Here is a 112,676-nt window from a genome sequence, read left to right on the forward strand (position 1 = left end):
CCTACTACGACAAATGCCGGGCCAGAGGAAAGACCCACACTCAGGCCCTTCTCCGCCTCGCCCGACAACGGATCAACGTGCTGTTCGCAATGCTCCGCGACGGCACCTTCTACGAACCCAGAACCCCACGCCTCGCTTGACGAAAGACATAGAGGCACCCCCCCCGCGTAGCGGCGGTGGATCATTTCTGGGGAGTTCCCCGCACGCCGGGCCACTGTCGAAGGTCGCTGGCGTTTCGTGCTTGAGGGCATGTCCGCCTGCAATGTCATAGACCCGTCTGGCTTCCGTGATCAGTGCCAACCTTGACGGCGTGATCCCCCTTGGGAACAGCCCGATCACCCGATCACCGCCCCTCTTCCTCCGGCAGCCAGATGCCTGCGCCCCACTCGTCAAGTTCGAGGCGGAGGCATTCGTAGTCGGTCATAGCCCGGCCGACGGTGCGCCAGAATCCGGGAGTGTGGTGGGGATGGTAAAGGTGGGCGAGTTCGTGGACTAGGACGTAGTCGATCAGCCGGGCGGGCAGTTGCATGATGGCCCAATGGATATTGACCGCGCCGAGGTGGGAACAGGAACCCCAGCGGTAGCCGAGGGGGCGAACGTTCAGCCCGGCGTCCGGAACGTCCATGCGCCAGGCCCAGGGATGGACGCGGTTGGGTAGCCAGGCGCGGCCTCGGGCGACGTACCAGGAGACGAGGGCTTGGGCGGCAGTGTCGCGGTGGTCGCGGCGCAAGTGGAGACGGCCGTTCTTCAGCGCGACAAAGGAGGCTGCGAGGTCGTCGGTGAGTTTGAGGCGGTAGCTGCGGCCGAGATACCAGAAGCCTTCGCCATCGATGAAACGCCGTCTGGGGCGTTCGGCTGCTTCGGCGCGGCGGGGGTGGACCTTGGCATAGAGCCAGGCCAGTCGCGTGCGGATGAGGGCGGCAAGCGCGTCGCGGTCGGCGTCTGGGGGCACCTTGGCGACGATGCGGGCGTCTCGTTCGACGGTGACACGGACGCCGGTTCGCCCCGGGGTGGGGACCAGGTGGATGGTCAGTCCACCGACGTGCAGCGGGCCGTCGTTGTCGGCCACCTGTTCGCGCAGGTCAGGCACGGTGGCGGCCGACGTCCTTGCGGTTGTGCTGGACGATGTCGCGGAGTGCGTCGGCAAGGGGGTCGGCTTTCTCGCGGGTGTGGATGCAGGCCACGGCCTCCATCCAGATATCTGTACGGAAGTCGTGCTGAGCCGCGGGGTTGGTCCAGAAATCAGGTTTGGCGCTGTGGTGCACCGCCAAGTCATGCACCTTCTGGGCGAGGACAACGAAGTCCCCGCGTATCTCGTCCCCGATCACTCCGTCGGTCAGCACACTAGTGAGCTGCTGGTACAGGGCCTGCTCCAGGGGGGTGAGGCTGCGCACATCCTCGGGCAGATCCGAGCCGACGCCGGCTTCCATGTCCTTGACTTCCTGAGCGAGGCGCTGGAATGCCGCCAGTTGGGCGTCCCAGTCATCGGCGTGCTTCTTGAGGATCTCTTCCACTCGCTTGCGCAGCGCGGCATAGGCTGCGGGGTTCTTGCCGAAGTTCAGGTCGATGTGGTTGCGGAGGGCGTGCCGCATCATGGACGCCTTCGCCCGGCTGCCGGGAAGCTGCTGGACCTTGGTCTTGAAGTCCTCGGAGGTGAGCCGGGTGGGCTCGATCATCTTGTCCACTCCGAGGGAACGGACGTGCTGGTTGATGAGCTGTTGAACTTTCTTGCCGTAGGCCGCCGGGTCGAAGGCGTCTTCCTCGCTGAAGCGCTGCCGAGCCAGCTGGGCGATGAAGGTGAACAGCCGTACGGCCTCCGCATAGGAGCGGGCCGACTCTCGAGGGCTAACGACGGTGTAGGTCTCCAGGAAGTCACGCAACAGGGCGCGGAAGGCGATCCGGCGCTGGTCGTCCTCCAGAGAGTCCACCAGCCGGTTGACGGCCTCAATGTCGTCGGGGTCGGTCAGGTCGCGGGGGAGGTCGAAGTGCTGGCGTAGGGCCGTGCACTGGGTCTCCAGCTTGTGCTCCTCGACCTCGAAGTCGATGGGCTTACCCTCGCGTTCGTCGGCGGCGTACTGGTCCATCGCCTCTTTGAGGGCAGTGGCGACTCCGGCGTAGTCCACAACCAGCCCGGCGCTTTTGCCGTCGGCAGTGCGGTTGACGCGGGCGACTGCCTGGAGAAGCTCGGCCTCCTTCATCCGCCGGTCCAAGTACATGACCTGCTCGATCGGGGCGTCGAAGCCGGTCAGAAGCATGGTCCGCACGATGAGGAATGCGACGGGACGGCGCGTGCCGTCCAGTTGATCGGGGTCGGGGAAGGGGCTGAGGAAGGACTTTTCCGCCTTCTTCTGCGTCGACTCCTTGGTCCACTCGTTCCAGCTGTCCGGGTCGTTTTGCCCCTCGGAGATGATGGGCACGAAGTCGATCGCCTTCAGCAGGCGCAGGTTCTCGTACGCGGCCACCAAAGTCTTCTGCTTCGGCTTGAGTTCCTCGGGTCTCTTCTCCAACAGCCACTGGAGCCGCTCTGCGGGCAATGCCTCAACCTCGGCCACGAGCTCGCGCCGTGCCTTCTGGAGCGCTTTGCGATAGCCCACAGCGATGCCCCGTGAGTGAGCGACGACCTGCGCCTTAAACCCTTCAGGCAGCACGCTCTGCACGTAGTGGCGCAGCATGTGACGGGCCTTACGCTGAATCATGTCGTCCGCGTTGAGAACGGCGCTGGAGGTCGCATAGCGCTTCTGGAGCTTCTCGTATTCCTCGTCGGTGAGTTCTTCGAACTCCTCCTCCATTGCCTCGTCCAGCACGGCACCGTCCTCGACCGCACCCCTGGCGATGTGCCCCTCGTAATAGATCGGGACGATCGCGCCGTCCTCCTCGGCGTCCACGATCCGGTATTTGTCGATGAACTCCCCGAAGGTGGTCTCGGTCAGGTGATAAGAAGATCACCTTCATGAATCTCAATCGACGGTTCGAATAGATCGGGGTCGTCAACCCACCAGCACCGAAGCGGGACGCCACGGTGTGAGCGCGGAGCGCGTCCGGCGCATTGCCTTCCGGTATGAGTGCACGGACCAAGCTCTGGTGGATGCGCTGGTCGCCATGTGCGGTGACCGCACGAGCGGCTGGTGGGAGGAATACCGCGACATCCTGCCCGCGACATTTTTGGACATCGCCGAGTTGGAGTGGCACGCCCGGGGCTTGCGTGTGAGCACGATGACGCACATGCCGGGGCAGTTCCAGACCGAGGCGTACGCGCGCACTCTCTTCCAGGCTGCCATCCCGCCCCTGCCTGCGGAGGAGTTCGAGGCCAGGGTGGCCCACCGTGTGAAGAGGCACCAGGCCATCGACCGACCGGGGGCTCCGGCCTACGAGCTGATCATCCACGAAGCCGCCCTACGGATCGAAGTCGGCGGACGACGGGTGCTACGAGGCCAGCTCGGCCACCTCATGACAGCGGCAGACCGCGACAACGTCACGATCCAGGCCATCCCGTTCTCGGCCGGGGTGTTCCCCGGTTCGGGCCAGGCGACGCTTTACGCCCTCGGGCAGGTGCCCCCGTTGGACACCGTGCAACTGGATCGCGCCACGGCGGGAGAGTTCCTCTATTCCGCAGCCCACTTGTGCAAGTACCGGCTGCAACTCGACGAGATGCAGCGAATCGCACTTTCACCCAGCGCGACTCTTGATCTCATGCACACCATTTCGCAGAGCCTTTAGGAGAGTTGATCATGCCGGACATCAACTGGGAAGCCCCCTTCTGCCAGGATGCGAGCAACTGCTTCCGTCTCGGCACCGACGCCGACGGCAACGGCTACATAGCCGTCAGCGGCCAAGAGGACCACTACGTCACCGACTCCCTCGAAGCCCTGCGCACCCTCATCACCGACATCAAGGCCGGCAAAGCCGACCACCTTCTGTAGGACCGCCAGCAGGCCTTACCTGCCGACGTAGTGCTCAAGGCGGTGGGTTACGCGCCTCACCGTCGCCGCCGCGCAGCGACGACAGGACCAGGCGTCCGTACCGAGTCGTCAAGGCCGCCGCCGTGGCTGCGATCGACAGGCCGAGTGCGATCAGCAGATGGGCCACCGAATCGTCACCCAGCACTTGCAGGATGCTGAGGGCGGTGCCGAGTGGCAGGCCGAGAATAGTGAGGACGCCGAGGGCCCCGCTGATCTGCTGGCTCTCCTGAGTCTGTACGAGTCTGCTGTAGTCAGCAGCCTCGGCGAGGATCTCGTTGAAGCGGGCGGAAAGTCGGTGCTGGTTCTGGAAGGCGAGCAGCAGGTCGTTCGCTGGGCCGTGGGCGGTGAGGTGCTGTCGCCAGTAGGTGCTGCGGAAGACGGCGATGTTCCGCTCCAAGGCGGCGACGCGGCGTGCCAGCCGTGAGGAGTCGAAGACCGCGGAGAGTTCGTCCGTGAGCTCGTCGATGTGGTCGCGCTGGAGGGAGCCGAGGAGCAGGGCGTCGAGATAGACGGTACGGGAGTGCAGAGCCCCGAACTCGAAGAAATCACCAGCACCTGTGTCGGGCCGGTGGCCCACGAAGGCGGTGCCCTGCCGAAGCACCAGGGCGCTCCAGTCCGCCGAGATCCTGATGACGTCCTTGAGCTGCTCGTCTGCTGTCTCGGGCGGGAGCGGGAAGTCCTCCGGTGTGGAGCGTGAAGCGAGCTGCCACAGCCAGCGGTCTGCGTTGCCAGGCAGGGCTCCCTGAGGGCCGTCGCGGAGCACGGGGGTGTGCTGCTCCGAGGGGGTCATGAAGGCGACGGTGTAAGGCCGGGCGTTGGCGAACGGTGCGCCCGTGGCACGGACGTCGGCGACCCCGGCGAGGAGCGCGGCCGGGTCGAAGGGGCCGGTGAGCGGTTCGTCGGCTGTGCTCGACCTTCGGCCGGCGAGGGCACGGAGTATTGGCAGGAGTGGTCTCTCCACGCTGAAGTGCATTACCGCCAAGGCGTGTTCGAGGTTGCGAGCGGTGGCCGCGCGGAGCAGTTCCATGCCGATCAGGTGGAGCCCGTTGTGCTTGGCGTCCTGCGGAAGGTGCCAGCGGCAGGGCCGTCCGGGGGTTCCGTACAGGGCACGCGCGGAGGCAGGAGCGAAGTACGTGGACCGGGTCGCGGCGTCGGTGCGGCGGCTGCCCAGCTCGAACGGGAAAGGACCTTCGGGCCAGTCCGGGGCGTGCTGTAGCCGGACGGGAAGGACGACAGTCAGCTCTTGGCGCGTCCCCGTGACCTCGTCGAGTAGCGGCACTTCGGCGGTCACCGGTAGTACTCGGCCCGGTCGGGCTGGTCGAGACGGATGACGAACTCGGCCCGATCGGAGCTCTCGGCACTGATGTGGAAGCGGACGCGTTCGCCGGGGTGGATGGTCCGGAATCCCTCAGTCAGGATCTGCCGGTAGTCGAAGCCGTAGTACCGCTCGTCCTCGTCGTCCTGGACGATGTAGGTGCTGAGCGCACCTCGTGGTCCTCCGCCGGTCGGCCGGATGTCGACGATGGTTCCGTGGCGCGGCCCGCCACCGCTCATGCTGTCGTCTCCTCTGTGCCGCTGGTGTCGCTGTCAATGTCCTGCACACATCGGAAACCGACCGCGTTGCTCCCGCCGTGCTTCCGGTAGACGCCGACTGCCAGCTCGTCCTACTGCCCCCGCACATCGCCCCGCTCCACGGTCCCCTCGTGCCTCTCGCGTGTTGCTGGTTGGGCGGGTGGTGGTGCCGCACAGGACATGTGCAGGCTATCGCGGGTGACTGGACGACAACAGGGCGTCATTCGGCGGCGGTTGGCCCCATACATGCTGGGACGGCGGGCATGCAGGTGAACGAGAGCCCTCTATCCCGGTGCGGATGTCCTCACCGCGGCCACGTGGACGGGGCAGAGCGTGACTTCAGGCCGTCAGACGGCAACCACGTGCACATCCGTCGGCGCGAGGACCGTCAGGTAGGCGTGGATGTCCCCCGGGTCGGTGGTGAAGATCACCGCGCTGCCGTGACGGGCCGCCGCCAGGGCCACCCAGGCGTCCACCGCGTCCGGCCGCTTCTTCGCCGGCAGGGCCGCCCGCCCCAGAGCGGTGCCGATGCGCCGCCAGTCCGCGAGGTCCGGGCCCGTCGCACAGGCCAGACACTCCGAACGGCCCGCCTTCGTCTCACGCATGGGCGGCTCGGACGTACGGGCCTGAGGGACCGTGCAGTCCTTCAGGATGCCGGACAGGGCGTGCACCAGCGCCGGCTGGGGGCGCCACACCTGGGCGAGGACCGGTCCGAGCACCAGCGCCCGGTGCGGGACCGTGCGCAGTCCCTCGTGGAGAGCCACCGCCTTCGCCTTGCGGTCGGCGAGTGCGATGAGCATGCCGGTGTCGTAGACCGGTACCCGTGCGCTCACGCGGCGTGTCCCGGACGGCGGCCTTGCCGGTCCCGGCCGTGGACGAGAGCCAGGGCCTCCTCGACCTCGCGGCGTTCGTGCTCCGTCAGTTCCACGGCCGGTTCGGGGGCGGGTTCGGCGGGCAGCCCGTCCGCTGCCCGCTCCGCGCGGGCGATGAGTGCGTCCACCTCCGCGAACTGTTCCTCTATGGCATCGCTCTCGGCCATCTGGCGCGTCGCGGCATGCACCAGGTATGCCGAGACGTCCATGCCCGCCCGTTCCGCGTGCTGCCTGATGCGTTCGGCCTGCTCCTGCTCAAGGCTGATACTGATGCGCGCCTTCGCCATGAACGCATCGTAATACGCGTATGACGACAGGGCGAGTGCGGTCGAGGTGGACAACCGGGTGCGCCCCGTCTCCCTCGGCGCCCCGGTCCGTACCGCCCCCACCCACCAGCATCCGCCGCCGACCGGGGATCACTTCAGCGGGGGTGGGTGACGTCGTCCGCGCCACGGCCCGAGGCTTTCAGGCGGTCCCGACGTGTCAGCACGCCTGGCCCACCCCCTACCGGAGTATCACTCCCGACTTGGCTCCCCAGCGTGACGACCCGCTCCGCACCGTCTTCCTACTTTCCCCCCGTCGCCACGGACGAGACAGAGGGAGACCGATGGATGCGCCGCTTCAGGAAGACCCTGGGCGCCTTCGCGGCGATCGCCGCCGGGGGCCTGTGATGAAGACCCCCACCGCGCTCGCGAAGCTCACCGCCGAGATCGACGGCCGGACCCCCGCCCACCGCGATCGCGCAATCGACGGCCTGCGCGCGCTTGCCCTGCTGGCCGTCCCGACCGGTCACTGGCTGGTCGGTGGCTTTACGCTCGACAGCGGCGGCGGGCTGCACAACGCCAGTCCGCTGTCCACGTTCGGCGTGCTGGCACCGGCCAGCTGGGTCCTCCAGATGCTGGGCATCTTCTTTCTGGTCGGCGGCTACTCTTCGTACCTCTCCTACCAGCGCCGTAAGGGCTCTGCCCGCGAGTGGATCAGCGGCCGGCTCAGCCGTCTGGGCCGCCCGGTCATCGGTGTCACCGCTGTCTGGGCTCTGCTGCTGCCGACCCTGCATTACGGCTTCGGCGTCCCGAACGCCACTTTGCACACCGCGTCGACGCTCGTCGTCCAGCCCCTGTGGTTCGTCGGCGTCTACGCCGTGATCACGGCCCTCACCCCGTACTGTGTCCGCGGCTCACAGCGTCTCGGCTTCTGGGCCGCGGTCCCGCTGCTCGGCTCGGTCGCGGTGGTCGACTTCCTGCGTTACGGGCCCTACGCGGACACCATGCCGTCCTGGCTCAGCCTGCTCAACCTGCTTCCGGGCTGGATGTTCGCTTACCAACTGGGCGTGTCCTGGGCGGACAAGCGGCTGGGCCGCCGCGAGGCGTGGCTGCTGCTCGCGGGCGGTGCAGCCCTGTTCGCCGTCCTGCTGCTCGCCTTCCATTACCCGGCGTCGATGGTGGGGGTGCCCGGCGCGTCACGTACCAACTCCCACCCGCCGTCCTTGCTGGTCCTCGCGCTCGCCGCGGCCCAGTCCGGCGCCGCGATCCTGCTGCGTGACAAGCTGGCGCGGCTGCTCCGGCGACCGGGGCTGTGGGCCCCTGTGGTGATCATCAACCTGTCGGCGATGACGGTCCTGTGCTGGCACCAGACGGCGATGCTCGCAGCCGCGGTTCCCGCTTCGTACTTCGGCGAGATCCCCGGGCTGACCACCGCGCCGGACACGGTCGGCTGGGTCCTGGCGCGGCTGGCGTGGATGCCGCTCTTCGCGGGGCTGCTCGTGGCGATCGCGAAGTTCGCCCAGCCGCTGGAGACCCCGTGGGACCGCACCGGCACGACCCGCCGTGCTGCGGCGGGCGTGCTGGCGGTGGGCTTCGCCTACTTCGCGTTGGCGGTGTGAGCGACACACACCGTGCGCTGCGCCGCGTGCGGACAGCCGACAGCCCCCGTTCAGCGTGAGGGCGAGCCCCACGCCGTATCAACACCAATCACCAACCACCCAACACCCAACACCCAACACCGGAGTACACCCATGTCCTTGGCCCGCGAAAGCGCTCTGCCGCACCCTGAGAAGGCCACCGCGAGGCAATCCCCGCCGGACGACACGAGCAGCGAGTTCACGCCCCTGTTGCGTGCCGTCAAGGGACAGGAGCTGCTCGATCGGCGTCCCGGCTGGTACGTACGCACCATCGTGACCAACGCGCTCGGCCTGGCCGCCGTGGTCACCGGCATGGTGCTCATCGGCGATTCGTGGTGGGTGCTCGCTCTCGCCCCCGTCCTCGCCGTCCTGTGTGCCCGCACGGCGTTCATAGGCCACGACGCGGGCCATGCCCAGATCAGCGGCAACCGCGTCACGAACCGTCGCATCGGGCTCATCCACGGCAACCTGCTGCTCGGCATGAGCTACGCGTGGTGGAACGACAAGCACAGCCGTCACCACGCCAACCCCAATCACATCGACAAGGACCCCGACGTCGCCGCCGACGTTCTTGTCTTCACCAGTAAGCAGGCCGCCACCCGTACGGGCTTCCGCGGCTGGCTCACTCGCCACCAGGCGTGGCTCTTCTTTCCCCTCACCCTCCTCGAAGGCCTTGCCCTGAAGCTTTACGGCTTTCAGGACCTGCGCCGGCAGAGCGGTCGCGAGCGTCTGGTGGAAGGCGCGCTCCTCGTCGCCCACGTCGCCGGGTACGTCGCCCTGCTCCTGACGACCATGCCGCTCACGCACGCGCTCGTCTTCGCCGCGCTCCATCAAGCCCTGTTCGGGCTGCACCTGGGCATGGCCTTCGCGCCCAATCACAAGGGGATGGACATGCCCGACCCTGACGGCGAGAAGTGGGGGCACCTCCGACGCCAGGTCCTCACGTCCCGCAATATCAGGGGAAGTTTTCTCACTGACTGGTTTCTCGGCGGCCTCAACTACCAGGTCGAGCACCACCTGTTCCCCAGCATGCCCCGCCCCCACCTGAGGCTCGCCCAGCCCATGGTGAAGGCCCACTGCCGTGACCTCGGTATCCCCTACACGGAGACCGGGCTCATCGACTCCTACCGCCAGGCTCTGCGGCACATGCACGAAGTGGGAGAACCACTGCGGGCCGACATATGAGCCGGCCGTGCTGCGATGCACCGCACATAAGGTGGGGGGCATGACGTCCGTGGAGAAGGAACGGCCGCGTGCGCTGTTCGCGGGGGCTTCGCGTCGGTGGGTGCGTCCGCTGCCGTGGGGCGTGGCGTTCGTGCTGTGCGTCGTCCTGCTTCCCGTCACCATCCACGTGCTCACCGTCGACTACGGCCTGAACGGCGGCATCGCGAGCACGCTGGCCATTGCGCAGACGGCACCGCTGCTGCTCGCCGTCGTCCGCCCGCTGCGGGCCTGGTACGTGATCTTCGCCGCGGACGTGGCCGGGGCGCTCGCCCTGCTCACCGTCGATCTCCAAGAGGGGCACGTGTGGCCGTTCCCCGCCATGGAGATCGTCGGGTACGTCGGTCTCTGCATCGCCCTGGGCCTGCGCGAGTCCCGCCGTACGCTGCTGATGGTGTGGCTGGCGACGGCGGGCGCGAACGTCGGCCTGATGTTCGTCACGCCCGACGGCACCAGCGCCGGGAACGCACTGCTCACCATTCTCAGTGGCGTCGCACTCGTGCTCGCCGGTGCGCTCCGCGAGCGGTACGAGGCGCAGCGCAGGCTGGACGAGCAGGAGACGATCAGCGAGGCCGAGCGCGGCCGGCGGACGCTGCTGGAGGAACGCGCCCGCATCGCGCGCGAGCTGCACGACGTGGTGGCGCACCACATGTCCGTCATCACGGTGCAGTCGGACACCGCGGCGTACCGCCTCGAAAAGCTGCCGCCGGAGGTGCAGGAGGAGTTCACGTCCATCGCGGCGACCGCACGCGAGTCGCTCGGCGAGATGCGACGGCTCCTCGGCGTACTGCGGAACGAGGAGGCGAACGGCGAGCTCGCGCCCCAGCCGGGCCTGACGCGGATCGGGCAGCTGGTGGAGGCGACGGCAAGGGCCGGCATACCGGTGGAGTTCACCCCCTGCGACGCCGATGTGCCCGAGGCAGTGGGCCTTTCCGCGTACCGCATCGTCCAGGAGGCCCTCGCGAACGTCGTGCGCCACGCACCGGGCGCTCCTACTGAGGTATCGGTGTCTGTGTCGGAGGACGGGCAGCGGCTCACCGTCCTCGTCGTCAACGGGCCGCCGCCCGAACCGCCCGCCGCGCCGCTCGAACAGGGGGGCACGGGGCACGGCCTCGTCGGCATGCGCGAGCGGGTCCGGATCATCGGCGGCACTCTCGACGCGGGGCCGCTGCCGGACGGCGGCTTCCGGGTGGCCGCCCAACTCCTACTGACCGGAGAGGACCTCACGTGACGACGCGCGTCATCATCGTCGACGACCAGGCCATGGTGCGGGCCGGCTTCGCAGCGCTGCTGGCCGCTCAGAGCGACATCGACGTGGTGGGCGAGGCCCCCGACGGCGTACAGGGCGTCGCGCTGAGCCGGCGCACCCATCCCGACGTGGTGCTGATGGACGTCCGTATGCCCGAGATGGACGGTCTGGAGGCCGCGCGCCGCCTCCTCGCGCCCCCGCCGGGCGTGACTCACCGGCCGCGCGTGCTGATGCTCACCACGTTCGACGTGGACGACTACGTCTACGAGGCGCTGCGGGCGGGCGCGAGCGGCTTCCTGCTGAAGGACGCGCCGCCGGCCGATCTCATCGCGGCGGTACGTGTCGTGGCCTCGGGCGACGCTCTGCTCGCGCCCTCCGTGACGCGCCGCCTCATCGCGGACTTCGCCCGGCAACGTCCGGCCGCCCGGGGCAAGCCCGCGCTGCGGCTCAAGGCACTCACGGATCGTGAAAACGAGGTCCTCACCCTGGTGGCCCGCGGCCGGTCCAACGCGGAGATCGCGGAGACCCTGGTGCTGGCCGAACAGACGGTGAAGACACACGTGAGCCGCGTCCTCACCAAGCTCGACCTGCGCGACCGTGCCCAGGCGGTGGTCTTCGCGTACGAATCGGGGCTGGTGACCCCAGGGGAGTAGGGGGCACGTCCTCGATGCCCCGCCCCCGGTTCGCCTCGCGTATCTCAGGCGCTGCGGCCGGTTCGGCTCGTTCGCCGGCTCAGCCGGTCTTGGGGCGGGCGAGTCCGAGGTCGTAGGCGAAGATCACGGCCTGGATGCGATCGCGAGCGCCGATCTTGGCCAGGATGCTTCGGACGTGGCTCTTGACGGTGGACTCGGCCACGACGAAGTGGGCGGCGATCTCGCCGTTGGTCCAGCCCTTGCCGATGGCGACGAGAATCTCGCGCTCCCGTTCGGTGAGACCCTTCAGCCTCGTCTCCTGGGCCGCGGTGTCAACGGGCTGCGGGACATGCTGGGCGTATTCGTCCAGGAGGCGGCGGGTGAGTGCCGGAGCGATCACGGCGTCGCCGGCCGCGACGGCCCGGATGCCGGCGAGGAGTTCCTCGGGACGCACGTCCTTCAGGAGGAACCCGCTGGCTCCTGCCCGCAGGGCGGCGTGGACGTATTCGTCGAGGTCGAAGGTGGTCAGCACGAGAATCCGGGAGCGGTCGCCGGCGGCGACGATACGGTGCGTGGCCTCGATCCCGTCCATGCCCGGCATACGGATGTCCATGAGAACGACGTCGGGGCGCAGTTCCGCCGTCAGGCGGACGGCTTGGGCGCCGTGCGCGGCCTCACCGACCATGGTCACCTCGGGTGCGGACTCCAGCAGGATGCGGAAGGCATAGCGCTGGAGCGACTGGTCGTCGACGATGAGCACGGTGGTCACAGGTCACCGCCCCGGGGAGTGAGGACAAGGGTGGCTTCCACGTTCCAGCCTCCGTCGGCCGTGGGTCCCGCGCTGACGGTTCCACCGTAGAGCGCCGCTCGTTCCCGCATGCCCACCAGGCCGTGTCCTTCCTCGCCGGGCGGTTTGGCCGGGCCCGTCGGGCCGGTGTCCTGTACCCGGATCTCCAGCCGGGTGTCCTGGACGACGATCGACAGGCTCACCCGGGTGTCGGTACCAGCATGCTTGAGCGTGTTGGTGAGGGCCTCCTGGACGATGCGGTACGCCGTCAGCTGCACACCGTGGTCCAGAGTGTCCATGTCACCGCCGGTCCGGTAGGCGACCTCCGGGCCGGCAGCCCGCACACCGGCACACAACGTCCCGATGTCCACGATGCGGGGCTGCGGGCTGAGCATGGGTCCGGACGACGGGGTGTCCGCCGCCTCGCGCAGCACACCGAGCACCCTCCGCAGCTCGCCGAGAGCCTGGCGGCCGGTGTCGCCGATCAGGGTCAGGGCTTCCTTGCCGCGTTCCGGAGCGGTATCAGTGGCGTACGCGCCCGCGTCGGCGAGGCTGACGATGACGGCCAGATTGTGTCCGACGATGTCGTGCATCTCGCGAGCCACCCGCGCTCGTTCGGTGGCGGTCGCCAGCCTGCTGCGCTGGTCGCGCTCGATCTCCAGCCGAGCCGCCCGCTCCCGCAGCCCCGCGAGCTGGGCCCTGCGGAACCTGATCACCAGGCCGAGCGCGAGGGCTGCGGTCACCGTGCTCAGGAGGAAGAACAGCGCGTCCCACATGGACACGGCCCGGGATACGCGGAACGCGACCAGAACCATCGCGCCCACCATGACAGCGCAGGCCCACGGCAGCTGCGGAAGCCTTCCGTGGAGGGCCAGGCTGTACAGGGCGATGAAGAGGGCGATGTCCGCGCGCAGTACGGCGCCCAGTGACCACTGGAGAATGAAGACGGCCGCGATGACGCCGAAGGCCGCCATCGGTCTCCGCCGCCGCCACAGCAGGGGCAGCACCAGCCCCGCCTGCAGCGCCAGCGTCGGCCCCAGTGGCTGCTCGGTGAGCAGGATGCGCAGCTTGGGCGGGCCGTCCGCCGCGCCCTTGTTCAGCAGGTCCGGCAGGCAGAACATCACGACGACCACCACGACCACCAGGGTGTCCAGCGCCCACGGATGGGCGCGGTCAGCGAGCCGGAACCGCCGGCCGCCGCGGCTCAGCCGGGTGACCAAGGGCCCCATGCCGCCGGTGTCGTCGATGCTCACGGATGTCACCTGTCTGTGGTTCAGTCGGATGGTTGTCTGTGGTCCGGTCGGTTGTCTGGGGCCCAGTCCATCGCTGAGGCCCAGTCGGTTGGTTGTCCGGGGCCCAGTCCGTCGCTGGGCCCAGTCGGTTGGTTGTCCGGGGCCCAGTCCCTCGTCCGGGGCCCAGTCGGTTGTCTGTGGTCCGGTCGGTCAGACGTCGTTGCGCTGGAGTCGGTACGCCGCGCCCGCCAGTACGAGGACCGTCCAGCCGACGAACACCGCCAGGCCTGCCCCGGGGGACAGGGTGGAGGAGTCGTGTGTCAGGGCGAACATGGACTCGCCCGCGTTGCTCGGCAGGTAGGGGCTGACATTCTCCTGCCAGGAGCTGGGCAGGAGCGAGGTCAGTCCGGGCACCAGGATCAACGTACCGACCAGCACCGAAATGCCGCCCGCCACCGACCGCAGCAGCGCGCCCAGGCCCGTACCGATCACCCCGACCAGGCCGAGGTAGAGCCCCGCCCCCAGCAAGCTCCGTGCGACACCCGCGTCCGACAGGCTCTGGGCCGCCGAGGTGCCGGAGACGAGCCGGCCACCGACCAGGAAGGTGACGAACGCGCCGACCGTGCCGACCGCCAGCGCCACCAGCCCGTACAACGCCGCTTTGGACCACAGCACCGGGAGTCGGCGCGGCACGGCCGCCAGCGTCGAGCGGATCATGCCGGTCGAGTACTCGCCCGCCGTCACCAGCACGCCGAGGACACCGAGGGCCAGTTGTGCGAAGGGCACACCGAACAGGGACAGGTCCACGGCCGTGGAACGGTCGAAGTCGCTGTCGAGATTGCCGGCCGCGAACTGCCAGGAAACGATCAGTCCGAACACCAGCAGGAACAGCAGGCCGAGGGCCAGCGTGATCCACGTCGAGCGCAGGGACCACAGTTTGGCCCACTCCGAGCGCAGCACCCGCCGTCCGGTCACCCTGTAGTGGGGGCGAGTGGGAGCGGTCGGCGCCGCTTGGGGCTCGGTGGTCGCGGTAAGGAAACTCATGCCGCCCTCCCGGGGGTGTCGATGCCGGTCGTGGTGCCGTGGTACTCCACGGCGTCCCTGGTCAGGTCCATGAACGCCTCTTCCAGCGAGACCGTCCGCGCGCTCAGTTCGAACAGCGGGATCGCGTGTTGGGCGGCCTTCAGCCCGATCTCGCGGGCGGAGAGCCCGGTGACGTGCAGTTCCTCGGAGCCGACCTGGCCGGTGATGTCGACGCCCGGCCCCGCCAGTACGTCCCGCAACATCGCCGGATCCTGCGTCGCCACCTTCACCGTGTTGCCGCCCGCCTCGCGGACCAGGTCCCGCACGGTCGTGTCGGCGAGCAGGCGTCCGCGTCCCACGATGATCAGGTGGTCCGCGACCAGGGCCATCTCGCTCATCAGATGGGACGAGATGAACACCGTCCGCCCTTCCGCCCCGAGTCCCGTCAGCAGATTGCGGATCCACAGCACGCCCTCCGGATCGAGACCGTTGACCGGCTCGTCCAGCATCACCGTCTGCGGATCGCCGAGCAGTGCGGCCGCGATGCCGAGCCGCTGCCCCATGCCGAGGGAGAAGGCGCCGGCCCGCTTCTTCGCCACGCTGCCGAGACCGGCGAGGTCGATGACCTCGTCGACGCGGCGGCGAGGGATCCCGTGCGTCAGCGCGAGCGCGTTGAGGTGCTGGTACGCCGAGCGGCCCGGATGGATCGACTTCGCCTCCAGGAGCGCACCGACCTCCTGAAGCGGCGCCCGGTGCTGCCCGTAGCGGCGGCCGTTCACCGTCACGGAGCCGCTCGTCGGGGCGTCCAGTCCGACGATCATGCGCATCGTGGTGGACTTCCCCGCGCCGTTGGGCCCGAGGAAGCCGGTCACGGTGCCCGGCTTCACGGTGAAGTCCAATCGGTCCACCGCGGTCTTCTCCCCGTACCTCTTGGTCAGCAGCTGTGCCTCGATCATGGGTGCGCGCCCTTCCTCGGCTCTCCTCGACTCCGTGCGCCCGTCGGACGCCCCACCTCAACGTTAGGAACCGGATGACCCCGATCCGGTCGCACCGCGGGCGGATCCGCCGGGCGGACGTCGTACCGCGGTACGACGACTCGCTGCGACTCACGGCGACTCACGGGCGACTCGCCGCGAGTCACGGCGACTCACTGCCGGTGGCCTACGGGTCGGCACCACATCGGCCGAACCAAGCCTCAAGACGACGAGATCCCGCCCAGTTCGACGAACTGGACGGGATCTCGTATTCGTGTGGGTCACACACGCAGGACGTGGGTCACTTTCCTGTCGAATGGGCGTAGAACTCCGCGGGGTCCTGCGCGAGTGAAGCCTTCACGTAGCGGCTCGCGTCATCGACCAGGACCTCGATCGCGCCGGACTGCACGCCGTCGAGGCTGGCTCGGGCGACGTCCGCCGGGTCGATCTTCGGGACGTCGTAGCCGGCCATGATGTCGGTGTCGGCGGCTCCGAGGTGCACACCCTGGACCAGGGTCTTCTGGTCGGCGAGTTCGAGGCGGAGGCCGTTCGTCATGTTCCACTCGGCGGCCTTGGCCACGGAGTAGGCGCCCGCTTCGTCGGAGGCGAACCAGGAGAGGACCGACAGGATGTTCACGATGCCGCCCCCGCCGTTCGAGGCGAGAACGGGTGCGAACGCGCGGATCACGCCGAGGGTTCCGAAGAAGTGCGTGTCCAGCTCCAGGCGGATCGTGTCGAGGTCGCCGGTCAGGAGGTTCGTGCGCGTCGCGATGCCGGCGTTGTTGATGAGCAGGCTGACATCGGTGGCCGCGGCGGCCGCGTCCGTTACCGACTGCGCGTCGAGGAGGTCGAGGCGCAGCGCCTCGACCCGTGGGTCCGAGACCTCGATCAGCTCGGGGCGGCGGGCCGTGGCGTAGACCTTCGCGGCGCCGCGCGCGAGCAGTTCGTCGACGAAGCGGCGGCCTATACCGCGGTTCGCTCCGGTGACGAGGGCGATCGAGCCGTTGATGTCCATGGGTGATTCCGATCGTTTTATGACATAAGCGGGCGCAACCGCGCTCCGTGGCTACGGTAAAACTTGACGTTGACGTCAAAGGCAAATCGTGTGGAGGCGCACCATGCGCATCGGTGAGCTGGCCCGCAGGGCCAAGGTGAGCACGCGTGCGCTGCGCTACTACGAGGAGCAGGGCATCCTCAGCTCCGAGCGCACGCCGAGTGGGCAGCGGCACTACCCGGAGTCGGCGGTCGACCGGGTACGGCTCATCCAGCAGCTCTACGCCGCCGGGCTCGGCAGCCGCATGATCGCGTCCTTCCTGCCCTGCGTTGACGCCAAGCACGCGGAGCCCGAGATGGTCGAGCGCCTGCGTGCCGAACGTGCTCGTATCACCGCGAGTGTCGCCGAGCTTCAGGAGGCGGGGCGGAGGCTGGATCTGTTGATCGAGCTCGCCGCGTATCCAGGCAGAAGGCGCTGCCCGGCATCGCTCGACGAGCAGTCGAGGACTGCTACGGGCTGACCTCTTCCACGAGGTCAGGGCCGTTGTTGGCGGTGCTGTTCACCGCCGTGGAGACGGGGCGGGCGTTGAGGTGACCGTCTGCGGGCTGGGTCAGTAGGGCGCGCAGGTCGTCCGGGTCGTCCTGGTGGGGGTCGAGCCAGGCGTCGTAGTGGTCCGGAGTGAGGGCGAGCGGCATGCGGGGGTGGACCCGGCCTGCCGCGTCGGTGGCCTCTGTGGTGATGATGGTGCAGGTCATCAGCCAGGCTTCCGGGTCGTCGGCCTTGGTCTCCGGTACGCGCCAGTACTCGTACAGGCCCGCGAGCGCCATGACCTGTCCGTCGGCCGGGTGGATGAAGTACGGCTGCTTGCGGGTCCTGCCCGTGGCCCGGTCCTTGAGCTGCTCCCACTCGTAGAAGCCGTCGGCCGGGAGCAGGCAGCGATGCCGGGCGAAGGCGCGGCGGTAGGCGGGCTTCTCGTGCACCGTCTCCACCCTCGCGTTGATCATCCGGGAACCGATCTTCGGGTCCTTGGCCCAGGACGGCACCAGGCCCCAGCGCAGCCGGCACAGCTCGCGGCGCACCGCGGCGCCGTCGCCGTCGCCTTTGTCGCGCGGCGCCCGTTCCAGGACGGCGTAGACGTCGTCGGTGGGCGCGACGTTCCAGTTCGCCACCAGGGCTTCGTCGGGCCGCCACTCGGCGACGTGGAAGAGCCGGGTCAGCTCCTGCGGACTGCGGGTGGAGGCGTAGCGGCCGCACATACCGCCACTGTGCCACGGCTACCGCCGGGGACGGCGGCTCTGGGCGTCAGGCGGCTGCACCTGCCGCCGCCCGCGGCGAAGCGGTGCTCGCGGCGCGACTTCTACGACGTACCCCTTCTCCTACGACGCGCTGCGTCGCCGTTACCCGGCGGCGGATCACGGGTACCCGGCGCCTTCCCGGAAGAGCGGGAGAAGTGGGAGATACGATCATGGCCCTGCCCCTGATGCGCGATGACGCAGTCGACATCCTCACGCGGCAGCACGCACAGATCCGCCGCGGCTTCTACAAGGCCGCTCTGCCCGGGCCGACGCGCCGCCGGGCGTTCGACCAGCTGATGCGCCTGCTCGCCGTTCACGAGGCCGCGGAGGAAGCTCATGTCCACCCCGTGGCACGCCGTGCGTTGCAGGCCGGCCGTGCCCTCACCGCACGGCGCCGCGAGGAGGAGAAACAGGCCAAGAAGCTTCTGGCCGCTCTGCGGCGTACCGGACCGCAGGGCAAGGGCTACCTTCGGCAGCTGAACGCGGCACGCAAGGCCGTGCTGGAACACGCCGCCCGGGAGGAACGTGAGGAGTTCGCCGCCCTGCGTCGTGTGGTCGGCGCGAGGCGACTGCGGATGCTCGGCGCGGAGATCAAGCTCACGCAGGCGTACGCGCCCACCCGACCGCACCCCTTGGTGAACAACGAGGCGGCCAACAAGCTGGCGGCGCCGTTCCTCGGGCCGGTCGACCGTCTCCGCGACCTCGCCCGGCACGCGACGCACCGGTGAACGACTGGTCCGCCGGCGTCTGAGGGGGCGACGGGGGCGACCCGACTGGTGCGGTGACCGCCACGCGCGGCCGAACAGGGGAGCCATATGTCCATGCCACTGACGGTGGATGCCCGCGAGCACGGTCTGGTCGGGGACGGCACCACCAACGACCAGCCGGCGCTCCAGAAGCTGGTGGACACCCTCGGCGAGGCCTGTGCCGCGGACGGCCGTCCCCGGATCATTCACGTTCCCGCCGGCCGCTACGTGATCCAGGACGAGCCCACCCTCTGGCGGAGTGGTGTATCCCTGCTCGGCGCCGGGCGGGGCGCCACCTGCTTCGAGCTGCGCAACCCCGGCCGCCCGGCGAGCCCCGTACCGCTGGCCTGGTTCACCGCCGCGAAGCACGGAGCCGGACGGGGTAATTGTCTGGCCGACATCGCCTTCGCCCACCTGGAGGTCGACGGCTCGGGGGCGCGGACCGAGGAGTACGACCCCCTGGCCAAGGGACTCGGGTTGCAGTACGTGCTGCGGGGCCGTTTCACCGACCTGTACATCCATGACACCGCCGCGACCGGCTTCGGCTGCGACTTCCTCCAGGACACGGTCGTCGAGGGCGTGCTGGCCGAGCGGTGCGGGGCGCAGGACCCCGGCGAGAAGATGGGGGGCGCCGGGATCGGGATCGGCATCGGCGGCTGGGGCGGTGTCGAACGCCTCACGGTGACCGCCTGTACCGCGACCGGTAACGGCACCAACGGCATCTTCGTGGAACTCCAGCAGGAGAACTGGCCGCCACCGCGCGGTATCCGCATCACCGCCTGTCACGCCGAGGACAACCGGTTCGGGATCTCCGACTGGGGCGCGGACGGCCTGCTGGTCACCTCCTCGACGATGATCGGCAACCACGAGGCCGGGTTCGACGTCTCCTCCCAGGGCACCGCGGGCGTGGGCGGGCGGGGTGGGATCGTCACCGGCTGCGTCATCGACGGCAACGTCCGCGACGGCGTCGGGCTCGGAAACACCCCAGGCCCGTACGCCCTGCGCGGTACCCGCATCAGCAACAACGGCCGGTACGGGTACTGGCAGCACAACCTGGCCGGCGGCGACCAGGAACCGGCGACCGACATCGTGCTGGAGTCCAACGACATCCGCGACAACGCCCTCGACGGTGTCCGCTTCGACGCCGCCCTGCGGGAGGTGGCGATCCTGGGCAACCGCGTCCACGACAACGGCCGCCGCGCCGCACCGGCGGCGAAGGGGGAAGGCCCGGGCGTACGGTTCGCGCCGCGCTCCATGACCGACGAGCACGCCGACTGGGCCCCGGACGCCCACCGCGGCAAGCAGCTCACGGTGGGCGGCCAGACGGCCATGGTCACGGGCAACACCGGGACGGTACTGGCCCTTGCCCCAGCCCGCCCCGGTGCGGACACGGCCTGGGACAACGGCACTCCCGCGCCGGGCTCCGCCTACCACCTCCCGGACGCACCCACACCGCGGGCAGGTCTCACGGCCGACGCCACCGTCACCCACCCCCACCTGCACGGCAACCGCGTCCGGGACGACCAGCAGCCCAGGACCCAGACCCACGCCCTCTGGATCACCCACGGCGCCCGCTGGACGGGCGGCCGGGTCACCAGCAACGACTTCAGCGGCAACGCCTCGGCCGCCACCCGCTTCGACACGGCCCCGACCGGCGGCCGATGGCACGACAACGACGGCTGACACCACGACACACCAGGACACACCACGGCACACTGACACCTCGACAACGACGGCCCCGTCGCGACGGCCCCCCCGTCACGTCGGCCCCGTCACGTCTCTCCCGGCGGCTGTCCGGAGCGCCGCAGCGCGGTGGCCTGTGCGGCGAGCATCCCGATGAAGACCACCGCCCACACCGCCAGCGCCACCCACGTCACGTCGGCGCCGACCGTGGTCATCCAGCCCCACCCCGCCGCCTCTCCCAGTGCCCGGGACGCCACTCCGTACATGGCCACGGGGAAGACGAAGCTCCACAGGCTCGTCTCGTACCGCAGGGGAACGCGGCGCAGCACGTGCCGCCACACGCCCAGCGCGAGCAGGAGCGGGATCAGCCAGGTGGAGAACGCCCACAGCACGACCGACGTGCCTGCCACGAACGTCCCGGGCACCAGCGTGTCTCCGAGCGGGAGGCGAAGGAGCCTCACACCGGCCAGCACGCTGATCGCGGGGGCACCCATGAACACCCAGTAGGGCGGGTCCAACTCCCCCGGCTCCACGGGCTCCAGCAGGAGCCGGGCCAGTACCAGCGCTGCCACCAGCAGGAACTGCAACAGTCCGACGGCCCAGCACCCCGAGGCCAGATAGCCCAGGGCCGGGCTGCCGGTGTGCTGGGCGAGGGCGGCGAGGGCGATGGCGACGGACTGCGTGGCCACCGCCCAGATGAGCCACATACCGTTGACCTGGCGCAGTGACAGACTGTGACCGTGACCTGAGCAGATCAGGAAGAGCGGCACACCGTAACCGAGCACCACCCACCCGGCTCCGCCGATGACGGTCAGCGTGGCGACGGCACCGTAGTGCTGGTCGACGGCCAGCCGGGCGGCCAGCACCTCGGACGCGGCGACGAAGGTGAGGAAGGCGAAGGCGCGCGGGCCCGCGAGTTCGGCGCGGAAACGCCGCCACCGGTACGCCAGGCGCCACAGGTAGGCCGCGCACAGCAGCACGTATCCCACGATCGCGATCCAGAGCAGGACCGCCGAGGAAGTCGTCGCGCCGTCCTGGGCCAGAAGGGTGGACACCGCGCCCGTGGCCATGACGAACGCGAACGCCCCCGGGGCGAGGCCCTCCACCACACCGGCCACCGCACGCCGCCGCATGCTGGGCGGCCCACCGGGCATCGCGGCGTTCGTCACAGCCTCACCTCCGCCTCACCGGGACGGCCCGGCACACACGCCGCACGTCGTCGTCACCGACCAGCGCGCGGCCCGTCACCGCTTCCTCAGCCACTCGGCGAGTACGGCGGCCTGGCTGTGGTCCACATCCTTGGTCGCGGTCAGCAACGTCAGCTTGTCGTGGGCGGCGAGGTCGCGCAGACGCCCGGCCGCCTCCCGGTGCCCGGCGTCGCGCAACTCGGCCAGGTAGCGGCTGCGGAACTCGGCGAAACGGCCGGGTTCGTGGCCGTACCACTTGCGCAGTTCGGTCGAGGGGGCCACATCACGCAGCCACTCGTCCAGGTGCGCGTCCTCCTTGCGCATGCCCCGCGGCCAGACGCGGTCGACGAGCACCCGCATTCCGTCCTTCGGCGAGGTCTCCTCGTAGACCCGCCGGCACGTGATCTGTTCGGCCATGACGGCACCCTCCAGATCGATCGGTCACCCGGAGCCCGTTGAGGGCGGTCCGCCGCGCAACAGGCGTGTGACCTCCCCCATTTTATCGGCGGGCGGCCACGCGAGCCGCTCAAGCGATGGTGAGGGCCGTTTCGAAGTCGGCGTACGTCCCCGTCCGTGCCGAGACTCCGGCGCCGGGCGATGGCCCACTGGAGCCGCTCCTGGTCGCCCGCGGCGCTGCCGGTGGTCGGCGGGCGGTTGTCCGTGGCGGGTGCCACGCTGGGCAGACAGAGGATCTGAGGATCTACGGAAGGGCGTGATCAGCATGATCACCACGGACTTCGTCCCCGGCTCGCCCTGTTGGCTCGACCTCGGCGCTCCCGACGTCCGCGCCGCAGCGGCCTTCTACAGCGCCGTGTTCGGGTGGGACTACGCATCCATGGGTGAGGGCGAGGACATGGAAGGCGGTGTGTTCCGGAAGGACGGCAAGGTCGTCGCCGGGCTCGGCAAGCTCACCGAGGAAGGCGCCCGCCCGGCCTGGATGATCTACTACAGCGTCACCGACGTGGACGCCACGACCCAGGCCGTGGAGCGCGCCGGCGGCACCGTACGGGTGACCCCGACGGACCTCGGCGACTGGGGCCGGATGGCGCAGTACAGCGATCCGCTGCACGGCCAGTTCGCCGTCTGGCAGCCGGGCACGGACAAGGGCGTCGAGCTGGTGGACCGGCCCGGCTCGCTGTGCTGGACCGAGTTGTACACCACCGACGCCGCAGCCGCGAAGGAGTTCTACGGCGGTGTCCTCGGCTGGCAGTTCAGCGACATGCAGTTGCCCGGTGGCGGGGGCACGTACTCCCTCATCGCCCCCGCCGGGCTCCCTCCGGAACGCATGCACGGCGGCCTCATGGAGCTGCCCAAGGAGCACCTCGCCCTGGCGCACGGGCGGCCGTACTGGCACCCGGTCTTCGCCGTCACCGACTGCGACGCCGCGGTCGCCAAGGTCACCGGGAACGGCGGCAGCGTGCAGATGGGGCCGGAGGACGCGGAGGGCGTCGGCCGTCTCGCCGTCTGCCTGGACCCGGCGAACGCGGACTTCGTGGTGCTCACCCCGACCGGGAGTTGAACCCCCGAGGCGGAGGGTCTCGGGCACAGGCCCCAGGCCGCGGCCGTCGTCGCGGCTGTCGTCGCGGCTGTCGTCGCGGCTGTCGTCGCGGCTGTCGTCGCGGCTGTAACCACGGCTGTAATCACGGCTGTTATCGCGCCGGCCGGTCCGGCCGGCCGGCCTCCTGCCCTGTCAGCAGTTCCGCCGCCTGGTGCTGGGTGCGTTCCGCCGCGATCCGTGCTTCCGCTACGGCATCTCCACGTTCGCGTACCAGATTTTCATAGATCGGCAGGTCATCGCTTTCATTGTGCATGCGTGAGTGGTTTCCGCGACTCGTTCCTGTAATGCCGTCAGACCCGGTTGAGCCGGGCGGCGATTCCGTGGCCGATCAGCAAATACACACCGGCCGGAAGGCCATAATTAAGGGCAACACGTAGACCTTCCGTGTCCATCGTGAAAATGTCCCGCGCCCATCCCGACAGCCAGTCCGCCGCTCCGCGCACGAAATCGACGAATGCGTTCCCCTGGTTGGCGTCCAGCAGGTAGAGCACGATCCACAGACCCAGAAGGCCGGCCGCGACGTCGGCGATCGTGCAGATCGCCAGAGCTGTCCGCCGTGCGGCGGCCTGGTTGCGCAGGGACCGTTCGGGCCCCGGGGAGTTGCCGTACGCCTGGTATCCAGAAGCCGGGTCGATGTTGCTCACAAGAAATCCAATCCGAGGCGTTGTCCTGTGGAAAGGTCGCCCGGTGCCGAGATTCAGCCCCGTGAGCAACCCACTTCTTTCTGCCTCAGCGTCCTGCGTGCGCGACCGTGTTACACCCCGTCCGCTATGACCCACATATGACTTCCTATTCCGGCACTTGCCCACATGCATACGCGGGAGGGCATATTGCGGATGACGGAAGGCCGGCTCGGTGCCGTGGGCGCCGAGCCGGCCTTTGCCGTTGTGCGGACGACTGGTCAGTCCGTGCCGAGTTCCATCGCGGCGCGGTCGAGGAGTTCGTCGTCACCGGAGACCTCGCCGCGGGAGGCGATGGCCTCGGCGCCGCCCTCCGGGAGCGTGCCGATCAGGCCGGTCGCGGCCGCCTGGGCGGCGCCGATGGCGGGGCCCGTGGTGCCGATCAGGCCGAGCCCGGCGTACTGCTCCAGCTTGGCGCGCGAGTCGGCGATGTCGAGGTTGCGCATGGTGAGCTGGCCGATCCGGTCCACCGGGCCGAACGCCGAGTCCTCGGTGCGCTCCATGGACAGCTTGTCCGGGTGGTAGCTGAACGCCGGGCCCGTGGTGTCGAGGATCGAGTAGTCCTCACCGCGCCGCAGCCGCAGCGTGACCTCGCCGGTGACCGCCGAGCCGACCCAGCGCTGCAACGACTCGCGGATCATCAGCGACTGCGGGTCGAGCCAGCGGCCCTCGTACATCAGCCGGCCGAGGCGCCGCCCCTCGGTGTGGTACTGGGCGAGGGTGTCCTCGTTGTGGATCGCGTTGACCAGGCGCTCGTACGCCGCGTGCAGCAGGGCCATGCCGGGGGCCTCGTAGATGCCGCGGCTCTTGGCCTCGATGATCCGGTTCTCGATCTGGTCCGACATGCCGAGGCCGTGGCGGCCGCCGATGGCGTTGGCCTCCATGACCAGGTCGACCGGGGAGGCGAACTCCTTGCCGTTGATCTTCACCGGGCGGCCCTGGTCGAAGCCGATCGTCACGTCCTCGGTGAGGATCTCGACCTCGGGGTCCCAGAACCGCACGCCCATGATGGGCTCCACGGTCTCCACGCCGGTGTCCAGGTGCTCCAGGGTCTTGGCCTCGTGGGTGGCGCCCCAGATGTTGGCGTCGGTGGAGTACGCCTTCTCCGTGCTGTCCCGGTAGGGCAGGTCGTGGGCGAGCAGCCACTCCGACATTTCCTTGCGGCCGCCGAGCTCGGTCACGAAGTCCGCGTCCAGCCAGGGCTTGTAGATCCGCAGGTGCGGGTTGGCGAGCAGGCCGTACCGGTAGAACCGCTCGATGTCGTTGCCCTTGAAGGTCGAGCCGTCGCCCCAGATCTGCACGTTGTCCTCAAGCATCGCCCTGACCAGGAGCGTGCCCGTGACGGCGCGGCCGAGCGGCGTGGTGTTGAAGTAGGCACGCCCGCCCGAGCGGATGTGGAACGCCCCGCAGGTGAGCGCGGCCAGTCCCTCCTCGACCAGCGCCGCGCGGCAGTCGACCAGGCGCGCGATCTCGGCGCCGTAGGTCTTCGCACGGCCGGGCACCGAGGCGATGTCGGGCTCGTCGTACTGGCCGATGTCGGCGGTGTAGGTGCACGGGACGGCGCCCTTGTCGCGCATCCACGCGACCGCGACCGAGGTGTCGAGGCCGCCCGAGAAGGCGATGCCGACGCGCTCGCCGGTGGGCAGGGAGGTGAGGACCTTGGACATAGGAAGAGTATGCATGCTTTCGCATGATCATGCAAAGCCCGTGTTCCGAGCCCCGGGTTCTGGCTTGCGGGTTGCGGGGTGCGGGTTGCGGGCTCCTGGCTCTGGGTTCCGGGTTCCCGGCTGCGGGTTCTGGATTCCGGGCGGGGCGACGCCTTCGTATGAACGGAACCGCGCCACACCCCCGCCAGTGATCCGTTATCGTTTCGTGATCGGTTCGGTCTGATCCGATCACGTCCCCATCACACTCTGAAAGAACATGAGCGCGCAGAAAGCCAAGCCTTCCCGCACACGCACCCGCACCCGCCGCCGGAGCGAGCGCGTGTACGACCCGAGGAAGGGTCTCTGGTGGGGCGGCCTGGCAGCGGTGGCCGTGCTCGGGGCCGCCGGATTCGCCGCTGTGGGGTGGGCATCGGGGGACGCGGGAGAGTCACCGGACGACGCCGGGTCCACCGCGCAGGCCAGGCCCACGTCCGCCCCGTCCCGGCCCGCCCCCGGCCCCACCGGCACCAGCAGCCCCTCAGCCACGGCGACCACGTCCCCCAGCACGTCACCGGACACCTCGTCCAGCCCCTCCCCGATCGACATCCCCTCCACCGGGCCGGGGACGTTCACCACGGCCTCCGGTGGAAGCGACAAGGTGGGCAGGGGCAGGACCCTGCGTTACCAGGTCGACGTGGAGAAAGGCATAGCGCTGTCCGCGGAGGACGTGGCCGAAGAGGTGGAACGCATACTTGGCGACTCCCGCGGCTGGACCTCGGACGGACAGTCGGCGTTCCAGCGGGTCTCCGGGGGCGCCACCGACTTCGTCGTCCGGGTCGCGACTCCCGGCACCGTCGACGCCATCTGCGGCAAGTCCGGGCTGAACACCAGGGGTGAGGTCAACTGCCGCGTCGGCGCCGACGTCATGGTCAACCTCAAGCGCTGGGAACTGGCGACACCGGTGTACGCCGAGGACGTCACGGCCTATCGCGCACTCATCATCAACCACGAGGTCGGCCACTTCCTCGGGCACGGCCATGTCGGCTGCCCGGGCCGGGGCAAACCGGCGCCGGCGATGATGCAGCAGATCAAGGGCATGAACGGCTGCGCTCCGAACGTCTGGCCGTACGACGAGGACGGGCAGCTCATCACCGGGCCCGCCGTGCCCTGAGCCACGATGCTGACATTTCGCCGCCAGGCAGATGGTTAACATTGCGACAACAGACGAAGAGACGAAGACAGGGCAGCCGGGGCGGCAGGGCAGGAGTCATGAGCGACCAGGGCAAGGTGGCCCCCGCGCGCCGTCGGGGACTGGCCGACGAGGTGGCCGACAGCATCCGGGAGGCCATCTTCAGCGGGGCCTACGCCCCCGGCGCACAGTTGCGCGAGGTCGAGCTCTCCGGCGCCCTGGACGTCAGCCGCGGCCCGGTGCGGGAGGCGCTGCTGAAGCTGGAGCGCGAGGGTCTGGTACGCAGCGCATGGCACCGCGGCGCCACGGTGACGACGCTGTCCCCCGACGACGTGGCGGAGTTGGACAGCCTGCGCGGCGCGCTGGACCAACTCGCCGTACGGGAGGTCGTCGCCCGCGCCTCGGACGAGGACATCGCGGCCGTCGCGAAGGTGGCCGACACCATGGACCGTGCGGCGGACGCGCACGAGATGGTGCGCTGCGACATCGCCTTCCACGACGCCGTCTACGCGGCCGCCCGGCACCGTCGCCTCGAAGAGGCGTGGCAGGCCATCCGCTGCCAGGTGCATCTCTTCCTGCTCACCCGGATCGGCCGCAGCACGGACGGCTACCTCTCCCGCATCCCCGCCGAACACCGCGAACTCGCCGCCGCCCTGCGGGCCCGCGACGCGGAGGCCGCCCTGGACCTCTTCGCCGCACACCGCCGCGAGGCCTTCACCGTGCTCACCGGCACGACCGACGCGGACTGACCCACCCCGCCATACCTCGTCAAACCCCGCCCTACCTCGTCATGCGGGGCACCGCCCCGTTCACGTCCTTCAACTCCCGCCTACGGCCGAGCCGGACGGGCTCAGGCGGATCAGGGTGATGCCGTACGTGACGGTCCAGACGACCCAGGCCAGCCAGCCGACGAGGCCGAGGAGTCCCAAGGGGCCCTCCTCGGCGATGACCATCGGGGTGAGGGTGGCGGAGCCGAACATCAGCGCCGCCGCCAGCAACCCCAGCGCCCCGTGCCAGGACCGCCTGTCCGCGCGGGACCGACCCGGGTCGCCGCCGCACGGCCCGGTGAGCCGGGCGGCGGGTCCCGCACCGCTCGTCAGGCGGCGGTCACGGTTACGGCTGTGGCCCCGGCCGCCGGCCGGGGTGCTTCCGTCTCGTACAGCGACTCGATCAGTGAGCGGCGGGCGCGGGCCACACGGGAACGGACCGTGCCCACCGGGCAGCCGCTGACGCGCGCCGCCTCCGCATAGGGCAGGCCCAGCAGCTGGGTCAGCACGAACGCCTCACGGCGGTCGTCGGGCAGCGCGGCCAGCAGTTCCGCGAGCGCGATGCCGTCGTCGAAGCCCGGCAGGCCGCGCGGCTGGGCGCGTTCGGCCGCCGACTGCCAGTCGTCGGTGTCGTACAGGCGGGGCCGGGCGGCGGCGTACCGGATGCTGTCGCTCACCGCGCGGCGCGCTATGGACAGCAGCCAACTGCGCGCCGAGGAGCGCCCTTCGAAGCGGTGCAGGCTGCCGAGTGCCCGCAGGAACGTGTCCTGGGTCAGGTCGTCGGCAGACTGCGGGTCGGCGCCGAGGTAGGTGACGTAGCGGCTGACGTCCCGGTGCAGGGCGCGGACGAACTTCTCGACGGCGTCGGCGTCGCCACCGCGCGCCGCGAGCGCCCAAGCGGTTATCGACTCGTCGTGCGGCGTGGGCAGGGCGGTCGGCCGAGCGGTCGGCAGGGCAGCGGGCAGGGCAGGAGTGAACACCTGGTGTCCTTCTCGGGAGTCCGGGAACCGGACCGGCGCAACGGCGCGGCGGTTCCGGTGGTCGATGGCGTACGGCCGCGCGGACGTGCGCGACCGATGCCCGAGGCAGGAGCGGAGCGTCGGCGAAGAGGGAAACGAGCGAGGAAGGAGTCGGCGACGCCTCCGGGTACGGCCCCGGGGAACCGGCTGTCGTCAGAGGACAGCGGTCCCGGCGGGCGGACCCCGAGAGGTGATGGCGTCGACGAGGGGAAGCCGGCGCGGGGTGCGGTCCGAGCGACCGCGACGGGCGCGGACGCGTGGGCGGTGCGGCGGCGCGGGCGGCCGGAGCAGCAGGCGCAGGGGGGCGACGAGCCATCCGGCGAGAGCCCGCAGGATACGGAAGGCGGCGCGCTCGCCGTGGGCGAGCCACAGGCCGCCCAGCAGGGCGGCGATCAGGTGGGCCGTGAGCATGCCCGTCGAGGACATGCCGCCCATGGCATGGCCCGCGTGGCCCACCACGTCCATGCCGCCCGCGCCGTCCATGCCGCTCATCGGAGTCGTCGGGACCATCGGCCCCGAGACGTCCATGGAGGCATCCGCGGGAGGCAGGCCCGCGGGAGACCCGCCCGCCATGTCATGGCCCGTGGAACGTGCGGTCGTCGCCGCGCCGCCGGGATCGGTGCCGGTCCCCGACGGTGAGCACAGCACGTAACGCACCCACCGCTGGGCGAGGGACGCCCCGCCGGCCGGTTCCGGCCGCTCGACCGCCTGCGCGAGCGAGAACAACGAGTGGAGGACGACCTGGGTGGCGACCGCGACGGAACCGACCGCGAGACGTCCGCGTTCGCGGTGGGCGAGACACCACACCGTCCCGCCCGTCGCCAGTGCTCCGGCGGCCAGTGCCCACCAGGGCACCTCGACACCGGATGTCATGACGTGTCCCTGCACGGCGAACAGCACGCAGACGGCCGCGAACACCGCAGCCCTCAGCGCGCGAGAACACCGTCCAGCAGTCATGGCGGTTCATCCTTGCACCGGCAGCTCGGCTGTCACAGCTTGGTACGGAAATCCACCAGGTTCTCCGCTCAATCCGGCATGCGTGATCCACACCACAGCAGCTGCCCGCCGCTCTCTGTCCGGGCCGCCCCCCAGATGTCCCCGAGCTGTCCCCGAGCTGTCCCTGAGTCATCCCGGAGCTATCCCCGAGATGTGTCAGAAATCTTTGACAGGTGCGCGAGGCGGCCGTCAGCCTTTTCTGACAGGTACGACGAAAGGGGCCCGCGATGCCCGAGGTCCCGCCTCCGGCACCGACTGGTGACGCGTTGCTGAAGGTGCTCTCCGCTCTCGGCAATCCGCACCGCATGCGGATCATCGCGGCGCTCACGGAGAACCGGAACTACGTCAGCGCGCTGGCTCGCGAGATCGGCATGGGCCGTCCGCTGCTGCACATGCACCTGCAGCGGCTGGAGGCGGCCGGACTCGTCGTCGGCACGCTTGAGCTCGCGGAGGACGGCAAGGCGATGAAGTACTTCGAAGTCACCCCCTTCTTCTACGAGTTGACGCCCCACACCATCACCCGGGCGGCCGCGACGATCACCGAGAAGGCTGATCCCGCCGAGAGAGCCGACCGGACCGCGAAAGAAGAGGCGAAGTGAATCAGGAACAGGTGACGCTCGCCGCCGGAGCCGACGAGCTGGGAGTTCTGGTCGGCGCCGTCGGCGCGGCCGGCTTCTTCAGCCTGCTGATCGTGATCGTCTGGCAGGTCGCCGCCACCTGGCGGGCCCGGATGCTGGCCGCACGCGAGCAGCAGTACCAGGAGCTGGCGGCGAGGTACGCGCAACTCCTGGAGGACACCGTGGAGTTGCAGCGCCGCACGGCCGAGGAGCAACGGCAGACCCTGGACGAGCTGACGCAGACGCGGCTCGCGGTCGGCTCGATGGAGAAGATGATGCGCGAGATCGAATAGGACAGGGCCGGAGTCCTACGCGGCGGGCGCCCGATTCACCGTCCCCTCAGGACGTCGTCCGGGCGAAGCGGAGGGACGCCGTGACCGCGGTGCGGCCGCTCATCATGCCGAGCTGGTTCCAGCCCATGCCGAACTGCTCGCGGTCCACGGTGAACTCCGCCGTCAGCGTGACCGCGTCGGCGCTCACCTCCGCGAGACGTGCGGTGAAGGACTGCGGACGGCTGATCCCGCGGACGCTCAGCTGACCGGCGACCTGAACGGTCCCGTCACTCCCGGGCGTCGCGCTGCGCACGACGAAGGTGAGCTCGGGGTGCCGGTCCGTGTCGAAGAAGTCGGCGGCCCGCAGGTGCGCGTCACGCTTGGCGTTCTTGGTGTCCAGGGAGGCGGCGTCCAGGGCGATCGAACCGGTGGCGGACCCGTCGGCCCCCACCTCGCCCTCACCCGAGAGTCCGGTGAAGGTGCCCTTCACGGTGACCAGCCCCCACATGGTCTTGTGCTGGACACCGACGGTGGAACGGGCGGGGTCGAGCTGCCAGGTCCCGGTTTCGACTGCGACGGACATGAGGTTCTCCTGAGAGGGGCGGGATGGGTGACACGACGACTCGGCGACGAATAACCCGCCGGTCGTCCAAATTTGGATGACCTCAGGCTAGTCGATGCTCCAAATTTGGACAACAGGTAGACTGGGACCTCATGGCCGACTCCCCCGCCCCCGCCGACCTGCCCGGACACGACCCGACCGGCGAGGCCGCCCTGCTGCCCCCCGAACTGCGGGCCTGGATGGGGCTGCTGGCCGCCGCGGGCGCGATCGAGCAGCAACTGCGCTCCCTGGTGAAGGAGACGCTCGGCGTCTCCCACGACGAGTTCCTGGTGCTGTGCCTGCTCGCCGACGGCCCCGTCACCGGCCTGCGCATGACGCAGATCGCCGAGCGCCTGGGCCGCCCCAAGACCCGGCTCACCTATCAGGTCGCCTGCCTCCAGCACGCCGGACTGATCACCCGCAACACCGCGTGCGGCGACCGGCGCGGCATCCAGGTGGCGCTCACCGACAAGGCGCGCCTGCTCCTGCGCGAGGCCTCCGGCTCACTGGCCGGCGCCGTCACCCGGGCCGTCGAGGGCCTGGAGGGGCAGCACGACTGCACGGTGATGCACGCCCTGCTGCCCAAGCCTGCGGACACCGAGAACGACACGTAGGCCGAACGACACGTAGGCCTCCCGGGATCCCGAGATCCTCAGATCCCCAGCTCCCCAGCTCCCCAGATCACTGATCCCGAGATCCCGAGATCCTGAGATCCCAAAACGCCTGTGTGACCGGAGCAGGAAAGGCCCCCGCCTCAGAACCCGGGGAAGACCCTCCGCAGATCGTCCAGCGTCAGGGCGTCCCCGGTGAGGGTCACGCCGGCCGGCGTGTACGCGGGCGCGTGGCGGCCGGTCGTGAGGCGCAGCCACCACTCGGCGGGTGCGCTCAGGACCGCGTCGGGCTCGGCCGGTTCGTCGCCGAGGCCGACCGTCTCGCCGAGGTTGAGGCCGAAGGACCGCTCGGGCGCGATGGTCCGTACCGCGAGGTGGACCGGGCGGCCCTCCAGGGCGTCGGGCTTGCCGAGGAAGCCGATGAGCATCCCGGTCTGGTCGAGGAGCGGTCCGGTCGCCTCGGCCGCCAGGACGGCGGCCGGATCGAAGGCGACCTCGACGTCCCAGGTGTGGAAGGTGAACTCGCTGAGCCGCAGGCCCGCCGCCGTGGCCACGTCCACGGGCGTCGGCAGGAAACCGAGGTCGATCCTCAACTCCTCGCGCGCCCGCGCGTCCAGGCCCTCGTAGCGTGCGACCAGCGCCTCGTTGGCGGGGACGAATCGCTCGGTCCGGTCGCCGGGGGACATCGCGTCCCAGCGCGCCCACACCGACCTGTTGAAGTCCGCGTCCTTGGGCCCGGTGCCCTCCAGTGCGCCTTCGAGAACGGCCAGGCCGATCTCCGCGCCGCTGCCCAGATGGCTGAGCACCTGCGACACGTCCCACTCCGCCGCCCCGGACGCCCGGGTGAGGTCGTCGGCGCCCAGGCCGCCCGCCAGTGCGGCGAGATGGTCGTGTCCGCTGCGCAGGGCGGCGATGATCCGGTCGGCGCGTTCGCTCATGAGTGTCTCCCAAACGGTAGGCGTTTCAAGCCGTCACAGTCACGGTCGTCCTGCTGGCCTTCGTGGTCCTCGTGCCCGTGGTCCTACTCAACCTCGTACTCGTGCGCATCGCGCGCCAGTACGGGATGCCGAACAGCTCCACTTGATCACTTGAACAGTCAACCAAACGGCCGACCAAACCCCCCGGTTCCTGGAAGTGGCCGGAAACGCGCGGCGCCTTGACGTTCCGCACCCGCGCGGAGAGGGGAGCTTGAACGAGGGACCCGTCACGCCACAGGGGACTGGGCCGACCCACGGGAGTCGCCGGATTGGGGCACGAGATGCGTCGTACGCCGCACACCGTCACCGTCGCCGAACTCGTCCCCGGGGATCTGCTCGCCCTCTCGGCGCGGGACGCCGACGCGGACCGCTGGTACGTCGTGATGCACACCCTCCCGGTGTGTCCCGAGTCGATCCGGGTGACGCTGCGGCCACCGCTCGGCGGCGCCGACCGCGACGAGGAACTCGGCCGGAACCGGACCGTGACCGTCGGCGACCACCGCGTGGACACCGCCGGTGTCCCCCTCCTCACCTCCGCCAACCTCAGAGCCGTGGATTTCCGGGACGGCGACCGCGTCGGCTTCCTGCGGACGGTCGATCCGCACGCGGTCGAGGACACGTACGTACGGCGTTGGGGCGGCTGGAACCACGACGCCCCGGGCGACCGCGCGGACAACCGTGCGGACGGCCGTGCGGACGGCCCTGCGGACAGCCGTCCCGAACCACCGCTCTCGGACGCGGAGTTGAGGAAGCGGGCCGCCGAGGCCATCGACCACGTCGTACGGCATCGCCCCCGCCCCGCCCGGCCGGCGACGAGCCGGATCGGCGGACCGCGACGGGTGGTGGTCACCGGGCTGGGCGCCGTGACCCCCCTCGGTGTCGGCGTCGGCGAGCTGTGGGCGGGGCTGCTCGAAGGGCGCTGCGGAATACGGGAACTCGACGGGGAGGAGTTCGCCGGCCTGCCCGTACGCGTCGCGGGGACCGTACCGGTGGATCCGGCCGCGCTGCTGCCCCGGCCGCAGGCCCGGCGGATGAACCGGGCCGCCCAGTTCGCGGTGCTGGCCGCACGGGAGGCGTGGCAGGACGCCGGGTTCGACCCCGCGGGCACGACCGAGAGCGGGCCGGCGCCCGAGCGGGTCGGGGTCTCGGCGGGGGCCATCCTCGGCGACGCCTCCGTCCTCGTCGACGGTGACCGGCGGCTGCGCGAGAAGGGCCCCAGGGGCGTGTCGCCTCTGACCACCCCGATGACCGTGCCCTCGCAGGCCGCGTCCCAGGTGTCGCTGGCCCTGCGGATCACCGGCGAGGCCCGCACGGTGACCAGCGCGTGCGCCTCCGGCACCGAGGCCGTCGGGGAGGCCGTCGACCGCATACGGTACGGGCGGATCGACGTGGCCCTCGCCGGCGGGGCCGAGGCCGTCGTCACCCCGGCGATCATGGCGTCCTTCGCCGCCATGCGGGCGCTGTCGGGCCACGGGCTCGGGGACGGTGAGAGCCCCTCGCGCCCCTTCGCCAGGGACCGCGACGGGTTCGTGAACGGGGAGGGCGCCGGGTTCCTGGTGCTGGAGGCGGAGGAGCACGCACGGGCCCGTGGCGCGCGGATCTACTGCGAGGCCGCGGGCTGGGGACTCTCCGCCGACGCCCACCACATGGCCGCGCCCGACCCGTCCGGCACGGGGATCGCGCTCGCGCTGCGGCGTGCGCTGGCCGACGCGGGGGCCGAGGCCGCGGACGTCGTCCACGTCAACGCCCACGCCACGGCCACCGTCGACGGTGACCTCGCCGAGGCGAGGGCGCTGACGTCCGTACTGGGCGGCTGCCGGGTGCCGGTCACCGCGCTCAAGGGGCACCTCGGGCATCTCCAGGGCGCGGCGGGCGGAGTCGAGGCCGTCGCCACGGTCCTCACGCTCCATCACGGGATCGTCCCGCCCACGATCGGCTGCGCCGAGCAGGACCCCGCGATCGAACTGGACGTGGTGACCAAGGCTCCGCGGCCGCTGCCCGCGCGGGGGGACGTGGCGCTGAGCAACTCGTTCGGGTTCGGCGGCCACAATGCGGTGCTCGCGCTGCGGCGGGTGAGGGGGTAAGGGGGTAAGGAGGTGGAGGGCGCCGGTGAGTTCAGCACCGGTGGGCTCGGCGCCGGTGGGCTCGGTACCAGTGCGCTTGACACCAGTGCGCTCGGCGCCGTCGCTCTCGGCGCCGTCGCTCTCGGCGCCACACCGGGCGCCCGCGCCGAACCGCAGTGGCGGCTCAGGCCGACGCGCGCTTCTTCGTCGTCTTCTTCGCCGGCGTCTTCTTCGCAGCCGTCGTGGACTTGGCGGCGGTCTTCTTCGTCGTCGCTGCCGACGTGGACGCGGATGTGGAGGTGGACTTCTTCGCCGTTGACGTCGACTTCCTCGCCCCTGTCCCTGTCGTGGACCGGGTGGCCTTCCTCGCCGCCGCCGTCTTCTTCGCGCCCGCCGTCGACTTCTTCCCGGCCCTCCCCTTGGCGACCTCCTCGCCGCGGGACTCCTTGGCCGCCCGGACGCTGCTCTCCAGGGCGGACATCAGGTCGAGGACCTTGCCGCCCCGTGGCTCGGCCGGGGCGGCCGGTGGCGCCTCGCCGGAGGCCTTCGCGGCGATGAGTTCCTCGACGGCCTCGCGGTAGTCGTCGTGGAGGTCGGCGAGGTCGACCTCGCCGAGGGTGTCCATGAGGGCGTCGGCGAGATCGAGTTCCTTGTCGTGCACGGTGACGTTCGTGTCGGGGGCGACCTCGTCGGTCGCGCGGATCTCGTCGGGCCACAGCAGTCCGTGCATGGCGATCACGTCGTCCACGACGCGGAGCATGCCGAGCCGTTCCCGCCCGCGCAGCGCGAACTTGCAGATGGCGACCTTGTTGCTGCGTCTGAGGGCCTCTCTGAGCAGCGCGTACGGTTTCGCGGCGGGCACTCCGTTCGCGGAGAGGTAGTACGCCGCGTCCAGCTGGAGCGGGTCGATGCGGTCGGCCGGGACGAACGCCTCGATCTCGATGGTCTTGGCGGTGGGGATCGGCAGCGAGGCCAGGTCCTCGTCCGTGATGGGGATGATCGAGCCGTCCGCGGCCTCGTACCCCTTGCTGATCTCGTCCTGCGTCAGCTCGCGGTCCTCCAGCTCGCAGACCTTGCGGTAGCGCACACGGCCGCCGTCCTCCAGATGGATCTGGCGGAAGGAGATCGAGTGGCTCTCGGTGGCGTTCACCAGCTTGATCGGGATGCTGACCAGGCCGAAGGAGATGGCCCCGTTCCAAATGGATCGCACGAAACTCACGCTATCCCCGAGCGGCGGGGAGCGCCTGCTGAGAGCGACTGCCGAGAATGTCTGCCGAGAACGCCTGCCGAGAACGCCTGTCGGGAACGTCCACTGAGAGCGCGGGCGATGTTTGCCCGCTTTTCTTGGTATTTTCATGGGATTCTCGTCATATGACGCCGATCACGGAGGTGGAGGGCCGGAGGGTGGCCCTCTCCAACCTGGAGAAGGTCCTGTATCCCGCGACCGGTTTCACCAAGGCCGAGGTGCTGCACTACTACGCGACGACCGCGGAGCCGCTGCTGCCGCACCTCCGGGACCGGCCGCTGTCGTTCCTGCGCTACCCGGACGGGCCCGACGGCCAGCTCTTCTTCGCCAAGAACGTGCCGCCGGGCACGCCCGACTGGGTCACGACCGCCGAGGTGCCGCGCTCCGAGGGCCCGGCCCGGATGGTGCTGGTGCAGGACCTGGCGAGCCTGATGTGGGCGGCGAACCTGGTGACCGAGTTCCATACGCCCCAGTGGCTCATCGGCGCGCCGGGCGAGGCCGACCGTCTCGTCTTCGATCTCGACCCCGGCCCGCCCGCGACGATCGTCGAGTGCTGCCGGGTCGCCCTGTGGCTACGGGACCGGCTCGCGGCGGACGGGATCGAGGCGTACGCGAAGACGTCCGGGGCGAAGGGGCTGCACCTGCTGGCGGCGGTGCGGCCGACGCCCTCCCGGCGGGTGACGGAGTACGCCAAGGAACTGGCCGTGGGGGCGGAGAAGGCGATGCCGCGGCTTGTCGTGCACCGGATGACGCGGAGCCTGCGGCCCAGGAAGGTGTTCGTCGACTGGAGCCAGAACGCCGCGCGCAAGACCACGGCCGCTCCGTACACCCTGCGGGCGCGTTCCGAGCCGACCGTGTCCACGCCGGTGACCTGGGAGGAAGTCGCGTCCTGTACGGATCCCGGGCAGCTTGTCTTCCGTGCGCCCGATCTTGAGTCCCGGGTGCGGGCGTACGGGGATCTGCTGGCGCCCTTGCTGGATCGTGCGGGGGCCGGGGCCCTGCCTTGAGCGGCGACGGCCGGCCTGGGGTGCGCGCCGGATTGTCTCGCCCCCGCCGCCCCTACCCGTCCCCTCCCCAGGGGCTCCGCCCCTTCGACCCCGCCAAGGGGGCTCCGCCCCCTGAACCCCCGACTCCGGGGCTCCGCCCCGGCCCTCGTCTCGGGGGCCAGCCCCCGAACCCCCGCTCCTCAAACGCCGGAGGGGCTGGAATCCGCCGGAGGGGCCGGAATACGGCCCCCGCTCACACCCTCAACCACGTATGCCGGTCACGCGCCATCGTGTGGAGTGCCTCCACGTCCGCCGGTTTGAGGAGCCCGCCCGAGTGGGCGAGTTCCGCGAGGTCCGTGTCCCGCAGGACTCGGGCCTCTCGCAGGGGCGCCATCACGTCGACGTCGGACGGACCGACGAGGGCCAGCACCGGGTGCACCTCCGCGGTGAGCGCGTACGAGGCGCGGGCCGCGTCCGCACGGGACTGCCGGAGCAGTGGGCTCGGCCCGCGGCGGCCGACCGTGACCATCGGGTCGGCGACCAGCACACGCTGCTTACGGGCGTACAGGGCGCGGACGCAGAACAGGCCGCCCGGCCCGATCACCAGGTGGTGGATGCGGTCCCCGCCCGGCAGCGGGATCGAGTGCAGGGTGCGCCAGCCCGCGCCCTCCAGGCGGTCCAGGGCCTCGCCGACCGTCTGCTCCGCGGTCAGGGCCCGGCGACGCGGGTCCGGGCGCAGGCGCCGGGACGGGCCCGGATCGCGGTCGAAAGCGATCAGGAGCGCCTCACCGGGGCGGTTCGGGGCCAGGTCGTCGTCCGGTGGCAGGGTGAGCCGGGCGAGCTCCGCGGGGGTCGGCACCGGGGGCGGGCCCACCGTGACCGTGCCGGTCAGGAAGGGGCCGAGCACGTCGAGCACGGCCTCCCGCCGGTCCTCGCTGAGCAGGTTGACCCGGCCGGTCTCCCTGTCGTACCAGGCGATGTTCCGCCCGTCCCTGAGGCAGACGTACAGCCGGTCCTGTCCGTGCCGCCGGCTCGGTATGACGCGCAGTCCGTTCATGCACCATCACCCCCGACCATGGGAACAGGAGGGGTGCTCCGGGGGCAAGGACGCGGTTACCTTGGGGATGAGTGGGGGAGGTGCCGTTGCCCAGCAGCAGGATGCAACCCGATGTGCCGGCCCCGGACCGCCCGTGGAGCGAGATCGTGCCCGGCCTGTGGATGGGCGGTCACGAGTTCGCCGGGCGTTCCGGCGAGCGGGAGTTCGCCGTCGTGCACGACGAGTTCGATCTGGTCCTGACCCTGCTGCGGCTCCCGGGACACGGGCCGGACGACGGCGTCGAGCACCATGTGTGGCCCATCCCCGACGGGCCCCTCGACGGGACCCAGCTCGCGGGCGTGATGCGGCTCGCGCAGACGGCGTCCGAGGCGTTGCAGGAGGGGCGCAGCGTGCTCGTGCGCTGTTACCACGGGTACAACCGCTCCGGGCTCGTCGTGGCCCAGTCCCTGATCCGCGAGGGGCGCTCCCCCGACGACGCGATCCGCCTCATCCGCTCACGGCGCTCACGGTGGGCCCTGCACAACGACCTGTTCGTGGACTACCTGCGCACGGGCCTGGCCACGGCACGCCTCCTGGAGGAGCTGGCGGAGGAGGTCGCCGAGTAGCCGGCGGTACGGGGCCTGCGGTGGCCCGTGCTCGTGACACCGCCGCGGGGCACCCAGCGCACAATAATGGCCTGAGTATCACGACATAACGGGACATCAGGCATCTCGCTTGCTACGTTCCGGACATGACCAAGGCCGGAACGACCGTGGCGGCGGACCCGTCCCCTCCGGCACTGCGCCTGCCCCGGCGCCGTGGCGTGGAACTCGCCCTCATCGTCGTCGCCGTCCTGCTCTCCGTGTACGGCTACTGCGCTGTCGGGCTCGCGCACAGCGGCACCGTCCCGCCCGGCGCCGCCCGTTACGGCGCCGGGCTCGGTGTGCTGGCCCTGCTCGCGCACTGCGCGGTGCGGTTCCGGGCGCCGTATGCCGATCCGCTGCTGCTGCCCATCGCCGTTCTGCTCAACGGCCTGGGCCTGGTGCTGATCTACCGCCTCGACCTGGAGACCCCGCACGACCAGGCGGCCCCCGCGCAGCTCAACTGGTCGACGCTGGGTGTGGCGCTGTTCATCGCGGCCGTGGTGCGGTTGCGGGACCACCGGGTGCTCCAGCGCTACGCGTACGTGTCCGTCGCCGGCGCGCTCGTCCTGCTGGCCCTGCCGATCCTGTTCCCCGCGGTGAACGGCTCCCGCATCTGGATCCGGCTCGCCGGATTCTCCCTTCAGCCGGGCGAGTTCGCGAAGGTGCTGCTGGCCGTCTTCTTCGCCAGCTACCTGGCGGCGAACAGGAACGCGCTCGCGTACAGCGGCCGCCGTGTCTGGCGGTTCCACCGGCTCCAGCTGCCCACCGGGCGGATCCTCGGCCCGATCGTCACCATCTGGCTGCTCAGCGTGGGCGTCCTGGTCCTGGAGCGGGATCTGGGGACGTCGCTGCTGTTCTTCGGGCTGTTCGTGATCCTGCTGTACGTCGCCACCGGCCGGACCGGCTGGATCGCGGTGGGGCTGCTGCTGGCGGTCGTGGGCGCCGTGGCGGTGGGCCGGCTGGAGCCGCACGTGCACAGCAGGGTCGCGGACTGGCTGCACCCCTTCGCGTCGATCGAGGCGGGCCAGGGGCCCAACCAGCTCGCCCAGGCCCTCTTCTCGTTCGCCGCGGGCGGTGTGCTCGGCACCGGACTCGGTCTCGGCCACTCGATCCTGATCGGCTTCGCGGCCAAGTCGGACTTCATCCTGGCGACGGCGGGCGAGGAGCTCGGTCTTGCGGGCCTGTCGGCGATCTTCCTGCTGTACGCGCTGCTGGTGGAGCGCGGCTACCGGGCGGGCCTCGCCCTGCGGGACCCCTTCGGCAGGCTCCTGGCGATCGGCCTCGCCTCGATCCTCGCCCTCCAGGTGTTCGTCATCGCGGGCGGGGTGACCGGACTGATCCCGCTGACCGGCATGGCGATGCCGTTCCTCGCGCAGGGCGGCTCCTCGGTCATCACCAACTGGATCATCGTGGCGCTGCTGATCCGGATCAGCGACTCGGCCCGCGGTCAGTACGACGGGAGACGGGCGCCGTGAGCGCCCGGCCCGCCACGGGCGGACGACGCCGCACAGGAGGCCCCCACATGACGACGTACATCCGCCGGGCCGCCCTCCTCTCCGCGCTCCTCTTTCTCGCCCTCCTGGTGAACGCCGCCCGCGTCCAGGTCTTCCAGGCCGGCACGTACGACGGCAACCCCGCCAACCGCCGGGCGGCGATCGCCCGCTGGAGCCAGCCGCGCGGGGACATCGTCGTCGGTGACCGCCCGGTCACCGGCTCCCGCGACACCGGCGAGCAGCTCCGCCACGAGCGGACGTACCGCGACGGCCCGCTGTACGCGCACGTCACCGGCTTCGCCTCGCAGTTGTACGGCTCGGCTCTCCTGGAGGACGCGGAGGACGACGTGCTGGCGGGCACCGATCCGATGCTGTCCCTGCTGCCGGTCTGGAACGACGTGACGCGGTCCCGCACCCCGGGCGGCCGGGTCGTCACGACCATCGACCCGGCGGCCCAGCGGGCGGCCTTCGACGGGCTGAGAAACCGCCGGGGCGCGGTCGCGGCGCTCGAACCGGCCACCGGACGCGTTCTGGCGCTGGTGTCCACACCGTCGTACGACCCGGGAGAGCTGTCCGGGAACGGCCCGGCCGTGGCGAGGGCGTGGGCGCGGCTGAACGGGGACCCGGCCAGGCCGATGCTCAACCGGGCGATCCGGCAGACCTATCCGCCGGGTTCGACGTTCAAGGTGGTGACGGCCGCGGCGGCGCTGGACTCGGGAGTGATCAGGGACCTGGACGCGCCGACGGACTCCCCGGACCCGTACACCCTGCCCGGCACGCGGACCTCGCTGTCCAACGAGGTCGAGGGCTGCGAGGACGCCTCCCTGCGCCATGCCTTCGAGTGGTCGTGCAACACGGTCTTCGCCAAGCTGGGCGCGGACGTCGGGCTCAGCCGGATGAGGAGCACGGCGCGGAACTTCGGTTTCAACGACTCCGGGCTGCGGATTCCGTTCGGGGTCGCGCGCAGCAGCTTCGACACCACGATGGACTCCGCCCAGCTCGCGCTGTCCTCCATCGGGCAGTACAACACGCGGGCCACCCCGCTACAGATGGCCATGGTCACGGCGGCCGTGGCGAACGGCGGCTCGGTCATGGCGCCGCATCTGGTGGAGCGCACGACCACGAGGTTCGGCGCCACGCTCAGGGCGCGGGGCCCGCACACGCGGCGTCTGGCGATGAACCCGGCGACGGCCGCGGAGCTGCGTGAGCTGATGACCGGCGTGGTGAAGGAGGGCACCGGCGCGAACGCCGCGATCCGCGGCGCGACGGTCGGCGGCAAGACCGGCACCGCCCAGCACGGCATCGGCAACTCGGGAACCCCGTATGCCTGGTTCATCTCCTGGGCCCACGCGCACGACGCGATCGAACCGGCCGTCGCGGTCGCCGTCGTCGTCGAGGACGCGAACGCCGACCGCAGCGACATCAGCGGTGGTGGCGACGCGGCCCCGATCGCCCGCGCGGTGATGGAGGCGGTGCTGAAGACGGCGGCCGCAGGCAGGCGACGGTGACGGCGGCGGTCACGGTCACGGTCACGGTTGCCGGGGTGACACTGGTGCCGTGAAGAGCGAAGACACCCCCTTCGTGGGCGGCCCTCTGGACGGGCGTGTCCTGCCCGTGCTGCTGGGGATCACCGGACATCCGCCCAAGACGTACCGGGTCCCGGTGCCGGACGCCGCCGGCGGGCCCCCGACCGTGCTGGTCTACCGGCGTGCGCCCCGGCCGCACGGCGGGCGGTTCGCCCTCGGCCACAAGTGGCAGTACGAGTTCGACCCCGAGGGCCGTACCGGCGGGCCCCGGTGGCCGTGGTCCAGGCCGGCCCGGAAGCCAGACGCCGCGCCGGGCGGGAAGGCGGAGCCCACGGACGGGTGACCTGGTTGGGCCGATGCGACCTCTCCGGATGCGGGCCCGCTGTACTCGTCTCAACCTGCCGGTGCGCGGGTGGAGGGTCCACCCCCGCACCGGAGGTGATGAGGTGTCAGGAAGGCTGCTGCGCCTGGTCTGTACGGCGGCGGTCGCGGCCGGTGCGGCCCTCGGGCCCGCGCCGGCACTCGCCGCGCCCGAGCCGGTGGCGCCGCCCGCCGCCGCAGGCCGCTCCGTCGCCGAACTGCTCACGGATCTCCAGCGCCTGTACCGCGAGGCCGAGAAGGCCACCGAGGCCTACAACGCCACCGAGGAGAAGCTGAGGAAGCAGCGGACCGAGACCGAGCGAATCGAGTGGCGGCTGGCGCGGGCACGGCTGTCCCTGAACGACAGCCGGGGTGCCGTCGGCCGGCTCGCGCGGCAGGAGTACCAGAGCCGTACCGACATCTCCCCGTACGTGCGGCTGCTGCTGGCCCGCGATCCGCAGCGTGCCCTGGACCAGAGCCATGTGATCCGGCAGGTGGCGCTGGAGCGCGCGGAGACGGTGGAGCGGCTGGCGGGCAACGAGTTGCAGGCCGACGCCCTGGCGCGGAAGGCGCGGGCGGCGCTCGACGCGCGGCTCTCGCTCGCCGAGCGCCGGAAGAAGGAGCGGGACGACGTCCAGGGGCGCCTCAAGAAGGTCGAGGAACTGCTCGCCTCCCTCACGGCCGAACAGCTCGGCGACATCACCGCATTGGAGCGGGAGAAGGAGGCCGGGGCGCAGCGGGAGTTCGTGGCCTCGGGGGCGGTGAGCAGCGTACGGCCGCCGACCGAGGAGGGCGCGCGGGCCCTGCGGTATGCCGTCGAGCAGATCGGCAAACCCTACGAGTGGGGTGCCGAGGGGCCCGAGGCGTACGACTGCTCGGGGCTCACCTCGCAGGCCTGGGCGCACGCGGGGCTGCCGATCCCCCGGACCAGTCAGGAGCAGTGGGCCGAGCTCGAACGGGTGCCCATGGAGCGGCTGCGGCCCGGGGATCTCGTCGTGTACTTCCCGGAGGCCACGCATGTCGCCCTCTACCTGGGGAACGGCCTGGTCGTGCAGGCGCCGCGGCCCGGGGCGCGGGTCAAGGTGTCGCCGATCGCCGCGAACCCGGTGCTGGGGGCCGTGCGGCCCGACCCCCTCGGGGAGCCCCTGGCGCGGTACACGCCGCCGGAGCTCCCCGCCGGGGCGTCGGACGGGTCCGACGAGGGTTACGCGTCGACGTCGGCTCCGGAGACGGACGCGCCCGCGACGGAGGCGCCCGTGACGGAGGCGAGGTAGGACTCGGCGTTCGCCGGGTCGTAGAAGAAGTGCTCGAAGTCGGCCGGGTCGTTGAAGCCGTTGGCGATACGGTTCGCCACCGGGGGCAGGGCTCCGGCGGCGCCGATCAGGTTCAGGACATGCTCCGGGGGCACGCCGAGCATGGCGTTCGTGAACTTGGTGACGTGCTGGGCCGTGTCCCAGTAGCGGTCGAAGGCCGACCGCATCCAGGTCTCGTCGAACTCCTTCTCACCGTGCTCCAGGATCGCGTCCAGGTAGGCGGCCGCGCACTTCGACGCCGAGTTGGAGCCCTGGCCCGTGATCGGGTCGTTCGCGACGACCACGTCGGCCACGCCCAGGGCCAGGCCGCCGCCGGGGAGGTGGGCGACGGGGTTGCGCACGGTGGGGGTGTAGCGGCCGCTCAGCACGCCGCCCGCGTCGGTCAGTTCGACCTCGGCGGTCCGCGCGTGCTCCCAGGGCGTGAACCGCTCCATGAGGTCCAGGGTCAGGGAGAGGTGCTTCGCCGGGTCCTTGACGCCGTCGAAGACGTCGAGCGGGCCGCCGGGTATGCCCTCCCAGAACAGGATGTCGGCGGGGCCGGAGGTGGTGAGGGTCGGCATCATGAAGAGCTCGCCGACGCCGGGGACGAGGTTGCAGCGGACCGCGTACGTGTCCGGGTGCTCGGGCCGCGGGGCCAGGCCGTGGACGTAGGCGACGGCGAGGGCGCGCTGCGGCTCGGTGAAGACGGAGCGGGAGGCGTCGCGGCCGAACATCGACACCAGCTCGCCCTTGCCGGCCGAGACGAGGACGAGGTCGTAGAGGCGGGAGAAGTAGTCGAGGTCGGAGACCGCGGCTCCGTGGATGACCAGCTGGCCGCCGCGCTGCGCGAAGGTGTCCATCCAGCCGGCCATCTTCACCCGCTGGTCCACGGACTGGGCGTACCCGTCGAGCTTCCCCACCCAGTCGATGACGCGCTGCGACTCGGGTCCGGCGACGGAGATGCCGAGCCCTTCGATCTTCGGGGCCTGGGACTCCCAGAAGTTCAGCTTGAGATCGCGCTCGTGCTGCAGAGCCGTGTGGAACATGCACTGCGTCGACATGACCCGGCCGGTGCGGATCTCGTCCGCCGTCCGGTTGGACATCAGGGTGACCTCGTACCCGTGGGACTGGAGCCCGAGGGCGAGCTGGAGTCCGGACTGGCCGGCTCCGACGACGAGTATCTTCCGCATACGGGGGCTGTTTCTCCTGGTCGTGCTGGTCGTGGTCGCCCTAGTCGGGCAGGACGGATATCGCGTGGGCGCACAGCGCCAGCAGGGTCTCGGTCACCGAGCTCCGCTGCCGCGCGTCCATGATCATGACAGGTACGTGGGCGGGGACGGTGAGGGCCTCACGCACGTCCTCGGGTTCGAACTGCTCGCTGCCGTCGAAGTGGTTGACCGCGACGATGTACGGCAGTTCGCAGCTCTCGAAGTAGTCGAGGGCGGCGAAGCAGTCGGTCAGGCGGCGGGTGTCGGCGAGGACGACCGCGCCGATCGCGCCGCGCACCAGGTCGTCCCACATGAACCAGAACCGCTGCTGGCCGGGCGTGCCGAACAGGTAGAGCACCAGGTCGTCGTCGAGCGTGATGCGGCCGTAGTCCATGGCCACCGTGGTGGTGGTCTTCTCCGGGGTGGACGTCAGGTCGTCGGTGCCCACGCTGGCCTCGGTCATCAGCGCCTCCGTCTGGAGGGGCGTGATCTCCGAGACGGCGCCGACGAGCGTGGTCTTGCCGACGCCGAATCCGCCCGCGATCACGATCTTCGTCGCGATGGGGGCGCGGGTGACGTCCTTCTGCCAGGGTTTCAGCTCTTCCTCGGGCTCGGCGGCAGGCACGAGCCCTCGGGAGACGCGAGAGGAGACAGGATCTTGCGGGAGACCCCGCACGGCGGGGTCTCGGGTGACACCGACCGGGGCGGCGGGGGTGACGCCCGGGGAGGAGGCGTCAGAGGCGGCGAAGTCCACTCAGCACCCTTTCCAGCAGGGCGCGGTCCGGCTGGCCCGGTCCGTGCCCTGTTCCGTACACACGGATCTTTCCCTGGTCCGCGAGATCGCTGAGGAGGACACGGACCACGCCGAGCGGCATTCTCAGCAGCGCGGCGATCTCCGCCACCGTGCGCATGCGGCGGCAGAGCTCGACGATGGCCCGCAGCTCGGGCATCAGCTTGGTGCTGAGTGAACCATTCGTCAATTCCGGTCGTTCATCGGGGGCTTCGAGAGCGGCCGGACTGCTCGCCACGAACGTCTCGACGAGCAGGACATGACCGAAGCGGGTGCGGCCGCCGGTGAGGAAGTACGGCCGGACCCGGGCGGGTTTGCGGTCCCCGCCGCGGACCGGGAGCTTCGTCCGGGCGCTCGGCTCGGGCGCGTTCACCGCGCGCTCCCGGCCGTCTCCAGTGACTTCCGTAGCTCACTGCGGAGTTCGGGGGTCAGGACGTGTCCGGCGCGGCCGACGAAGAGCGCCATGTGGTACGCGACCACGCTCATGTCGCAGTCCGGGGAGCCGTGCACACCGAGCAGCGAGCCGTCGCTGATCGACATGACGAAGAGGCTGCCCTCGGCCATCGCGACCATCGTCTGCTTGACCCCGCCGTAGTCCATCAGCTTCGCGGCACCGATGGTGAGGCTGCCGATGCCGGAGATGATGGTGGCCAGGTCGGCGGAGGACCCGCGGGGGCCGGCGGATGCACCGGTGTCCGCCTCCCGTGCCTCGGTGTTCCTCCCGGGGTCGGAGGAGAGCAGGAGCAGTCCGTCGGAGGAGACCACCGCGACCGACAGCAGGCCCGGCACCTCCTCGACGAGGTTGGTGAGCAGCCAGTGCAGGTTGCGGGCTTCGTTGCTCAGTCCGAAGGTACTGGGGCCGGTCAACTGCTTGCCTCCTCGGATGTGCCCCCCGATGTGTCCACTGCGTCGTGCTCGTCGTGCTCGTCGTGCCGTCGCCCCGCGGGCGCCCTGGTCTCCCCGGTCTTCTCGGCGATCTCCGCCGCGACGTCGCGGTGGCCGTCCTTGGCCCCCTGGTGGAACCCGCCGAGCCGGCGGCGCAGTTCCTCGGCGTTCACGCCCCCCACGCGGGGCCTGGGGGCCGCCGTGGGCGCGGTGATCCTGGGCGTGCGCTTGGGAAGGCCCTTGTCGGTGAGCCTCGGTGTCTCGCTCTGCGGGGTGCCGGTGGTGTGGGGGTCCCCCTCCGGGTGCGCCGCTCCCCCCTCGTCGGCGGCGCGCTCGTGCGCGTCGGGGCCGATGGCGTACGGGTCGGCGGTGGGCACGGGGGCCGGGCCCGGGTGCGGGTCCACGTCCGGCTCCGCGTCCGGGTCCGGGTCCGGGTCCGGGTCCGGGTCCGGGTCCGGGTCCGGGTCCGGGTCCGGGTCCGCCGGCGGTATCGGGGCGAACAGCTCCATCGTGGTCTCGGAGACCGACTCGGAGACGGTCTCGGAAACGGTCTCCGAGACGGTCTCGGACGCCGGTTCGGCCTCGGCGGGTTCGTCCGGCCGTACGGGCTCGTCGCCCCGTACGGCCTCGTCCCGGCCGGTGCCCTCGGCGGTCTCGCGGTCCCTCAGTACGCGCTCGGCCGCTTCGATCAGCGGGTCCCCGTCGCCGTCCGGCTCGCGGACGACGGCGGCCGAACGGGCGGGCAGGACGTTGGAGTTGGCCTCGGCGTCGGCGCCGGGCAGGGACGTCGTGCCGGCCGTCGGCGCGGGAGCGGCAGCCGTGGGCGTGGCGGCCAGCACCGGCTTCGGTACGACCACGACGGCCGCGATGCCGCCGTCCTTCTGCTCGCGCAGCCGAACGCGGACGCCGTGCCGGTGTGCGAGACGGGCCACCACGTACAGGCCGAGCCCGAGTCCGTCGCCGCCCTCCTGGTCGTACGGCTCTTCCGGGTCGAACTGCTTGAGGCGGGCGTTGAGCCGCTCCAGCCGGTCGGAGGGGATGCCAAGGCCGTCGTCCTGCACGGAGAGCATGACCTCGCCGCTCTCCAGCAGCCAGCCGGAGATCTCGATCGGCTGCTCGGGCGGCGTGGCCGCGGTGGCGTTCTCCAGGAGTTCGGCGATCAGGTGGCTGAGGTCGTCGGCGGCGAACCCGGCGATGTGCTCGTGCGGCGGCAGAGCGGCGATGCGGACGCGGTCGTAGCGCTCGATCTCGCTGACGGCGGCCCGGACGACGTCGACGAGCGGGACCGGGCTCGCGTGCTGCTGCCCGTGTTCGGCGCCGGCGAGGACGAGGAGGTTCTCGCTGTGGCGGCGCATGACGGTCGCGAAGTGGTCGAGCTTGAAGAGCGTGGCGAGCCGGTCGGGGTCCTGCTCACGCTCCTCCATGCCCTCGATGACGGCGAGCTGCCGCTCGACGAGGCCGAGGGTGCGCAGCGCGAGGTTGACGAAGGTGCCGTGGATGCTGTGCCGGACCTGCTCCAGGTGGGCGGACGCGTCGGCGAGTTCGGCGCGCAGCCGGTCGCGTTCGTCGGCCATCGTCTGGCGCTGGCCGATGAGGTGCTTGCGGTCGCCTTCCAGGGGCGAGAGCCGCTCGTGGAGCGCGAGGGCGTGCGCGTGGAGCGCGTTGACGGAGCGGACGACCTGGGCGAACTCGTCGTTGCGTCCGGTGAACTTGACCGGTTCCTCGTTCGCCGGGTCGGCGGCGACGCGGGCCGAGCCGATCCGCAGCACGGCCAGCGGGCGGGTGAGGGTGCGGGCCATGGCGGTGGCGATACCGATGGCGACGAGGCAGAGGGCGCCGAGGACCGCGATACGGATCTCCAGCGCGGTGACGTCGTCGTCGCGGAGCTGGGCGAGGTCCTTGGTGCGCCGGTCGTTGAGGGAGGCCTCGACGCCGCGCATCAGCTCGACGCGGGCGGACAGCGCCGCGTTCAGCTTCGTGGTGCCGGTGTTCAGCTCGGAGCCGGACAGCGTCGGCTGGTCGGTGAGCCGGTCGAGGTAGCCGTCGGCGGAGGTGACCTCGGGGCCGGTGACCGTGGAGTCGTAGGAGGCGCGGGCGCTCGCGGGTGCCGTCTCCCGGAAGTCGGCGAGCGCCGCGTCGGAGCGGACGCGGGCCAGCTGGGCGGCGGCGGTGAGCTCGTCGCGCTTCTTCTTGTCCGCGGCCGAGCCGGTGATCGTGGTCGGCAGGCCGGTCACCGGGTCGGTGATCGTCTGCGTGGACCGCGGCACGCTCAGGGCGGCGAGGAGCAGTCCGCGGGCGGCGGCGGACTGCTGGACGGCCGTGTCGAGCTCGGCGAGCGCGTGGGAGCCGCCGGCCGCGCGGGGCGGCAGCTTCTCGGCGAGCTCCTCGGCGAGGGCGTGCAGCTCGGCGATGGTGGCGGAGTAGGCCTCGTGGGTTTCGAGAGCGGTGCTCTTGCCGGTGAGCGCCGCTCGCCGGACGGAGGCGATCTCGTTCAGGTCCCCGCCGAGCCCCGCGGGCGCGTCCGCCTTGAGTTCCTCGACCCGCCGGTCGACACGGGCGCTGCGCTCCTCGCTGGGGGCCCGGGACTCGGGGCGCCCGGCGGCGACGTACGCGGTGACCTCGTCGCGTTCGTCGGCCAGGGCGTGGGCGAGGGTGAGCGCGTGCTGGGTCTGCTCGGCGAGCGTCACCAGGTTCTGCGCGTCGTTCAGCTGACCGGACGCGGCGAGGACCGAGGGCGTGCCGGCGCCGGCGATGGCGGCGGCGACCACGGCGACGGCGCCGATGAGCCGGTTGCGGACGTGCGCGGGGCGTCCGGTGCCGACCGCGGGCTCGTCACCCGTCTGCCCGCCCGGGTTCGGAGCGGCCTTGGAGGCCGTCTGCTTGCCTGTGCGCCGAGGCCGCTTCTTCTGCACCGGTGCTCGCATTCCTGACTCGTAATCCCCATGGGCCCGGGTGACGTTCCGTCAACCTGTGCGTCGTCCCGGTACGGCTCCCGACCCTCCCAGTGCCGGTGGACGGTGATCCCGCATCATCAGACCCACCACCCGAAGGAGTGAACCCTGGACGGGAGTTGGCGGGCAAGTTCCCCTGGCGTAGGCCGGGGACCTGCACGGCGGGCCCATTGGACGTGGACGACGGCCTTTGACAGTATTCGCCACCACGCTTCACCGGACCCGATCATTCCATGCCAAACCCGGCGCCCGACCTGCCGGGTCAAGGGAGTCCGGCAACCAATGCCAGCCTTTCGCGGCCCTCGTGAAGGGCTCGTGCAGACTGGCTGAATGCGTACGGACATCGTCTCGGAGCCCGGCGACCGGGACCACCCCAACGAGGACTTCGCCGCGGTCGCGCTGCCCGCTTCGGGACAGGGCGGTTCGCTGGTCGTCCTGGACGGCGTGACGCCGCCGCGGGGTGAATACGGCTGTCGACATTCGGTCGCCTGGTTCTGCTCCCGCCTCGGCGGCGCCCTGACCGAACTGTCCGTTTCCGAACGGCATATGCCACTCGCCGAGGTTCTCTCACGGGCCATTGCTCGTACCGCCGCGTCCCACGATCAAACCTGTGACCTTTCTCACCCGCGCACCCCGCAGGCCACCGTGATCCTCGCCCGCTGGTCCGCCGAGACAGTCGAGTACCTGGTGCTGTCGGACTCGGCGCTCCTGCTCGCGGCCCCGGACGGCACGGTGACGCCGGTCCTCGACGACCGTCTGTCCCGCGTCCCGCGCACCGCTCTCTCCTCGGTCGCGCTCACCGACTCCACGCTGCGGAACAGGGAGGGCGGCTTCTTCACCGCCGCGGCCGACCCGTCGGTCGCGTCCCGCGCCGTGACCGGGACACTCCCCCGCTCCTCGGTGCACAGCCTGGCCGCCCTGACGGACGGCGCCACCCGCTGGGTGGAGAAGTTCCACGAGGGCGACTGGACCGACCTGCTCTCCGTCGTACGGAAGGAGGGGGCGGCGGCGCTGGTGGAGCGGGTGCGGACCCTGGAGTCGGCCGACACCGAGCGGACGCACCTGGGGCGGAGCAAACGGCACGACGACGCGACGGTGGCGTACGCCGAGCTGTGACCGGTCCTCCGGCGGACGGCACCGGAGGGATCAGCCCTCGCTGGTCTGGTTCAGGTGATGGAGCAGGCGGGCGAGCTCGGCGACCTCCTCGCGGTCCCAGCCGGTCATCTGCCGTACATACCGCTCCCGCCGCGCGTCGCGTACCTGACGGAACCGGGAGCGGCCCTCGCCCGTGAGGTGGACGAGCCAGGCGCGGCCGTCGGCGGGGTCGGGTTCACGGGCCACGAGACCGAGGTGCTCCAGGGCGCGGAGCTGGCGGGACATCGTCGCCTTGCCGACGCCGATGTAGGCGGCGAGGTCCGTGGCACGCAGCGGACCCGTCTCGTCCAGGCGGGCCAGCAGCCCGTACGCGGAGGACTCCAGATCGGGATGGACGGCGCGGGCCATCTCGCCGGACTTGGCGCGGGCGCGCCGCAGGAAGACCGTCAGCTCGCGCTCCAGCTCCAGGAAGGCGTGGTCCATGCCTGCCTGGGGCACGCCGGATTCGACCCGATGCCCCTCACCGTTTCCGCCCTCGTGCACGTCAGCGCTCCTGATCCCGTTCCGCGTGGCGTGAAGGTCTCCGCCACAGGCCGCCCTTGCCGCAGCTCCGTCAGTATTTCGCAGGGGTGGATCGACGACGGCGTCCGACTCCTCTTCCCTCACGGTGTTCTCCGTACGCGGCCTCCTGGCCTGCCTGACCCGCGGGAGGCCCGGGTCCCTTCCGGGAACCCGGGCCTCCTTCACCGGTCGCGTCCCTCACACGGCGGCCGGGAGCTTCACCTCCGCCTCGGAGAGGGCCAGTTCGAGGACCTGGCGGACGTCCGTGACGGTGTGGACGTCGAGCTTGTCCAGGACCTCGGCGGGCACATCGTCCAGGTCGGGCTCGTTGCGCTTCGGGATGATCACCGTGGTGACCCCGGCGCGGTGCGCGGCGAGCAGCTTCTGCTTGACGCCGCCGATGGGCAGGACCCGGCCGGTCAGCGAGACCTCACCGGTCATCGCCACATCCGTACGCACCAGCCTGCCGGACAGCAGCGAGGCGAGCGCCGTCGTCATGGTGACGCCCGCGCTCGGACCGTCCTTGGGCACGGCCCCCGCCGGGAAGTGGATGTGCACGCCCCGGTCCTTGAGGTCGCCCACGGGCAGTTCCAGTTCGGCGCCGTGCGAGCGGAGGAAGCTGAGGGCGATCTGCGCGGACTCCTTCATGACGTCCCCGAGCTGACCGGTGAGGGTGAGTCCGGCCGCGCCCGTCTCCGGGTCGGCCAGTGACGCCTCCACGTACAGCACGTCGCCGCCCGCGCCGGTCACCGCGAGACCGGTCGCGACCCCGGGCACGGCCGTGCGCCGCTCCGCCGGGTCCTGGGCCGACTCGGGCACGTGGTGCGGCCGCCCGATGAGCCCGCGGAGGTCCTCCTGGGTGACCGTGAACGGCAGCTCCCGGTCGCCGAGTTCGTGCTGGGCCGCGACCTTGCGCAGCAGCCGGGCGATGGACCGCTCCAGGTTCCGTACGCCGGCCTCGCGCGTGTACTCACCGGCGAGCCTGCGCAACGCGCCCTCGTCCAGGGTGACCTCGTCACTCGCCAGCCCGGCCCGCTCCAGCTGCCGAGGCAGCAGGTGGTCCCGGGCGATGACGACCTTCTCGTCCTCGGTGTACCCGTCGAGCCGGACCAGCTCCATACGGTCGAGCAGCGCCTCCGGGATGGCCTCCAGCACGTTCGCGGTGGCCAGGAAGACGACGTCGCTCAGGTCCAGCTCGACCTCCAGGTAGTGGTCCCGGAAGGTGTGGTTCTGTGCCGGGTCGAGGACTTCGAGCAGGGCGGCGGCGGGGTCGCCGCGGAAGTCGGAGCCGACCTTGTCGATCTCGTCGAGCAGCACGACCGGGTTCATGGACCCGGCTTCCTTGATGGCGCGGACGATACGGCCGGGCAGGGCGCCCACGTAGGTCCTCCGGTGCCCGCGGATCTCGGCCTCGTCCCGTACACCGCCGAGCGCGACGCGCACGAACTTGCGCCCCATGGCGTGCGCCACGGACTCGCCGAGGCTGGTCTTGCCGACACCGGGCGGTCCCACGAGCGCGAGCACGGCACCGCCGCGCCGTCCGCCGACGACACCCAGTCCCCGGTCGGAGCGCCGCTTGCGCACCGCGAGGTACTCGGTGATGCGCTCCTTCACGTCGTCGAGCCCGGCGTGCTCGGCGTCCAGCACGGCCCGGGCGCCCCGGATGTCGTACTCGTCCTCGGTCCGCTCGTTCCAGGGCAGCTCCAGCACGGTGTCGAGCCAGGTCCGGATCCAGGACCCTTCCGGTGACTGGTCACTCGCCCGCTCCAGCTTGTCGACCTCCTTGAGGGCGGCCTCCCGCACCTTCTCGGGGAGGTCGGCGGCCTCGACGCGCGCACGGTAGTCGTCGGACTCCTCGCCGTCCTTCTCGCCGTTCAGCTCGCGCAGTTCCTTGCGGACGGCTTCCAGCTGGCGCCGCAGCAGGAACTCACGCTGCTGCTTGTCCACACCCTCCTGGACGTCCTTGGCGATGGACTCGGCGACGTCCTGCTCGGCGAGGTGCTCGCGCAGCTGCTCGGTGGCGAGCTTCAGCCGGGCGACGGGGTCGGCCGTCTCCAGCAGCTCCACCTTCTGATCGGTGGTGAGGAAGGGTGAGTACCCGGAGTTGTCGGCGAGCGCGGAGACGTCGTCGATGGCCTGCACCCGGTCGACGACCTGCCAGGCCCCCCGCTTCCGCAGCCAGCTGGTGGCGAGGGCCTTGTACTCCTTCACGAGTTCGGCGACCTGGCCGGGCAGCGGCTCGGGCACGGTCTCGTCCACGCGGGTCCCCTCGACCCACAGCGCGGCACCCGGCCCGGTGGTCCCGGCGCCGATCCTCACGCGCCCCCGCCCCCGGATGAGCGCCCCCGGGTCTCCGTCGGCCAGCCGCCCCACCTGCTCGACGGTCCCGAGCACCCCCGTACGGGCGTACGTCCCGTCGATCCTCGGCACGAGCAGCACCCTCGGCTTGCCCGGCTCCGAGCGCGCGGCGGCCTGCGCGGCCTCCACCGCGGCCCGTACATCGGCGTCGTTCAGATCCAGGGGCACCACCATTCCCGGCAGCACGACCTCGTCGTCGAGCGGCAGCACGGGCAGGGTGAGCGGTGTGGACGTCGAGGACTCAGCAGCCATGATCTCTCCCTAGGCAGTCAAGTTGAGCTATGCCGACTCAATGCATATGAGCGTGCAAATGTTCCCCAGGGGACGTTCGCTGTGAGCGATCAGGTGGCCGACCTGGCCGGCGCCGGGCCCGGCCAACGCCGCCGTCAGGCGGCGACGCCGACTGCCGCGTCCGGCAGCAGCTCGAACCACACCACCTTGCCGAGCGCCACCCCCAGCGCGAAGCTCCCCCACGCGTCGGCGCACAGGTCGACGAGGGCGAGCCCTCGACCGCCGTCCGCGTCCGGCCCGGGGCACGCCTCGGGGCGCGGAAGGTGAGGACCCGTGTCCCAGACGCTGCCCCTCAGCCGCTTGTCCGCCCACCTGAGGCGTACGGAGGCCGGACCGGGCGCGTAGCGGCAGGAGTTGGAGAGCAACTCCGAGGTCAGCAACACGGCGGTGTCGACGAGTTCGGGGAGGCCGTGGCGGTCGAGCACGAGGCGGACGGTGGCCCGGGCGATGGAAGGGGCGAGCGGGTCGTGGGGGACGTGGAGGGTGTACTCCCACTCCGAGGGCGGTTCAGGCAGGCGTTGGTCCATGGCAACTCTCCCAGGGTGCGACGAAGTTGGCCGATAGGGTGTGATCGAGCCACTACTCACCGTAGGGAAGCGTGGAAACATCTGCTACCAATTCGCGCTACTTCTCATACACGTGCACCCGATCGTGTGGAGTGGCGAAACATTTGCCGATCCCGAGGAGGCAAGCCGTGCCACCGAGAACCGCACCGACCGTGCGCCAGTTGCGCTTGGGTACCGAACTCCGCCGGATGCGCGAGCAGTCGGGCCTCAGCATCAACGAGGCGGCCTCCGCGCTTGGCGTGAGCCGGACACACATCACCAACGTGGAGTTGGCCCGTTTCGGAGTGAGCGAACAGCGGATGCGGACCCTCGCGGCCATCTACCGCACCCCGGACTTGACGTACGTCGACGCTCTCGTGGCCATGGCACAGGAGCGCCGGTCCGGGTGGTGGGAGGAGTACCGGGGCCTTCTGCCCACCGCGAGCCTTGACCTCGCCGAGCTGGAGTACCACGCGACCAGTCTGCGAGTGTTCTGCGCCATGCATGTCCCCGGACTGCTTCAGACGGAGGAGTACGCCCGCGCCGTGCTCGGAGAAACAGTGCCGTCGTGGCCCGATACCGAGCTGCGACGCCGACTCTCGCTCCGCATGAAGCGCCGGGACATCCTGGACCGGGACGACCCACCCTCATGCACATTCATCATTCACGAGGCGGCCCTGCGGCTGGAGTTCGGCGGGCCGGACGTCATGCGCGCACAGCTCAAGAGGCTGGCCGAATCTTCACGCAGACGGAACATCACGGTGCGCGTCATCCCCTTCAGCGCGGGCGGGTTCCCCCTGCCGGGGCTCACCGTTGAATACGCCTCCGGGCCCGTGCCGCAGCTCGACACCGTACAGATGGACACCGCGAACTCGACCGAGTTCCTCGATGCACACACCCAGTTGTCGAACTACCGTGTGCTGTTGGAGCGCATCACCAAGGCCGCGCTCCCCTTGAAGGAATCACGGGAGTTCATCCGCTCCGTCGCGGAGCGCAACTGAAGGCGGGGACATGTCCGAGATCGTCTGGCAGAAATCGTCCTACTCAGGATCGGGCGACACGAACTGCGTCGAGATCGGCTGGCAGAAGTCGTCCTACTCGGGGTCGGGGGACAACAACTGCGTCGAAATCGCCGCGCAAGAAGCCACCACCCTCGCCCTCCGAGAAAGCGACGCCCCCACCGTCATACTCCACACCCACGGCCCCCAACTCGCCGCCCTCCTAAGGCACATCACGGCCACGGCGGGCAGCCGCCAGGCGTGAGCCTCCGGGCCGGGCGCGGCACCGTCTCCGTACCACCGGCCACATCGCGACCCCGATCGCGAGGGCGATCAGATGCCCCCAGTTGGTCACGGGGTCCTGGAAAGCGAACAGCTCCCCGATCAGTATCCCGCCGAAGGTGATCAGGATCGGCCACCGGAGCCACGGCGACAGCAGCCCCGCCAGCGCGCCCACGCATGCCGCCACGCCGAAGCTGATGCCGTAGTCGAGGCGGTGGAGCGAGCTCTCGGGGAGGCGTCCGGCCAGGACGGCGAGGCCGACCGGGATCTCGGTGGCCAGGGTGGCGAGCACATGGCCCAGCAGGAACAGGCCCGCCGTACGCATACCGCCGACACGGCGTTCCAGCGCGGTCAGGGCCACCAGGAAACCGATCCCGTACGGCGACATGACACCGCCCACGACCCAGAGCGCACTCGCGACGAGCGCCAGCACCGGGTTCTGCACGAGGTGTGCCACGTCCGTGCTGGAGCCCTGGTGGAGGGCATGGACGAGGGACGGGTCGGCGTGATCGGCGATCAACGACGTGGCCAGCAGGACGATCGCGTAGAAGAACGTGAAAGGGGTGCCCGTGGGGGTGGGGAGCAGCCGCCACGGGGCCCAGGACCGCCAGGACTGCCAGGGCAGCCCGCTGGTGCTCGGCCGTGCCGCGGCCGGTTCCGTCGTCGCTCCCCGCTGCTGCGGGATGCCGTCCAGGAGTGCCCCGGCACTCGCCCCACCGCACGCGCCGGTGTCCGCCGGGTCGCCCGCCTGGTCGCGCGCCGGCGCGGCCCGGTCCACGGTCGTGTCCATGGTGAGGCGCTCCTTCCGTCTCCCCGTCCCCTCCAGCCTGGACATATCGGGCGGCACTGTCTATGACGACCGCCACGCGGGCACGGCGGGCCCCCTTCTCCGTGAACGGTTCCGCGGCCCGGAAATTCCCGCGTACCGTCCAGCGAGAGCTGCCAGGATGGGCCCATGAGCACCTCGTACGACATCCCGGAAGTCATCGATCGTCGCGAGGGCCCGTACGGCGAGGTCGTGCTACGGCGTCACGGAGAGTTGCTCCAGATCATCGCGAACGGGTGCTTCCTGATGGACACGTCCGACGGGCGCTCGGAGCGGCTGCTCGTCGACGCGGCCCTCGGCGCCCTGGACGAACGGCCGGAGCCGAGCGTGCTGATCGGCGGCCTGGGCGTCGGGTTCTCGCTCGCACACGCGGCGGCCAACCCCCGGTGGGGGCGCATCACCGTGGTGGAACGCGAGCCGGCCGTCATCGAATGGCACCGGCGCGGACCGCTCGCCGAAACGTCCTCCGATGCGCTCGCGGACCCCCGTACACGGATCGTGGAAGCCGATCTCGTCGAATTCGTCAATGAGATCTCCGCCACGTATGACGCCCTGTGCCTGGACATCGACAACGGACCCGGCTGGACTGTCACCGAGGACAACGACAGCCTGTATTCACCGGCCGGACTCGCAAGCTGCGCAAGGGCGTTGAGGCCGGGTGGGGTACTCGCCGTGTGGTCGGCCCAGCCGTCCGCGGAATTCGAGGAAACCTTGGCGAATGCCGGTTTCCGACAGGTGCGTACCGAAGAGATCCCGGTTGCCCGAGGCGTTCCGGACGTCGTACACCTCGGCATCCGCCCTGGATAGCCGAGGCACGGTGACTGCCCGTACGCTGCTCCTCTGACGCCGATCATTCATACGGCAACCGCAGTCATGCGCAATCAAGGGATCACCCCACTGATTCCGGAAAGCAACACAGGGGCGGGCGATGGAGCAGACACACACCTCCCACAACGGCACGGCGGCGACCCCGGGCGCGCAGCGCCGGGTGCTGGTGGTCGAGGACGACCCGACGATCGTCGACGCCATCGCGACCCGACTGCGCGCCGAGGGGTTCCTCGTGCAGACCGCGAGCGACGGTCCGGCCGCCGTCGACACGGCCGAGGCGTGGCAGCCCGACCTGCTGATCCTCGACATCATGCTGCCGGGCTTCGACGGCCTGGAGGTGTGCCGCCGGGTGCAGGCGCAGCGGCCGGTCCCGGTGCTGATGCTCACCGCGCGCGACGACGAGACGGACATGCTGGTCGGGCTCGGCGTGGGCGCCGACGACTACATGACGAAGCCGTTCTCCATGCGGGAGCTGGCCGCGCGCGTGCACGTCCTGCTGCGCCGGGTGGAGCGCGCCGCGCTGGCCGCCTCGACCCCGCGCTCGGGCATCCTGCGCCTCGGCGAACTGGAGATCGACCACGCGCAGCGGCGGGTGCGGGTGCGCAGCGAGGATGTGCACCTCACGCCGACCGAGTTCGATCTGCTGGTGTGCCTCGCGAACACCCCGCGTGCCGTACTCTCGCGCGAGCAGCTGCTCGCCGAGGTGTGGGACTGGGCGGACGCGTCCGGGACGCGGACCGTGGACAGCCACATCAAGGCGCTGCGGCGGAAGATCGGGGCGGAGCGGATCCGCACCGTGCACGGTGTGGGGTACGCGCTGGAGACCCCGACACCCTGAGCCGGTGATCCGGTGATCCGGTGGTCGCATAGGGGGCTGATGGCGGTATGAGCGGTCTCGGTGAGTCACGCAAGGATGATGAGGAGCCCTGGGGCAGGGTTCGCCCGTTCTCGATCAAGACGAAGCTGGGGACGCTCGTCGTCGTCTCGGTCCTGATCACCACGGGTCTGTCGATGATCGCGGTGCACACCAAGACCGAGATCCGGTTCATCACGGTGTTCTCGATGATCGCCACGCTTCTCATCACCCAGTTCGTGGCGCACTCCCTCACCTCACCGCTGGACGAGATGAACGCGGTGGCACGGCACATCTCGCTCGGCGACTACACGCGCCGGGTGAACGACGGCCGCCGGGACGAGCTGGGTGACCTGGCCCACACGATCAACCTCATGGCCGACGAGCTGGAGGCCCAGGACCGCCAGCGCAAGGAGCTCGTGGCGAACGTCTCGCACGAGCTGCGCACGCCCATCGCGGGCCTGCGCGCGGTCCTGGAGAACGTGGTGGACGGCGTCTCCGCCGCCGACACCGAAACGATGCGTACGGCCCTGAAGCAGACGGAACGCCTCGGCCGCCTGGTCGAGACCCTCCTGGATCTCTCCCGTCTGGACAACGGTGTCGTCCCCCTCCGCACGCGCCGCTTCGAGGTGTGGCCGTACCTGTCGGGTGTCCTCAAGGAGGCCAACATGGTCGCCTCCGCACGCGGCGGCATCGCCTCGGACTCCGGAAAGCACACGCGCAAGGACGTCCACCTGCACCTGGACGTGCATCCTCCGGAGCTCACGGCCCACGCCGACCCCGAGCGCATCCACCAGGTCGTCGCCAACCTGATCGACAACGCGGTCAAGCACAGCCCGCCGCACGGCCGCGTGACAGTGAAGGCGCGGCGCGGCAGCACGCCCGAGTCCCTGGACCTGGAGGTCCTGGACGAGGGGCCGGGCATCCCCGAATCCGAGCGGCACCGTGTCTTCGAACGCTTCAACCGGGGCGCCGTCAGCTCCCCCCACGGCCCCGGCAGCGACGGCGGCACCGGTCTGGGCCTCGCCATCGCCCGCTGGGCCGTCGACCTCCACGGCGGCCGCATCGGCGTGGCCGAGTCCCAGCGCGGCTGCCGCATCCAGGTAGCCCTCCCGGGCCTCCCCGGCCAGCGCACGGCCCAGTAGCTCGACGGCGCCGGGTGCGCCTCAGGCCCTTAAGGGGCGCGGGGCTGTGTTCAATATGCGGCTCCGCCGCGTGGGCGCGACCAGCCACAACGAAACCCGCAGCCGCCCACACAGAGAACCCGGCAGACGAGACGCACCCCCAACCGCCGGAGGCACCCGGCTGGAACCGAGTCACCCGTCCGGGACTTCCATCTTCCCCAAGTTGACGTAAAGTTCGACGTGGGGCCACAAGATCCGTGTGTGTCCGCGCTGGCGGACACGTGTGATCAGGCCGCCGTCCGGCACAGGGCCGCGCGCACACCGCCGCAGGCCCCCGCCGCGGCATGCACTCCACACCGGAACCACGCTTGTTTCCCGCCATTTCCAGCCCCGAAACACGCTTTCCGATGTGACTTACACGACGATGGACCAGCCCGGCCTGACCTTCCCGGCCACGGAGGCGTAGCCTTTATTCCCGCTGTCCATCACCTTGTGAAGCGGAAGAGGGCGGTTGCCGCCGTGTCGCCACAGTCCCCCAGTAACTCCAGCATCTCGACCGACGCCGACCGGGCGGGCGAGAACCCCGCCGCGGCCTTCGGGGCCAACGAGTGGCTCGTCGACGAGATCTATCAGCAGTACCTCCAGGACCCGAATTCGGTAGACCGCGCCTGGTGGGACTTCTTCGCCGACTACAAGCCAGGGGCGGCCGCCGCCCCGGCTCCGGCGGGTACCACCACCCCTGAGGCTCCGGCCGCTCCCGCCGCCCCGGCCACGCCCGCGGCTCCGGCCCCCGCCGCCGCGCCCGCACCGGCCGCGTCGGCGCCCGCGGCGCCGAAGCCCGCCGCCGCCCCGGCCGCTCCCAAGCCCGCCGCTGCCGCCCCCGCGAAGCCTGCGAAGAAGGCCGAGCCCGCCGCCGCGCCCGCCGAGGGCCCCGAGCTGGTGACGCTGCGCGGCCCGTCCGCCGCCGTCGCGAAGAACATGAACGCCTCCCTGGAGCTGCCCACGGCCACGTCCGTGCGCGCGGTCCCGGTGAAGTTGCTGTTCGACAACCGCATCGTCATCAACAACCACCTCAAGCGCGCCCGGGGCGGGAAGATCTCCTTCACGCACCTCATCGGGTACGCGATGGTGCAGGCCATCAAGGCCATGCCGTCGATGAACTGGTCGTTCGGCGAGAAGGACGGCAAGCCGACACTGATCAAGCCGGCGCACGTCAACCTGGGCCTCGCCATCGACCTGGTCAAGCCGAACGGCGACCGCCAGCTCGTCGTCGCGGCGATCAAGAAGGCCGAGACGCTGAACTTCTTCGAGTTCTGGCAGGCCTACGAGGACATCGTCCGTCGCGCCCGCGACAACAAGCTGACGATGGACGACTTCACGGGTGTCACCGTCTCGCTGACCAACCCCGGCGGCCTCGGCACCGTCCACTCCGTGCCGCGTCTGATGCCCGGCCAGTCGGTGATCATGGGCGTCGGCTCCATGGACTACCCGGCGGAGTTCCAGGGGACCAGCCAGGACACCCTCAACAAGCTCGGCATCTCCAAGGTCATGACGCTCACGTCGACGTATGACCACCGGGTGATCCAGGGCGCGGCCTCCGGCGAGTTCCTGCGCGCCGTCGCGAACCTGCTCCTCGGCGAGAGCGGCTTCTACGACGACATCTTCGAGGCGCTGCGCATCCCCTACGAGCCGGTCCGCTGGCTCAAGGACATCGACGCCTCGCACGACGACGACGTCACCAAGGCCGCCCGCGTCTTCGAGCTGATCCACTCCTACCGGGTCCGCGGCCATGTCATGGCCGACACCGACCCGCTGGAGTACCGCCAGCGCAAGCACCCCGACCTGGACATCACCGAGCACGGGCTCACCCTCTGGGACCTGGAGCGCGAGTTCGCGGTCGGCGGCTTCTCGGGCAAGTCCCTGATGAAGCTGCGCGACATCCTCGGTGTGCTGCGCGACTCGTACTGCCGCACCACCGGCATCGAGTTCATGCACATCCAGGACCCGAAGCAGCGCAAGTGGATCCAGGACCGCATCGAGCGCCCGCACTCCAAGCCGGAGCGCGAGGAGCAGCTGCGCATCCTGCGCCGCCTGAACGCCGCGGAAGCCTTCGAGACCTTCCTCCAGACGAAGTACGTCGGCCAGAAGCGCTTCTCGCTGGAGGGCGGCGAGTCCGTCATCCCGCTGCTCGACGCCGTACTGGACTCGGCCGCCGAGTCCCGCCTGGACGAGGTCGTCATCGGCATGGCCCACCGCGGCCGCCTGAACGTCCTCGCCAACATCGTCGGCAAGTCGTACGCGCAGATCTTCCGCGAGTTCGAGGGCAACCTCGACCCGAAGTCGATGCACGGCTCCGGCGACGTGAAGTACCACCTGGGCGCCGAGGGCACCTTCACCGGCCTGGACGGCGAGCAGATCAAGGTCTCGCTCACCGCCAACCCCTCGCACCTGGAAGCCGTGGACCCGGTCCTGGAGGGCGTCGCACGCGCCAAGCAGGACATCATCGGCAAGGGCGGCACGGACTTCACCGTCCTGCCGGTGGCCCTGCACGGCGACGCGGCCTTCGCGGGCCAGGGCGTGGTGGCCGAGACCCTGAACATGTCGCAGCTGCGCGGCTACCGCACCGGCGGCACGGTCCACGTCGTCATCAACAACCAGGTCGGCTTCACCGCCGCCCCGGAGTCCTCGCGCTCGTCCATGTACGCCACCGACGTGGCCCGCATGATCGAGGCCCCGATCTTCCACGTGAACGGCGACGACCCGGAGGCCGTCGTCCGCGTCGCCCGGCTGGCCTTCGAGTTCCGCCAGGCGTTCAACAAGGACGTGGTGATCGACCTCATCTGCTACCGCCGCCGCGGTCACAACGAGTCGGACAACCCGGCCTTCACCCAGCCGCTGATGTACGACCTGATCGACAAGAAGCGCTCGGTGCGCAAGCTCTACACCGAGTCCCTGATCGGTCGCGGCGACATCACCCTGGAAGAGGCCGAGCAGGCCCTCCAGGACTACCAGGGCCAGCTGGAGAAGGTCTTCACGGAGGTCCGCGAGGCCACCTCGCAGGCGGTGTCGACGGAGTCCCACGACCCGCAGGACGGCTTCCCGGTCGCGGTGAACACGGCCGTCTCCGCCGAGGTCGTCAAGCGCATCGCCGAGTCCCAGGTCAACATCCCCGACCACATCACCGTCCACCCGCGTCTGCTGCCGCAGCTCCAGCGCCGGGCGGCGATGATCGAGGACGACGCGATCGACTGGGGCATGGGCGAGACGCTGGCGATCGGCTCCCTGCTCCTGGAGGGCACCCCGGTGCGCCTCTCGGGCCAGGACTCCCGCCGTGGCACGTTCGGCCAGCGCCACGCCGTCCTGATCGACCGCGAGACGGGCGAGGACTTCACCCCGCTGCTGTACCTGTCGGACGACCAGGCCCGCTACAACGTCTACGACTCGCTCCTGTCCGAGTACGCGGCGATGGGCTTCGAGTACGGCTACTCCCTCGCCCGGCCGGAGTCCCTGGTCATGTGGGAGGCCCAGTTCGGCGACTTCGTCAACGGCGCCCAGACAGTCGTGGACGAGTTCATCTCGTCGGCGGAGCAGAAGTGGGGCCAGACGTCCGGCGTCACCCTGCTGCTCCCCCACGGCTACGAGGGCCAGGGCCCGGACCACTCCTCGGCCCGCCCGGAGCGGTTCCTCCAGCTCTGCGCCCAGAACAACATGACGGTCGCCATGCCGACGATGCCGTCGAACTACTTCCACCTCCTGCGCTGGCAGGTGCACAACCCGCACCACAAGCCGCTCGTCGTCTTCACCCCGAAGTCGATGCTGCGTCTGAAGGCGGCGGCGTCGAAGGCGGACGAGTTCACCTCCGGCCAGTTCCGCCCGGTCATCGGCGACAGCTCGGTGGACCCGGCGGCGGTCAAGAAGGTCGTCTTCACCGCGGGCAAGGTCTTCTACGACCTCGACGCCGAGCGGAAGAAGCGCGGCGTCACGGACACCGCGATCATCCGCCTTGAGCGGCTGTACCCGCTCCCCGGTGCCGAGGTCCAGGCGGAGATCGCCAAGTACCCGAACGCCGAGAAGTACCTGTGGGCCCAGGAGGAGCCGGCCAACCAGGGCGCCTGGCCGTTCATCGCCCTGAACCTGATCGACCACCTGGACCTGGCGGTCGGCGCGGACGTCCCGCACGGCGAGCGCCTGCGCCGTATCTCCCGCCCGCACAGCTCGTCCCCGGCGGTGGGCTCCGCCAAGCGCCACCAGGCCGAGCAGGAGCAGCTGGTGCGCGAGGTGTTCGAGGCGTGAGCCGCTGAGCGGCCCTGCCTGACGAGAGGGCCCGGTCCCGGAGCGTTTCCGGGGCCGGGCCCTTCGGCGTTTCCCACCGCGTTCGGAGTCGACGGGGGCTCTCTCACGTCGTCTGTGGTTCGAAGTCCCAGGAGGGCCGGGCGCGGGAACGGGCCGAGACGGTGTGGAAGTGCCGTGGCCCCAGGGTCATGGCAAGAGCCTGCACGGCCTCCGCCTCCACCGCGTCCGCCTCTCGGCGTTCCCTCAGCACACGCAGGTCGGCGGCCAGGGCGACGCGGGCGGACAGGGTCAGCGGATGGGTGGCGCCGACCGACACGGTGGCACGGGCCGCCGTGTCCCGGCTGAGGGCGACGGCGGACTCGGGGTCGCCGACGAGGTCGCGCAGGGCCGAGGCGTTGATGGCGCAGCCGAGGGTCCAGGGGTGGTCCGGACCGACCGCTCGGGACATGTCGGTGAGGGACTGCTCCGCGAGGGCGTACGCCTGCTGTCGCTCGCCGACGCCGCGCAGGATGAGGGCGTGGTTGGTACGGGCCCCGGCGGTGTAGGGGTGCGTCGGCCCGAGCAACTGTTCGTAGCGCGTGATGACGGACTCACTGAGCTCGCGTGCCTCGTCGATGTCGCCGTACGCCCGGGCGAAGCAGCTCCTGCTCGCGGCGAGTATCAGCGTGAGCGGGTCCGTCTCGCCGAGAACGCGCTCGCAGCGTTCCAGGGCGCGGCCGAAGAGGGGGGCGGCCCTGTCACGGCTGCCCGAGCGGTAGAGGCACAGGGCGAGATTGTGTTCGGCGCGCAGCGTCTGCGGATGGTGGGCGCCCACCACCTTGCGGTGCTCGCGCACACTGCGTTCCTGGAGGGAGGCCGCTTCGGCGTAGCGGCCCAGGAGGCGGAGGTCGGTGGCGCGGAAGATCTCCGAGTACAGGGTCCACACGTCGCCGGCCCCCAGGAAACGCCGCCGGTCGTCGAGCGTCCGCCGGTCGACCTCCAAGGCGTCCTGGTAGCGGCCGAGCAGCCGCAGCGACACGCCCAGGTTGTTGCGCGCCGCCAGGGAGCGAGGGCTCGCCTCTCCCAGCTGTTGCCGATAGCCGTCGTAGGCCTCCCTGGACAGGGACAGGGCCTCGTCGTAGCGGGCCAGCGCCCGCAGATCCGCCGCGAGGCCGCCGACGGCACGCAGATACCCGGTACTGCGGCTCCCGCCCGCGGCACGGTACTGCTCGACAGCCGCACGGCTCACGGCCTCGCTGTGTCGGTACTCGCCGCACGCCCGGAGCAGGTTCGCGTAGTGGTGGCCGAGTTCCCACAGCAGGTCGTCAGGTCTGCCCGGACGGTCCTGCCATGCGGGCAGCACCTGTTCGGCCAGGCGTACGCCGGCGCCGTACTCGCCGGAGAGATAGAGGAAGCGCAGGCAGTGGAGGACCAGCGCGTGGACGGCCGGATCGGTGTCGCGCAGGGTGTCCGCGTACTCCAGGTGCGGGACGATCTCGGCGTAGTGGGGCCACGCGTCCGTGTCGGCGGGGCGTCCGGGGTCGGCGGCGATCAGCGCCCGGCGGACCATGCCCGCGAACTCCTGGCGGTCCTCGTCGGACATGTCGTTGCGGACGATCTGGTGCACCATGCGGTGCAGGTAGACGTATCCCCCCGACGCGTTGTCCCCGCCGGGCTCCGGACGGACCACGGAGTACTGGCGCAGTTGGTCGATCGCCCTGTGCCACACCTGCGGGTCGTTCAGCAGCCGGGCCACGGGCTCCGGCAGCTCTTCGGCGGTGGTCTCCCTGAGGATGTGCACGGGGACGAAGCCGGGCGCGAAGAAGGTGCACAGCCTCAGCAGGGCGACGGATTCCGGGGAGCTCTCGCGCAGCTTGTTGAGCAGGACCGACCAGGCGGTGCGGAACGCGAGCGGGAATTCGGACGGCACCGTGACGGAGCTCTGGTCCCCGCGCAGGAGTTCCAGGTACTCGTTGACGGAGGTGCCGGAATCGTTGAGCCAGCCCGCCATCTGGTCCAGCAGCAGCGGCAGGTCCTCCAGCACCTCCGCCAGGCGGTCCGCCTCCGCCTCCGTCAGCCGCGGTGCGCGGCGCCGGATGAGCGCCACCGACTCGTGGCGGTCGTAGACCGGCACCTCCAGCAGCATGCTGGTGTGCGCGGCCCGTGCGGAGTTGCGCGAGGTGATCAGGAGGTGGCCCGGCCCCGTGGGCAGGAGGTCGGCGATCTGGTCCGGTTCGTCGGCGCCGTCCAGGATCAGCAGCCAGCGCGCATACGGTGTGCCGTGACGCAGCGAGTCCCGTACCGCGCGCAGCCGTTCTCCGTACTCGGCGCCCGTGGACAGCTCCAGCCGCGGGGCGAGTTCGGCCAGGCCCTGCCGGAACGTCGTCCGTTTGCCGGCGTTGACCCACCACACCACGTCGTACTCGGACCCGAACCGGTGCGCGTATTCGGCCGCGAGCTGCGTCTTGCCCACACCCGGCATGCCGTACAGGGTGACCACGCCTGCGTCCAGCAATTGTTCGTAGACAGTGCTGAGGAGGTGCTCTCGGCCCGTGAAGCGGGAGTTCCGCCGTGGTATTCCGCCCCACACGCGAGGCGCGTCGCTCGGGAACCGCGAGGCGCTCCGCATGCGCTCCTCGGACTCCTCCACGGGGGTGGCGGGCAGGCCGAGCCGGGCCAGGAGAAGGCGCTCGGCCTCTGTGGCGTCCACGCCGGTCAGGTCGGCCGGGGCGAGGACCGCCATCGTGGTGGGCGGGGTGGACGTCGTGACGGAAACGGCGGCGAAGCGGTCCTGGTGGGGGGCGACGACCTCGCGCAGCGCGCTGTCCCACTCGTCGCGCGTCCGCGGTCCCAGCTGGAGGTACGAGTCGCTGATGACGAGCAGGACCGGGCCCGGCGCCAGCAGGAGATCGCGCAGCGACTCGTCCAGACGGGCACCGGGCAGCGGGTTCCATCGCTGGTACACGACCCGGTGGCCGTGCTGCTCCAGCCGGCCCGCGATCCATGCCGCCCAGGCCCGGTTGAATCCGGCGAAGCTGATCGTGACGGTCTGTCTTCCGGTCCGGACCGGAAGGCTGTCCGCCGCCGGTTCCGGGCTGCCGGTCCGCCGGGTGCCCGGGGCGCGGTCCGCAGGCCGCTCCCAGGGCCTCGGTACGCCTGCGGGGCGCTCCGGCACCCGTGATGGGGGCGGCACCGCCGACGCGGACGCCCGCTCCCGCACGACCTCCGCCAGCTTCGCCGCCGGTGTCCGTCCCGGCTCCAGGTGCCGGATCTCCGACCGGAGCTCCGCCTTGCGGACGGGCACGCCCCACTGGTTGCTGACCGTCAGCCAGAGGGAGGCGTCCCCTGTCTCCCTCCCGGTCGACACGCGAAAGCGCGCCGCCCCGTACGTTCCGCCGAAGCGGTGGAGGACGACGCTCGGTTCGTCGAGGGCCGTACAGACGAAGAAGGGGGAGCCGTCGAGTGCGACGGTGAAGGTGAACTCCTCGTCCGGGTAGGGCCAGGGTGCCAGGGTGCCGTCCTGGGCCGGAAGCGGGCCCCGCAGGTCGACGGTGACGAGGTAGTCGCACTCCGTCTCGGCCTGTCGCGGCCAGGCGACGACGGGTTCGATCACAAGGGGGTGCTCGTCCACTAGGGGGTGCTCGTCACCGCTCACCACCCACCCCCTCCTCCGTCGCTCCGCTCGTCGCCCGCGGCGAGGCGCAGGGTGGTGAGCGGATGTCCGTAATAGTGGAACATGAAGGCGTACAGGAGCCGCAGGACCCGTTTCTGGCCGACCCGGTCGACCTGCCCGTCATCGTTGCGCGTGGTCGGGATGACCGCCAGGGAGCCGAACTCCTCGACCGCGCGGGCGCGGAAGGCCCGCAGGGTCTCGGTGACGGGGCGCTCCGGATGGGCTGCGACCTCGCCGACGAGGCGCCGTACCAGTGCGCGGGCCTCCTGGTCCCCGACCTTCCCGGCGGTGACGATGCAGCCGCCCGCGCCCTTGCGCAGGAAGAGTTCGGCGAAGCCCCGCAGCACGTGCTCCCCCTGCGCTCTGTTGTCGACGAAACGGCCCGAGTGACAGGCGTTGAGGCAGACCAGGGCCCGGTCCGTGCGCAGGCCGTGCATGGTCTCTCCGTTGAACTCGGCCCAGGTGCGGTCGCCCAGCGAAAGGCGGGGGACGGTGTCGCCGTAGGTGCCGTGGCAGCCCATGTAGACCAGGCCGGTGCGGTCGGCCGGGTTGTCCAGCGCCTGGAGGAAGGGCGTCATCTCCAGGTGCAGTTGGTGCGCGTACGGTGCGAACACCCGGCTGTCGTCGGCCATGTCCTTGTGGAGGTAGCCGAGGATCCGGCCCCGGCAGTCCCCGGTCTCGCGCGGCAGGTCCTGGCCGATGTCGTGCACGGTCGTCCAGCGGGTCGTGACGATGAGGGCGCCCAACAGGCCGCCTTCCAGGCCGCTTTGATGGTCCGGGGGTACCCAGAAGAGTTCCCAGGGGAGCTCGAATCCGGTGTCGTCCCACACGATGAGACGCAGTGCGCTGCCGTGCCGGGCGCGGATCCTGTTGATCCAGTCGGCGAGTTCGGCCTGGTTGACGGACCAGAGACGAGTGCCGCGGAGGATCTCGGACGGGTACTCCCCCTCACCGCTGGCGTTTCCCAGACTGACGGCGGGTGCGGCGAGCCGGGTCGGTCCGGCCGAACAGGTCACGGTGAGCTCGCCGCACCAGCCGTACAGCCGATAGGCGTCCTGGCTGCCGTGCCCGCCGGCCCGGACGACCCGGAGCACGGCGACTCCCTCGTCCAGGCGTGCGTAGGGCAGGGCAGCCGATCCGCCCAGTCCGAAGGGCCGTCCGTGCGCGGGGCGCAGGTGCCGTACGGAGGCGGGTTCCCGGCGGATCGCGGCCTTCAGTCCGGGCACCGTCGCGCGGCGCATCATGGTGCCGGCCCCCGTCAGCCAGCGGGCGCCGCGCTGCGGCTCACCGCTCAACGGTTCCTCCTTCCCCGTTCGGTCCCCGGCCGCGCGCGGCGCGCCCCTCGACCACGGAGCCGCCGAGCCGGTCGGCGAGCGCGAACGGCAGGTCCCCGTACGGCTCCCGGGCCGCGTCGACGACGGTGACATGCAGCCGCGTCCGGTCCATGGCGCTGATGCGGGCGGCTGCCTTGAACGCGTCCTCGACGCCCTCCGCGGCCACCGGGCCGCTCACACGGCCGGTGTGGCTGACGCGCAGGGGTACGTTGCCGCGGCCGTCGGTGACGACGACCAGCCACGCCTCCGCCAAGGCGTTCCCCTGCTGCCGGAAGGCACGGCGCAAGGCCTGTGCCGCTTGTTCGATGCCGTGGGCGAGGGGGGTGGCGCGCCCCGCCGGGCGGTACAGCGCGGCGAGAACACGCGGGTCGAGGACACTGCGAGCGGCGAACGACTCCGCCCGCAGCTCGTCCGCCGGCTCCGCGACACCGACCTCGACCACCTGCGTCGCGGCCCGGCCGGTGTACGCCCACTGCAGGAACGGGGTGAGGGCGTCCTGCCAGTCCCAGTCGCCGCCCCGGCACGTGTGGTCCAGGACCAGCACGAGGAGGCGCTCGGGGGCACTGGCCCGGACATGACTGTGCAGATCGACGGGCGAGATCGTGAACCGCTCGGTGCGGCGGAGGCGTTGGTGCACGGCCGCCTCTCGTACGGTGCGCACGTAGGCGAGGTCGCGGAGGTCGCGTGCCCGCCGGGTGCCGATCACGACGCCACGTGCCGCGGCGGGGCCCGCCGTGTGCTGCCAGGGGCTGCGCAGGGGCGCGAAGTCGCGCAGTACGTCCGCCTCGTCCTCGGGGAACGGGCCGGCGAGGGTTTCGGGGGCTCCGCCGGGGGAGGTCCCGATTCCCTCCGCGGGCTCGGTCTCCAGCAACCGCTCGCCCGGTTCACGGCGGGGCTGCGGGTCGCCGCCCGCGCGGCCGCCTCGGTCCCTGTGGGCGTCGCCCTGGAGCGGGCCGCGGCGCGGCGGCGACGGCAGTGCGGTCGCCGGGCCGACGGCTGTCTCGGCGGGCTGCGCCGGCTCGGCCACGGCCAGGCCGATGAGCCGGGCCGCCGCGTCGCAGTGGCGGGCCGTGGCCGTCCTCTCGCCGTCCAGCGCGGCGAGGGTGCGGGCGAGCCGTGCCAGTGCGAGTTCCCTGCGGATGCCCGGGGCGCTCGTGTCGCGGCCGAGAAGTTCCCGCACGCGCTCCAGGGCGTCGTCGGTGACGGTCGCGACGGGGACGCCCTGGGTGGCGGCCGTGAGCCAGGCGGGTGGCAGCGCGCCGAGCAGCCGGCCGTCCGGCGGCAGGCGCAGACCGGCGGCCGACAGCCGTACGGCGAACCGGTCCAGCAGGTGCGGGCTGAGCCTGCCCGCGTCGGACGAGCGGCAGGCGGCCAGCCAGCGTGTCCGCGGCCGGGCGGCATGGCTCAGCCCGGTGTGCTCGACCACGACGAGGTCGGCGCCCACCAGTTGGACGGCCGCGCGCATCCCGGCAACGCTCAGCCGGGTCAGGTCCGGCACAACGGCCAGGGGCGGCGCTCCGGGGCGGCCGTCGGCCCGGATGAGCGGGCCGGGCTCGATCCGGAACGCCATGCCGTCCGGCCCCTGCCGGAGGCGGGGGCGGGTCCACAGGTCCTCGTCGCGGCTGGTGGCTCCCAGCACGAGCGGGTGGTCGGCCGGCTGCCCCGCGCCGGTCAGGATGCCGGCGAACAGACGCGCCACCGGATCGATCAGCCGGGGTTCCAGGTCGAAGAGCAGGACGCCGCCCAGGGCGGGATCGACGGCCGCGCAGACCAGGGCGCGGACCAGTCGCGTCGCGAGGTCGTCCGGCTCCTCGGGTACGGCACCCACGGCGGACGTACGGGAGCCGCTCTCCGGGTCGGTGGGCACTGTGCCACTCATACCGTGTCGAAGAGGTCCTTGACCCGGGCCTCGTCGTCCGGCCCCCAGTCGAACATGCCGCCGTGGGCCGTCTCCGGTCGACGGTGCCGCAGGGCCATGGGCAGCACCCGCAGCAGGTGCTCGGGCTGAACCTGTTCCGCCCCCTCAAGAGCGGCCAGTGCCCGAGCCGCCAGGGTGGCGACGATCTCGCCGCGCTGTCCGACGGCGTCCACCCGCTCGGCCGCCTCGGCGCACAACCGGACGATCCCGTCGGGGACCTGGGTCTGCGGCACCCGTCTGCGGGCGGTGTCCAGTCGGCTGCGGTTCGCCGCGTCGTCGCGGTCGGCTGCGGCCAGCCAGTCGGAGTGTTCCCTGCCGAGTTCCTCCTCGAAGTCCAGAACCGTGCGGATCATACGGTGACGGGCTCCGACGTCCAGCTGTGCCGTGGTGACCATCAGCCCGAACCGGTCGAGCAACTGCGGCCGCAGTCCGCCCTCTTCGGGGTTCATGGTGCCGACGAGCCCGAAGGAGAGGTGCTGGGCGGTGGCGAGGCCCTCCCGCTGCACGGACAGTACGCCGGTCGAGACGACGTCGAGGATGATGTTGACGAGGTGGTCGTCCAGGAGGTTGACCTCGTCGATGTAGAGCAGTCCCTTCTCGTCCGCCTCCTGAAGGAGCCCGGGCTGCGGTCGGGCCTCACCGCGGATCAGCGCGTCGAGTTCCCAGCCGCCGAGGACCCGGTCGTCGGTGGCGTTGATGGGGAGGGTGACGGGCAGCTCGGCGTGGGCCATGAGCGCGAAGGCCCGCACGAGAGTGGACTTGGCGGTCCCCCGTGCCCCTGCCATCAGCACCCCGCCGATGCGGGGGACCACGTGGTTGAGCTCCAGCGCCAGTTTCAGTTCGTCCTGCTCCACGACTCGGCTGTAGGGCAGGATGCGCACGTCCCCCGTTGTCCGGTTCACGAGGCGGCTCCCTCCGCGGACTCGGCCGGCTCGCCCCGCGTGGTGGCCGTCTGCCAGCGGAACGTGATCTGGAGCTGCGCTTCCGCCCCGCTCTTGACCAGGGCCGCCACGCCGGCGTCGACCTTGATGGAGAGCTGCATCTCGATCTCGTCGGGCCGGACGCCCTCATTGAGTTCCGCGAACCGCCGCACCGCCTGTGCCGCGCACCGGCGGGCCAGGTCCAGCCCGTCGGTGTAGGCGTCGCGGGCGACCCGCACGACGCGCTGCGCGGCTCCGTCCCGGGTGTCCTCGTCGCCGTAGACGAGGTCGAGGCCGTCCGCGGCGGCCGGGCGGAGGTCGGTCTCGACTTCGATGGGAATGGGCCCGTCCGCTCCCGCCGGGACAGGCCCAACCAAGATCACCACACACGCCCCCCTGAGCCAACTCCCTTGTGTTTCAGGCAAGTTGCGAGGTCTGGGTCATTCCCAGTTACGCAGGGAGTTATGCGCCCCCAGGCACCCGGCCCGTCAGGTCGCCTGGGGTTCGAAGTCCCAGTAGGGCCGGTTGCGGGCGCGAGCCGAGATGGTGTGGACGTGCTGCTTGCCCAACGTCTCGGCGAGGTCGGACAACGCCTCCTGTTCGACCTTCTCCGCCTGCTGACGCTCCCTCAGTCCACGGAGGTCTGCGGCGAGGGCGACACGGGCGGACAGGGTCAGGGGGTGGGTGCGCCCGAGTGACTCGGTGGCCCTGGTGACCGTGTCCCTGCTGAGCACTGCCGCCGACTCGGGATCGCCGACGAGGTTGCGCAGGGCGGCGGCGTTGATGGCGCAGCCGAGGCTCCAGGGGTGGTTCTCGCCGAGGGCCGCTGTCATGTCGGCCAGCGCCTGCTCGATCACTACGTGCCCTTGCTCCCGCTCGCCCACGCTCCGTAGGACCAGGGCGTGGTTGGCGCGGATTCCGGCGACAAACGGGTGGTCTTCGGCGAGCATCACTTCGTAGCGGGCGACGATGGATTCACTGGCCTCACGCGCCTGGTCGATGTCGCCGTGCTCGCGTGCGAAACAGCTCTGGCTGACGGCGAACGCCAGCGTCGACGGGTGTGTTTCGCCCATCACACGCTCGCCACGCTCCAGCACGCGGGAGAACAGCGCCCCCGCTTTGTCCCGATCACCGCCGCGGTACTGGCACAGCGCGAGATTGTGCTCGGCACGCAGGGTCTGCGGATTGTCGACACCCATCACGAGGCGGTGCTCCCGCACGCTCTTCCCCTGCACCGACTCCGCCTCGGCGTAGCGACCCAACAGGCGCAGATCGATCGCATAGGAGGTCTCTGACCAGAGGGTCCATGGATGCCGGCCCCTCAGCAGCGACCGACGCGCTTCCATCGTGCGACGGTCGATGTCCAGAGTCTCCGCGTAACGGCCGAGCAACCGCACCGAGTGCCCCAGGTTGTTCAGCGCGTTGAGTGTCCGCGAGTCCTGTTCGCCGAGCAGGTCCCGGTAGGTGTCGTACACCCGCTGGGACAGCTCCAGCGCCTCCTCGTAGCGGCCGAGGCCGCGCAGGTCCGCGGCGAGACCGCTGGCCGTGCGCAGGTAGTCCAGGTCCCGCTCGCCGCGCTCGTCCCGCAGGTGTTCCGCGGCAGCCCGGTCGATGGTCTCCGTGCTCTGGAAGTCACCCGCCGAGCGCAGTGAGTTGGCGTAGTGGTAGGTCAGCTCCCAGATCCGGGGATCGGTCTCGCCGAGCAGGGACCGCCAGGCCGCCAGAGCACGCTCGCCGAGCCTGATGCCCGACGTGTACTCGCCGGTGAACCACATGTACCGCAGGCAGTTGAGGACCAGTCGCTGCACGCCCGGGTCCTTGCTCTGCAAGGCGTCCGCGTACTCCAGGTGCGGGACGATCTCCGCGTACCGGTCCCACAGGCGGGTGTCGGTGGGCCGTCCGGGATCCGCCGCCGCGAGCGCCCGCCGCACCACGTCGATGAACTCGCGCCGGTCCTCGTCCGGCATGTCCTTGCGCACGATCTGGTGGACCATCCGGTGCAGGTACAGGGATTCCCCGGAGGACGCGACCTCGTCGGTGGCCACCTCGTGGGACTCCAGGCGGACCACGGAGTACTGGCGCAGCTGGTTGATGGCCTTGTTCCACAGCAGCGGGTCGTTGAGCAGCCCGGCGATCTGCTCGGGCACCTCGTCGGGCGGCATCTCCTTCAGGAGTCGGACGGGGACGGAGCCCGGGGCGAAGAAGGTGCACAGCCTGAGCAGGGCGACGGATTCCGGGACGGTCTCGCGGAGCTTGTTCAGCAGTATCGACCAGGCCGTCTGGAACGCGAGCGGGAAGTCCGCGGAGACCTTGACCACGTCCTGGTCGATGCCGCCGTCCAGCAGCTGGAGGTACTCCTCGACGGACAGGTCGGAGTCGTTGAGCCAGCCCGCCGTCTGGTCCAGCAGGAGCGGCAGGTCCTCCAGCGCCTCGGCCAGCTGGTCGGCCTCCGTCTCCGTCAGCCGCGGCGCTCGGCGCCGGATGAACGCCACCGACTCGTCCCGGTCGTACACCGGCACCTCCAGGAGTTGGCTGTTGTGCTCACTCCACTCCGGATTGCGGGTGGTGATCAGTACATGCCCGGGTCCCGTGGGCACCAGGTCCCAGATCTGCTCCGGTTCGTCGGCGCCGTCCAGGATCAGCAGCCAGCGCGCGTACGGATCGCCCCGGCGCAGCGAGTCGCGTACGGCCCGCAGTCGCTCGCCGTACTCCGGACCCGTGGACAGGTCCAGTCTCGGGGCGAGTTCGGCGAGGAAGCGCCGGTAGGTGACACGGCTCTCGGCGTTGACCCACCACACGACGTCGTACTCGGATCCGAACCGGTACACGTACTCTGCGGCGACCTGTGTCTTGCCCACGCCCGACATGCCGTGCAGCGCCGCCACGCCGGCGCCCCGTTCGGCGCCCTGCAACAGGTGGTAGACGTCGTTGAGCAGCCTCTCGCGGCCCGTGAAGCGGGTGTTGCGGCGTGGCACGCCGCCCCACACCTCGGGCATGGCCGCGGGGAAGCGCGGCCCGTGCCGCTCACCGTCCGCGGAGTCCGGCAGCGGATCGCCCGGCAGGTCGAGCCGGTCCAGCAGGCGCCGCTCGGCCTCGTCGGCGCCCATGTTGGTCAGGTCCGTCGGTGCCAGCACCGCGGTGGCCGTGGGGACCGGGGCCGTGGTGACCGAGACGGCCGCGAAGCGCGAGGGGTCGGGGGCCACGACCTCGCGCAGGGCCGCGTTCCACTCCTCATGGGTACGGGGACCCAGCTGGAAGTACCGCTCGCTGACGACGATGAGGATCCGGCCCTCGGCGAGTTTCAGATCACGCAGCAGGTCCACCAGGGGAATCTCCGCCGGGGAGTCGTACCGCAGGTACACGACGCGCAGACCGCGCCGCTCCAGCCGGTCTCCGATCCAGACCGCCCAAGCTCGGTTGAACCCTGCGAAGCTGATGGTGACGGTCTGCTTCGCGGCCGCCCTCCCGGTTGGCCTGACAGGCGTGCGAGCTTCAGACATGCAGGCGGCCTCCCCGTTCGTAAATCCCTGATTCTAGAACTGCGACGCCGCGACGGGACAGCCGCTGACGGCAGCCAAGGCGGCACTTCGGATCGCCTCCCGGGGCGACGATCTTCGCGTACGGCACCGCCGACCACCAGGACCGCCCTCTCACTTGAACTCATTCAGTCGATTTCGATCTACTCCAATCGCACTATCGCTTAAACGATCTGATGTGGTCACACTCGATCACGGAGGCGGGGAGAGCATCATGGACGAGCGGGAGCATGACGCTGCGTCCACAGGGCTCGGGTGGCCTCCACATAGGCCCGCGCCCGCGCGACATGGCCCCGGGGCGGGGGTTGCTCCGCCATCCGCTCGTACACGGTGACCATCTGATCAACGAACCGGCGCCCCCGCGCGGTGAGGTCGGGCGAACCGACCAGGACCGGCAGCACCGCCCCCACCTGCTCGCGACAGCGCGCGTGCTGCGCCCACGCGGACTCCCGCTGGGCCGGGTGTGTGGTGACGAGCGCACAGCGCTGGAAGAAGTCCGCGAGTGCCAAGTGGGAGTAGGCACCCTGCAGCAACCCGTCGTACGGCCGTGGGTCGGGCCGCCATGGCGCGAAGTACCGTGCGCGTGCGTCGGCCTGGTGGAGCGTCACTGCCTCACTGAGCGCCGACAGCTTGGTGTGCTGCAATTCGTGGACCAGCGTCGCCGCGAACACCGCCGACGTGGGCGGTGTACTGCTCAGCAACGCCCCGAACGCCTCACGCCGGGTCCCGCTGCAACTGCCGCTGCCGTGCTCGTCCGCGCCCGCCCCGGGCGGCGTCGCCAGCGGGACCAGGCAACGCAGCAGAGCCGTGGCCTCCGCGACCCGGTGCTCCCCGCCGAGCCGCAGCGCGGCCGCTGTCCCCGACCATGCCTGGAGCCACCGCTTGCGCTCGGCGTCGTCGAGGGTGACGGGGCCGCTCAGGCCGTGGTACCGGGGGGCGCCGCGGACGGTGCGGTACGGGTCGAGGTCGTCCAGCGGCATCGGCGCGGAAGCGGGCAGCAGGCCGGGGAGAGCGTGCGCGGGTGACCACGTGGGAGCGGAGGACCAGGCACCGAAGCCGCTCTCCAGGTGCACGGTGACGTCGTCGGCCTCCCGCCGGCGCAGCGTCAAGCGACCCTGCCGGTGCACCGCCTCGACTTCGGCATCCCCGCTCCCGGCCGTGCTCAGCGCCCCCAGCGAGGGCAGCGTGAGCACCCCGTCCCAGGCGGTGAGCCGTACCGTGAAGGAGATTCCCGCACGGGCGGCGGCCACGGCCGCCAGGGCGCTGAAGTGGGACAGGTCGTGTCTGAGGTCGCGTATCCGTTGCTCCGTACACCCGCCGGACCCCGGGTCCAGGGCGCGCAGACAGCGCCGGGCCCAAGGGCCGGCCAACGGGGACAGGAGCAGTGCGCGGGCGGGTGACAGCGGCTCCGCGGACGGCATTGCGTCGGCCGTTCCGGCAGGAGGGGCCGTGCGGACCCCGTCCGCCTCCTCCAGCAGCCCCCAGTCCTCCCGCACCCGCCTCCGCGCCCCCGCGGAGCAGACCGCCGGATCGGCCCCCTCCACCGCGTCCAGTACCGCCCGCAGCATCAGCAGGCGCCGTGTGTCCTGGTCGCGGACCAGAAGGGCGAGAGTGTCGGGGCCGCCCTCGGTGCGGCCGAGTTCGAGGAGGGCACGGTCCGGGACCGGCGGGAGTATCACGGGGTGCCCCCTTCGCACGAGGCGGACGACGGTGCGGACGACGGTGCGGACGTCAGCGCGGGTGACGAGCCGGGGGCCACGGCCGCCGGGGCCGTGTCCTCGGCCAGTCGCCGCGCCACGTGGCGGATGAAGCGCTGGAGGTCCGCGCAGTAGACCGAGGGGTTGGCGAAGCCGTGTCCGGCCCGGTAGCGGTGGGCGTAGTGCCCGCCGCCGCAGACGGAGAGCAGCGGGCACGACCGGCACTCCTCCGCCAGCGCGGACACGCCCGCCTGGCGCGCCGCCACGCCCGGGTGGTGGAGCGCCGCGTCGAAGCCGTGACGGAAGACGTCCAGGCCCGTCTCCGCCGCCCCCTCGTAGCAGGACTTCAGGGAGTCGACCTGCTCGATGGAGCCGTCCGTCTCCACGACGAGCGCGTCGAAGGGCGCGAGGCCCAGTGACTCCGTGGCCGCCGGAAGGCCCAGCAGCAGCGCCACGCACTCCTCGAAGAGCCGTACCCGGGTCTCCCGCCGCCCGGCCCGCCACCAGCGGTCGAAGACGGTGCACAGCCACGCTCCGTGGGCGGCGTCCGCCAGGTGGGGTGGCGGGGCCGACCAGTTGCCGTGGGGCAGCAGGAGGTCCAGGGCGGGTGGGCGCAGGGCGAGGAGCGAGTCGTAGGTGTCGAGCGGGTCCAGGGTCGGGTCCACGACCGTGAGGATTCCGGCGTACGACGACGGGAAGCGGTCCGCGAGCAGGCGTGCCCCGCGCACGGCCGCCGGCCAGGACGGGCGCCCGGCGTGGTCGACGCGCCGTGCGTTGTGGGTGGGCAGGCCGCCGTCGAGGCTGATGCCGACGCGGATTTCGTGGCGGGCCAGGACCGCCAGCCGCTCCTCGGTGAGGAGGGTGGCATTGGTCTGGACGGTGGCGTGCACCGCGCAGTCGGGCGGGACCCGTTCGCGTACGAGAGCGGTGAAGCGGGCGAGTGTGTCCGCGCCCGCCAGCAGGGGTTCGCCGCCGTGCAGCACGAGCGACAGCGCCCTCAGGGAGTGGGCCCGCGCGTGCTCGGCGATACGGGTCGCCGTGCGGTCCAGGACGGCCGGCGGTGCGGCCGCGGGGCGGGCGCGCCAGGAGTGGTCGGGGCCCTCGTAGAGGTAGCAGTAGCGGCAGGCGAGGTTGCAGCGGCCGTGCATCTTGACGATGAACTGCCGGAAGGGGGTGGGGTTCTGGGCCAACGGGACGGGGTTCTGGGATGTCGGGTGGGGAGCGACCTGTGCAGACACTCCGGCACCCCCATGCTGTACGGCCCGCACCTGCGCGCCACGGCCCCCTACCCGTGCCCGGGCCTATTCCCTGACGGAGAACCGACAAACGCCAGTCGGCTCCCCACCGCCGGTTGCGCGGATATTTCGACCTGAACTCACCCCTTGTGAGCTGCGCGCCTCGGTCCCTGCCGCCCTCAGAAGGCGTTGTTGAACCCCCACAGCATCTCGCTCGGCCGCGCCGCCCGCTCCCGCAGATCCTCCAGCACCTCACGCAGCACCGGATGCTGGATCGTCCTCAGCTCCGCCAGGTCCAGCTCCAGCAGGTCCGGGAGCGGAGGCTGCGGCCGGCCCGAGCCCATGGCCCCGGCGGACAGCTGGTTCTCCGGCTCGCGCGCGGGCTCGTCCCGTACGTCCATCCTCAGCCCCTCTTCCCTCTCCCCCGTCACTCCAGCTCCGCCAGCCGCTGTGCCGTCTGCCGTGCCGTCGGCTCGCTGGTGCTCACCATGTCGTCCGGCAGCCGCGCCCACTCCGCGCGGGCGGACCGATAGGCCTCCCTGGCCGCGCGTGGGCGGGCGGCCGCCTCGTAGGACATACCCCGCCAGTGGTACGCCTGCGCACCCAGCTCCACGGCTTCCTGGCGCCGCCGCTCGGTCTCGGCCCCCTCCTCCGCCTCACGGGCCGACTCCGCGGCGCTGCGGAACGCGTCCACCGCCTCGTCGAGGCGGGCCGGGCGGTCCAGGCTCTGGTACGCCTCGAACTGGGCCTGGCCCAGTTCGAGCCAGCAGTGGGCCGCCAGAAGGGCGTCGTCCGCGTCGGCCGCCGCGAGCCCGAAGAGGTACTCGGCCTCGCGCAGGTCCACACGGTCGCCCCGGCCCCGGTACCGGAGCATCAAGGCGCGGCCGAGCTGGAGGATGCGGTGGGCCAGCCGGCCGCTGCCCGCCGGGGTCTCCGTACGGCAGTCGCGCAGGACGCGGATCGCTCGGGACAGGTGTTCCTGGGAGCGGGCGCCGCTCTCCAGCTGCGCCCGGCGCAGCAGCACCTCGCCCCATTCTGCGAGCACGTCGGCGTGGGCGGGGGCGTCCCGTGGCATGCGGTGGGCGGCCTCGCCGAAACGGGCGGCCGCGTCCTGGAGTTCGAGCGGGTCGCCCGAGTCGGCGTACCGGGCGACGTGGATGCGCCCGGCGCGCACCAGGAGCGCGGCGCGCAGGCCCTGTTCGCGGGTGACGGCGAGCGCCTCGTCGACGCGGGACCCGGCGTCGTCCAGGTCGCCGCCCGCCCTGAGGAGCGCGTCGACCAGGTCGAGGAGGATACGGACGCGTTCGCGCGACGCCCCGGGGGTGGCCGTTCCGTCCTCCGGGACGGCCTCCAGCGCCGCGCGCAGCGACTGGGCGCCCTGTTCCGCGTACCCGCGGGCCTGCTCGGGGTCGGTCGTGGCACCGGACAGGCGGAGCAGGACCCGGCCGTGGGCGAGCGGGAGTTCGGGCGGGCGCTCGCTGCGCTCGGGCCAGGCGTCGGCGAACGCCTCCAGCATGCCGACCGCGCCCTGGAGCAGCGCGCTGTCCCCGCCGAGGGACCACTGGGTCTCCAGGGCGCCGACCCGTTCCAGGGTGAGCCGCAGCGCCTCCTTGTCGTCGTCCAGATGAGGGTCGGCGCAGGCCACCGCGTACTCCCGGTCGGCGCGCCGCAGCAGGTCGAGCGCGCCCCGCCGGTCACCGTGGCGCCTGCGGTCGGTGGCGGCCGAGCGCAGCACCCGGGCCAGCACGGCTCGTTCGCGTACGGCGCCGGGGTGCGCCACGGCCCGTTCGGCCGCCGTCTCCGCCTCGCGCAGCAGGTCGGCGCCGCCCTGCACCTCCCACAGCCGCAGCAGGCAGTGGGCGTACTCGGCCCACAGTTCGGGGTCCCGGTCCGTGGACTGCTCATGCTCGGTGGCGCCGCGCAGGAACTGCACCGCGTCGATCAGGTCCTGCACCATGCTCTCGCGGTCGAAGCGGGCGAGCAGGTCGCGGGCCCGGTGCACCGCCTGGTGTGTGGGCCGCTCCTCGGCCGGTCCGGTGCGCTCCCGGCTGCCGTACAGGGCCAGTTGGCGGGGCAGCGGCATGAACCGCTCCAGGACCCGTGCGGCCACTTCCGCGAAGGGCTGGGGGACCAGGTTCGCCGCGCCGTTGAACCCGGTCTCGCCGTTCTCGTCGTTCTCGCCGGTCCCGCCGGTTCCGCCGGGGTAGCCGGTGCCGGGCGCGTACGGGCGTCCGGCGGCCTGTGCCGCCTCGTTCCGATCGCCGCCGTGGCCGCCGCCATCGCCGCCGCCGAGCTGGGCGAGGGCGAGGGCCGGGAAGTTGGGCCCACCCTTGCCGAAGCGCTGTTCGATGTACTCCGAGCAGTGTTTGAGGACCAGCATGGCCTCGTCCCGGCCCAACGGCGACAGCAGCGACTCCTGCACGCCCGGCGCGAACTCGTACCACTGGGCGCCGTCCGTGCCGTACACCTGCCTGGCGCGGGTGAGCAGGCCGCTGAGCAGGACCTCGGCGAGTTCGGACGGGCCCGAGTCGGGCAGCATCGTCCGCTGCACGAGCTGCATCACCGGCAGGCAGAGCGGAGCCGCCGCCAGATAGACGGCGAGGCGGCCCGCGGCCGGGGACGCGGTGGCGCGGAACCGGCTGACCAGTTCGAGCGGGGAGAGGCGGCGCCCGGGGCGCGCGGCCGGGGCGGGCGGCTGGTCCGCGCGCACCCAGCCGACGGCACCGGCCACCGGGCCCGCGCCGGCCCCGGACAGCAGCCGCGCCCAGGCGCCGAGCGCCACCGGCTCGGGCGGCAGCACGGGCACGGGGAGCGCGCCCTTGCGGTTCTCCGGAGTCCGTCCGGCGGCGGTGCGCACGCGCAGTGCGGCGGCGCCGCCGAGCGCCTCGCCCCGGGTCAGCTCGCCGTAGGTGACGGGCAGCCGGGTGCGGTTCCACATGCGTTGCGGCAGCGGCTGGAGTACGGCGGCGGGGGCCTGCCGGGACAGCTGGTGCAGCAGCCGGTGGGCCTGGCCGCTGTGCCAGAGCGGGCCCGCGCAGTCGCTGACGAGGAGGGTGATCCGGCGTCCGGTGGGGTCGCTCAGCCGATCCGTGGAGTGCAGGGGCGCCGCGTACGCGTCCGGGCTGCGACTGACGGCCGGCGCGCCGTCCGGGCCCTGGTGGAGATGACTGACCTGGATGTCCCAGAACGCCCCCAACTGGCCGAAAACCTGCTCCAGTTCGGCGAACATCCGGCCCCACACGCGCATCGACGACGAGGCGTCCATGACCAGTTGCAGCCGTGCGTCGGCGCGGGTCACCGCCCGGTGCACCGGCAGGATCAGCCCTCCGGCCCGCGCGCTCAGCTCGGCCGTGGCGGTCTCGTCGAGCACTTTGCGCAGGGGCGGCGCGGCACTCCGGTAGCCCTGCAACGGCCTTAGTGCGCGCTGGAGTTCGAGTGGGGCGGGGAGGGCGGGGGCCGCCGGTACCCCCACCGGCAGCGCCGTCGCCCGGCCCGGCCCGCCGGTGCGGGGCGCACCGTGCTGCGGCACCGGGTACAGGGCCACGCGCCGGTCACCCTCGCCGTCGTACGGCTGGGGCCGCACAGGCGCGGGAGGCGGCGGGGTGTCCGGTTCACCGGGGCCCGTGACGGGGCCGGGGGTCGGCGTACGGGGCGACACGGGCCCCACGCCCGGGTGAGCGGGCGGCTCGGTCTGCTCGTCGCCGTTCGCGGGCCGCGTCCAGCGGGCGAGCCACAGGGCGTCGCACAGCGCCTCGGCGTCGGGGTCGAGGCCGATCTCCCTGAGCCGGGCGATCAGTTCGGCGATCGGGTCGTGCCCGGGCACGTCGGACGCTCCGTCGCCCCCGGGCATGACGGATGCTCCCTCGCCCGCGGGCATGACGGAGTGTCCGGCGTCGGGGCCATCGCCGGGTGTCCCGCCCGGTGTCCCGCCGGGGGAGCCCGGACCGTGGCCCGCCGCAGCGTCGGGCATCAGCGCCTCACCTCGGGCGGTCGAGTCGCTGGATGAGCAGGTCGGCGAGTCGGTCGCGGCTGGCCGGGGCGGCCGCGTCGGTGAGGTAGATCGCGTTCAGCAGTTGGTCGGAGGCGAGGAGCTCGCTGCGGGAACGCTCCAGGAAGTGGGTGATCAGATCGTCGCCACGGCGCGCGGCCTCGTCGCCCAGGTGGGCGCGTACGAAGGTGGCGAGCCGTTTGTGGTCCGGCCGGCCGAGCTCCAGGTGGATGCAGCGGCGCATCAGGGGAGCCGGGAAGTCGCGCTCCCCGTTGCTGGTGAGGACCACGAAGGGGAAGGCGCGGCAGCGCACCCGGCCGTCGCGCACCCGCACCTTGGCGCCGTCGGCGGTGAGCACCTCGGCCTCCCCGTCCGGCAGCCGGTCGGCGACGCGCTCCAGTTCGGGGATGGCGAACTCGCCTTCCTCCAGCACGTTGAGCAGGTCGTTCGGCAGGTCGATGTCACTCTTGTCGAGCTCGTCGATGAGCAGTACGCGGGGCATGTCGGAGGGCAGCAGGGCGGTACCGAGCGGTCCGAGGCGGATGTAGCTGCCGATTCCCTCGACGGCTCCCGGGCTGCCGGCCCCGCCGCCGGCCGCGCTTGTGAACCCTCCCTGCGCGGCGATCTGCACGTCCTGGAGCCGCGCGATGGCGTCGTAGTGGTAGAGGCCGTCCTGGAGCGTGGAGCGGCTGACGACGGACCACTTGAGGACATTGCCCAGCCCGAGTTCGTACGCGACGGAGTGGGCCAGCGTGCTCTTGCCGGCTCCGGGGCTGCCGGTGACCAGGAGGGGACGGCGCAGATAGAGCGCCGCGTTGATCATCTCCAGTTCCTCGGCGCCGGGCCGGTGCAGTTCGGCGAGGTGCCGGTGCGCGCCGAGTCGGCGGTTCTGGGAGCCGTCCGCACCGGGTCCGGCGGTCTCCCGGCTCGCGAAGTCGCGCCACGGCGGGGGCGGGGGCAGCCGGTCCATGCCGTCGTGGGGTTCCCCGGCGCCTCGGTAGATGAGCCACTCGCTGGATTCGGTCCTGGCTTCGGTCATGGTCCGGTCCTCGTCGTCACTCGTCCGCCCCTGGCAGCCGTCGAACACGCGTTGCGGTCGGTAGAACGTGCATCACCGTATCGATCCGCCGGAAGCCTGGTAAGTGCCCGGCGGGCTCCGGGACTTGGCCGGTTCATGGGGCCTCCAGCAGGTCACCACCGGCACCGGGCAGGGGCTGGTGCGGATCGTCGTAGAACAGCGCGATGCCGTCCGCCCAGAACGTCTCCGTGCGCCCCGCGCGCACTCCTGCGCGCAGCGTGCGCACCAGCTCCGGGAGCCGGTCGGCGCCGCCCGCGACCGCGACCGTGTCGCCCGCCCTCCGGTGGAACTCACCGCACACGGCATCCGTTCCCCCACTCCAGCGCCGCCACAGGGCCACGCCGAAGCCGCCGTGCACGATGCGGGCAAGCGCCATCGCGTCGCCCTCGAAGCGCTGGTCGCCGTAGCGGCACAGCACCGGCACGGCGCCGGGATGCAGACCACGGAGCCGGTTCACGGTCGGTACGGGTATCCGTAATCCGTCGTCACAGTCCAGGACTTCCGCCTTGGCGGCATGCGCGTGCACCCAGTGCCAGCGGGACTCGCGCTCGTCGTGGGTGTGCGGGGTGCGAGGCGGGTCGTGAGGGGCGAGCGCGCCATGCGGGTCATGCGCGGTATGCGGGTCGTGCGCGGCATGCGGGTCGTGCGCGGCATGCGGGTCGTGCGCGGCATGCGGGTCATGCGCGGTATGCGCGTCGTACGCGCCAGGTGCACCTTGTGCGCCATGTGCCGCATGTGCCGGGCGTGGGTCATGCGCGTCGTCTGCGCCGTAGGGCCGGTCACGCTCGGAGGGCCAGAACTCTCCCTCATCGAACGGCTGCTCGCGGTCGGCGCTGCGGACCACGACGGGACGGTACGCGCCCAGCGGGGGCTCTCCGGGTGCCAGCTGCCAGGCGTCCACGGCGAGTCCGAGCAGCGCATGAGGCAGCGCCACCTGGAGGACGGCGGGCCGTTCGTCCTCGTCGCACCGGCGGAACGCCTCGGCCAGAGCTCCGGCGAGGTGCTCGGGGAGTCTGTCCAGGGGAGCCTGTTCGGCCTCGTCCAGGCGCTCGATCTCCCCGCCGGGATGCACCACGGAGACCCTCCAGTCGCAGTGGTCGCGCTGCCAGCCGCGCTCCAGGAGTTCGAGCAGCGCGGTGGGTACGGTTCGTCCGGGGTCCGGCCTGCCGAGACGCTGTCCTGCGGACGGCGTCCCCGGAGCCTGCGACCGTTGCCGCATCCATTCCGTCCGCAGTTGCGCGAACCTGCGCCGGTGCTTCGGGGAGAGGCGCAGCGCGGCCTGCCGCACCCATTCCCACAGGGCGTGCTCGGCATCCTGGGTGCCGGGAGTGGAGAACGGACGCTCGGCGAACAGGACTCCCACCACATAGTCGAGGAGGAGCTTCAACGCGCCGTCCTGGCGGGCACTCGCGTACAAAGCGCCGAGACCGTCACGCCAGCCGCGCGGCGCCGGCGGCGGAACCGCGGCCTCGTGGTCCGGAAGGGAGTCGAGGAGGTCGAGCAGGCTGCGGGTGCTGACCGGAGGCGGGAGATCCGCGAGCCGGCCGAGCAGCTCGACGCGCTCGTCCGGGCTGAGGGTGCGCCCGGGGCGTGCGCGGAGCTGGCTCTGCGCGTCGGCCCAGGTGGGGCGGACGGAGTCGGCGTGCCGCTGCCTGTCCCGGTGGTAGCGGTCATGGGCGTGCAGGACCGCCTGGTACAGGTCGTCGTGCTCGGCGCGCTTCTCCTCCCGCGGCACCGGCAGCGTCCGTAACTGCTCGATCCCCATGGAGGTGCCCCCGCTGCCGCGGTCCGACCGGGACTTCAGGATGCCGACGACCTCGCCGCGCTCGGGGTCGACCACCGGTCCTCCGGAGACGCCCGGCGGCAGGTCGTTGTCGCCCAGCCGCATCTGCACCCCCGCCGACGCTCCGCGCACGCCGCCGTGCACCGAGAGCGGGCCGTCCATTAGCACCAGCTGCCCGCCCAGCACGGTCCAGCCGGCATAGAGCACCTTGCTCTCGCTGTAATACGCGGCGGGCCGCTCGGAGACGTACACGCACTCGTGGTCGACGGGCTCGCGGAGCCGTACGAGGGCGAGGTCCGGAGCCGGCCAGGTGCCCTGTGCGGGAAGATCGGCGCACTCCGGGAGGGTGGCCGCCACTTCTCCGGCGACAGCGGTGGCACCGCGGCCCGAACCGGTCTCGTAAACCACGGTGACCTCACCCCCCTTCCCGCTCCTCGGCACGTGCGCGCAGGTCAGAACCCAGTTCGGTGCGACGAAGAAGCCGCTTCCGAGGAACGTCCCGGGCTCGTCGAGGGCATACCCGACGCCCGCCCGATGGATGCGCACTGTCGCGGCCATGACGAGTTCACGGAGCGCACGATGGGCGTCGCCGAACCCGTCCGATGCGCCCGGGGCGTGCCCGCCCGTCATGCCCCGCTCCTGGTGACGGGGCCGTCCGCGCCTCCATGCACCGAAGCGCCGGGAGACGCGCCCGCGTGCGCACCACCACCGGGCCGGTCGCCCTGGCCGGAGCGGGGAAGGGCTGGATCACGAGGAGACAGACCAGGCGAGTCCGGACCAGGCGAGTCCGGAGCACGCGAGCCCGGACCACGCGAGCCCGGATCGGGCGAATCCGAACCATGCGAGTCCGGACCGGGTAGATCCGAACCGGGCGAGCCCGGGCCGGGCGGCCCGCCGTTCCAGGTCAGCGTGACCTTGATGCCCGCCTTGGTCTCCCCGTCTGCGAGCAGACCGACGACCTTGCCCGCCTTTGCCGTCAGCTCGATCCCGAACTCGACGCTGACCTCGTCCGGGCGGACCGCGCGCAGGGGTGCGGCCAGCGAGCGCGCGACGCTCGTGACGACCGCCTGCAGGCTCTCGACCTGCGCCTCCACCCGGTCGGCGAACCCGGTGTCCGTATACGACAGCTCCCCGGACGGTACGGCCAACTCCTCGGCCCCCGATATCCGGGCCCACACGGGCGTCCCGTCCGGCATCTCGATCCGCGCGACGCGCGTCACGTCCCCCATGGCATCCCCCGTTTCCCCGTTCCCCTGAGCCCCATGATCCCGCCTGCCCGGCGCGCAGGCCAGTGGTGTCGCGGCCGGCCCGCGAGGGCCCTCAGGCGCCCAGCTGAGCCGCCTATCCTTTTCCTTGGCTCCCCTCCCAGGAAGTCCTCGCCCTTTGTTGCGGTAGGGGAAGAGTTCTTCCCGCGAGGGAGGATTCCCACCCTTCACAGAACCGACGGAGCACCACCCATGTACTTCACCGACCGTGGCATCGAGGAGCTGGAGAAGCGGCGCGGCGAGGAGGAGGTCACCTTCGAGTGGCTCGCCGAGCAGCTGCGGACGTTCGTCGACCTGAACCCGGACTTCGAGGTGCCGGTGGAGCGCCTTGCCACGTGGCTGGCGCGGCTGGACGACGAGGACGACGAGGAGTAGAACGGCGCCTCCTGGCCGCCGACTGCGCTTCGGCCGCCTCGCGAGTGGGCGGCTGGTGCTCACCTCAAGGAAGCCCTTTGCTTTACACAGGACGTTTTATCCGCATAAGTCCCCACGGGCTCACCAGAACGGACGCCTTGACTTTCCGCGACCGCGATATATCGTGAACGACAGAAGACGCGATATGGCGCGTCCGTCCGGTCGAGGAGGTCCGCACCATGTCCGAGTGGTCCGTCACCGAGCCACGGAAGCTCACGTTCGACGACCCCGTGACGGCGCTCCATGTACGCGTCGTCAATGGAACGGTGAACGTCGTGGGCACGGACGAGGGTCCGCCGCGCCTGGAGGTGTCCGACATCGAGGGGCCGCCTCTGACGGTGACGCAGAAGGACGGCACGCTGACGGTGGCGTACGACGACCTCCCCTGGAAGGGCTTCCTGAAGTGGCTCGACCGCAAGGGATGGCGCCGAAAGGCGCTGATCTCCCTGACTGTTCCGGCCCGCACACGCGTCGAGGTGGGCGTCATAGGCGCGACGGCCGTCGTCTCCGGACTCGACGGCAGTACGGAGGTGAAGGGCGTCTCGGGCGACACGACCCTGGTCGGCCTGTCGGGCCCGGTGCGCGCGACGACGATCTCGGGGAACGTGGAGGCGCAAGCCGTCACCGGCGAGCTGCGGTTGAGCTCCGTCTCCGGTGATCTGACGGTCATCGAGGGTTCCTGCCCCACCGTGAAGGCCGACTCGGTGAGCGGTTCGATCATCCTCGACCTCGACCCCACGAACAGCCCCACGGACCTCGGCCTCACCAGCGTCTCGGGCGAGATCGCCATCCGGCTCCCCCAGCCCGCGGACGCGGAGGTCGAGGCGAACACGGCGAGCGGCACGATCACCAACGCCTTCGACGACCTCCGGGTCAGCGGCCCCTGGGGTGCCCACAAGATCACGGGCCGTCTCGGCGAGGGCAAGGGCAGGCTGAGGGCGACCACGATCTCGGGCTCGATCGCCCTGCTCCGCAGGCCCCCATCGGAGGACGAGTCCCCGGCCTCCCCGACTTCTCCGGCCCCGGCTCCGGCCCCTTCGGATACGTCCAACTCGTCGAACACGTCGAACACGTCGAACACGTGGAACTCGTCACCCCCTTCGGACCTGGAGGACCCGAAACCGGCCGGCACCGGATCCGGCGAGAATGCGTCCGACGGCACGACCGACAAGAAGGTTCTCTGACATGCCCCCCGTCTTCGCTCATGGACGCCTCCGCCTCTACCTGCTGAAGCTGCTGGACGAGGCCCCGCGCCACGGCTATGAGGTGATCCGCCTCCTGGAGGAGCGCTTCCAGGGCCTCTACGCGCCGTCAGCGGGCACCGTCTACCCGCGCCTGGCCAAGCTGGAGGCCGAGGGCCTGGTCACGCACACCACCGAGGGCGGCCGCAAGGTGTACGCGATCACGGATGCGGGCCGCGCCGAACTGGCCGACCGCAGCGGCGAGTTGGCCGACCTGGAGCTGGAGATCCGCGAGTCGGTGGCGGAGCTGGCCGCGGAGATCCGTGCCGACGTCCGGGGCGCGGCGGGCGACCTGCGCCGCGAGATGCGCGCGGCGGCCTCCGAGGCGCGCAAGGGCACCAGGAGCGGGGCCCGGGAGCAGGGCCCGCTCGGCGACTTCGGGGACTACGCCGACAAGGAGGCCTGGCGCGCCGCGAAGGAGGAGATGCGCCGCGTCAAGCAGGAGTGGAAGGAACAGGCCCGCCGGGCGAAGGACGAGAGCCGTCGGGCCCGCGAGGAGGCCCAGCGAGCCCGCCGCCAGGCCAAGGAGGCCCAGGACCACGCCCGCACACAGGCACAGGAGGAGTTCCAGCGCCTCGCCAAGCGCGTTCAGGAACAGGTCCAGGACCACTTCGCGCGAGGCGACTGGCCAACCGGGGTACGCGAGGGGCTCTCCGAACTGGCAAAGGAATTCGGCGATTTCGGAAAGGACTGGGGCAAGGACTTCGGCTTCGGCCGCGCAGGAGCAACGTCCGACACAGGCACGGGCACGGGCACGAAGACAGGTACCGGGACCGGGACCGGGACCGGGACGGACACGGCGGGGGCACCCAACACCGCCACCCCCTCCCCGGAGTACACGACCACTCCGGGGGACTTCCCCGCCGAGTACGAGCCCGTCTGGGCCCACGAGCCCTCCACGGGCAACCCCGCCCGCGACCTGGACCGCCTCCTCGACCGCTTCCGTGACGACATCCGCGACACGGCCCGCGACCGGGGCATCACAGAGGACCAACTCCGCGAGGCCCGCCGCCACTTGTCCACGGCGGCGGCCCACATCGAAGCGGCGTTGCGGGCACCCAAGGGATGAGGTGATGGGAACGGCGGCGAATGGCGGGTGCCGACGAGACAGCGAGGCGGCGAGGCGGCGAGCCTCAGGCCCTCATCCGGCCTTCGCCTGTCCCTCGCCACCCCACAGCACTCGTTCCACCGCCATATACGTCACCCCGTGATCCGCCAGGACCTCCGCGGCGACCCCCGGGCGTGCCGTGAGGGCCAGAAGCAGGTGCTCATCTCCGATGTGACGGTGGCGATGGGCCAGGGCGACGCGGAGGGACTGGGCCAACAGTTGCTTGGCACCCGGGGCGAAGGGTCGATGACCGGCCCACCGGCCACCCCTCACCTTCTTCTTCCCGTCCCCCTTCCCGTCCTCCCTCCCGGACTCCAACGCCCCCACTCCATGGACCTCTTCGACCCGGGAGACGATCTCCGTCAGGTCGATACCGAGGCCGGAGAGAGCCTCCGCGTCGGCGCGGGAGAGACCGCCACGACGGTGGGCCTCGGCGAGCGAGCGCTCCATGGAGCCCCGCTGCTCGGCCAACCCCAGGGCGTCCAGGGCGAACGCGGCGCGGCCGGCCTCCCGGTCGAGCAACGCGAGCAGCAGGTGCTCCTCGTCGACCATGGCCGCGCGTGACCGTTCGGCATGGTCGACCGCGCCGAAGACGACGGCGCGGGCGTCCTTCGTGAACCGTTCGAACATCACTGCCTCCCGTACTTCTTGTGCACGGCCTGCCTGCTCACCCCGAGTTCCGCGGCGATCTCCTGCCACGACCAACCCTGATTGCGCGCACTGCGCACCTGAACCGCTTCCAACTGCTCCAGCAGCCTCCGCAGCGCGGCGACCGCCCGCAGTCCGATCCGCGGATCACGGTCACCCGCACGCGCTGCGAGATCCGTTGCTTCGGTCATGACGTCAACCTATGTTGACACCCTCCATAATGTCAACCCCAGTTGACGCCCTTGTGCTCCGCCCTTTCTCCTTCAGGGAATCGTCAGCACGATCTTCCCGAACAGATCACCGGCCTCCAGCCGCTCGAAGCCCTCCCGGGCACGGTCGAGGGGCAGCACCTCGTCGATCACGGGCCGCACACCGGTCGCCGCACAGAAGGACAGCAGATCCTCCAACTCGTCCTTCGTGCCCATGGTGGAGCCGACCACCTTCAGCTCCAGGAAGAAGATGCGGGTCAGTTCGGCGTGGGAAGGCCGGTCACCACTGGTGGCACCCGAGATGACGAGCGTGCCACCGGGCTTCAGGGACTTCACGGAGTGGGACCAGGTCGCGGCGCCCACGGTCTCGATGACGGCGTCGACGCGCTCCGGCAGCCGCGCCCCCGACTCCAGCGCCTCCACCGCGCCCAGCTCCACAGCCCGCTTGCGCTTCGACTCGTGCCGGCTGGTGGCGAACACCCGCAGGCCGGCGGCCTTGCCCAGCACGATGGCCGCGGTGGCGACACCGCCACCGGCGCCCTGGACGAGGATCGAGTCACCCGGCCGCACTCCGGCGTTCGTGAAGAGCATGCGATACGCCGTCAGCCAGGCCGTGGGCAGACAGGCGGCCTCCTCGAACGACAGTTCCTTGGGCTTCGGCAGTACGTTCCACGTGGGTACGGCGACGAGTTCGGCGAACGTCCCCTGGTAGCGCTCGGTGAGGATGGAGCGCGGCTCCTTGGGTCCCACCCCATGACCGCTCTGTCCGATCACCGAGTGCAGTACGACCTCGTTGCCGTCCTCGTCCACACCCGCCGCGTCACACCCGAGGATCATCGGCAGTTTGTCCTCACCCAGCCCGACGCCCTTCAGGGACCACAGGTCGTGGTGGTTCAGCGAGGCCGCCTTCACCCTCACGGTCGTCCAGCCCGGCCTCGGTTCGGGAGCCGGACGCTCCCCCAACTCCAGCCCGTGAAGGGGCTGGTCACGGTCAATCCGAGCAGCGTAAGCAGCGAACATGGCCCCGACCTTAGGGCTCCGCCCCGACCGAGGGAACCAGCCCCGGCTGTGACATGCCCCTCCGGGTCGCGCAGTTCCCCGCGCCCCTAAAAGCCTGACACGCGCCCGACATCACAACGCACCGCCGCCACAAAGCACCGGCAGCCGCGTACGCACGGCAGGGGGTGTGCCGGGAGGTGTCCGCCCGCAGCGGCCGGCGTCCGCCGCCGAGCACCTGACTCCCGCACAGACCCGCCGGACCGAGGACGGAGACCTCCCGGCGCGCCCCCGACCCCGCACGAACCCCAGGCGCCCAAGCCACCACAACGGGAAAGCCGGGCAACAATCCGCCACACATCACCCACCCGGCCGAAGCCTTGGCCCCGAACCAACGCATTGGGCTCCGCCCACACCGGACGGAGCCCAACTCGAACAGGAACCCGCGGAGCGACCCCGCACCTACCGGCGCGCGACCCCTTCCGCCCGCGCCGCCGCAGCGACCGCCGCGGTGACCGCCGGGGCGACCCGCTCGTCGAAGGGCGACGGGATGACGTAGTCGGGCGCGAGATCGTCACCGACGACCGCGGCCAGCGCGTCAGCCGCCGCGATCTTCATGCCCTCGGTGATCCGGGAGGCCCGCACCTGCAACGCCCCGGCGAAGATCCCGGGGAACGCCAGCACGTTGTTGATCTGGTTGGGGAAGTCGGACCGCCCGGTGGCGACCACCGCCGCGTACTTGTGGGCCACGTCCGGGTGCACCTCGGGGTTCGGGTTGGCCATGGCGAACACGAACGCACCCTCGGCCATCGACGCCACGGCCGGCTCCGGCACCGTACCGCCGGACACCCCGATGAACACGTCCGCACCCGCCAGCGCCGCCTCCAGCGACCCCGACAGCCCGGACTTGTTCGTGATCTCCGCGAGCTCCCGCTTGACCGGAGTCAGGTCGTCCCGGTCGGCGGAGACGACTCCCTTGCGGTCCGCGACCGAGACGTCCCCGATCCCTGCCCCCAGGAGCATCTTCGCGATGGCGACCCCGGCCGCGCCCGCGCCCGAGATCACCGCCCGCAGATCACCCAGCTCCCGCCCCGACAGTCGCGCGGCGTTCCGCAGGGCCGCCAGCGTCACGACCGCCGTACCGTGCTGATCGTCGTGGAAGACCGGAATGTCCAGCTGCTCCTGCAGCCGACGCTCGATCTCGAAGCACCGCGGTGCCGAGATGTCCTCCAGGTTCACACCGCCGAACGAGGGCGCGAGCCGGACCACGGTCTCGACGATCTCGTCCACATCCGTGCAGTCCAGCGCGATCGGCACGGCGTCGACGCCCCCGAACTGCTTGAACAGGATCGCCTTGCCCTCCATCACGGGGAGGGAGGCCTCGGGCCCGATGTCCCCGAGCCCCAGCACGGCCGTGCCGTCGGTCACCACGGCGACCACGGACGACTTCCAGGTGTAGTCGTGGACGAGTGCCGGCTGCTCGGCGATGGCGGTGCACACTCGGGCGACGCCGGGTGTGTAGGCGAGGGACAGGTCGTCCTTGTCGCGGACCGGCACGGTGGCCTGCACGGCCATCTTGCCGCCGCGGTGCAGCGCGAAGGCGGGGTCGAAGGAATCGAGAGGCTCGCCCCCGCCTTCCTGGTCCGCGTTGCCGCTGCTGCCGCCGTTGCTCTCGGTGGGAGGATTCACGATCTCCGCTGCCACTTCGTTTACCCCTTAGGTCTTCACTGTCTGAGGGTTGGTCCACTCCCGGTCGGGGTGGGCGGGCACCACGCACGGTCCCGATGGGCTATACGCACGGACGGATGGCCGAATGGCCGATACGTACAGGCGGATGGCCGGATACGCACGGACAATGCGCGACGGACGCGCCGCACACGCGCCCTGGGCCCCGGATGAGGGGTGTAAGGAACCTTCTTACCCGACGCACGGCTTCGACGACGAGTCCAGCACGTGGAGGTCACATACCGGAGACGTGACACAGAGGTGGATTCACTCAGCCGGCGACCGCGCCCGTGACATGTCACACAGCCGCTCACACGGATGCTCACCCAGCTGCCGCCGGACCGCCGCACACCTGCGACGTTCACGTCCGACCGCACCCTGTGATGCACCGGAGATCTTCCGGCCGGAAGGAGGGATTCCCGCACAGCATCCGGCCCTGGCGGACCGTCCCGCGGCGGTTCGGGGGTCACCCGTTATCCGATTTTGACATATGGAGTCACCTGACTGCCCAAGTCAGAGTGGCAAGATGCCGTAATCGCACAAGGTCGCCACACCCAATGACGTGTGTTGTCGTCGACTGACGTGTGTTGTCGTCGACCCAACGGCACAACCGCTGTATCTCTCAACCACCCCCGCCGGAGGACACCACCATGACCGCAGGCAAGACCCGTCGCACCACCGCCCCGCGCTCCCGGACGGCCGCGGTCGGCGCGATCGCGGTAGCGGGCGCCCTGCTGCTCACCGGCTGCGGTGACCAGACCAAGGACAACGGCAGCGGCAGCGGCTCGGAGAAGACGAACACGAACTCCGCGCCCCTGGCCGACAAGCTGCCCGCGGACATCCGTAAGGCAGGTGTCATCAAGGTCGGCTCGGACATCTCGTACGCGCCGGTCGAGTTCAAGGACGACTCCGGCAAGACGGTCGGTATCGACCCCGACCTGGCCGACGCGATGGGCAAGCAGCTCGGCGTGAAGTTCGAGTTCGAGAACGGCACCTTCGACACGCTGCTCGGCGGTCTGCGCTCCAAGCGCTACGACATAGCCATGTCGGCCATGACGGACACCAAGGACCGCCAGGAGGGTGTCGACTCCGACACCGGCAAGAAGGTCGGCGAGGGCGTCGACTTCGTCGACTACTTCACCGCGGGTGTCTCCATCTACACCAAGAAGGGCGACACCCAGGGCATCAAGACCTGGTCCGACCTGTGCGGCAAGAAGCTGGCCGTCCAGCGCGGCACGGTCTCGCACGACCTGGCCAAGGCCGAGGCGAAGAAGTGTCCCAAGGGCAAGGCGATGTCCATCGAGGCCTTCGACAACGACCAGCAGGCCCAGACCCGGCTGCGGTCCGGCGGCGCGGACGCGGGCTCCTCCGACTTCCCGGTCGCCGCGTACGCGGTGGCGAAGTCGGGCGGCGGCAAGGACTTCGAGCTCGTCGGCGAGCAGGTGGAGGCGGCGCCGTACGGCATCGCGATCGCCAAGTCGAACACCGAGCTGCGCGACGCCGTCAAGGCGGCGCTGGACGCGGTCATCGCGAACGGCGAGTACACCAAGGTCATCGAGAAGTGGGGCGTCACGGACGGCGCCGTCAAGGAAGCCACGATCAACGGCGGCAAGTGAGCGCGTTCCCGTCCTCGCGTCGCTGAAAGGCAACATCCGTGACTGACATCAAGAAGACGGACAGGCCGGCGGAGACCCCGCCGGCCGGGCCGGAGGCCATCAGAGCCGTCCCGGTCCGGCACTACGGCCGGTACGTCACCGCGGTCGTGGCCCTCACCATCCTGGGGCTGCTGATCTGGGCATTCGCAGGCGGCGCCATCAACTGGGGCGCCATCCCCGACTACTTCTTCAACGACCGCATCCTCAAGGGTGTCCGCGAGACCCTGCTGCTGACGTTCCTGTCGATGCTCATCGGCATCGTCGGTGGCGTCGTCCTCGCCGTGATGCGCCTGTCGAAGAACCCGGTGACCTCGTCGATCGCCTGGTTCTACATCTGGTTCTTCCGCGGCACCCCGGTCCTGGTCCAGCTGTTCGTCTGGTTCAACCTCGGCTTCGTCTTCGAGTACATCAACCTCGGGCCGGTCTACAAGGACGAGTGGTCCGACTTCATGACGCCGTTCCTCACGGCACTGCTCGGCCTCGGCCTGAACGAGGCCGCGTACATGGCGGAGATCTGCCGCGCCGGCCTGCTGGCCGTCGACGAGGGCCAGACCGAGGCGTCACACGCCCTCGGCATGAGCCACTCCAAGACGCTGCGCCGGATCGTCATCCCGCAGGCCATGCGGGTGATCGTGCCGCCCACGGGCAACGAGGTCATCAACATGCTGAAGACGACCTCGCTGGTGGCCGCCGTCCAGTACTACGAACTGCTCCGGTTCGCTCAGGACATCGGCACGACGTCCGGCGCCACGGTCGAGATGCTGTTCCTGGCCGCCGCCTGGTACCTGATCCTCACGTCGGTCCTGAGCGTGGGCCAGTACTACATCGAGCGGTACTACGCACGCGGCTCCAGCCGCCAGCTTCCGCCGACTCCATGGCAGCGGGTCCGCACCCACCTCACGTCCCTCTCCAGCCGAAAGGGGGTCGCGGCATGACGAGCGCCATGACGACCGCCATGGTGAAGGCCGAGGGCGTCCACAAGTCGTTCGGCCATGTGCAGGTCCTCAAGGGGATCGACCTGGAGGTGAAGTCCGGCGAGGTGTTCTGCCTCATCGGCCCCTCCGGCTCCGGCAAGTCGACCTTCCTGCGGTGCATCAACCACCTTGAGAAGATCAACGCCGGCCGGCTGTACGTGGACGGGGAGCTGGTCGGCTACCGCCAGAAGGGCGACAAGCTGTACGAGCTCAAGGACAGCGAGGTCGCCCTGAAGCGCCGTGACATCGGCATGGTCTTCCAGCGCTTCAACCTGTTCCCGCACATGACGGCCCTGGAGAACGTCATCGAGGCGCCGGTCCAGGTCAAGGGCGTCAGCAAGGGCCAGGCCAGGGAGCGGGCGATGCAGCTGCTGGACCGCGTCGGCCTCGCCGACAAGGCCGGCAGCTACCCGTCCCAGCTCTCCGGCGGCCAGCAGCAGCGCGTGGCCATCGCCCGGGCGCTGGCGATGGACCCGAAGCTGATGCTCTTCGACGAGCCGACCTCGGCACTGGACCCCGAGCTGGTCGGTGACGTGCTCGACGTCATGCGCGACCTCGCCGAGTCCGGCATGACGATGGTCGTCGTCACCCATGAAATGGGGTTCGCCCGCGAGGTCGGTGACAGCCTCGTCTTCATGGACGGCGGTGTGGTCGTCGAGTCCGGCACCCCGCGTGAGGTTCTGACGAACCCGCAGCACGAGCGCACGCAGTCGTTCCTGTCGAAGGTGCTCTGACGGTCCGCTGAGAACGGGAAGGAGACGGGCGGTGCGCACCTGCGTACCGCCCGTCTCCGTTTGCCGGGCTTGGCTTACCTGGCTTCCCTCTTACCTGGCTTGCCCGGCTCACCCGGCTCACCCGGTTTACTTGAGCGCCAGCACCAAGGCGTCCGACGGTGAACGCCACACGGGCCGAACCTCCGCGAAGCCGCTGTCCCGCAGCGTCCGCGTGTGCCACTCGACGGACGGGGTGTCGCCGTCGGCGTGCTCGCCGTAGAGCTCGAAGCGGCGGGCGGTGGGCTCGGCGAGGACGGGGTCCTGGGCGGCCAGCTGCCACCATTCGGCCCAGTCGACCGCGCCGTTCGCCTTGGCCTGATCCATGTGGGCGTGCCGGTGGGCGCGCTCGGCCGCGTTGATCCTGGGCGTGCGCTCGTCGATCATGTGATCCGCGTTCATGAAGACACCGCCGTCGCGGACGAGCTCCGCGACCTGACCGTAGAGGGCCGCGAGGGGTTCGGTGAACAGCCAGTGCAGGGCGGTGGCCGTCAGCACGGCGTCGAACGTGTCGTACGGCAGCCGCCTCACCCATGCGGGGTCCTTCAGGTCGGCCGTCACGAGCGTGACCCGGTCGTCGCCGCCGAACGTGCCCTCGGCGATGGCGAGGAGGGCCGGGTCGAGGTCGACGCCGACGCTGGTGGCCTCCGGGAACCGGGCGAGCAGCCTGGCCGTGATAGATCCCGTGCCACAGGCGAGATCCAGTACACGGGGCGCGGTGCCGACGAGAGCCTCGACCATGTCCAGCATCACGCGGAACCGCTCCTCGCGGTCCGGCATGTACCACTCCTGCTGTCGGTCCCAGCTCTCCTGCCAGGCGTGCCAGTCGGTTCCGGTGGTGGTGGTCATGGGAGCCCCTTTCAGCACCGCGTCTCCGCCGCGCCCCGTAATACCCTGAAAGCACAGTCAGCCATTACTTCTCCGCCCGCACGACAATAGAGCGCCCCCGTAAGGACTACAAGTGGAACTGGCCTATTACTCGGATTACGCGGTCCGTCTCGTCAACACGGAGGAGCCGGTCCGGGGCACGGACACGCTCACCTCGGTGGAGGCCGTCCGTGACCTCTTCGAGGTCAACCAGTCGGCGGCCCGTCGCGCCACCGACGCCGACGTGACCCGCTTCCGCTCGGTCCGCTCCCGGCTGCGCGCCGTCTTCGAGGCGGCGGACGGCGGCGACGAGACACTCGCCGTGGACCTGCTGAACTCACTCCTCCTGGAATTCCCCGTGAGCCCGCAGATCTCCGGCCATGACTTCCGGGACGACGACGGGCGCCCCCTGTGGCACATGCACCTGGCGGACCACCCCTCGAACGCGACCGCGGGCTACGCCGCCATCGCCGCGATGGGCCTGGCCTTCCACCTCACCGAGTACGGCGTGGACCGCCTGGGCCTGTGCGAGGCGGCACCGTGCCGCAACGCCTACCTCGACACGTCCACCAACCGCTCCCGGCGCTACTGCTCGGACCGCTGCGCGACCCGCGCCAACGTGGCCGCCTACCGGGCCCGCAAACGCCTGGAGGCGGACCGGTCGGCGAGCACCGGCCGGGCGGCGACCAGCAGCCAGCGGACGAGCGCGAACAGCGAGCGCTGACCTTCGGGCCGGGGCCGGTACCGGAACCGCACCTTGCCGAGCACGAGCTCGTCGGGCACAGCCCCGTAGTCCGTGCTGTCCCCGCCGGCGTACGGGTTGTCGCCGAGCACCCACCAGCCGCCCTCACGCCGCTCGGCGGCCCGCTTCACCACGAGCAGGTCCTGCTGGAAGGGATGCCGCAGAACGACCACGTCGCCGGCCCTCAGCCGCGCCCCGTAGTGCACGACCAGCCGGTCCCCGTGCCGGAGCGTGGGCACCATCGACGGTCCCGTCACCTCGGCTCCCCCGAACGGCAGCACGGCCCTGTCCCGTTCGGACTCCTGCGACAGCTCCGGCATCACCGGCACCTCCCCGGTCTGATCCTCCACCACTCCCAGTCCCAGTCTCACCCCGGACTTTTGTCCTAAGCCCACGGGGGCACTCGCGAAAACGCGCCTCCCACGGAGTAATGTCCCACCTGAGAAGACGATCACGAGGAAGGATTGCTCCATGCTTTCCCGCCTGTTTGCCCCCAAGGTCAAGGTCAGCGCGCACTGCGACCTGCCCTGCGGCGTGTACGACCCGGCCCAGGCCCGCATCGAGGCGGAGTCGGTGAAGGCCGTGCAGGAGAAGATGGCCGCCAACGACGACCCGCACTTCCAGGCTCGCGCGACCGTCATCAAGGAGCAGCGCGCCGAGCTCGCCAAGCACCACGTCTCCGTTCTGTGGAGCGACTACTTCAAGCCGCCGCACTTCGAGAAGTACCCGGAGCTGCACCAGCTGGTCAACGACGCCCTCAAGGCCCTCTCGGCCGCCAAGGCGTCCACCGACCCGGCCACGGGCCAGAAGGCGCTCGACTACATCGCCCAGATCGACAAGATCTTCTGGGAGACCAAGAAGGCCTGATCTTGAATCATGCCCTCTGACCTGCGATTACGTTCGTTGCAGCGTCTCCTTGTCCGCACCCGGGCCGCAGGCCGCCGAGCACGGCGTCCATGACGGCCCGGGTGCGGTCTTCTGTGCGATGTGCTGAACAATGCGCGTTCGCCATGCGTACTGATAGCGAGGCGGCCTGTTCGCGGGCCTCGCCTACGTGCCGCTGGTGGGACGATGTGGCCGCGTCGCGCACCGTGGGCTCCCCTGCATCCGGTACGGCGCGGCCCCGGAGAGACGGGTCGCATGAGCGTACAGGTACTCCTCATCGAGGACGACGAGACCATCGCCGAGCCGCTGGCCGAGGGGGTGGGACGGTTCGGTGTCTCGGTGGACTGGGTTGCCACGGGAGCAGACGGCCTGAAAGGCCCGTACGGGGACGCCGTCCTGCTTGATCTCGGGCTGCCGGACATGGACGGTCTCGACGTGTGCCGCGGCATCCGCCGCGTTTCGGACGTCCCGATCATCATTCTCAGTGCGCGTGGCGAGGAAACCGATCGCATTCTGGGCCTGGACGTGGGGGCCGACGACTACTTGGCGAAGCCGTTCAGCGTGCGGGAGCTCGTGGCGCGTATCCGTGCCGTCTCCCGTCGGTTGCAGCGTGTGCAGAACGCCGATCTCCCGGCACTCCCGGCACTCCCGGCAGGAGGCGACGGGCCCGTTCCGACGGTCGGCTTCGGGGGGTTCGGGGCGCCCGCACAGGTCTTCTCGTTCGCGGTGCGGGCGAAGCACGATGACGCGGGTGCTGCGCCCGTCCCGTCCGGCGATGCTCCGCCCGGTTCGCTGGTGGTGGATCCCAGGACCCGCCAGGTGTGGGTGGACGGGAACGCCGTCGCGCTGACGCCCAAGGAGTTCGACCTGCTGGCGCTGCTGCATGAGGACCCGGGCGCGGTCTACGCACGCCGGGAGATCCTCGACCGGGTCTGGGACGCGCACTACCGGGGTCCGACCAAGACACTGGACGCGCACGTGGCCGCTCTGCGCCGCAAGCTCGGCCACCCGGAGTGGATCCAGACGCTGCGGGGTGTGGGGTTCAGGCTGGCGCTCGACGGCACGGCAGGGGAATCGGGCACCGGCCGCGGCGACACCGCGGAGGACGGTGTCCGATGACCCGCCGGCTGCTGCTGGGCAATCTGAGCATCGCCGTGCTGGTACTGCTCTGTCTGGAGATCCCGTTGGCCTTCGTCTACTCCCGGGCCGAGAAGGAACGCACCGTCACCGCCACGCACGACGAGGCCGATTCGGTATCCGCGTTCGCCGAGTTGTCCCTGGCGGCCGGCCGGGAGGAGCGGGAACTGGCGCATCGGCTCGTCGAGTGCGCGCGGCGCATCGGTGGACAGGTGGTCGTGGTCGGGCGGTCCGGGGCGGTGATCGCTTCCTCCCACCGGATGTCCGCGGGGCAGACCGGTCGACTGCCCGCCCTTCCCGAGGTCGCCGCCGCGCTGAGCGGGCTCGGTCCCTTCCACGCGCGTACCTCCACGATCGACGGCACGCCCCACCTGTCCGTCGCGGTCCCGGTGGGCCACGACACCCCTCCGGCCGCCGCCGTGCACATCACCGTGCCCACCGATGCCGTCCACAGCCGGGTGAACCAGGTGTGGTTGCTGCTGGCCCTGGCCGGGCTCGCGGTACTCGCCGCCGTCACCGGAGTGGCGTTCGCCTTCGCCCGGTGGGCCGCACGGCCGATCCGGGAACTGGAGCATGCCACCGCCGGTCTGGCCGACGGCCGGCTCGACAGCCCGGTCCCCGTGACCACCGGGCCGCCCGAGGTGCGCAGCCTGGCGGAAACGTTCAACCGCACCGCGGCCCGGCTGGAACAACTCCTGGCCTCGCAACGGGCCTTCGCCGGTGAGGCCTCGCACCAGCTCAAGACGCCGCTCGCCGCCCTGCGGCTGCGCCTGGACAATCTGGAACCGGCGGTCGCCGTGCAGGCCCGGGGCAGTCTGAACGCCGCGCTGACCGAGACGGACCGGCTGGCCAACCTGGTGGAGGGACTGCTGGCGATGGCCCGCCTGGAGGACAACGCCGCCGTCGGCGAGGCGATCGACGCGGCGGCCGTCTGCGCCGAACGGCACCGCACCTGGGCCGCGCTCTTCAAGGAGCACGACGTGGACCTCGTGTTCCAGGACGGGGGAGTCGATACGGTGCTCGCACTGCCGGGAGCCGTCGAGCAGATCCTCGACAACCTGCTCGCCAACGCCCTGCGTGCCTCACCGCCCGGCAGCACGGTCCGCCTCGAACTGCGTCACCACGCTCCGGGCCGACGCCGCTCCACCGCGGGCGACCGTGGTCTCCGGGCCGAACTGCACGTCATCGACGAGGGTCCGGGTATGCCCCCGGAGCAGCGCCGCCGCGCCTTCGACCGGTTCTGGCGCGCTCCCGGCGCCCCCAAGGGCGGGACCGGTCTGGGTCTGTCCCTGGTCCAGCGACTCGCGCAGCTCAGCGGTGGCGAAGCCGTCCTGCGAGAGGGGTCCCTGGGCGGCCTCGATGCCTTCGTGCGGCTGCCGTGTCCCGGCCCCGCCTCCGGCCGGCCGTCCGCCGGCCACCGTCCGCAACGGCCGGCTTCCCGGGTCTGACGGGCTCCGTACACCCCGCCCTGCCGTGGGGGCGATGGCCGGGCCACCTCACCGGCGGGCCGACGGCTCGTTCCCTCGCCGGGAACACGCGGGCGCCCCGCCGCACCAGGGTGAGCTGGTACCGCGGGGCGCCTACACGGGGGGGCAAGCTCAGTCGTCGAGACCGTCGCCGCGGTCGTCGCCGCCTCCGGAGTCCTCGGCACCCTGGGAGTCCTCGAAGTCTCCTGAGTCCCCTGCGTCCTCGCCCACGATCTCTCCCGTGAAGGCGTCGACAAGGGCCTCTATCGAGCCGCCCCCCAGTTGCGCCTCGACCTCCCAGACCGCCCTGCCTCCCTCCTCGTCCAGTTCCACCTTGACCACGCGCGCACCCGGTTCGGCGGCGGTGACAGTCTCGGCGGCGTCGACGGCGTTGACGGGACGCGGCCCGAACCGTGCGTCCAGCTCCGGGTCGATCTCGATCTCGAAGCTCGGTGCGGCGGCGGTGCGGACCGCCTCCCGCGACGTCGAGTCGGACTCGCCGGCCGTGGCGAACGCGGCGCCCACCGTGCCGGAGAGCAGAAGCCCGCCGCCGATAATGCTCAGGACCTTCATCTTGCCCATGGTTGTCCTCCTGGGAATGCGACCTGTCCGGCCGCCGGACCGCGGGAGAGAGCCTCGGTGAACAGACCTCACCCGGGGGAGCCGGCACCACCAGTGCATGCAGGAGGACGCTAGCGACCGGCGCCCAGCGCAAGGTTAAGGAAAGGAAGGGCCCAGGTCAGGCGCCGCGCACGGGGGTGCTGCGGAGCGAGCCGAGCGAGCCCCACGGCACTCCGGGCTACTTCGGGGCCCCCTTCGACGGCGCGCTCGCGGTGCCCTCCTCGGCCTCCTCGACGCACGCCGTGCACTCGGGGTTCCGGCACGGTCCGGGGCCCCAGACGGGCACCCAGGCGCCGAGCGTCTTGTGCCGCCGTACCACGGTGGCCACGGGCTGTCCGCAGACGGGACAGACATGCTCATCCCTGTCCATGCCCTCAGGGTAGGGCGGGACGGCCGGCTTGGCAGCGCACGGGCGGGGCCCGCGCACCGTGGGGATGCGCGGGACCCGCCCTGACCGGAGCCACCGACGCCGTAGGGGTCAGTTCAGCACGGACCCGCAGCTCCGGGGCCTTCACCTCCGTGTCTCCACTTTGCGTGACCGCGCCGCTCAGTTGCTGCGGCGCGTCACGAACTCCGCCAGCGCGAGGAGGCCACCGGCCGCCTCCGGGTCAGGGACCGCGCGGGACAACTCCTGCATCGCCCGTGACATACGGTCGGCCGCCTGGCTCTGCGCCCAGTCACGGCCACCCGCCCGCTCCACCGCGAGGACCGTGCGCTCCAGCTCCCCCGCTTCGTACGGCAGTCCGTACAGCTCGGCGAGCTCGGCCGCCGCCGGGGTGCCGGACGCGAGGGCGGCGACGACGGGCAGTGACTTCTTGCGGGCCATGAGATCCGCCCCGGCCGGCTTGCCGGTACGCCTCGGGTCACCCCAGATGCCGATCACGTCGTCGATGAGCTGGAAAGCGAGCCCGGCCTCACGCCCGAACGCGTCCAGCGCCTCCACGCGTTCCTCACTCGCACCCGCGTACAGCCCTCCCAGCGCACAGGCGCATCCGAGCAACGCGCCCGTCTTGGCCTCGGCCATGGCGAGCACCTCGTCGAGAGTGACCTCGTTCGGGCCGCGCTTCTCCATGGCCGTGTCCGCGTGCTGGCCCGCGCACAGCTCGATGACACAGTCCGCGAGCCGGACGGCGGCCGCCGCGGCCGCCGGGTGCGGGTCCTCGGCGAGCATCCGCTGGGCCAGCGCCTCAAGGGCGTCCCCGGCGAGGATCGCGCCTGCGTCGCCGAACACGGCCCACGCGGTGGGCCGGTGCCTGCGGGTGGTGTCCCGGTCCATGACGTCGTCATGGAGCAGTGTGAAGTTGTGCACCAACTCCACGGCTGCCGCGGCCGATACGGCGACGGACTGCGGCCCGCCGAGTGCCGACGCCGCGGCCAGCACGAGTGCGGGGCGTATGGCCTTGCCCGCGTTGCCCGTCGCCGGGGTGCCGTCCGCGTGCTCCCAACCGAAGTGGTAGCGCGCGATCCGGCGCATCGGGCCCGGCAGCGACTCGACGGCCCGGCGCAGCTCGGGGTCGACCGACGCCCGCGCCCGCTCCAGGATTCCAGCCGCCTCCTGCTCGTCGGGCGGGCTCGACGAGCCCTGCCGTCCGATCGTCCCCGCGATGCCCGCCGGACCGGCGGTTCTCACCTCACCGGCGGGGCGTGTCGGACCTGCGGGACTCGCCGAGCCTGCCGAACCGGCGCCCCCTGCGGAGCTCACCGGAGGCGCCGGAGCGTCCCCGAACGCCGGGACCACCGGGACCGCCGATGTCATGGGACTCTCGGCCCGCACGGAACCCGTGTCCCAGGCGGAATCCGCCGGGCCTACCGGGCCCACGGGCCTGCCTGGATCATCCGCCGAGCCTGTCGGGGCTACGGAACTCGCGATGGGGCTCAGCACGGCGTGCGGGGCGCGGTCGGTCACTGCCAGCGGCCGATCTCGACGTTCTCCAGGACGCCGAGCGCGTCCGGGACGAGGACCGCCGCCGAGTAGTAGGCCGTCACCAGGTACTTGATGATCGCCTGCTCGTTGATGCCCATGAACCGAACGGACAGGCTCGGCTCGATCTCGTCCGGGATGCCCGACTGCCGAAGCCCGATGACGCCCTGCTCCTCCTCTCCGGTACGCATACAGATGATGGACGTCGTCCTGGAGTCGCTGACCGGGATCTTGTTGCACGGGAAGATCGGCACTCCGCGCCAGGTGGGGATGCGGTTGCCCGCGATCTCGATGCTCTCCGGCACGAGCCCGCGCTTGTTGCACTCGCGGCCGAACGCGGCGATCGCGCGCGGGTGAGCGAGGAACAGCTTGGAACCGCGCCGGCGGCAGAGCAGCTCGTCCAGGTCGTCGGGGCTGGGCACGCCGTCGTGCGGTTGCAGTCGCTGGTCGTACTCGCAGTTGTGGAGCAGCCCGAACTCGCGGTTGTTGATGAGCTCGTGCTCCTGGCGTTCCTTCAACGCCTCGACTGTCAGCCGGAGTTGCTGCTCCGTCTGGTTCATCGGCTGGTTGTAGAGGTCCGCCACCCGCGTGTGGACGCGCAGGACGGTCTGGGCGACGCTCAGCTCGTACTCGCGCGGCGCGGCCTCGTAGTCCACGAAGGTGTGCGGGATGTCCGGCTCGCCGGTGTGGCCGGCGGCGAGCTCGATCTCTTTCTCGCCATATTTGTTGGTGCGCTGCGAGGGGACGGACCGCAGCTGCTCAAGGTGCTCGCGCAGGGAGTCGGAGCGCTCCGCGATCTGGTCGAGGGCCTGACGAGGGAGGGCGAGGACGGTGCAGGCGGTGACCGCGCGCGCCGTGTACTCCCAGATCGTGTCCGGGTCGAGGAGTGCCTGGTCACCGAAGTACGCCCCGTCGGCGAGGACGCCGAGGACCGTGTCGTCCCCGTACGGACCCGTGCCGATCTTCTCCACCTTGCCGTGAGCGAGCAGGAGCACCTCGTCGGTCGGGCTGCCGAACTCCGCGAGCACCGCGCCGGGCTGGAACTCCCGCTGCTCACAGCGCCGGGCGAGTTCGCCCAGGACGTCATCGTCCTCGTACGACCGCAGGGCCGGCAGTTCGCACAGCTCCGCGGGGATGACCGTGACCTGGTCGCCGGTCTTCACGAAGGTGATGCGGCCGTCGCCCACCGCGTAGCTGAGCCGCCGGTTCACCCGGTATGTGCCACCCTGCACGTTCACCCACGGCAGCATCCGCAGCAGCCAGCGGGAGCTGATCTCCTGCATCTGGGGTGCGGACTTGGTGGTCGTGGCCAGGTTCCGCGCGGCCGACGTGCCGAGACTCTGCTGCGGCTTTTCCTGCGCGTGGACCTCTTCGCCTACCGACATAAAGGAATGCCCTCCCGGTCGTGCCCTGATCTCACGGTCATGCGCCGATCTCGCTGGCAAGCCTTCCAGTGCGGAGCTGATGGTGCTATTACCCGAAAGAGCGGGAATGGATCTTCGCTGTGCTGGGCAGACTGGGGGCCTTTGCCGCGGGGCCCCGACGTGAGGCGGGAACTTCAAGATCCGGCCGCCCGTTTGATGTCACGACGGGCCCTTCGGCCGAATCGACTCACCATCCACCCCCGAACCACTCGACACTCATCCTCAAAGCCTCAAACCGCCCGATCCACTCGATCCACTCGATCCACTCGACGACGGGAGACGTCATGGCAGGCTTCCTCGACCGCGCCAAGGAGCAGGCGCAGCGCGGCCTTGTTCAGGGCAAGCAGAAGCTCGACGAGGTGCAGACCCAGCGGGCCGGCAGCGATCTGCTGAAGAAGCTGGGCGCGGCCTACTACGCGGAGCGGCGTGGCAGTGGCTCCCCGGCCGCCACGCAGCAGGCGCTCCAGGCGCTGGAGGCCCACATCGCCACGCATGGGGACGGCTTCCTGCGCTCCTGAGGCGGGGGCGGCCCCTCGCGGTGTCGCCTGCCGTTCGGCGAGCAGTCCGACCATCACTCCGGACAAGCCCTGACACCCCGGCAGCCGCCTGACCGGATCGGCTCGCACATCGTGCGAACGACGGGTCGCGGCCGCCGGGTCGGGGGTACAGCAGCGGTACGAGGCGGCCGCGCCGGGTGGCCGTTGCCCAGTGCGAAGGAGGCGGTCATGGCCTCACCCATGTCCGCGGGCACGTTTCTCGCCATCCTCAAGGACGAGGGCGTCACGGTCGTCGAGGTCGGTGACTGGGAGCACCACAACCGCAACGACAAGGGCCCATGGGGCCCGGTCCACGGCGTGATGATCCACCACACGGTGACATCGGGCAGCGAGAGAACCGTGCAGATCTGCCGCGACGGCTACGCGGACCTGCCCGGCCCGCTGTGCCACGGGGTCATCACCAAGGACGGCCGCGTCCACCTCGTCGGCTACGGCCGTGCCAACCACGCGGGGCTGGGCGACGACGACGTCCTGCGGGCGGTGATCGCCGAGACGGCCCTCCCTCCGGACAACGAGGCGAACACGGACGGCAACCGCCACTTCTACGGCTTCGAGTGCGAGAACCTCGGCGACGGCGAGGATCCCTGGCCCGAGGCCCAGTTGGACGCCATCGAGCGTGTCTCCGCGGCGATCTGCCGCCACCACGGCTGGACGGCCCCCTCCGTGATCGGCCACCTTGAGTGGCAGCCGGGCAAGGTGGACCCTCGCGGCTTCACGATGGCGTCGATGAGGGAGCGCATCCACAGCCGGCTGACGTGACACGTACATCCGGCTGAGGACGGGGGGTCCTGTCGGCCGCCGCCCCACCCCGGCTCACCCCGCCCCCTGTCCGACAATGGGCAGGTGACCAGTCTTGCCGCCCTTCGACCGGAGCTGCCGTCCCCCGTGCAGCACATCGACGACGAGCGGTTCGGGCGGCGCGGAGTGCGGCTGGTGGTGAAGCGGGACGATCTGATCCATCCGGAGCTGGTCGGGAACAAGTGGCGCAAGCTCGCCCCGAACCTGCGGGCCGCCGCGGGCCGCCCCGTGGTCACCTTCGGCGGCGCGTACTCGAATCACCTGCGGGCCACGGCCGCCGCGGGCCGCCTGCTGGGGCTGCCCACCGTGGGGGTGGTGCGGGGCGAGGAGCTGGCCGACCGCCCCCTCAACCCCTCGCTGGCCCGGTGCGCGGCCGACGGCATGCGGCTGCACTTCGTCGCGCGGTCGGCGTACCGCCGCAGGACCGACCCGGGGACGCTGGCCGCGATCCTCCGTGCCGCGGGCGCCGAGGACGCCTACGTCGTCCCCGAGGGCGGCAGCAACTCCCTCGCCGTGCGTGGCTGTGAGGAACTCGGCGAGGAACTGCGCGGCCGGGCCGATGTCGTGGCGTTGGCCTGTGGCACCGGCGGCACCCTCGCCGGGCTGGCCGCGGGTCTCGCGCCCGGACAGCGCGCCCTGGGTGTGCCCGTCCTGCGGGGCGGCTTCCTGGACGGCGAGATACGTACCCTCCAGCAGCGCGCCTTCGGCGGCCCCCGCGGCGACTGGTCCCTCGACGACCGCTTCCACTTCGGCGGCTACGCCCGCACCACCCCCGAACTCGACGCCTTCGCCGAGGCGTTCGAGCAGCGCCACGGACTGCCGGTCGAGCGCCTCTATGTGGCCAAGATGCTGTACGGGCTCGCCACCCTCGCCGAGGAGGGCGCCTTCCCCCGGGGGACGACCCTCGCGGCGGTCATCACGGGAGCGCCGTTCGCCGGCTGAGGCGTCCGTGCTCACCCCTCGGATTCCCGGTAGGCCGCAGCCTCCTCCAGGTCCAGTCTGCGCAGCAGGGTCCGGAGCATCTCGTCGTCGATGTACCGGCCGTCCCGGAGCCTCACGAAGACAGCACGCTCGGCGCCGATCATCTCCCGGGAGAGGCGGCTGTAGGTGTCCGCGGCGGTCTCGCCGGTCAGCGGGTTCACCGAGCCCAGCCGCTCCCACACGGCGTTGCGGCGCCGCTCCAGGACCGTGCGGAGCCGGTCGGCCAGCGGCGGCGGCAGCGCGTTGTGCTCGTCCGCGAGCAGCTCGTCGAGGCGCTCCTCGGCGACCCGGGAGGCCTGGGCCTGGGCGTTGGCCTCGGCGAGGGTCTCGGCCTGGGAGTCCCGTCCGGGCAGCCGCAGCAGGCGGATCAGCGGGGGCAGGGTGAGCCCCTGGAGGACCAGGGTGCCGATGACCGTGGTGAAGGTCAGGAACAGCAGCAGGTTGCGCTCGGGGAAGGGCCCGCCACCGCTGACCGTCATGGGGATCGAGAAGGCGATGGCCAGCGACACCACGCCCCGCATTCCGGCCCAGCCGACGATGAAGGGGGCCTTCCAGGTGGGGTTGTCCTCCCGTTCCCTGATGCGGCGCGAGAGCATCCGCGGCAGGAAGGTCGCCGGGTACACCCACAGGAAGCGGGCGACGACCACCACGACGAAGAGGACTGTCGCGTACCAGGCGGCGCGTGTGCCCTCGTACTCGCCGAGCCCTGTGAGGACGACCTGCAGTTGCAGTCCGATCAGTGCGAACACCGCCGACTCCAGCAGGAAGCCGACCATCTTCCACACCGCCTCCTCCTGGAGCCGGGTCGCGAAGTCGACCTGCCAGTTGCGGAACCCCAGGTAGAGGCCGACGACGACCACGGCGAGCACTCCTGAGGCGTGCACCCACTCGGCGAGCCCGTACGCGACGAACGGGATCAGCAAGGAGAGGGTGTTTTGCAAAAGCGCTTCCTTCAAGTGGGTGCGCAGCCAGTGGATCGGCACCATCAGCAGCAGCCCCACCGCGATCCCGCCGACCGCCGCCAGCACGAACTCGCCGATCGCGCCCGCCCAGGTGGCGCCCTCGCCGACCGCGGCGGCCAGGGCCACCCGGTACGCGGTGATCGCGGTGGCGTCGTTCACCAGGGACTCGCCCTGCAGGATCGTGGTGATCCGCGACGGCAGCCCCACCCTGCGCGCGACCGCCGTCGCCGCGACCGCGTCCGGCGGCGCCACCACGGCTCCGAGCACCAGTGCGGCGGTCAGCGGCAGCCCCGGCACGATCAGATACGCGGCCCAGCCGACGGCGAGTGTCGCGAACAGCACGTATCCGACCGACAGCAGCGCCACCGGCCGCAGTTGGGCCCGCAGGTCGAGGTAGGAGCTCTCCGTGGCCGCCGTGTACAGCAGTGGCGGCAGGATCAGCGGCAGTACGACGTGCGGGTCGAGCGTGTACTCGGGTACCCCGGGCACGTACGAGACGGCCAGGCCGGCCGCGACGAGCAGCAGGGGCGGCGGCACGGGTGTACGACGGGCCGCACCGGCGACGGCGGCACTGCCCGCGACCAGCAACAGCAGTGGCAACACGTCCATGGTCTTCGCCCGCCCTCTTTCCGCGCCGCGTTCCGCGCGACCGTCGTAACCTGGCCATCATGAAACAGTGCACGCACGTCGACGCGCTGCCGGGCCCGGAGCCGGCGCCGCTGAGCGACACCTGCCCCGAGTGTCTGGCCGCCGGTACGCACCCGGTGCAACTGCGGCTGTGCCTGGCGTGCGGGTACGTCGGCTGCTGCGACACCTCGCCCGGCCGGCACGCGACCGAGCACTACAAGGAGAGCGGCCACCCCATCATGCGGACCTTCGAACCTGGCGAGAGCTGGCGCTGGTGCTTCGTCGACCACGTACTCGTGTGACGCGCGTCCACCGGGCACGCGACCGTCGAACAGTAATGCGCATGACACGAGCGGCGCGAGCGGGTACTCATGTGACACGGTTCGAGGGTCTGACGTGTGGGTACGTGAATCCGGCGCGCGCTCTTCCTATTTGAGGCCCGCAGACCCCTAGCCACCGAGCGTGTTCATGTGCTTACTATGAGTGACAGCACGAGACGGGGTCCCCGGGACACGGAACGTGGGAGCGCGGTAGCGTCACCGCTGAACCACATGACGCGTTACCCCGGGGGGCGACCCTCGGACCCCGAAACAGCTTGTACCACCTTGGAGGTGAGGGTGTCCCAGATTGCAGGCGAGCCCGCGACCCAGGACTTCGTGGAAGTCCGGCTGCCGGCTGCGGGTGCCTACCTGTCGGTGCTGCGTACGGCCACGGCCGGCCTCGCGGCCCGTTTGGACTTCACCCTCGACGAGATCGAGGACCTGCGCATCGCGGTCGACGAGGCCTGCGCGATCCTGCTTCAGCAGGCCGTGCCCGGCTCGGTGCTCAGTTGCGTCTTCCGTCTCGTCGACGACTCGCTTGAGGTGACGGTCTCCGCCCCGACCACGGACGGCCACGCGCCCTCGCGGGACACCTTCGCCTGGACCGTCCTGTCGGCCCTCGCGGGCAAGGTGTCGTCCGCCGTCGACGACGACAAAACCGTTTCGATCAGCCTCTACAAACAGCGCGGCGCGGGACCCGGGCCGGCGTGAGGAACGGGGAAGGGCCGGTGCGGGACGAAGAGCGCGGCACACGGGAACTTCCCGCCGGGGGCACAGACGGCCCGGGCGGGCCGCGGCACCGGGCGGACGGCGTCGACGGCATCCCCGAGCAGGCCCGGCCGCACCCGGAGGACGACTCCTCGGCGGCGGTCGGCGTGTCTCAGCGGGCAGAGCCGATCGACGACGAGGAGCACGGTGAGCTCTCCGACGGGCGAAGGAATCCGGAGGGTGCCGTACGGAGCACCACGTCCTCGGAAGGGCGGCGTCGGGTGACGGCGGGCGGGACTATGAGCGAGCACGAGCGGAACGGTGAGCAGAGCGTGCAGGGCACGCAGCACGACCCCCACGACCGCAGCGGGGCGCGGGCGATGTTCGTCGAGCTGCGCGCGCTGAAGGAGGGCAGCGCCGAGTACGCGGAGCTGCGCAACCAGCTGGTCCGGATACACCTGCCGCTCGTCGAGCACCTCGCGCGCCGCTTCCGCAACCGCGGGGAGCCGCTGGACGACCTCACCCAGGTCGCCACCATCGGCCTGATCAAGTCGGTGGACCGCTTCGACCCGGACCGCGGTGTCGAGTTCTCGACCTACGCCACGCCCACCGTGGTCGGCGAGATCAAGCGCCACTTCCGCGACAAGGGCTGGGCGGTCCGCGTCCCCCGCCGGCTCCAGGAGCTGCGCCTGGCGCTCACCACGGCCACGGCGGAGCTCTCCCAGCTCCACGGCCGCTCCCCCACCGTCCACGAGCTGGCCGAGAAGCTGGCCATCTCGGAGGAAGAGGTCCTGGAGGGGCTGGAGTCGGCGAACGCCTACTCGACCCTCTCTCTGGACGTCCCCGACACGGACGACGAGTCCCCGGCGGTGGCGGACACCCTGGGCGCGGAGGACGAGGCGCTGGAGGGCGTCGAGTACCGCGAGTCGCTCAAGCCGCTCCTGGAGGATCTCCCCCCGAGGGAGAAGCGAATCCTGCTCCTCCGCTTCTTCGGCAACATGACCCAGTCCCAGATCGCCCAGGAAGTCGGCATCTCCCAGATGCACGTCTCCCGCCTACTGGCCCGCACCCTGGCCCAGCTCCGGGAGAAACTCCTGGTCGAGGAGTAGCCCCCTCACAGGCCCTGGCGGTCCGCCAGGTCGTACCGCTCCGCGGGGGCGCTCCTCACTTCTGGTCCTGCACGTCCCCTGGACCTCGGATGCCGAGAGCCCGGGTCGTGGCCGGGTTCACCAGGAGAACCAGCGCGGTGACCGCCACGACCGCGAGGACGATCCCACCCGGGATGGCCATGCTGTCGGCCTGGAGGAGGTTGTACGCCACCGGGAGCGCCATGATCTGTGTGATGACCGCCGGCCCCCGGCTCCAGCTGCGCCGCAGGAACAGTCCCCGCGCGGCGAGCAGGGGCAGCAACGCGAGCACGATCAGGGTGACTCCCCCGGTGATGGCCTGCTGACGATCGTCCGGGTGACCTGCCAGTCCCAGCACGAGCATGGCCCCGCCTCCCACGGCGAGGGCCAGCCCTTCCGACGCGGCCAGCGCTGCCGCGGCGGTCAGCCGTCCGGGGCGGGGCTCGGCGTCGGAGTTCCCGGGATCGCGGTTCTGCTCAGAGGTCACCTGGGAAGCGTATCCCTCCGGGGGTGCGGGCCGTCGGCCCCCAACCCCCTACCTCGAAGTGGGCCGAGTATCACCCTGTAGGTACCCTGCATCGCATGCGTGCACTTCTCGTGGTCAATCCGGCGGCAACCACCACAAGCGCACGTACGCGCGATGTGCTGATCCACGCGCTCGCGAGCGAGATGAAGCTCGACGCGGTCACGACGGAGTACCGCGGCCACGCACGCGACCTCGGCCGGCAGGCGGCGGACGAGGACGTCGACCTGGTCATCACGCTCGGCGGCGACGGCACGATCAACGAGGTCGTGAACGGCCTCCTCCACGAGGGCCCCGACCCCGACCGTCTCCCGCGCCTCGCCGTGGTCCCCGGCGGGTCCACCAATGTCTTCGCTCGCGCCCTGGGCCTCCCCAACGACGTGGTGGAGGCGACCGGCGCCCTCCTGGACGCTCTGCGTCGGGACAGCGAGCGCACGGTGGGTCTGGGGCTCGCCGCGGGAACACCGGGCAGCGAGGACGAGGGCGTCCCCGCCCGCTGGTTCACCTTCAATGCCGGCCTGGGCTTCGACGCCGGCGTGGTCGGCCGCGTCGAACAGCACCGCGAGCGCGGTAAGCGCTCCACGCACTCCCTCTATCTGCGCCAGGCGATACGCCAGTTCCTCGGGGAGCCGCACCGCAGCCAGGGAACCATCACACTGGAGCGCCCCGGCGCCGACCCGGTGACCGATTTGGTGCTGTCCATAGTCTGCAACACCTCCCCGTGGACGTATCTGGGCAATCGCCCGGTGTACGCGTCACCTAAGGCCTCGTTCGATAAGGGCCTCGACGTGCTCGGTCTCAGCCGGATGTCGACGGCCTCGGTTGCCCGGTATGGCACCCAGTTGCTCACTTCGTCCCCCGAGCACGGACCCCACGGCAAGCATGCGACCTCCCTCCATGACCTGACCGACTTCACCTTGCATTCGAAGGTGCCACTCCCGCTTCAGATGGACGGCGACCACCTCGGGCTGCGTACGAGCGTGACGTTCACAGGCGTACGCCGTGCACTGCGTGTGATTGTGTGAGCGGAAGACGCAAAAGTCCTTCCACTCGAACGTTTAGGCCAGGATCCACCCCATGGAAGTACGGCTGTGACCTAGTCGACACCGAGGAATCAAAAAAAACTTTCCGGAAGGGGTTGTATCCGCCGCTGAGGTTTGCGAGTCTCTACGTGGCGCTCGGGACAGCCCGCACCATCGGCCCCACAGAGCACCGGAACCCCTCCTCAAATCCAAGGACCACACCAGCACGTCTGGTGATCGGCCCTTCACTTGTTGAGGGATTCGTGAAAGCGTTCACATTCACAAGCAACGTGCAAGTAACACCAAGAGAGGTAGCAGCCATGGACTGGCGTCACAACGCCGTTTGCCGCGAGGAAGACCCCGAGCTGTTCTTCCCCATCGGCAACACCGGTCCTGCGCTGCTGCAGATCGAGGAAGCCAAGGCTGTCTGCCGTCGCTGCCCGGTGATCGAGCAGTGTCTGCAGTGGGCGCTTGAGTCCGGTCAGGACTCCGGCGTCTGGGGTGGTCTCAGCGAGGACGAGCGCCGCGCCATGAAGCGCCGCGCCGCTCGCAACCGGGCCCGTCAGGCCTCCGCCTGACATCCCACCCAGCAATAGCCTGAGCTTGGCGGCGCGTACAGCGCGTACGCATCTCCCGCCCCCGAGCCGCAGCGCGCAGTGCCCCCGATGCGCATGATTCAGAGCATCTGAGCCCCGGACCGGTTTCCTGGTCCGGGGCTCATCGCTGTTTCGGCGCCTGTTCCGTACGCCTGTTCCGTCCGCGAGCCGCAGCCGCGCGACCGTTCGCCTGCGCAATGCATGTGAACGTTTTGCGTACGCCTACTTCTGCGCCCGCACCGGAACGTCGAGGAGCACCCTCGTCCCCCGCTCGGGCGCCGGCACCATGTCGAACGTGCCGCCCAACTCCCCCTCCACCAGCGTCCGTACGATCTGCAGGCCGAGATTGCCCGAACTGTGCGGGTCGAAGCCGTCGGGGAGGCCGACGCCGTCGTCCTGGACGGTGACGAGGAGGCGGGCCTCCTTCGTCGTGCCACCGCGCACCACCGAGAC

106 protein-coding genes and 1 pseudogene (1 of these 107 running past the window's edge) are annotated in these 112,676 nt (G+C 70.9%); 48 read left to right on the forward strand and 59 right to left on the reverse strand.

Translation table 11 applies throughout. The features are described from left to right. Positions 1–140, forward strand: a pseudogene (locus tag IE262_RS31885) (IS110 family transposase); the annotation flags it as partial. A gap of 203 nt (positions 141–343) precedes the next feature. On the opposite strand, the gene IE262_RS31890 reads toward IE262_RS31885, so the two are convergent. Beyond that, entirely contained in the window at positions 344–1,090 is a 747-nt protein-coding gene (locus IE262_RS31890; RefSeq protein WP_229877669.1) for a M48 family metallopeptidase, read from the reverse strand. Then, a complete protein-coding gene (locus IE262_RS39840) occupies positions 1,083–2,930 on the reverse strand; it encodes a type I restriction enzyme subunit R domain-containing protein (protein ID WP_268249592.1) in 1,848 nt (615 codons plus the stop codon). The genes IE262_RS31890 and IE262_RS39840 overlap by 8 nt, the downstream gene beginning before the upstream one ends. A gap of 151 nt (positions 2,931–3,081) precedes the next feature. Here IE262_RS39840 and IE262_RS31900 point away from each other — a divergent pair, with 151 nt between their 5' ends. Both IE262_RS31900 and IE262_RS31905 read left to right on the forward strand, forming a co-directional pair. Beyond that, the gene (locus IE262_RS31900) at positions 3,082–3,717 is read left to right on the forward strand and encodes a DUF5753 domain-containing protein (protein ID WP_229877673.1); all 636 of its coding nucleotides are present in this window, start codon (positions 3,082–3,084) and stop codon (positions 3,715–3,717) included. An 11-nt stretch (positions 3,718–3,728) separates the two neighbouring features. Further along, on the forward strand, positions 3,729–3,920 hold the full coding sequence (locus IE262_RS31905; protein ID WP_189878618.1) for a hypothetical protein: 192 nt from the start codon (positions 3,729–3,731) through the stop codon (positions 3,918–3,920). Positions 3,921–3,954: 34 nt separating this feature from the next. Here IE262_RS31905 and IE262_RS31910 read toward each other — a convergent pair whose 3' ends face one another. From IE262_RS31910 to IE262_RS31925, 4 genes are all read right to left on the reverse strand, one after another. Further along, positions 3,955–5,250, reverse strand: a complete 1,296-nt coding sequence (locus IE262_RS31910) for a hypothetical protein (protein ID WP_189878620.1) — start codon at positions 5,248–5,250, stop codon at positions 3,955–3,957. Then, positions 5,247–5,513: a hypothetical protein gene (locus IE262_RS31915; RefSeq protein ID WP_134029816.1), complete on the reverse strand. Its 267-nt coding sequence runs from the start codon at positions 5,511–5,513 to the stop codon at positions 5,247–5,249. Before IE262_RS31915 ends, IE262_RS31910 begins: the two co-directional genes overlap by 4 nt. A gap of 365 nt (positions 5,514–5,878) precedes the next feature. Then, the gene (locus IE262_RS31920; RefSeq protein WP_189878622.1) at positions 5,879–6,364 is read right to left on the reverse strand and encodes a PIN domain-containing protein; all 486 of its coding nucleotides are present in this window, start codon (positions 6,362–6,364) and stop codon (positions 5,879–5,881) included. After that, positions 6,361–6,690 (reverse strand): plasmid mobilization protein, encoded by a 330-nt coding sequence (locus tag IE262_RS31925; RefSeq protein ID WP_134029813.1) that lies wholly within the window; start codon positions 6,688–6,690, stop codon positions 6,361–6,363. The genes IE262_RS31920 and IE262_RS31925 overlap by 4 nt, the downstream gene beginning before the upstream one ends. Positions 6,691–7,073: 383 nt before the next feature. On the opposite strand from IE262_RS31925, the gene IE262_RS31930 reads away from it, so the two are divergent. From IE262_RS31930 to IE262_RS31945, 4 genes are all read left to right on the forward strand, one after another. Continuing rightward, positions 7,074–8,285 carry an acyltransferase family protein gene (locus IE262_RS31930; RefSeq protein WP_189878624.1) on the forward strand — a complete coding sequence of 404 codons (1,212 nt, stop codon included), beginning with the start codon at positions 7,074–7,076 and terminating at the stop codon, positions 8,283–8,285. A gap of 132 nt (positions 8,286–8,417) precedes the next feature. Next, on the forward strand, positions 8,418–9,488 hold the full coding sequence (locus IE262_RS31935; RefSeq protein ID WP_189878626.1) for a fatty acid desaturase family protein: 1,071 nt from the start codon (positions 8,418–8,420) through the stop codon (positions 9,486–9,488). Positions 9,489–9,528: 40 nt separating this feature from the next. Next, positions 9,529–10,755: a sensor histidine kinase gene (locus IE262_RS31940; RefSeq protein ID WP_189878628.1), complete on the forward strand. Its 1,227-nt coding sequence runs from the start codon at positions 9,529–9,531 to the stop codon at positions 10,753–10,755. After that, complete coding sequence (locus IE262_RS31945) at positions 10,752–11,426, forward strand: response regulator (RefSeq protein ID WP_189878630.1); 675 nt, start codon at positions 10,752–10,754, stop codon at positions 11,424–11,426. Before IE262_RS31940 ends, IE262_RS31945 begins: the two co-directional genes overlap by 4 nt. A 79-nt stretch (positions 11,427–11,505) precedes the next feature. Here IE262_RS31945 and IE262_RS31950 read toward each other — a convergent pair whose 3' ends face one another. The 5 genes from IE262_RS31950 to IE262_RS31970 all read right to left on the reverse strand — a co-directional run bounded on the left by IE262_RS31950 (position 11,506) and on the right by IE262_RS31970 (position 16,436). Further along, positions 11,506–12,174 (reverse strand): response regulator, encoded by a 669-nt coding sequence (locus IE262_RS31950; protein ID WP_189878632.1) that lies wholly within the window; start codon positions 12,172–12,174, stop codon positions 11,506–11,508. After that, positions 12,171–13,445: a sensor histidine kinase gene (locus tag IE262_RS31955; RefSeq protein WP_229877675.1), complete on the reverse strand. Its 1,275-nt coding sequence runs from the start codon at positions 13,443–13,445 to the stop codon at positions 12,171–12,173. The genes IE262_RS31950 and IE262_RS31955 overlap by 4 nt, the downstream gene beginning before the upstream one ends. A 189-nt stretch (positions 13,446–13,634) precedes the next feature. Further along, positions 13,635–14,468 (reverse strand): ABC transporter permease, encoded by an 834-nt coding sequence (locus tag IE262_RS31960; RefSeq protein WP_134029777.1) that lies wholly within the window; start codon positions 14,466–14,468, stop codon positions 13,635–13,637. After that, positions 14,465–15,403 (reverse strand): ABC transporter ATP-binding protein, encoded by a 939-nt coding sequence (locus IE262_RS31965; RefSeq protein ID WP_189878634.1) that lies wholly within the window; start codon positions 15,401–15,403, stop codon positions 14,465–14,467. The genes IE262_RS31960 and IE262_RS31965 overlap by 4 nt, the downstream gene beginning before the upstream one ends. A gap of 319 nt (positions 15,404–15,722) precedes the next feature. After that, complete coding sequence (locus IE262_RS31970; protein WP_134030232.1) at positions 15,723–16,436, reverse strand: SDR family oxidoreductase; 714 nt, start codon at positions 16,434–16,436, stop codon at positions 15,723–15,725. 103 nt (positions 16,437–16,539) lie between these two features. Here IE262_RS31970 and IE262_RS31975 point away from each other — a divergent pair, with 103 nt between their 5' ends. Beyond that, positions 16,540–16,935 (forward strand): MerR family transcriptional regulator, encoded by a 396-nt coding sequence (locus tag IE262_RS31975; RefSeq protein WP_134029771.1) that lies wholly within the window; start codon positions 16,540–16,542, stop codon positions 16,933–16,935. Here the strand turns inward: IE262_RS31975 and IE262_RS31980 are convergent. Further along, a complete protein-coding gene (locus tag IE262_RS31980; protein ID WP_189878636.1) occupies positions 16,925–17,671 on the reverse strand; it encodes an SOS response-associated peptidase in 747 nt (248 codons plus the stop codon). The genes IE262_RS31975 and IE262_RS31980 overlap by 11 nt on opposite strands. 209 nt (positions 17,672–17,880) lie before the next feature. Here IE262_RS31980 and IE262_RS31985 point away from each other — a divergent pair, with 209 nt between their 5' ends. Together IE262_RS31985 and IE262_RS31990 are read left to right on the forward strand one after the other, a co-directional pair. Next, positions 17,881–18,438, forward strand: a complete 558-nt coding sequence (locus tag IE262_RS31985; RefSeq protein ID WP_189878638.1) for a hemerythrin domain-containing protein — start codon at positions 17,881–17,883, stop codon at positions 18,436–18,438. An 87-nt stretch (positions 18,439–18,525) separates the two neighbouring features. Next, on the forward strand, positions 18,526–20,139 hold the full coding sequence (locus tag IE262_RS31990; RefSeq protein ID WP_189878640.1) for a right-handed parallel beta-helix repeat-containing protein: 1,614 nt from the start codon (positions 18,526–18,528) through the stop codon (positions 20,137–20,139). An 89-nt stretch (positions 20,140–20,228) separates the two neighbouring features. Here IE262_RS31990 and IE262_RS31995 read toward each other — a convergent pair whose 3' ends face one another. Both IE262_RS31995 and IE262_RS32000 read right to left on the reverse strand, forming a co-directional pair. Beyond that, a complete protein-coding gene (locus tag IE262_RS31995; protein WP_229877676.1) occupies positions 20,229–21,308 on the reverse strand; it encodes a tellurite resistance/C4-dicarboxylate transporter family protein in 1,080 nt (359 codons plus the stop codon). Positions 21,309–21,383: 75 nt separating this feature from the next. Continuing rightward, positions 21,384–21,743, reverse strand: a complete 360-nt coding sequence (locus IE262_RS32000) for a DUF488 domain-containing protein (RefSeq protein ID WP_189878641.1) — start codon at positions 21,741–21,743, stop codon at positions 21,384–21,386. A gap of 304 nt (positions 21,744–22,047) precedes the next feature. Between IE262_RS32000 and IE262_RS32005 the strand changes: the two genes are divergently transcribed. Next, entirely contained in the window at positions 22,048–22,845 is a 798-nt protein-coding gene (locus IE262_RS32005; RefSeq protein WP_134029753.1) for a VOC family protein, read from the forward strand. 130 nt (positions 22,846–22,975) lie between these two features. On the opposite strand, the gene IE262_RS32010 is transcribed toward IE262_RS32005, so the two are convergent. From IE262_RS32010 to argG, 3 genes are all read right to left on the reverse strand, one after another. Then, on the reverse strand, positions 22,976–23,137 hold the full coding sequence (locus IE262_RS32010; protein ID WP_189878644.1) for a hypothetical protein: 162 nt from the start codon (positions 23,135–23,137) through the stop codon (positions 22,976–22,978). A 37-nt stretch (positions 23,138–23,174) separates the two neighbouring features. After that, positions 23,175–23,528: a hypothetical protein gene (locus IE262_RS32015; RefSeq protein ID WP_189878646.1), complete on the reverse strand. Its 354-nt coding sequence runs from the start codon at positions 23,526–23,528 to the stop codon at positions 23,175–23,177. A 257-nt stretch (positions 23,529–23,785) separates the two neighbouring features. Then, positions 23,786–25,231: an argininosuccinate synthase gene (gene argG, locus IE262_RS32020; RefSeq protein ID WP_134030226.1), complete on the reverse strand. Its 1,446-nt coding sequence runs from the start codon at positions 25,229–25,231 to the stop codon at positions 23,786–23,788. 256 nt (positions 25,232–25,487) lie between these two features. Here argG and IE262_RS32025 point away from each other — a divergent pair, with 256 nt between their 5' ends. After that, a complete protein-coding gene (locus tag IE262_RS32025; protein ID WP_189878648.1) occupies positions 25,488–26,381 on the forward strand; it encodes a DUF3152 domain-containing protein in 894 nt (297 codons plus the stop codon). 98 nt (positions 26,382–26,479) lie between these two features. After that, the gene (locus IE262_RS32030; RefSeq protein WP_134029747.1) at positions 26,480–27,148 is read left to right on the forward strand and encodes a GntR family transcriptional regulator; all 669 of its coding nucleotides are present in this window, start codon (positions 26,480–26,482) and stop codon (positions 27,146–27,148) included. A gap of 69 nt (positions 27,149–27,217) precedes the next feature. On the opposite strand, the gene IE262_RS32035 is transcribed toward IE262_RS32030, so the two are convergent. The 3 genes from IE262_RS32035 to IE262_RS32045 all read right to left on the reverse strand — a co-directional run bounded on the left by IE262_RS32035 (position 27,218) and on the right by IE262_RS32045 (position 29,142). After that, positions 27,218–27,397 carry a hypothetical protein gene (locus tag IE262_RS32035; protein WP_189878650.1) on the reverse strand — a complete coding sequence of 60 codons (180 nt, stop codon included), beginning with the start codon at positions 27,395–27,397 and terminating at the stop codon, positions 27,218–27,220. A 98-nt stretch (positions 27,398–27,495) separates the two neighbouring features. After that, complete coding sequence (locus tag IE262_RS32040; RefSeq protein ID WP_373305196.1) at positions 27,496–28,146, reverse strand: sigma-70 family RNA polymerase sigma factor; 651 nt, start codon at positions 28,144–28,146, stop codon at positions 27,496–27,498. Between the two features lie 192 nt (positions 28,147–28,338). After that, entirely contained in the window at positions 28,339–29,142 is an 804-nt protein-coding gene (locus IE262_RS32045) for a hypothetical protein (RefSeq protein ID WP_189878652.1), read from the reverse strand. A 266-nt stretch (positions 29,143–29,408) separates the two neighbouring features. On the opposite strand from IE262_RS32045, the gene IE262_RS32050 reads away from it, so the two are divergent. Together IE262_RS32050 and IE262_RS32055 are read left to right on the forward strand one after the other, a co-directional pair. Continuing rightward, complete coding sequence (locus IE262_RS32050; protein ID WP_134029735.1) at positions 29,409–29,780, forward strand: ArsR/SmtB family transcription factor; 372 nt, start codon at positions 29,409–29,411, stop codon at positions 29,778–29,780. Then, the gene (locus tag IE262_RS32055; protein ID WP_166681541.1) at positions 29,777–30,091 is read left to right on the forward strand and encodes a hypothetical protein; all 315 of its coding nucleotides are present in this window, start codon (positions 29,777–29,779) and stop codon (positions 30,089–30,091) included. Before IE262_RS32050 ends, IE262_RS32055 begins: the two co-directional genes overlap by 4 nt. A 46-nt stretch (positions 30,092–30,137) precedes the next feature. Here the strand turns inward: IE262_RS32055 and IE262_RS32060 are convergent, their stop codons facing one another. Next, positions 30,138–30,653 carry a YceI family protein gene (locus IE262_RS32060; RefSeq protein WP_189878654.1) on the reverse strand — a complete coding sequence of 172 codons (516 nt, stop codon included), beginning with the start codon at positions 30,651–30,653 and terminating at the stop codon, positions 30,138–30,140. Positions 30,654–30,784: 131 nt separating this feature from the next. On the opposite strand from IE262_RS32060, the gene IE262_RS32065 reads away from it, so the two are divergent. Then, positions 30,785–31,285, forward strand: a complete 501-nt coding sequence (locus IE262_RS32065) for a MarR family winged helix-turn-helix transcriptional regulator (protein ID WP_189878655.1) — start codon at positions 30,785–30,787, stop codon at positions 31,283–31,285. A gap of 140 nt (positions 31,286–31,425) precedes the next feature. Here IE262_RS32065 and IE262_RS32070 read toward each other — a convergent pair whose 3' ends face one another. Continuing rightward, positions 31,426–32,220, reverse strand: coding sequence for a maleylpyruvate isomerase family mycothiol-dependent enzyme (locus IE262_RS32070; protein WP_189878657.1), 795 nt, complete (start codon positions 32,218–32,220; stop codon positions 31,426–31,428). A 320-nt stretch (positions 32,221–32,540) separates the two neighbouring features. On the opposite strand from IE262_RS32070, the gene IE262_RS32075 reads away from it, so the two are divergent. Then, the gene (locus IE262_RS32075) at positions 32,541–34,343 is read left to right on the forward strand and encodes a beta-ketoacyl-[acyl-carrier-protein] synthase family protein (protein ID WP_189878774.1); all 1,803 of its coding nucleotides are present in this window, start codon (positions 32,541–32,543) and stop codon (positions 34,341–34,343) included. A 163-nt stretch (positions 34,344–34,506) separates the two neighbouring features. On the opposite strand, the gene ku is transcribed toward IE262_RS32075, so the two are convergent. Further along, the gene (gene ku / locus IE262_RS32080; protein WP_444545234.1) at positions 34,507–35,532 is read right to left on the reverse strand and encodes a non-homologous end joining protein Ku; all 1,026 of its coding nucleotides are present in this window, start codon (positions 35,530–35,532) and stop codon (positions 34,507–34,509) included. Between the two features lie 161 nt (positions 35,533–35,693). On the opposite strand from ku, the gene ligD reads away from it, so the two are divergent. Then, on the forward strand, positions 35,694–36,575 hold the full coding sequence (gene ligD / locus IE262_RS32085; protein WP_134029721.1) for a non-homologous end-joining DNA ligase: 882 nt from the start codon (positions 35,694–35,696) through the stop codon (positions 36,573–36,575). 232 nt (positions 36,576–36,807) lie between these two features. Here ligD and IE262_RS32090 read toward each other — a convergent pair whose 3' ends face one another. After that, positions 36,808–37,611 (reverse strand): nuclease-related domain-containing protein, encoded by an 804-nt coding sequence (locus IE262_RS32090; protein WP_189878662.1) that lies wholly within the window; start codon positions 37,609–37,611, stop codon positions 36,808–36,810. A 113-nt stretch (positions 37,612–37,724) separates the two neighbouring features. Here IE262_RS32090 and IE262_RS32095 point away from each other — a divergent pair, with 113 nt between their 5' ends. The 5 genes from IE262_RS32095 to IE262_RS32115 all read left to right on the forward strand — a co-directional run bounded on the left by IE262_RS32095 (position 37,725) and on the right by IE262_RS32115 (position 42,887). Continuing rightward, entirely contained in the window at positions 37,725–38,216 is a 492-nt protein-coding gene (locus IE262_RS32095) for a protein-tyrosine phosphatase family protein (protein ID WP_189878776.1), read from the forward strand. Between the two features lie 125 nt (positions 38,217–38,341). Further along, positions 38,342–39,709 (forward strand): FtsW/RodA/SpoVE family cell cycle protein, encoded by a 1,368-nt coding sequence (locus IE262_RS32100; protein WP_189878664.1) that lies wholly within the window; start codon positions 38,342–38,344, stop codon positions 39,707–39,709. Between the two features lie 47 nt (positions 39,710–39,756). Next, positions 39,757–41,235 carry a peptidoglycan D,D-transpeptidase FtsI family protein gene (locus IE262_RS32105; RefSeq protein WP_189878666.1) on the forward strand — a complete coding sequence of 493 codons (1,479 nt, stop codon included), beginning with the start codon at positions 39,757–39,759 and terminating at the stop codon, positions 41,233–41,235. 49 nt (positions 41,236–41,284) lie between these two features. Then, on the forward strand, positions 41,285–41,596 hold the full coding sequence (locus IE262_RS32110) for a DUF8847 domain-containing protein (RefSeq protein ID WP_189878668.1): 312 nt from the start codon (positions 41,285–41,287) through the stop codon (positions 41,594–41,596). Between the two features lie 103 nt (positions 41,597–41,699). Beyond that, complete coding sequence (locus IE262_RS32115; RefSeq protein ID WP_189878670.1) at positions 41,700–42,887, forward strand: C40 family peptidase; 1,188 nt, start codon at positions 41,700–41,702, stop codon at positions 42,885–42,887. On the opposite strand, the gene IE262_RS32120 is transcribed toward IE262_RS32115, so the two are convergent. The 5 genes from IE262_RS32120 to IE262_RS32140 all read right to left on the reverse strand — a co-directional run bounded on the left by IE262_RS32120 (position 42,818) and on the right by IE262_RS32140 (position 48,712). Then, positions 42,818–44,095 (reverse strand): styrene monooxygenase/indole monooxygenase family protein, encoded by a 1,278-nt coding sequence (locus IE262_RS32120; protein WP_189878673.1) that lies wholly within the window; start codon positions 44,093–44,095, stop codon positions 42,818–42,820. The two genes, IE262_RS32115 and IE262_RS32120, sit on opposite strands and share 70 nt — an antisense overlap. A 40-nt stretch (positions 44,096–44,135) precedes the next feature. Continuing rightward, positions 44,136–44,738: a GTP-binding protein gene (locus tag IE262_RS32125; RefSeq protein ID WP_229877679.1), complete on the reverse strand. Its 603-nt coding sequence runs from the start codon at positions 44,736–44,738 to the stop codon at positions 44,136–44,138. 109 nt (positions 44,739–44,847) lie between these two features. Then, a complete protein-coding gene (locus IE262_RS32130; protein ID WP_134029699.1) occupies positions 44,848–45,276 on the reverse strand; it encodes a DUF742 domain-containing protein in 429 nt (142 codons plus the stop codon). Further along, positions 45,273–45,770: a roadblock/LC7 domain-containing protein gene (locus IE262_RS32135; protein ID WP_134029697.1), complete on the reverse strand. Its 498-nt coding sequence runs from the start codon at positions 45,768–45,770 to the stop codon at positions 45,273–45,275. Before IE262_RS32135 ends, IE262_RS32130 begins: the two co-directional genes overlap by 4 nt. Continuing rightward, entirely contained in the window at positions 45,767–48,712 is a 2,946-nt protein-coding gene (locus IE262_RS32140) for a sensor histidine kinase (protein ID WP_229877681.1), read from the reverse strand. Before IE262_RS32140 ends, IE262_RS32135 begins: the two co-directional genes overlap by 4 nt. Before the next feature lie 357 nt (positions 48,713–49,069). Between IE262_RS32140 and IE262_RS32145 the strand changes: the two genes are divergently transcribed. Then, complete coding sequence (locus tag IE262_RS32145) at positions 49,070–49,855, forward strand: protein phosphatase 2C domain-containing protein (RefSeq protein WP_189878675.1); 786 nt, start codon at positions 49,070–49,072, stop codon at positions 49,853–49,855. A 30-nt stretch (positions 49,856–49,885) separates the two neighbouring features. On the opposite strand, the gene IE262_RS32150 is transcribed toward IE262_RS32145, so the two are convergent. From IE262_RS32150 to IE262_RS32160, 3 genes are all read right to left on the reverse strand, one after another. Continuing rightward, the gene (locus IE262_RS32150) at positions 49,886–50,377 is read right to left on the reverse strand and encodes a MarR family winged helix-turn-helix transcriptional regulator (RefSeq protein ID WP_189878677.1); all 492 of its coding nucleotides are present in this window, start codon (positions 50,375–50,377) and stop codon (positions 49,886–49,888) included. A 216-nt stretch (positions 50,378–50,593) separates the two neighbouring features. Beyond that, complete coding sequence (lon, locus tag IE262_RS32155; RefSeq protein ID WP_189878679.1) at positions 50,594–53,005, reverse strand: endopeptidase La; 2,412 nt, start codon at positions 53,003–53,005, stop codon at positions 50,594–50,596. Positions 53,006–53,139: 134 nt separating this feature from the next. Continuing rightward, complete coding sequence (locus IE262_RS32160) at positions 53,140–53,571, reverse strand: ATP-binding protein (RefSeq protein ID WP_189878681.1); 432 nt, start codon at positions 53,569–53,571, stop codon at positions 53,140–53,142. A gap of 167 nt (positions 53,572–53,738) precedes the next feature. Between IE262_RS32160 and IE262_RS32165 the strand changes: the two genes are divergently transcribed. Together IE262_RS32165 and IE262_RS32170 are read left to right on the forward strand one after the other, a co-directional pair. Continuing rightward, a complete protein-coding gene (locus tag IE262_RS32165; protein WP_189878683.1) occupies positions 53,739–54,590 on the forward strand; it encodes a helix-turn-helix domain-containing protein in 852 nt (283 codons plus the stop codon). A 10-nt stretch (positions 54,591–54,600) separates the two neighbouring features. After that, positions 54,601–54,852 carry a DUF397 domain-containing protein gene (locus IE262_RS32170; RefSeq protein ID WP_134029682.1) on the forward strand — a complete coding sequence of 84 codons (252 nt, stop codon included), beginning with the start codon at positions 54,601–54,603 and terminating at the stop codon, positions 54,850–54,852. On the opposite strand, the gene IE262_RS32175 is transcribed toward IE262_RS32170, so the two are convergent. After that, entirely contained in the window at positions 54,811–55,659 is an 849-nt protein-coding gene (locus tag IE262_RS32175; protein WP_229877683.1) for a rhomboid-like protein, read from the reverse strand. The genes IE262_RS32170 and IE262_RS32175 overlap by 42 nt on opposite strands. Positions 55,660–55,824: 165 nt before the next feature. Here IE262_RS32175 and IE262_RS32180 point away from each other — a divergent pair, with 165 nt between their 5' ends. The 4 genes from IE262_RS32180 to IE262_RS32195 all read left to right on the forward strand — a co-directional run bounded on the left by IE262_RS32180 (position 55,825) and on the right by IE262_RS32195 (position 62,793). Further along, complete coding sequence (locus IE262_RS32180; RefSeq protein ID WP_134029676.1) at positions 55,825–56,502, forward strand: spermine/spermidine synthase domain-containing protein; 678 nt, start codon at positions 55,825–55,827, stop codon at positions 56,500–56,502. Between the two features lie 121 nt (positions 56,503–56,623). Continuing rightward, entirely contained in the window at positions 56,624–57,361 is a 738-nt protein-coding gene (locus IE262_RS32185) for a response regulator transcription factor (RefSeq protein ID WP_134029673.1), read from the forward strand. A gap of 47 nt (positions 57,362–57,408) precedes the next feature. Next, positions 57,409–58,521, forward strand: a complete 1,113-nt coding sequence (locus IE262_RS32190; RefSeq protein ID WP_189878685.1) for a HAMP domain-containing sensor histidine kinase — start codon at positions 57,409–57,411, stop codon at positions 58,519–58,521. Positions 58,522–59,019: 498 nt separating this feature from the next. Continuing rightward, complete coding sequence (locus IE262_RS32195) at positions 59,020–62,793, forward strand: multifunctional oxoglutarate decarboxylase/oxoglutarate dehydrogenase thiamine pyrophosphate-binding subunit/dihydrolipoyllysine-residue succinyltransferase subunit (protein ID WP_189878687.1); 3,774 nt, start codon at positions 59,020–59,022, stop codon at positions 62,791–62,793. A 103-nt stretch (positions 62,794–62,896) separates the two neighbouring features. Here IE262_RS32195 and fxsT (IE262_RS32200) read toward each other — a convergent pair whose 3' ends face one another. From fxsT (IE262_RS32200) to IE262_RS32260, 13 genes are all read right to left on the reverse strand, one after another. Next, positions 62,897–66,427, reverse strand: coding sequence for an FxSxx-COOH system tetratricopeptide repeat protein (gene fxsT / locus IE262_RS32200; protein ID WP_373305197.1), 3,531 nt, complete (start codon positions 66,425–66,427; stop codon positions 62,897–62,899). Next, positions 66,424–67,740, reverse strand: a complete 1,317-nt coding sequence (locus IE262_RS32205) for a CHAT domain-containing protein (RefSeq protein WP_229877685.1) — start codon at positions 67,738–67,740, stop codon at positions 66,424–66,426. Before IE262_RS32205 ends, fxsT (IE262_RS32200) begins: the two co-directional genes overlap by 4 nt. Continuing rightward, positions 67,730–69,658: a magnesium chelatase gene (locus IE262_RS32210; RefSeq protein WP_189878689.1), complete on the reverse strand. Its 1,929-nt coding sequence runs from the start codon at positions 69,656–69,658 to the stop codon at positions 67,730–67,732. The genes IE262_RS32205 and IE262_RS32210 overlap by 11 nt, the downstream gene beginning before the upstream one ends. Further along, complete coding sequence (locus tag IE262_RS32215; protein ID WP_229877687.1) at positions 69,655–70,599, reverse strand: AAA family ATPase; 945 nt, start codon at positions 70,597–70,599, stop codon at positions 69,655–69,657. The genes IE262_RS32210 and IE262_RS32215 overlap by 4 nt, the downstream gene beginning before the upstream one ends. Beyond that, positions 70,596–71,003: a CU044_2847 family protein gene (locus IE262_RS32220; protein ID WP_229877689.1), complete on the reverse strand. Its 408-nt coding sequence runs from the start codon at positions 71,001–71,003 to the stop codon at positions 70,596–70,598. The genes IE262_RS32215 and IE262_RS32220 overlap by 4 nt, the downstream gene beginning before the upstream one ends. 102 nt (positions 71,004–71,105) lie before the next feature. Next, complete coding sequence (gene fxsT, locus IE262_RS32225) at positions 71,106–74,117, reverse strand: FxSxx-COOH system tetratricopeptide repeat protein (RefSeq protein ID WP_189878691.1); 3,012 nt, start codon at positions 74,115–74,117, stop codon at positions 71,106–71,108. Between the two features lie 248 nt (positions 74,118–74,365). Continuing rightward, positions 74,366–75,829, reverse strand: a complete 1,464-nt coding sequence (locus IE262_RS32230) for an aKG-HExxH-type peptide beta-hydroxylase (RefSeq protein WP_189878788.1) — start codon at positions 75,827–75,829, stop codon at positions 74,366–74,368. Beyond that, positions 75,829–76,998 (reverse strand): FxsB family cyclophane-forming radical SAM/SPASM peptide maturase, encoded by a 1,170-nt coding sequence (locus tag IE262_RS32235; protein WP_189878786.1) that lies wholly within the window; start codon positions 76,996–76,998, stop codon positions 75,829–75,831. Before IE262_RS32235 ends, IE262_RS32230 begins: the two co-directional genes overlap by 1 nt. Before the next feature lie 266 nt (positions 76,999–77,264). After that, positions 77,265–77,516 carry an FxSxx-COOH cyclophane-containing RiPP peptide gene (gene fxsA, locus IE262_RS32240; protein WP_229877691.1) on the reverse strand — a complete coding sequence of 84 codons (252 nt, stop codon included), beginning with the start codon at positions 77,514–77,516 and terminating at the stop codon, positions 77,265–77,267. Beyond that, on the reverse strand, positions 77,513–80,935 hold the full coding sequence (locus IE262_RS32245) for an SAV_2336 N-terminal domain-related protein (RefSeq protein ID WP_229877693.1): 3,423 nt from the start codon (positions 80,933–80,935) through the stop codon (positions 77,513–77,515). The genes fxsA and IE262_RS32245 overlap by 4 nt, the downstream gene beginning before the upstream one ends. A 127-nt stretch (positions 80,936–81,062) precedes the next feature. Beyond that, positions 81,063–82,112 carry an AAA family ATPase gene (locus tag IE262_RS32250; RefSeq protein WP_189878693.1) on the reverse strand — a complete coding sequence of 350 codons (1,050 nt, stop codon included), beginning with the start codon at positions 82,110–82,112 and terminating at the stop codon, positions 81,063–81,065. Positions 82,113–82,245: 133 nt separating this feature from the next. After that, positions 82,246–84,564 (reverse strand): VMAP-C domain-containing protein, encoded by a 2,319-nt coding sequence (locus IE262_RS32255; protein ID WP_229877695.1) that lies wholly within the window; start codon positions 84,562–84,564, stop codon positions 82,246–82,248. Beyond that, positions 84,561–85,163 (reverse strand): CU044_2847 family protein, encoded by a 603-nt coding sequence (locus IE262_RS32260; protein WP_189878695.1) that lies wholly within the window; start codon positions 85,161–85,163, stop codon positions 84,561–84,563. The genes IE262_RS32255 and IE262_RS32260 overlap by 4 nt, the downstream gene beginning before the upstream one ends. Before the next feature lie 228 nt (positions 85,164–85,391). On the opposite strand from IE262_RS32260, the gene IE262_RS32265 reads away from it, so the two are divergent. From IE262_RS32265 to IE262_RS32275, 3 genes are all read left to right on the forward strand, one after another. Further along, entirely contained in the window at positions 85,392–85,574 is a 183-nt protein-coding gene (locus tag IE262_RS32265) for a DUF6104 family protein (protein WP_005312030.1), read from the forward strand. A 218-nt stretch (positions 85,575–85,792) separates the two neighbouring features. Further along, positions 85,793–86,797: a DUF4097 family beta strand repeat-containing protein gene (locus IE262_RS32270; protein ID WP_189878697.1), complete on the forward strand. Its 1,005-nt coding sequence runs from the start codon at positions 85,793–85,795 to the stop codon at positions 86,795–86,797. A 1-nt stretch (position 86,798) separates the two neighbouring features. Beyond that, on the forward strand, positions 86,799–87,923 hold the full coding sequence (locus tag IE262_RS32275) for a PadR family transcriptional regulator (protein ID WP_189878699.1): 1,125 nt from the start codon (positions 86,799–86,801) through the stop codon (positions 87,921–87,923). A gap of 72 nt (positions 87,924–87,995) precedes the next feature. On the opposite strand, the gene IE262_RS32280 is transcribed toward IE262_RS32275, so the two are convergent. The 4 genes from IE262_RS32280 to IE262_RS32295 all read right to left on the reverse strand — a co-directional run bounded on the left by IE262_RS32280 (position 87,996) and on the right by IE262_RS32295 (position 91,519). Continuing rightward, positions 87,996–88,592, reverse strand: a complete 597-nt coding sequence (locus IE262_RS32280; RefSeq protein ID WP_189878701.1) for a Clp protease N-terminal domain-containing protein — start codon at positions 88,590–88,592, stop codon at positions 87,996–87,998. After that, entirely contained in the window at positions 88,592–88,801 is a 210-nt protein-coding gene (locus IE262_RS32285) for a helix-turn-helix domain-containing protein (protein ID WP_134029649.1), read from the reverse strand. Before IE262_RS32285 ends, IE262_RS32280 begins: the two co-directional genes overlap by 1 nt. Positions 88,802–88,873: 72 nt before the next feature. After that, entirely contained in the window at positions 88,874–89,839 is a 966-nt protein-coding gene (locus tag IE262_RS32290; RefSeq protein WP_134029646.1) for a zinc-binding dehydrogenase, read from the reverse strand. Positions 89,840–90,277: 438 nt separating this feature from the next. Then, positions 90,278–91,519, reverse strand: coding sequence for an NAD(P)-dependent malic enzyme (locus IE262_RS32295; protein WP_189878702.1), 1,242 nt, complete (start codon positions 91,517–91,519; stop codon positions 90,278–90,280). A 671-nt stretch (positions 91,520–92,190) separates the two neighbouring features. On the opposite strand from IE262_RS32295, the gene IE262_RS32300 reads away from it, so the two are divergent. From IE262_RS32300 to IE262_RS32310, 3 genes are read left to right on the forward strand one after another with little or no spacing between them, the layout of a single operon-like run. After that, positions 92,191–93,156, forward strand: a complete 966-nt coding sequence (locus tag IE262_RS32300) for an ABC transporter substrate-binding protein (RefSeq protein WP_134029639.1) — start codon at positions 92,191–92,193, stop codon at positions 93,154–93,156. Positions 93,157–93,194: 38 nt separating this feature from the next. Next, positions 93,195–94,130 (forward strand): amino acid ABC transporter permease, encoded by a 936-nt coding sequence (locus tag IE262_RS32305; protein WP_134029636.1) that lies wholly within the window; start codon positions 93,195–93,197, stop codon positions 94,128–94,130. Continuing rightward, complete coding sequence (locus tag IE262_RS32310) at positions 94,127–94,903, forward strand: amino acid ABC transporter ATP-binding protein (protein ID WP_308432822.1); 777 nt, start codon at positions 94,127–94,129, stop codon at positions 94,901–94,903. Before IE262_RS32305 ends, IE262_RS32310 begins: the two co-directional genes overlap by 4 nt. A 126-nt stretch (positions 94,904–95,029) precedes the next feature. Here the strand turns inward: IE262_RS32310 and IE262_RS32315 are convergent, their stop codons facing one another. Next, positions 95,030–95,788 carry a class I SAM-dependent methyltransferase gene (locus IE262_RS32315; protein ID WP_134029633.1) on the reverse strand — a complete coding sequence of 253 codons (759 nt, stop codon included), beginning with the start codon at positions 95,786–95,788 and terminating at the stop codon, positions 95,030–95,032. Positions 95,789–95,900: 112 nt separating this feature from the next. On the opposite strand from IE262_RS32315, the gene IE262_RS32320 reads away from it, so the two are divergent. Then, complete coding sequence (locus IE262_RS32320; RefSeq protein WP_134029629.1) at positions 95,901–96,530, forward strand: CGNR zinc finger domain-containing protein; 630 nt, start codon at positions 95,901–95,903, stop codon at positions 96,528–96,530. Here IE262_RS32320 and sodX read toward each other — a convergent pair. Beyond that, positions 96,434–96,868: a nickel-type superoxide dismutase maturation protease gene (sodX, locus tag IE262_RS32325; RefSeq protein WP_134029626.1), complete on the reverse strand. Its 435-nt coding sequence runs from the start codon at positions 96,866–96,868 to the stop codon at positions 96,434–96,436. The two genes, IE262_RS32320 and sodX, sit on opposite strands and share 97 nt — an antisense overlap. Positions 96,869–97,019: 151 nt before the next feature. On the opposite strand from sodX, the gene sodN reads away from it, so the two are divergent. The 3 genes from sodN (at position 97,020) to IE262_RS32340 (ending at position 100,018) form a co-directional block, all read left to right on the forward strand. Further along, entirely contained in the window at positions 97,020–97,415 is a 396-nt protein-coding gene (gene sodN / locus IE262_RS32330) for a superoxide dismutase, Ni (protein WP_020123534.1), read from the forward strand. 273 nt (positions 97,416–97,688) lie between these two features. Then, positions 97,689–98,552, forward strand: coding sequence for a response regulator transcription factor (locus tag IE262_RS32335; protein ID WP_134029620.1), 864 nt, complete (start codon positions 97,689–97,691; stop codon positions 98,550–98,552). Beyond that, complete coding sequence (locus tag IE262_RS32340) at positions 98,549–100,018, forward strand: sensor histidine kinase (RefSeq protein WP_189878704.1); 1,470 nt, start codon at positions 98,549–98,551, stop codon at positions 100,016–100,018. Before IE262_RS32335 ends, IE262_RS32340 begins: the two co-directional genes overlap by 4 nt. A gap of 150 nt (positions 100,019–100,168) precedes the next feature. On the opposite strand, the gene IE262_RS32345 is transcribed toward IE262_RS32340, so the two are convergent. The 4 genes from IE262_RS32345 to IE262_RS32360 form a co-directional block, all read right to left on the reverse strand. Further along, the gene (locus IE262_RS32345) at positions 100,169–100,618 is read right to left on the reverse strand and encodes a PepSY domain-containing protein (protein WP_166681540.1); all 450 of its coding nucleotides are present in this window, start codon (positions 100,616–100,618) and stop codon (positions 100,169–100,171) included. A gap of 217 nt (positions 100,619–100,835) precedes the next feature. Further along, positions 100,836–101,027: a hypothetical protein gene (locus tag IE262_RS32350; RefSeq protein WP_189878706.1), complete on the reverse strand. Its 192-nt coding sequence runs from the start codon at positions 101,025–101,027 to the stop codon at positions 100,836–100,838. Positions 101,028–101,204: 177 nt separating this feature from the next. Beyond that, on the reverse strand, positions 101,205–102,413 hold the full coding sequence (locus IE262_RS32355; RefSeq protein WP_373305198.1) for a family 2 encapsulin nanocompartment cargo protein polyprenyl transferase: 1,209 nt from the start codon (positions 102,411–102,413) through the stop codon (positions 101,205–101,207). A gap of 146 nt (positions 102,414–102,559) precedes the next feature. Then, positions 102,560–103,963 (reverse strand): family 2B encapsulin nanocompartment shell protein, encoded by a 1,404-nt coding sequence (locus tag IE262_RS32360; RefSeq protein WP_134029607.1) that lies wholly within the window; start codon positions 103,961–103,963, stop codon positions 102,560–102,562. A gap of 323 nt (positions 103,964–104,286) precedes the next feature. On the opposite strand from IE262_RS32360, the gene IE262_RS32365 reads away from it, so the two are divergent. From IE262_RS32365 to IE262_RS32375, 3 genes are all read left to right on the forward strand, one after another. Beyond that, positions 104,287–104,520: a hypothetical protein gene (locus IE262_RS32365; RefSeq protein WP_134029605.1), complete on the forward strand. Its 234-nt coding sequence runs from the start codon at positions 104,287–104,289 to the stop codon at positions 104,518–104,520. Between the two features lie 207 nt (positions 104,521–104,727). Then, positions 104,728–105,318, forward strand: coding sequence for an N-acetylmuramoyl-L-alanine amidase (locus IE262_RS32370; protein WP_134029603.1), 591 nt, complete (start codon positions 104,728–104,730; stop codon positions 105,316–105,318). Positions 105,319–105,402: 84 nt separating this feature from the next. Further along, entirely contained in the window at positions 105,403–106,299 is an 897-nt protein-coding gene (locus tag IE262_RS32375; protein WP_189878710.1) for a 1-aminocyclopropane-1-carboxylate deaminase/D-cysteine desulfhydrase, read from the forward strand. Positions 106,300–106,310: 11 nt separating this feature from the next. Here the strand turns inward: IE262_RS32375 and IE262_RS32380 are convergent, their stop codons facing one another. Then, entirely contained in the window at positions 106,311–107,909 is a 1,599-nt protein-coding gene (locus tag IE262_RS32380; protein ID WP_134029601.1) for a Na+/H+ antiporter, read from the reverse strand. A gap of 59 nt (positions 107,910–107,968) precedes the next feature. Here IE262_RS32380 and IE262_RS32385 point away from each other — a divergent pair, with 59 nt between their 5' ends. From IE262_RS32385 to IE262_RS32395, 3 genes are all read left to right on the forward strand, one after another. Beyond that, entirely contained in the window at positions 107,969–108,229 is a 261-nt protein-coding gene (locus IE262_RS32385; protein ID WP_131564605.1) for a UBP-type zinc finger domain-containing protein, read from the forward strand. A gap of 315 nt (positions 108,230–108,544) precedes the next feature. Further along, positions 108,545–108,958 (forward strand): ATP-binding protein, encoded by a 414-nt coding sequence (locus tag IE262_RS32390; protein ID WP_015657891.1) that lies wholly within the window; start codon positions 108,545–108,547, stop codon positions 108,956–108,958. Next, positions 108,955–110,064, forward strand: coding sequence for an RNA polymerase sigma factor SigF (locus IE262_RS32395; protein ID WP_189878712.1), 1,110 nt, complete (start codon positions 108,955–108,957; stop codon positions 110,062–110,064). The genes IE262_RS32390 and IE262_RS32395 overlap by 4 nt, the downstream gene beginning before the upstream one ends. Before the next feature lie 55 nt (positions 110,065–110,119). Here the strand turns inward: IE262_RS32395 and IE262_RS32400 are convergent, their stop codons facing one another. Continuing rightward, entirely contained in the window at positions 110,120–110,569 is a 450-nt protein-coding gene (locus tag IE262_RS32400) for a hypothetical protein (RefSeq protein ID WP_189878714.1), read from the reverse strand. Between the two features lie 95 nt (positions 110,570–110,664). Here IE262_RS32400 and IE262_RS32405 point away from each other — a divergent pair, with 95 nt between their 5' ends. Continuing rightward, complete coding sequence (locus IE262_RS32405) at positions 110,665–111,630, forward strand: diacylglycerol/lipid kinase family protein (protein ID WP_189878716.1); 966 nt, start codon at positions 110,665–110,667, stop codon at positions 111,628–111,630. 317 nt (positions 111,631–111,947) lie between these two features. Then, a complete protein-coding gene (locus IE262_RS32410) occupies positions 111,948–112,205 on the forward strand; it encodes a WhiB family transcriptional regulator (protein WP_003992873.1) in 258 nt (85 codons plus the stop codon). Between the two features lie 240 nt (positions 112,206–112,445). On the opposite strand, the gene IE262_RS32415 is transcribed toward IE262_RS32410, so the two are convergent. Beyond that, positions 112,446–112,676, reverse strand: partial view of a sensor histidine kinase gene (locus IE262_RS32415; protein WP_134029593.1) — the end only. 1,245 nt of this gene lie beyond the right edge of the window; the window shows 231 of its 1,476 coding nt (coding positions 1,246–1,476); the start codon falls outside the window, past its right edge — the gene reads right to left on this strand; it ends in the stop codon at positions 112,446–112,448.

Origin of the sequence: Streptomyces bluensis (assembly GCF_014650715.1) — a bacterium.
Taxonomy (GTDB): Bacteria; Actinomycetota; Actinomycetes; order Streptomycetales; family Streptomycetaceae; genus Streptomyces; species Streptomyces bluensis.

What these genes read in the sequence shown, in the direction of transcription:
- IE262_RS31905 (WP_189878618.1), top strand. Translation starts at nt 3,729, where the DNA reads ATGCCGGACATCAACTGGGAAGCCCCCTTCTGCCAGGATGCGAGCAAC.
- IE262_RS31915 (WP_134029816.1), bottom strand. Translation starts at nt 5,513, where the DNA reads ATGAGCGGTGGCGGGCCGCGCCACGGAACCATCGTCGACATCCGGCCG.
- IE262_RS31925 (WP_134029813.1), bottom strand. Translation starts at nt 6,690, where the DNA reads ATGGCGAAGGCGCGCATCAGTATCAGCCTTGAGCAGGAGCAGGCCGAA.
- IE262_RS31930 (WP_189878624.1), top strand. Translation starts at nt 7,074, where the DNA reads ATGAAGACCCCCACCGCGCTCGCGAAGCTCACCGCCGAGATCGACGGC.
- IE262_RS31935 (WP_189878626.1), top strand. Translation starts at nt 8,418, where the DNA reads ATGTCCTTGGCCCGCGAAAGCGCTCTGCCGCACCCTGAGAAGGCCACC.
- IE262_RS31940 (WP_189878628.1), top strand. Translation starts at nt 9,529, where the DNA reads ATGACGTCCGTGGAGAAGGAACGGCCGCGTGCGCTGTTCGCGGGGGCT.
- IE262_RS31960 (WP_134029777.1), bottom strand. Translation starts at nt 14,468, where the DNA reads ATGAGTTTCCTTACCGCGACCACCGAGCCCCAAGCGGCGCCGACCGCT.
- IE262_RS31965 (WP_189878634.1), bottom strand. Translation starts at nt 15,403, where the DNA reads ATGATCGAGGCACAGCTGCTGACCAAGAGGTACGGGGAGAAGACCGCG.
- IE262_RS31970 (WP_134030232.1), bottom strand. Translation starts at nt 16,436, where the DNA reads ATGGACATCAACGGCTCGATCGCCCTCGTCACCGGAGCGAACCGCGGT.
- IE262_RS31975 (WP_134029771.1), top strand. Translation starts at nt 16,540, where the DNA reads ATGCGCATCGGTGAGCTGGCCCGCAGGGCCAAGGTGAGCACGCGTGCG.
- IE262_RS31980 (WP_189878636.1), bottom strand. Translation starts at nt 17,671, where the DNA reads ATGTGCGGCCGCTACGCCTCCACCCGCAGTCCGCAGGAGCTGACCCGG.
- IE262_RS31985 (WP_189878638.1), top strand. Translation starts at nt 17,881, where the DNA reads ATGGCCCTGCCCCTGATGCGCGATGACGCAGTCGACATCCTCACGCGG.
- IE262_RS31990 (WP_189878640.1), top strand. Translation starts at nt 18,526, where the DNA reads ATGTCCATGCCACTGACGGTGGATGCCCGCGAGCACGGTCTGGTCGGG.
- IE262_RS32000 (WP_189878641.1), bottom strand. Translation starts at nt 21,743, where the DNA reads ATGGCCGAACAGATCACGTGCCGGCGGGTCTACGAGGAGACCTCGCCG.
- IE262_RS32005 (WP_134029753.1), top strand. Translation starts at nt 22,048, where the DNA reads ATGATCACCACGGACTTCGTCCCCGGCTCGCCCTGTTGGCTCGACCTC.
- IE262_RS32010 (WP_189878644.1), bottom strand. Translation starts at nt 23,137, where the DNA reads ATGCACAATGAAAGCGATGACCTGCCGATCTATGAAAATCTGGTACGC.
- argG (WP_134030226.1), bottom strand. Translation starts at nt 25,231, where the DNA reads ATGTCCAAGGTCCTCACCTCCCTGCCCACCGGCGAGCGCGTCGGCATC.
- IE262_RS32025 (WP_189878648.1), top strand. Translation starts at nt 25,488, where the DNA reads ATGAGCGCGCAGAAAGCCAAGCCTTCCCGCACACGCACCCGCACCCGC.
- IE262_RS32030 (WP_134029747.1), top strand. Translation starts at nt 26,480, where the DNA reads ATGAGCGACCAGGGCAAGGTGGCCCCCGCGCGCCGTCGGGGACTGGCC.
- IE262_RS32045 (WP_189878652.1), bottom strand. Translation starts at nt 29,142, where the DNA reads ATGACTGCTGGACGGTGTTCTCGCGCGCTGAGGGCTGCGGTGTTCGCG.
- IE262_RS32050 (WP_134029735.1), top strand. Translation starts at nt 29,409, where the DNA reads ATGCCCGAGGTCCCGCCTCCGGCACCGACTGGTGACGCGTTGCTGAAG.
- IE262_RS32060 (WP_189878654.1), bottom strand. Translation starts at nt 30,653, where the DNA reads ATGTCCGTCGCAGTCGAAACCGGGACCTGGCAGCTCGACCCCGCCCGT.
- IE262_RS32065 (WP_189878655.1), top strand. Translation starts at nt 30,785, where the DNA reads ATGGCCGACTCCCCCGCCCCCGCCGACCTGCCCGGACACGACCCGACC.
- IE262_RS32070 (WP_189878657.1), bottom strand. Translation starts at nt 32,220, where the DNA reads ATGAGCGAACGCGCCGACCGGATCATCGCCGCCCTGCGCAGCGGACAC.
- IE262_RS32075 (WP_189878774.1), top strand. Translation starts at nt 32,541, where the DNA reads ATGCGTCGTACGCCGCACACCGTCACCGTCGCCGAACTCGTCCCCGGG.
- ligD (WP_134029721.1), top strand. Translation starts at nt 35,694, where the DNA reads ATGACGCCGATCACGGAGGTGGAGGGCCGGAGGGTGGCCCTCTCCAAC.
- IE262_RS32090 (WP_189878662.1), bottom strand. Translation starts at nt 37,611, where the DNA reads ATGAACGGACTGCGCGTCATACCGAGCCGGCGGCACGGACAGGACCGG.
- IE262_RS32100 (WP_189878664.1), top strand. Translation starts at nt 38,342, where the DNA reads ATGACCAAGGCCGGAACGACCGTGGCGGCGGACCCGTCCCCTCCGGCA.
- IE262_RS32105 (WP_189878666.1), top strand. Translation starts at nt 39,757, where the DNA reads ATGACGACGTACATCCGCCGGGCCGCCCTCCTCTCCGCGCTCCTCTTT.
- IE262_RS32120 (WP_189878673.1), bottom strand. Translation starts at nt 44,095, where the DNA reads ATGCGGAAGATACTCGTCGTCGGAGCCGGCCAGTCCGGACTCCAGCTC.
- IE262_RS32140 (WP_229877681.1), bottom strand. Translation starts at nt 48,712, where the DNA reads ATGCGAGCACCGGTGCAGAAGAAGCGGCCTCGGCGCACAGGCAAGCAG.
- IE262_RS32145 (WP_189878675.1), top strand. Translation starts at nt 49,070, where the DNA reads ATGCGTACGGACATCGTCTCGGAGCCCGGCGACCGGGACCACCCCAAC.
- lon (WP_189878679.1), bottom strand. Translation starts at nt 53,005, where the DNA reads ATGGCTGCTGAGTCCTCGACGTCCACACCGCTCACCCTGCCCGTGCTG.
- IE262_RS32160 (WP_189878681.1), bottom strand. Translation starts at nt 53,571, where the DNA reads ATGGACCAACGCCTGCCTGAACCGCCCTCGGAGTGGGAGTACACCCTC.
- IE262_RS32170 (WP_134029682.1), top strand. Translation starts at nt 54,601, where the DNA reads ATGTCCGAGATCGTCTGGCAGAAATCGTCCTACTCAGGATCGGGCGAC.
- IE262_RS32175 (WP_229877683.1), bottom strand. Translation starts at nt 55,659, where the DNA reads ATGGACACGACCGTGGACCGGGCCGCGCCGGCGCGCGACCAGGCGGGC.
- IE262_RS32180 (WP_134029676.1), top strand. Translation starts at nt 55,825, where the DNA reads ATGAGCACCTCGTACGACATCCCGGAAGTCATCGATCGTCGCGAGGGC.
- IE262_RS32185 (WP_134029673.1), top strand. Translation starts at nt 56,624, where the DNA reads ATGGAGCAGACACACACCTCCCACAACGGCACGGCGGCGACCCCGGGC.
- IE262_RS32190 (WP_189878685.1), top strand. Translation starts at nt 57,409, where the DNA reads ATGAGCGGTCTCGGTGAGTCACGCAAGGATGATGAGGAGCCCTGGGGC.
- IE262_RS32210 (WP_189878689.1), bottom strand. Translation starts at nt 69,658, where the DNA reads ATGAGTGGCACAGTGCCCACCGACCCGGAGAGCGGCTCCCGTACGTCC.
- fxsT (WP_189878691.1), bottom strand. Translation starts at nt 74,117, where the DNA reads ATGTCTGAAGCTCGCACGCCTGTCAGGCCAACCGGGAGGGCGGCCGCG.
- IE262_RS32235 (WP_189878786.1), bottom strand. Translation starts at nt 76,998, where the DNA reads ATGCACGGCCGCTGCAACCTCGCCTGCCGCTACTGCTACCTCTACGAG.
- IE262_RS32245 (WP_229877693.1), bottom strand. Translation starts at nt 80,935, where the DNA reads ATGCCCGGGGGCGACGGAGCGTCCGACGTGCCCGGGCACGACCCGATC.
- IE262_RS32250 (WP_189878693.1), bottom strand. Translation starts at nt 82,112, where the DNA reads ATGACCGAAGCCAGGACCGAATCCAGCGAGTGGCTCATCTACCGAGGC.
- IE262_RS32255 (WP_229877695.1), bottom strand. Translation starts at nt 84,564, where the DNA reads ATGACGGGCGGGCACGCCCCGGGCGCATCGGACGGGTTCGGCGACGCC.
- IE262_RS32260 (WP_189878695.1), bottom strand. Translation starts at nt 85,163, where the DNA reads ATGGGGGACGTGACGCGCGTCGCGCGGATCGAGATGCCGGACGGGACG.
- IE262_RS32265 (WP_005312030.1), top strand. Translation starts at nt 85,392, where the DNA reads ATGTACTTCACCGACCGTGGCATCGAGGAGCTGGAGAAGCGGCGCGGC.
- IE262_RS32270 (WP_189878697.1), top strand. Translation starts at nt 85,793, where the DNA reads ATGTCCGAGTGGTCCGTCACCGAGCCACGGAAGCTCACGTTCGACGAC.
- IE262_RS32275 (WP_189878699.1), top strand. Translation starts at nt 86,799, where the DNA reads ATGCCCCCCGTCTTCGCTCATGGACGCCTCCGCCTCTACCTGCTGAAG.
- IE262_RS32280 (WP_189878701.1), bottom strand. Translation starts at nt 88,592, where the DNA reads ATGTTCGAACGGTTCACGAAGGACGCCCGCGCCGTCGTCTTCGGCGCG.
- IE262_RS32285 (WP_134029649.1), bottom strand. Translation starts at nt 88,801, where the DNA reads ATGACCGAAGCAACGGATCTCGCAGCGCGTGCGGGTGACCGTGATCCG.
- IE262_RS32290 (WP_134029646.1), bottom strand. Translation starts at nt 89,839, where the DNA reads ATGTTCGCTGCTTACGCTGCTCGGATTGACCGTGACCAGCCCCTTCAC.
- IE262_RS32300 (WP_134029639.1), top strand. Translation starts at nt 92,191, where the DNA reads ATGACCGCAGGCAAGACCCGTCGCACCACCGCCCCGCGCTCCCGGACG.
- IE262_RS32310 (WP_308432822.1), top strand. Translation starts at nt 94,127, where the DNA reads ATGACGAGCGCCATGACGACCGCCATGGTGAAGGCCGAGGGCGTCCAC.
- IE262_RS32315 (WP_134029633.1), bottom strand. Translation starts at nt 95,788, where the DNA reads ATGACCACCACCACCGGAACCGACTGGCACGCCTGGCAGGAGAGCTGG.
- sodX (WP_134029626.1), bottom strand. Translation starts at nt 96,868, where the DNA reads ATGCCGGAGCTGTCGCAGGAGTCCGAACGGGACAGGGCCGTGCTGCCG.
- sodN (WP_020123534.1), top strand. Translation starts at nt 97,020, where the DNA reads ATGCTTTCCCGCCTGTTTGCCCCCAAGGTCAAGGTCAGCGCGCACTGC.
- IE262_RS32335 (WP_134029620.1), top strand. Translation starts at nt 97,689, where the DNA reads ATGAGCGTACAGGTACTCCTCATCGAGGACGACGAGACCATCGCCGAG.
- IE262_RS32340 (WP_189878704.1), top strand. Translation starts at nt 98,549, where the DNA reads ATGACCCGCCGGCTGCTGCTGGGCAATCTGAGCATCGCCGTGCTGGTA.
- IE262_RS32345 (WP_166681540.1), bottom strand. Translation starts at nt 100,618, where the DNA reads ATGGGCAAGATGAAGGTCCTGAGCATTATCGGCGGCGGGCTTCTGCTC.
- IE262_RS32350 (WP_189878706.1), bottom strand. Translation starts at nt 101,027, where the DNA reads ATGGACAGGGATGAGCATGTCTGTCCCGTCTGCGGACAGCCCGTGGCC.
- IE262_RS32355 (WP_373305198.1), bottom strand. Translation starts at nt 102,413, where the DNA reads ATGACATCGGCGGTCCCGGTGGTCCCGGCGTTCGGGGACGCTCCGGCG.
- IE262_RS32360 (WP_134029607.1), bottom strand. Translation starts at nt 103,963, where the DNA reads ATGTCGGTAGGCGAAGAGGTCCACGCGCAGGAAAAGCCGCAGCAGAGT.
- IE262_RS32365 (WP_134029605.1), top strand. Translation starts at nt 104,287, where the DNA reads ATGGCAGGCTTCCTCGACCGCGCCAAGGAGCAGGCGCAGCGCGGCCTT.
- IE262_RS32370 (WP_134029603.1), top strand. Translation starts at nt 104,728, where the DNA reads ATGGCCTCACCCATGTCCGCGGGCACGTTTCTCGCCATCCTCAAGGAC.
- IE262_RS32380 (WP_134029601.1), bottom strand. Translation starts at nt 107,909, where the DNA reads ATGGACGTGTTGCCACTGCTGTTGCTGGTCGCGGGCAGTGCCGCCGTC.
- IE262_RS32385 (WP_131564605.1), top strand. Translation starts at nt 107,969, where the DNA reads ATGAAACAGTGCACGCACGTCGACGCGCTGCCGGGCCCGGAGCCGGCG.
- IE262_RS32405 (WP_189878716.1), top strand. Translation starts at nt 110,665, where the DNA reads ATGCGTGCACTTCTCGTGGTCAATCCGGCGGCAACCACCACAAGCGCA.
- IE262_RS32410 (WP_003992873.1), top strand. Translation starts at nt 111,948, where the DNA reads ATGGACTGGCGTCACAACGCCGTTTGCCGCGAGGAAGACCCCGAGCTG.